The 111273-nt window shown below is 66.7% G+C and carries 106 protein-coding genes, 3 tRNA genes and 2 pseudogenes (1 of these 111 only partly in view); 37 read left to right on the forward strand and 74 right to left on the reverse strand.

Going from position 1 to position 111273, the window contains the following annotated elements; all coding sequences use genetic code 11:
• From AC1D3B_RS18295 to trpE, 12 genes are all read right to left on the reverse strand, one after another.
• Nucleotides 1-215 (reverse strand): GTP-binding protein (locus AC1D3B_RS18295; RefSeq protein WP_478192081.1); only part of this gene is annotated, 215 nt, incomplete at its 3' end.
• 74 nt (nt 216-289) lie between these two features.
• Nucleotides 290-364, reverse strand: a tRNA-Thr gene (locus AC1D3B_RS18300).
• A 41-nt stretch (nt 365-405) separates the two neighbouring features.
• Nucleotides 406-479: transfer RNA gene (locus AC1D3B_RS18305), tRNA-Gly, on the reverse strand.
• A 120-nt stretch (nt 480-599) separates the two neighbouring features.
• Nucleotides 600-685: transfer RNA gene (locus AC1D3B_RS18310), tRNA-Tyr, on the reverse strand.
• A 176-nt stretch (nt 686-861) separates the two neighbouring features.
• A complete protein-coding gene (locus AC1D3B_RS18315; RefSeq protein ID WP_478192082.1) occupies nt 862-1563 on the reverse strand; it encodes a uracil-DNA glycosylase in 702 nt (233 codons plus the stop codon).
• Complete coding sequence (gene trpC / locus AC1D3B_RS18320) at nt 1560-2360, reverse strand: indole-3-glycerol phosphate synthase TrpC (protein ID WP_478192083.1); 801 nt, start codon at nt 2358-2360, stop codon at nt 1560-1562. The genes AC1D3B_RS18315 and trpC overlap by 4 nt, the downstream gene beginning before the upstream one ends.
• A gap of 15 nt (nt 2361-2375) precedes the next feature.
• Nucleotides 2376-3398, reverse strand: a complete 1023-nt coding sequence (gene trpD / locus AC1D3B_RS18325) for an anthranilate phosphoribosyltransferase (protein WP_478192084.1) — start codon at nt 3396-3398, stop codon at nt 2376-2378.
• Nucleotides 3399-3417: 19 nt separating this feature from the next.
• Complete coding sequence (locus AC1D3B_RS18330; RefSeq protein WP_478192085.1) at nt 3418-4086, reverse strand: LysE family translocator; 669 nt, start codon at nt 4084-4086, stop codon at nt 3418-3420.
• Nucleotides 4079-5137, reverse strand: a complete 1059-nt coding sequence (gene ltaE / locus AC1D3B_RS18335) for a low-specificity L-threonine aldolase (protein ID WP_478192086.1) — start codon at nt 5135-5137, stop codon at nt 4079-4081. The genes AC1D3B_RS18330 and ltaE overlap by 8 nt, the downstream gene beginning before the upstream one ends.
• Before the next feature lie 5 nt (nt 5138-5142).
• Nucleotides 5143-5727 (reverse strand): anthranilate synthase component II, encoded by a 585-nt coding sequence (locus AC1D3B_RS18340; protein ID WP_478192087.1) that lies wholly within the window; start codon nt 5725-5727, stop codon nt 5143-5145.
• Nucleotides 5724-6116 carry a GxxExxY protein gene (locus AC1D3B_RS18345; RefSeq protein WP_478192088.1) on the reverse strand — a complete coding sequence of 131 codons (393 nt, stop codon included), beginning with the start codon at nt 6114-6116 and terminating at the stop codon, nt 5724-5726. The genes AC1D3B_RS18340 and AC1D3B_RS18345 overlap by 4 nt, the downstream gene beginning before the upstream one ends.
• Nucleotides 6113-7615, reverse strand: a complete 1503-nt coding sequence (trpE, locus tag AC1D3B_RS18350; protein WP_478192089.1) for an anthranilate synthase component I — start codon at nt 7613-7615, stop codon at nt 6113-6115. The genes AC1D3B_RS18345 and trpE overlap by 4 nt, the downstream gene beginning before the upstream one ends.
• A gap of 273 nt (nt 7616-7888) precedes the next feature.
• On the opposite strand from trpE, the gene AC1D3B_RS18355 reads away from it, so the two are divergent.
• Complete coding sequence (locus tag AC1D3B_RS18355) at nt 7889-8476, forward strand: chalcone isomerase family protein (protein WP_478192090.1); 588 nt, start codon at nt 7889-7891, stop codon at nt 8474-8476.
• 129 nt (nt 8477-8605) lie between these two features.
• Here the strand turns inward: AC1D3B_RS18355 and AC1D3B_RS18360 are convergent, their stop codons facing one another.
• Nucleotides 8606-9292, reverse strand: a complete 687-nt coding sequence (locus tag AC1D3B_RS18360) for a phosphoglycolate phosphatase (RefSeq protein ID WP_478192091.1) — start codon at nt 9290-9292, stop codon at nt 8606-8608.
• Between the two features lie 51 nt (nt 9293-9343).
• On the reverse strand, nt 9344-10030 hold the full coding sequence (locus AC1D3B_RS18365) for a LuxR C-terminal-related transcriptional regulator (protein ID WP_478192092.1): 687 nt from the start codon (nt 10028-10030) through the stop codon (nt 9344-9346).
• A gap of 236 nt (nt 10031-10266) precedes the next feature.
• On the opposite strand from AC1D3B_RS18365, the gene AC1D3B_RS18370 reads away from it, so the two are divergent.
• On the forward strand, nt 10267-11592 hold the full coding sequence (locus tag AC1D3B_RS18370) for a DotU family type IV/VI secretion system protein (protein WP_478192093.1): 1326 nt from the start codon (nt 10267-10269) through the stop codon (nt 11590-11592).
• Nucleotides 11593-11607: 15 nt separating this feature from the next.
• Nucleotides 11608-12735, forward strand: a complete 1128-nt coding sequence (locus AC1D3B_RS18375) for a type VI secretion system protein (RefSeq protein ID WP_478192094.1) — start codon at nt 11608-11610, stop codon at nt 12733-12735.
• Nucleotides 12736-12766: 31 nt separating this feature from the next.
• Here AC1D3B_RS18375 and fusA read toward each other — a convergent pair whose 3' ends face one another.
• The 6 genes from fusA to phnD all read right to left on the reverse strand — a co-directional run bounded on the left by fusA (nt 12767) and on the right by phnD (nt 19710).
• The gene (gene fusA, locus AC1D3B_RS18380) at nt 12767-14827 is read right to left on the reverse strand and encodes an elongation factor G (protein WP_478192095.1); all 2061 of its coding nucleotides are present in this window, start codon (nt 14825-14827) and stop codon (nt 12767-12769) included.
• A 147-nt stretch (nt 14828-14974) separates the two neighbouring features.
• Nucleotides 14975-15709 (reverse strand): PP2C family protein-serine/threonine phosphatase, encoded by a 735-nt coding sequence (locus AC1D3B_RS18385; RefSeq protein WP_478192096.1) that lies wholly within the window; start codon nt 15707-15709, stop codon nt 14975-14977.
• A gap of 21 nt (nt 15710-15730) precedes the next feature.
• On the reverse strand, nt 15731-16849 hold the full coding sequence (locus AC1D3B_RS18390) for a serine/threonine-protein kinase (RefSeq protein ID WP_478192097.1): 1119 nt from the start codon (nt 16847-16849) through the stop codon (nt 15731-15733).
• A complete protein-coding gene (gene tagF, locus AC1D3B_RS18395) occupies nt 16846-17529 on the reverse strand; it encodes a type VI secretion system-associated protein TagF (RefSeq protein WP_478192098.1) in 684 nt (227 codons plus the stop codon). The genes AC1D3B_RS18390 and tagF overlap by 4 nt, the downstream gene beginning before the upstream one ends.
• A gap of 119 nt (nt 17530-17648) precedes the next feature.
• The gene (locus tag AC1D3B_RS18400; RefSeq protein WP_478192099.1) at nt 17649-18719 is read right to left on the reverse strand and encodes a phosphate/phosphite/phosphonate ABC transporter substrate-binding protein; all 1071 of its coding nucleotides are present in this window, start codon (nt 18717-18719) and stop codon (nt 17649-17651) included.
• The gene (gene phnD / locus AC1D3B_RS18405) at nt 18679-19710 is read right to left on the reverse strand and encodes a phosphate/phosphite/phosphonate ABC transporter substrate-binding protein (protein WP_478192243.1); all 1032 of its coding nucleotides are present in this window, start codon (nt 19708-19710) and stop codon (nt 18679-18681) included. Before phnD ends, AC1D3B_RS18400 begins: the two co-directional genes overlap by 41 nt.
• Nucleotides 19711-19954: 244 nt before the next feature.
• On the opposite strand from phnD, the gene AC1D3B_RS18410 reads away from it, so the two are divergent.
• The 4 genes from AC1D3B_RS18410 to AC1D3B_RS18425 all read left to right on the forward strand — a co-directional run bounded on the left by AC1D3B_RS18410 (nt 19955) and on the right by AC1D3B_RS18425 (nt 25472).
• The gene (locus AC1D3B_RS18410; protein WP_478192100.1) at nt 19955-21847 is read left to right on the forward strand and encodes an ATP-binding response regulator; all 1893 of its coding nucleotides are present in this window, start codon (nt 19955-19957) and stop codon (nt 21845-21847) included.
• Nucleotides 21848-22001: 154 nt separating this feature from the next.
• Nucleotides 22002-23006: an ABC transporter substrate-binding protein gene (locus AC1D3B_RS18415; protein ID WP_478192101.1), complete on the forward strand. Its 1005-nt coding sequence runs from the start codon at nt 22002-22004 to the stop codon at nt 23004-23006.
• A gap of 17 nt (nt 23007-23023) precedes the next feature.
• On the forward strand, nt 23024-25015 hold the full coding sequence (locus AC1D3B_RS18420) for an ATP-binding response regulator (protein ID WP_478192102.1): 1992 nt from the start codon (nt 23024-23026) through the stop codon (nt 25013-25015).
• A 202-nt stretch (nt 25016-25217) separates the two neighbouring features.
• Nucleotides 25218-25472 carry a hypothetical protein gene (locus AC1D3B_RS18425; protein ID WP_478192103.1) on the forward strand — a complete coding sequence of 85 codons (255 nt, stop codon included), beginning with the start codon at nt 25218-25220 and terminating at the stop codon, nt 25470-25472.
• Nucleotides 25473-25515: 43 nt separating this feature from the next.
• Here the strand turns inward: AC1D3B_RS18425 and AC1D3B_RS18430 are convergent, their stop codons facing one another.
• The 5 genes and pseudogenes from AC1D3B_RS18430 to AC1D3B_RS18450 all read right to left on the reverse strand — a co-directional run bounded on the left by AC1D3B_RS18430 (nt 25516) and on the right by AC1D3B_RS18450 (nt 30964).
• Complete coding sequence (locus AC1D3B_RS18430) at nt 25516-28659, reverse strand: autotransporter family protein (RefSeq protein ID WP_478192244.1); 3144 nt, start codon at nt 28657-28659, stop codon at nt 25516-25518.
• Nucleotides 28660-28788, reverse strand: a pseudogene (locus AC1D3B_RS18435) (ESPR-type extended signal peptide-containing protein); the annotation flags it as partial.
• A gap of 236 nt (nt 28789-29024) precedes the next feature.
• On the reverse strand, nt 29025-29717 hold the full coding sequence (locus AC1D3B_RS18440; protein ID WP_478192104.1) for a hypothetical protein: 693 nt from the start codon (nt 29715-29717) through the stop codon (nt 29025-29027).
• Nucleotides 29714-30070: a response regulator gene (locus AC1D3B_RS18445; RefSeq protein ID WP_478192105.1), complete on the reverse strand. Its 357-nt coding sequence runs from the start codon at nt 30068-30070 to the stop codon at nt 29714-29716. The genes AC1D3B_RS18440 and AC1D3B_RS18445 overlap by 4 nt, the downstream gene beginning before the upstream one ends.
• Nucleotides 30071-30292: 222 nt before the next feature.
• Nucleotides 30293-30964 carry a response regulator transcription factor gene (locus AC1D3B_RS18450; protein WP_478192106.1) on the reverse strand — a complete coding sequence of 224 codons (672 nt, stop codon included), beginning with the start codon at nt 30962-30964 and terminating at the stop codon, nt 30293-30295.
• A gap of 263 nt (nt 30965-31227) precedes the next feature.
• Between AC1D3B_RS18450 and AC1D3B_RS18455 the strand changes: the two genes are divergently transcribed.
• On the forward strand, nt 31228-31944 hold the full coding sequence (locus AC1D3B_RS18455) for an outer membrane lipoprotein (RefSeq protein WP_478192107.1): 717 nt from the start codon (nt 31228-31230) through the stop codon (nt 31942-31944).
• Here AC1D3B_RS18455 and AC1D3B_RS18460 read toward each other — a convergent pair.
• Together AC1D3B_RS18460 and AC1D3B_RS18465 are read right to left on the reverse strand one after the other, a co-directional pair.
• Entirely contained in the window at nt 31904-32707 is an 804-nt protein-coding gene (locus AC1D3B_RS18460; protein WP_478192108.1) for an alpha/beta fold hydrolase, read from the reverse strand. The two genes, AC1D3B_RS18455 and AC1D3B_RS18460, sit on opposite strands and share 41 nt — an antisense overlap.
• Nucleotides 32704-33732, reverse strand: coding sequence for a M14 family zinc carboxypeptidase (locus AC1D3B_RS18465; protein ID WP_478192109.1), 1029 nt, complete (start codon nt 33730-33732; stop codon nt 32704-32706). Before AC1D3B_RS18465 ends, AC1D3B_RS18460 begins: the two co-directional genes overlap by 4 nt.
• Before the next feature lie 90 nt (nt 33733-33822).
• Between AC1D3B_RS18465 and AC1D3B_RS18470 the strand changes: the two genes are divergently transcribed.
• Nucleotides 33823-33954, forward strand: a complete 132-nt coding sequence (locus tag AC1D3B_RS18470; RefSeq protein WP_478192110.1) for a hypothetical protein — start codon at nt 33823-33825, stop codon at nt 33952-33954.
• A 14-nt stretch (nt 33955-33968) separates the two neighbouring features.
• On the opposite strand, the gene katE is transcribed toward AC1D3B_RS18470, so the two are convergent.
• Together katE and AC1D3B_RS18480 are read right to left on the reverse strand one after the other, a co-directional pair.
• Nucleotides 33969-36152, reverse strand: coding sequence for a catalase HPII (katE, locus tag AC1D3B_RS18475; RefSeq protein ID WP_478192111.1), 2184 nt, complete (start codon nt 36150-36152; stop codon nt 33969-33971).
• Nucleotides 36153-36205: 53 nt separating this feature from the next.
• Entirely contained in the window at nt 36206-36352 is a 147-nt protein-coding gene (locus AC1D3B_RS18480; protein ID WP_478192112.1) for a hypothetical protein, read from the reverse strand.
• A 296-nt stretch (nt 36353-36648) separates the two neighbouring features.
• Between AC1D3B_RS18480 and AC1D3B_RS18485 the strand changes: the two genes are divergently transcribed.
• Nucleotides 36649-37476, forward strand: a complete 828-nt coding sequence (locus tag AC1D3B_RS18485) for a transglutaminase-like domain-containing protein (protein ID WP_478192113.1) — start codon at nt 36649-36651, stop codon at nt 37474-37476.
• A gap of 12 nt (nt 37477-37488) precedes the next feature.
• Here the strand turns inward: AC1D3B_RS18485 and ligD are convergent, their stop codons facing one another.
• The 16 genes from ligD to paaG all read right to left on the reverse strand — a co-directional run bounded on the left by ligD (nt 37489) and on the right by paaG (nt 55403).
• A complete protein-coding gene (gene ligD, locus AC1D3B_RS18490) occupies nt 37489-40053 on the reverse strand; it encodes a DNA ligase D (RefSeq protein ID WP_478192114.1) in 2565 nt (854 codons plus the stop codon).
• An 8-nt stretch (nt 40054-40061) separates the two neighbouring features.
• Complete coding sequence (gene ku / locus AC1D3B_RS18495) at nt 40062-41024, reverse strand: non-homologous end joining protein Ku (protein ID WP_478192115.1); 963 nt, start codon at nt 41022-41024, stop codon at nt 40062-40064.
• 93 nt (nt 41025-41117) lie between these two features.
• Nucleotides 41118-43163, reverse strand: a complete 2046-nt coding sequence (paaZ, locus tag AC1D3B_RS18500) for a phenylacetic acid degradation bifunctional protein PaaZ (protein ID WP_478192116.1) — start codon at nt 43161-43163, stop codon at nt 41118-41120.
• Nucleotides 43164-43182: 19 nt separating this feature from the next.
• Complete coding sequence (locus AC1D3B_RS18505; RefSeq protein ID WP_478192117.1) at nt 43183-43923, reverse strand: ABC transporter ATP-binding protein; 741 nt, start codon at nt 43921-43923, stop codon at nt 43183-43185.
• Nucleotides 43924-44057: 134 nt separating this feature from the next.
• Complete coding sequence (locus tag AC1D3B_RS18510) at nt 44058-45884, reverse strand: branched-chain amino acid ABC transporter ATP-binding protein/permease (RefSeq protein WP_478192118.1); 1827 nt, start codon at nt 45882-45884, stop codon at nt 44058-44060.
• A complete protein-coding gene (locus AC1D3B_RS18515) occupies nt 45881-46909 on the reverse strand; it encodes a branched-chain amino acid ABC transporter permease (protein ID WP_478192119.1) in 1029 nt (342 codons plus the stop codon). The genes AC1D3B_RS18510 and AC1D3B_RS18515 overlap by 4 nt, the downstream gene beginning before the upstream one ends.
• Nucleotides 46910-47059: 150 nt before the next feature.
• A complete protein-coding gene (locus AC1D3B_RS18520) occupies nt 47060-48217 on the reverse strand; it encodes an ABC transporter substrate-binding protein (protein ID WP_478192120.1) in 1158 nt (385 codons plus the stop codon).
• A 56-nt stretch (nt 48218-48273) separates the two neighbouring features.
• Entirely contained in the window at nt 48274-48897 is a 624-nt protein-coding gene (locus AC1D3B_RS18525; RefSeq protein ID WP_478192121.1) for a TetR/AcrR family transcriptional regulator, read from the reverse strand.
• 153 nt (nt 48898-49050) lie between these two features.
• Nucleotides 49051-50136 (reverse strand): 1,2-phenylacetyl-CoA epoxidase subunit PaaE, encoded by a 1086-nt coding sequence (gene paaE / locus AC1D3B_RS18530; RefSeq protein WP_478192122.1) that lies wholly within the window; start codon nt 50134-50136, stop codon nt 49051-49053.
• A gap of 18 nt (nt 50137-50154) precedes the next feature.
• On the reverse strand, nt 50155-50676 hold the full coding sequence (paaD, locus tag AC1D3B_RS18535) for a 1,2-phenylacetyl-CoA epoxidase subunit PaaD (protein WP_478192123.1): 522 nt from the start codon (nt 50674-50676) through the stop codon (nt 50155-50157).
• A complete protein-coding gene (gene paaC / locus AC1D3B_RS18540; RefSeq protein WP_478192124.1) occupies nt 50673-51446 on the reverse strand; it encodes a 1,2-phenylacetyl-CoA epoxidase subunit PaaC in 774 nt (257 codons plus the stop codon). Before paaC ends, paaD begins: the two co-directional genes overlap by 4 nt.
• Nucleotides 51447-51453: 7 nt before the next feature.
• Nucleotides 51454-51759, reverse strand: coding sequence for a 1,2-phenylacetyl-CoA epoxidase subunit PaaB (paaB, locus tag AC1D3B_RS18545; protein WP_478192125.1), 306 nt, complete (start codon nt 51757-51759; stop codon nt 51454-51456).
• Between the two features lie 11 nt (nt 51760-51770).
• Nucleotides 51771-52781: a 1,2-phenylacetyl-CoA epoxidase subunit PaaA gene (gene paaA / locus AC1D3B_RS18550; protein ID WP_478192126.1), complete on the reverse strand. Its 1011-nt coding sequence runs from the start codon at nt 52779-52781 to the stop codon at nt 51771-51773.
• A 24-nt stretch (nt 52782-52805) separates the two neighbouring features.
• Nucleotides 52806-54125: a phenylacetate--CoA ligase PaaK gene (gene paaK / locus AC1D3B_RS18555; protein ID WP_478192127.1), complete on the reverse strand. Its 1320-nt coding sequence runs from the start codon at nt 54123-54125 to the stop codon at nt 52806-52808.
• 20 nt (nt 54126-54145) lie between these two features.
• Entirely contained in the window at nt 54146-54595 is a 450-nt protein-coding gene (gene paaI / locus AC1D3B_RS18560; protein ID WP_478192128.1) for a hydroxyphenylacetyl-CoA thioesterase PaaI, read from the reverse strand.
• Nucleotides 54596-54602: 7 nt separating this feature from the next.
• Nucleotides 54603-55403, reverse strand: coding sequence for a 2-(1,2-epoxy-1,2-dihydrophenyl)acetyl-CoA isomerase PaaG (gene paaG, locus AC1D3B_RS18565; RefSeq protein ID WP_478192129.1), 801 nt, complete (start codon nt 55401-55403; stop codon nt 54603-54605).
• 164 nt (nt 55404-55567) lie between these two features.
• Here paaG and AC1D3B_RS18570 point away from each other — a divergent pair, with 164 nt between their 5' ends.
• On the forward strand, nt 55568-56170 hold the full coding sequence (locus tag AC1D3B_RS18570) for a phenylacetic acid degradation protein PaaY (protein ID WP_478192130.1): 603 nt from the start codon (nt 55568-55570) through the stop codon (nt 56168-56170).
• Nucleotides 56171-56188: 18 nt separating this feature from the next.
• Here AC1D3B_RS18570 and AC1D3B_RS18575 read toward each other — a convergent pair whose 3' ends face one another.
• Nucleotides 56189-57103: a bestrophin family protein gene (locus AC1D3B_RS18575; RefSeq protein ID WP_478192131.1), complete on the reverse strand. Its 915-nt coding sequence runs from the start codon at nt 57101-57103 to the stop codon at nt 56189-56191.
• Nucleotides 57104-57280: 177 nt separating this feature from the next.
• Between AC1D3B_RS18575 and AC1D3B_RS18580 the strand changes: the two genes are divergently transcribed.
• Nucleotides 57281-59044, forward strand: coding sequence for a carboxylesterase/lipase family protein (locus AC1D3B_RS18580; protein ID WP_478192132.1), 1764 nt, complete (start codon nt 57281-57283; stop codon nt 59042-59044).
• On the opposite strand, the gene AC1D3B_RS18585 is transcribed toward AC1D3B_RS18580, so the two are convergent.
• From AC1D3B_RS18585 to AC1D3B_RS18595, 3 genes are all read right to left on the reverse strand, one after another.
• Nucleotides 59038-59340 (reverse strand): hypothetical protein, encoded by a 303-nt coding sequence (locus AC1D3B_RS18585; RefSeq protein WP_478192133.1) that lies wholly within the window; start codon nt 59338-59340, stop codon nt 59038-59040. The two genes, AC1D3B_RS18580 and AC1D3B_RS18585, sit on opposite strands and share 7 nt — an antisense overlap.
• Before the next feature lie 137 nt (nt 59341-59477).
• Nucleotides 59478-60812, reverse strand: a complete 1335-nt coding sequence (locus AC1D3B_RS18590) for a DUF1254 domain-containing protein (RefSeq protein ID WP_478192134.1) — start codon at nt 60810-60812, stop codon at nt 59478-59480.
• A 129-nt stretch (nt 60813-60941) separates the two neighbouring features.
• A complete protein-coding gene (locus AC1D3B_RS18595) occupies nt 60942-61433 on the reverse strand; it encodes an Lrp/AsnC family transcriptional regulator (protein ID WP_478192135.1) in 492 nt (163 codons plus the stop codon).
• Between the two features lie 137 nt (nt 61434-61570).
• Between AC1D3B_RS18595 and AC1D3B_RS18600 the strand changes: the two genes are divergently transcribed.
• Entirely contained in the window at nt 61571-62587 is a 1017-nt protein-coding gene (locus tag AC1D3B_RS18600; protein WP_478192136.1) for a 1-aminocyclopropane-1-carboxylate deaminase, read from the forward strand.
• A gap of 20 nt (nt 62588-62607) precedes the next feature.
• On the opposite strand, the gene AC1D3B_RS18605 is transcribed toward AC1D3B_RS18600, so the two are convergent.
• Nucleotides 62608-63558, reverse strand: a complete 951-nt coding sequence (locus AC1D3B_RS18605; RefSeq protein ID WP_478192137.1) for a hypothetical protein — start codon at nt 63556-63558, stop codon at nt 62608-62610.
• An 84-nt stretch (nt 63559-63642) separates the two neighbouring features.
• Complete coding sequence (locus tag AC1D3B_RS18610) at nt 63643-63918, reverse strand: hypothetical protein (RefSeq protein WP_478192138.1); 276 nt, start codon at nt 63916-63918, stop codon at nt 63643-63645.
• Nucleotides 63919-64114: 196 nt separating this feature from the next.
• Here AC1D3B_RS18610 and AC1D3B_RS18615 point away from each other — a divergent pair, with 196 nt between their 5' ends.
• A complete protein-coding gene (locus AC1D3B_RS18615; protein ID WP_478192139.1) occupies nt 64115-64678 on the forward strand; it encodes an NUDIX domain-containing protein in 564 nt (187 codons plus the stop codon).
• On the forward strand, nt 64675-66063 hold the full coding sequence (locus AC1D3B_RS18620) for a hypothetical protein (RefSeq protein ID WP_478192140.1): 1389 nt from the start codon (nt 64675-64677) through the stop codon (nt 66061-66063). The genes AC1D3B_RS18615 and AC1D3B_RS18620 overlap by 4 nt, the downstream gene beginning before the upstream one ends.
• Nucleotides 66064-66093: 30 nt before the next feature.
• Here the strand turns inward: AC1D3B_RS18620 and AC1D3B_RS18625 are convergent, their stop codons facing one another.
• A complete protein-coding gene (locus AC1D3B_RS18625; protein WP_478192141.1) occupies nt 66094-67092 on the reverse strand; it encodes a M14 family metallopeptidase in 999 nt (332 codons plus the stop codon).
• 93 nt (nt 67093-67185) lie between these two features.
• Here AC1D3B_RS18625 and AC1D3B_RS18630 point away from each other — a divergent pair, with 93 nt between their 5' ends.
• Complete coding sequence (locus AC1D3B_RS18630) at nt 67186-67449, forward strand: hypothetical protein (protein WP_478192142.1); 264 nt, start codon at nt 67186-67188, stop codon at nt 67447-67449.
• Here AC1D3B_RS18630 and rpe read toward each other — a convergent pair.
• A complete protein-coding gene (gene rpe / locus AC1D3B_RS18635; protein WP_478192143.1) occupies nt 67439-68134 on the reverse strand; it encodes a ribulose-phosphate 3-epimerase in 696 nt (231 codons plus the stop codon). The genes AC1D3B_RS18630 and rpe overlap by 11 nt on opposite strands.
• A gap of 42 nt (nt 68135-68176) precedes the next feature.
• Here rpe and apaG point away from each other — a divergent pair, with 42 nt between their 5' ends.
• From apaG to thiL, 4 genes are all read left to right on the forward strand, one after another.
• Entirely contained in the window at nt 68177-68572 is a 396-nt protein-coding gene (gene apaG, locus AC1D3B_RS18640) for a Co2+/Mg2+ efflux protein ApaG (protein ID WP_478192144.1), read from the forward strand.
• An 85-nt stretch (nt 68573-68657) separates the two neighbouring features.
• Nucleotides 68658-69926, forward strand: a complete 1269-nt coding sequence (locus AC1D3B_RS18645; protein ID WP_478192145.1) for a cation:proton antiporter — start codon at nt 68658-68660, stop codon at nt 69924-69926.
• Nucleotides 69927-70071: 145 nt separating this feature from the next.
• The gene (locus AC1D3B_RS18650; protein ID WP_435519452.1) at nt 70072-71196 is read left to right on the forward strand and encodes a YbdK family carboxylate-amine ligase; all 1125 of its coding nucleotides are present in this window, start codon (nt 70072-70074) and stop codon (nt 71194-71196) included.
• A 7-nt stretch (nt 71197-71203) separates the two neighbouring features.
• The gene (gene thiL, locus AC1D3B_RS18655; RefSeq protein ID WP_478192146.1) at nt 71204-72187 is read left to right on the forward strand and encodes a thiamine-phosphate kinase; all 984 of its coding nucleotides are present in this window, start codon (nt 71204-71206) and stop codon (nt 72185-72187) included.
• A 68-nt stretch (nt 72188-72255) separates the two neighbouring features.
• Here thiL and AC1D3B_RS18660 read toward each other — a convergent pair whose 3' ends face one another.
• The 3 genes from AC1D3B_RS18660 to AC1D3B_RS18670 all read right to left on the reverse strand — a co-directional run bounded on the left by AC1D3B_RS18660 (nt 72256) and on the right by AC1D3B_RS18670 (nt 78913).
• Nucleotides 72256-76173 (reverse strand): Ig-like domain-containing protein, encoded by a 3918-nt coding sequence (locus AC1D3B_RS18660; RefSeq protein WP_478192147.1) that lies wholly within the window; start codon nt 76171-76173, stop codon nt 72256-72258.
• A 311-nt stretch (nt 76174-76484) separates the two neighbouring features.
• Nucleotides 76485-78293 carry an ATP-binding response regulator gene (locus tag AC1D3B_RS18665; protein WP_478192148.1) on the reverse strand — a complete coding sequence of 603 codons (1809 nt, stop codon included), beginning with the start codon at nt 78291-78293 and terminating at the stop codon, nt 76485-76487.
• On the reverse strand, nt 78293-78913 hold the full coding sequence (locus tag AC1D3B_RS18670) for a response regulator (RefSeq protein ID WP_478192149.1): 621 nt from the start codon (nt 78911-78913) through the stop codon (nt 78293-78295). The genes AC1D3B_RS18665 and AC1D3B_RS18670 overlap by 1 nt, the downstream gene beginning before the upstream one ends.
• A gap of 120 nt (nt 78914-79033) precedes the next feature.
• Between AC1D3B_RS18670 and AC1D3B_RS18675 the strand changes: the two genes are divergently transcribed.
• The 9 genes from AC1D3B_RS18675 to AC1D3B_RS18715 all read left to right on the forward strand — a co-directional run bounded on the left by AC1D3B_RS18675 (nt 79034) and on the right by AC1D3B_RS18715 (nt 84236).
• A complete protein-coding gene (locus AC1D3B_RS18675; RefSeq protein WP_478192150.1) occupies nt 79034-79303 on the forward strand; it encodes a hypothetical protein in 270 nt (89 codons plus the stop codon).
• A gap of 54 nt (nt 79304-79357) precedes the next feature.
• Nucleotides 79358-79918 carry a phosphatidylglycerophosphatase A family protein gene (locus AC1D3B_RS18680; protein WP_478192151.1) on the forward strand — a complete coding sequence of 187 codons (561 nt, stop codon included), beginning with the start codon at nt 79358-79360 and terminating at the stop codon, nt 79916-79918.
• Nucleotides 79919-79923: 5 nt separating this feature from the next.
• The gene (locus tag AC1D3B_RS18685) at nt 79924-80436 is read left to right on the forward strand and encodes a CinA family protein (protein ID WP_478192152.1); all 513 of its coding nucleotides are present in this window, start codon (nt 79924-79926) and stop codon (nt 80434-80436) included.
• Between the two features lie 48 nt (nt 80437-80484).
• Complete coding sequence (locus AC1D3B_RS18690; RefSeq protein ID WP_478192153.1) at nt 80485-80970, forward strand: nuclear transport factor 2 family protein; 486 nt, start codon at nt 80485-80487, stop codon at nt 80968-80970.
• 19 nt (nt 80971-80989) lie between these two features.
• Entirely contained in the window at nt 80990-81298 is a 309-nt protein-coding gene (locus AC1D3B_RS18695; RefSeq protein ID WP_478192154.1) for a GNAT family N-acetyltransferase, read from the forward strand.
• Nucleotides 81299-81329: 31 nt separating this feature from the next.
• The gene (blaOXA, locus tag AC1D3B_RS18700; protein WP_478192155.1) at nt 81330-82130 is read left to right on the forward strand and encodes a class D beta-lactamase; all 801 of its coding nucleotides are present in this window, start codon (nt 81330-81332) and stop codon (nt 82128-82130) included.
• A 99-nt stretch (nt 82131-82229) separates the two neighbouring features.
• Entirely contained in the window at nt 82230-82997 is a 768-nt protein-coding gene (locus AC1D3B_RS18705) for a class II aldolase/adducin family protein (RefSeq protein WP_478192156.1), read from the forward strand.
• Nucleotides 82998-83010: 13 nt separating this feature from the next.
• A complete protein-coding gene (gene nthA / locus AC1D3B_RS18710; RefSeq protein ID WP_478192157.1) occupies nt 83011-83607 on the forward strand; it encodes a nitrile hydratase subunit alpha in 597 nt (198 codons plus the stop codon).
• A gap of 11 nt (nt 83608-83618) precedes the next feature.
• Nucleotides 83619-84236 carry an SH3-like domain-containing protein gene (locus AC1D3B_RS18715; RefSeq protein ID WP_478192158.1) on the forward strand — a complete coding sequence of 206 codons (618 nt, stop codon included), beginning with the start codon at nt 83619-83621 and terminating at the stop codon, nt 84234-84236.
• Here the strand turns inward: AC1D3B_RS18715 and AC1D3B_RS18720 are convergent.
• Genes AC1D3B_RS18720 through AC1D3B_RS18730 form a run of 3 tightly spaced genes read right to left on the reverse strand, consistent with a single transcriptional unit; the run spans nt 84215 to nt 86351 of the window.
• A complete protein-coding gene (locus AC1D3B_RS18720) occupies nt 84215-85093 on the reverse strand; it encodes a zeta toxin family protein (protein WP_478192159.1) in 879 nt (292 codons plus the stop codon). The two genes, AC1D3B_RS18715 and AC1D3B_RS18720, sit on opposite strands and share 22 nt — an antisense overlap.
• Nucleotides 85090-85458, reverse strand: coding sequence for a hypothetical protein (locus tag AC1D3B_RS18725; RefSeq protein ID WP_478192160.1), 369 nt, complete (start codon nt 85456-85458; stop codon nt 85090-85092). Before AC1D3B_RS18725 ends, AC1D3B_RS18720 begins: the two co-directional genes overlap by 4 nt.
• A complete protein-coding gene (locus AC1D3B_RS18730; protein WP_478192161.1) occupies nt 85455-86351 on the reverse strand; it encodes a LysR family transcriptional regulator in 897 nt (298 codons plus the stop codon). Before AC1D3B_RS18730 ends, AC1D3B_RS18725 begins: the two co-directional genes overlap by 4 nt.
• Nucleotides 86352-86473: 122 nt before the next feature.
• On the opposite strand from AC1D3B_RS18730, the gene AC1D3B_RS18735 reads away from it, so the two are divergent.
• The gene (locus tag AC1D3B_RS18735) at nt 86474-87310 is read left to right on the forward strand and encodes an oxidoreductase (protein WP_478192162.1); all 837 of its coding nucleotides are present in this window, start codon (nt 86474-86476) and stop codon (nt 87308-87310) included.
• On the opposite strand, the gene AC1D3B_RS18740 is transcribed toward AC1D3B_RS18735, so the two are convergent.
• Complete coding sequence (locus AC1D3B_RS18740; RefSeq protein WP_478192163.1) at nt 87307-87531, reverse strand: hypothetical protein; 225 nt, start codon at nt 87529-87531, stop codon at nt 87307-87309. The two genes, AC1D3B_RS18735 and AC1D3B_RS18740, sit on opposite strands and share 4 nt — an antisense overlap.
• 141 nt (nt 87532-87672) lie before the next feature.
• Between AC1D3B_RS18740 and AC1D3B_RS18745 the strand changes: the two genes are divergently transcribed.
• Complete coding sequence (locus AC1D3B_RS18745) at nt 87673-88182, forward strand: hypothetical protein (RefSeq protein WP_478192164.1); 510 nt, start codon at nt 87673-87675, stop codon at nt 88180-88182.
• A gap of 18 nt (nt 88183-88200) precedes the next feature.
• On the opposite strand, the gene AC1D3B_RS18750 is transcribed toward AC1D3B_RS18745, so the two are convergent.
• Nucleotides 88201-88986, reverse strand: coding sequence for a UPF0149 family protein (locus tag AC1D3B_RS18750; protein WP_478192165.1), 786 nt, complete (start codon nt 88984-88986; stop codon nt 88201-88203).
• A 64-nt stretch (nt 88987-89050) separates the two neighbouring features.
• Here AC1D3B_RS18750 and AC1D3B_RS18755 point away from each other — a divergent pair, with 64 nt between their 5' ends.
• On the forward strand, nt 89051-90706 hold the full coding sequence (locus AC1D3B_RS18755) for an FMN-binding glutamate synthase family protein (protein WP_478192166.1): 1656 nt from the start codon (nt 89051-89053) through the stop codon (nt 90704-90706).
• A complete protein-coding gene (locus AC1D3B_RS18760) occupies nt 90703-91611 on the forward strand; it encodes a BUD32 family EKC/KEOPS complex subunit (protein WP_478192167.1) in 909 nt (302 codons plus the stop codon). The genes AC1D3B_RS18755 and AC1D3B_RS18760 overlap by 4 nt, the downstream gene beginning before the upstream one ends.
• On the opposite strand, the gene AC1D3B_RS18765 is transcribed toward AC1D3B_RS18760, so the two are convergent.
• From AC1D3B_RS18765 to AC1D3B_RS18800, 8 genes and pseudogenes are all read right to left on the reverse strand, one after another.
• Nucleotides 91608-92126, reverse strand: a complete 519-nt coding sequence (locus AC1D3B_RS18765) for a Dps family protein (RefSeq protein WP_478192168.1) — start codon at nt 92124-92126, stop codon at nt 91608-91610. The two genes, AC1D3B_RS18760 and AC1D3B_RS18765, sit on opposite strands and share 4 nt — an antisense overlap.
• Before the next feature lies 1 nt (nt 92127).
• Nucleotides 92128-93750, reverse strand: coding sequence for an MFS transporter (locus tag AC1D3B_RS18770; RefSeq protein ID WP_478192169.1), 1623 nt, complete (start codon nt 93748-93750; stop codon nt 92128-92130).
• A pseudogene (locus tag AC1D3B_RS18775) lies at nt 93743-93937 on the reverse strand (DoxX family protein); the annotation flags it as partial. The pseudogene AC1D3B_RS18775 and the gene AC1D3B_RS18770, both read right to left, overlap by 8 nt.
• A 32-nt stretch (nt 93938-93969) precedes the next feature.
• Nucleotides 93970-95853 (reverse strand): amidohydrolase, encoded by a 1884-nt coding sequence (locus AC1D3B_RS18780; RefSeq protein ID WP_478192170.1) that lies wholly within the window; start codon nt 95851-95853, stop codon nt 93970-93972.
• Nucleotides 95853-96146: a XapX domain-containing protein gene (locus AC1D3B_RS18785; RefSeq protein ID WP_478192171.1), complete on the reverse strand. Its 294-nt coding sequence runs from the start codon at nt 96144-96146 to the stop codon at nt 95853-95855. Before AC1D3B_RS18785 ends, AC1D3B_RS18780 begins: the two co-directional genes overlap by 1 nt.
• 17 nt (nt 96147-96163) lie before the next feature.
• Nucleotides 96164-96817 (reverse strand): hydrolase, encoded by a 654-nt coding sequence (locus AC1D3B_RS18790; protein WP_478192172.1) that lies wholly within the window; start codon nt 96815-96817, stop codon nt 96164-96166.
• A gap of 171 nt (nt 96818-96988) precedes the next feature.
• Nucleotides 96989-97582 carry a VOC family protein gene (locus AC1D3B_RS18795; RefSeq protein ID WP_478192173.1) on the reverse strand — a complete coding sequence of 198 codons (594 nt, stop codon included), beginning with the start codon at nt 97580-97582 and terminating at the stop codon, nt 96989-96991.
• 47 nt (nt 97583-97629) lie between these two features.
• On the reverse strand, nt 97630-98511 hold the full coding sequence (locus AC1D3B_RS18800) for a fumarylacetoacetate hydrolase family protein (protein WP_478192174.1): 882 nt from the start codon (nt 98509-98511) through the stop codon (nt 97630-97632).
• A gap of 144 nt (nt 98512-98655) precedes the next feature.
• Between AC1D3B_RS18800 and AC1D3B_RS18805 the strand changes: the two genes are divergently transcribed.
• Nucleotides 98656-99570, forward strand: a complete 915-nt coding sequence (locus AC1D3B_RS18805) for a LysR substrate-binding domain-containing protein (protein WP_478192175.1) — start codon at nt 98656-98658, stop codon at nt 99568-99570.
• A 21-nt stretch (nt 99571-99591) separates the two neighbouring features.
• Here the strand turns inward: AC1D3B_RS18805 and AC1D3B_RS18810 are convergent, their stop codons facing one another.
• Complete coding sequence (locus tag AC1D3B_RS18810; protein WP_478192176.1) at nt 99592-99993, reverse strand: putative toxin-antitoxin system toxin component, PIN family; 402 nt, start codon at nt 99991-99993, stop codon at nt 99592-99594.
• Between the two features lie 23 nt (nt 99994-100016).
• Nucleotides 100017-100721, reverse strand: coding sequence for a glutathione S-transferase N-terminal domain-containing protein (locus tag AC1D3B_RS18815; RefSeq protein ID WP_478192177.1), 705 nt, complete (start codon nt 100719-100721; stop codon nt 100017-100019).
• 110 nt (nt 100722-100831) lie between these two features.
• Between AC1D3B_RS18815 and AC1D3B_RS18820 the strand changes: the two genes are divergently transcribed.
• A complete protein-coding gene (locus AC1D3B_RS18820) occupies nt 100832-101869 on the forward strand; it encodes a methionine synthase (protein WP_478192178.1) in 1038 nt (345 codons plus the stop codon).
• Between the two features lie 9 nt (nt 101870-101878).
• Here AC1D3B_RS18820 and AC1D3B_RS18825 read toward each other — a convergent pair whose 3' ends face one another.
• Entirely contained in the window at nt 101879-103132 is a 1254-nt protein-coding gene (locus tag AC1D3B_RS18825; protein ID WP_478192179.1) for a THUMP domain-containing class I SAM-dependent RNA methyltransferase, read from the reverse strand.
• Between the two features lie 58 nt (nt 103133-103190).
• Between AC1D3B_RS18825 and AC1D3B_RS18830 the strand changes: the two genes are divergently transcribed.
• Nucleotides 103191-104963: a sensor histidine kinase gene (locus AC1D3B_RS18830; protein WP_478192180.1), complete on the forward strand. Its 1773-nt coding sequence runs from the start codon at nt 103191-103193 to the stop codon at nt 104961-104963.
• A gap of 29 nt (nt 104964-104992) precedes the next feature.
• On the opposite strand, the gene AC1D3B_RS18835 is transcribed toward AC1D3B_RS18830, so the two are convergent.
• Nucleotides 104993-108844, reverse strand: coding sequence for a WD40 repeat domain-containing protein (locus AC1D3B_RS18835; protein WP_478192181.1), 3852 nt, complete (start codon nt 108842-108844; stop codon nt 104993-104995).
• 1 nt (nt 108845) lies between these two features.
• A complete protein-coding gene (locus tag AC1D3B_RS18840) occupies nt 108846-110246 on the reverse strand; it encodes a toll/interleukin-1 receptor domain-containing protein (protein WP_478192182.1) in 1401 nt (466 codons plus the stop codon).
• Between the two features lie 143 nt (nt 110247-110389).
• On the opposite strand from AC1D3B_RS18840, the gene AC1D3B_RS18845 reads away from it, so the two are divergent.
• Nucleotides 110390-111273, forward strand: partial view of a metallophosphoesterase gene (locus AC1D3B_RS18845; protein ID WP_478192183.1) — the 5' portion only. 598 nt of this gene lie beyond the right edge of the window; 884 of the gene's 1482 nt are visible here — the first part of the coding sequence; it begins with the start codon at nt 110390-110392; its stop codon lies off the right edge, out of view.

Below are 111273 nucleotides of genomic sequence, written 5' to 3' on the forward strand. Positions count from 1 at the left end.
GTCTCGTATTCGACGTGCGCGGTGTTGATCGTGATGCCGCGCGCCTTCTCTTCCGGCGCCGCGTCGATCTGGTCGTAGGCCTTGGCTTCGCCACCGAACTTGCTCGACAGCACCGTCGCAATCGCCGCCGTCAGCGTCGTCTTGCCATGGTCAACGTGACCAATCGTGCCCACGTTCACGTGCGGCTTCGTACGGGTGAATTTTCCTTTTGCCATTTTCTCGACTCCGAAAAATAACTAGATCAACACACTGATATGGGGTTGCAACCCACCGGCTGCAACCCCAAAACTGGTGCCCATTGCGGGAATCGGACCCGCGACCTCTCCCTTACCAAGGGAGTGCTCTACCACTGAGCCAAATGGGCGATATCTATAACCAACCGTGCCTTGCGCTGACGTGGACCTGTGGAGCGGGAGACGGGAATCGAACCCGCGTCATTAGCTTGGAAGGCTAGGGTTCTACCATTGAACTACTCCCGCAATACGACACAAACCGATCTGAATGAGCCTCCAGGTTGGGTTGCGCCGCAGCACGGTCAGAGCCTTCACTTTCGCCTGGGCTCATCACATTCAAGCGCTCTTCAAAAATCCATTCATCGCTGGTGGAGAGGGCTGGATTCGAACCAGCGTACTCGTAAGAGGGCAGATTTACAGTCTGCTGCCATTAACCACTCGGCCACCTCTCCGGCGAACCTCGGAATATAGCACGATTGCCTAGGTGCGTCGACCTCACCGACAGCCTGCGTGCCGCATTGCAGCAACTTCACCGCCAGCAAGTTCGGCCGGCCGCTCAGGCGATGCGATTTACTCCGAGCCCAAGATTCTCGCATGAAATCAAGCACTTACTCCCGCGCCTCACGACTCAGCACCGTCCCGCTTCGCGCCACGCCCGGGCTTGCCCGAAGTGCCCGCAACCGATGAATGGCACCGGCGGTCGCAACGCCGAGAGGGGCGAAGGATGATTCGACATCAGCACCTTGTGACGATTTGTGTCGATCAGCGCGCGCTTGCTCTGCGCATGCGAGCCCCAAAGCATGAAGACCACCGGGCGCTCGCCATCTGCAACATGCCGGATCACGGCGTCCGTCAACACTTCCCAGCCTCGCCCGGCGTGACTGGCCGCCTGCCCCTCCTCCACAGTCAGGCAGGTGTTGAGCAGCAGCACGCCGTGCGTCGCCCACTTGGCCAGGCTCCCCCCGGGATTCGGAAACTTCGGCGGCGGCGTGCCGAGGTCGCGTTCCAGCTCCTTGAAGATGTTGCGCAGCGACGGGGGCAACGCCACGCCGGGCGCCACCGAAAAGGCAAGCCCTTCGGCCTGGCCGCGCCCGTGATACGGGTCTTGCCCAAGAATCACAACCCGAACCTCCTCCGGCGGCGTCAATTCAAGCGCTCGAAGCGGTTGGGGCGGGAAGATCACCGCGCCGGCGTCCAGCCGCTCGCGCAAGAAGACAAGCAGTTTCTGGCCAACCGGCCCCTCGAAGAAATGGTCCGTCAAAGGCCGCCAGCCGTTCGCGACCGGCCAGTCGGCCGGATCGCTGCTTGCGAGCTGATCTCTCGTGCTCATTGGAACAAGGTGGCGAGGGCTTCACCCGGTTCGTCCGCACGCATGAAGGCCTCGCCGACCAGGAACGCGTGGACGCCCGCCGCGCGCAGCCTGGCGACGTCGTCGCGTGTCGCGATGCCCGACTCGGTCACGAGCAACCGGTCGCGCGGCACCTGAGCTCGCAGATCGATCGTGGTCTGGATCGACACCTCGAAGGTCCGCAGATTGCGGTTGTTGACGCCGATGAGTGGCGTCTTGAGCTTCAGCGCCCGCTCGAGTTCGGCGCCATCGTGCACTTCGACCAGCACCGACATGCCCAGACCGATGGCGATCGCCTCGAACTCGCGCATCTGGGCATCGTCCAGGCAGGCTGCGATCAACAGGATTGCGTCCGCGCCCATCGCGCGCGACTCGTACACCTGGTACGCGTCGACGATGAAATCCTTGCGAAGCACCGGCAGGTCGCACGACGCGCGCGCCTGCTTCAGGTAGTCGACGCCGCCCTGGAAGAATTGCCGATCGGTCAACACCGAAAGGCAGGCCGCGCTCACCATACCGTCGCCCTCGGCGTAGCTCTGGGCGATGTCCGCCGGTATGAAGTCGGCGCGCAACACGCCTTTGCTCGGGCTGGCCTTCTTGATCTCGGCGATGACCGCCGCGGCGCCGGCCGCGATCTTTGCGTGCAGGGCGCCCGTGAAGTCGCGCGTGAGCACGCGACTTTCCGCATCGAAGCGGACGGCTTCGAGGGGAGCCTTCTTCCTCGCCGCCGCGATTTCCTCGCGTTTGACGGCAACGATTTTTTCGAGAATGTCCGACATGGTTTCGCCGCCCTCCTAGACCGCCGTGGCGGCGATGAGTTCAGCCAGCTTCGCCTTGGCCGCCCCGGATTCGAGCGCCGCGCGCGCCCGGTCCACGCCTGCCGCGATCGAGTCGGACACATTGGCCGCATACAGCCCAGCACCGGCGTTGAGCAGCACGATGTCACGCGCCGGCCCCGGCTGGTTGTCGAGCACATCGAGCAGCATGGCCTTCGACTGTTCCGGCGTCTCGACACGCAGCGTGCGATTGCTCGACATCGCAAATCCGAAATCCTCCGGATGGAGCTCGTACTCCCGAACTTCGCCATCCTTGAGTTCGCCCACCATGGTGGCCGCGCCAAGCGAGATCTCGTCCATGCCGTCTCGGCCGTAGACGACCAACGCATGCTCTGCGCCCAGACGCTGCAATGCCCGCACCTGGATCCCGACGAGGTCGGCATGGAACACACCCATCAGGATGTTCGGTGCCCCGGCCGGGTTGGTCAGCGGGCCCAGGATGTTGAAGATCGTCTTGATGCCGAGTTCCTTGCGGATCGGTGCGACGTTCTTCATCGCCGGATGATGGTTCGGCGCGAACATGAAGCCGATGCCCACGTCGGCGATGCATTTCGCGATCTGCTCCGGCTTCAGGTTGATGTTGATGCCGAGCGACTCGAGCACGTCGGCGCTGCCGGATTTGCTGCTCACACTGCGCCCGCCGTGCTTGCTGACCTTGGCACCCGCCGCCGCGACGACGAACATCGAGCAGGTCGAGATGTTGAAGGTGTGCGAGCCGTCGCCGCCGGTGCCCACGATGTCGACAAGGTTCGTCGTGTCGGCCACCGGCACCTTGGTCGAAACCTCCCGCATCACTTGCGCAGCCGCGGTGATTTCGCCGATGGTTTCCTTCTTGACGCGCAAGCCGGTGATCAGCGCGGCCATCATCACCGGCGAACACTCGCCGCTCATGATCATGCGCACGATGTGCAGCATCTCGTCGTGGAAGACTTCGCGGTGCTCGATGGTGCGCTGGAGCGCTTCCTGGGGGGTGATGGGCATGGTGTTTGTCTCCCTTGAATCAATGAGTGGAAGTCGGGGCGAGGGGATTGTCGGAAAGCGCGAGCCTGAAGCCGAAGCCGACGAACAGCACGCCCGCGCCGCGCTGCAGCCAGTGCATGCCGCGTTGGACAACGCCGACGCGGCGCGCAGTCCAGCCGGCGAGCAGCGCCCACGCCACATTGACGAAGATCGCGTTGAAGTTGAACAGCACGCCCAGCAGGAAGAAGGCGAGCGGCTTGTTGTCCGTACCGGGCGCGATGAACTGCGGGACGAAGGCCAGGAAGAACAGCGCCACCTTGGGGTTCAGTGCATTCGTCCAGAAGCCGCCGAGAAAGACGCTCTTCATGTCGGCCGGACCCACCGGGTCGCTACCCGATGCCGCCGCCTGTCCGGTCGCCGAAGGTCGCGACAACAGCATCCGCGCGCCGACCCACAGCAAGTACGCAGCGCCCACCCATTTCAGGGCGGTGAATGCGGTCGTCGATGCCGCCATCAGCGCACTCACGCCCAGGGCTGCGGCAGTGATGTGGACGAAGCAGCCAGCCGTGATGCCGAAACCGGCAACGATTCCGGCCCGAGTGCCTGATCGCAACGAACGGGTCACGATGTAAAGCACATCCGGGCCCGGCGTGAGATTCAGCAGAAGCCCGGCCGCGATGAAGAGCAGCAGGGAATGAGGCTCAGGCATGGAAGAAGCTCCGGATGGCCCTTGTCGCGCGGTCGACGCCGTCGGCATCGACATCGAGGTGGGTCGCGAAGCGCAACCGGTAGAGCCCCGTCGCAAGAACGCCGTGCTGCTTCAGGTGCGCCAGAAGTTCAACGGAACGCGTGCGCGCCGCGCCCATCAGGTCGACGAATAGCAGATTCGTCTGAGGCGCCTCGACCTGAAGCTCGTCGATGCCTGCCAGTCCCTCCGCCAGTTGGCGGGCGAGGGCATGATCCTGCGCAAGTCGCTCGACATGGTGCTCCAGCGCATGGGATGCCGCCGCCGCCAACATGCCCGCCTGCCGCATACCGCCGCCGGCCATCTTGCGAATGCGGTGCGCGCGGGCGATGAACTCGCGCGTCCCGCACAGCGCGGACCCTACAGGTGCGCCCAGGCCCTTGCTGAAGCACACCGACACGCTGTCGAAGCAGCCTGCAATGCGGCGAGCCTCGGTGCGCGCATCGGAACCACGTTGCGCAGCCTGCGCCACGGCGGCGTTGAAAAGCCGCGCGCCGTCGAGGTGACGATTCAGCCCCTTGCGCTGCGCCAGTTGCGTGGCCTGCTCGACGTAGGCGAAGGGCAGCACCTTGCCGCCCAGCGTGTTCTCGAGCGCGAGCAGCCGTGTGCGCGCGAAATGCGCATCGTCGGGCTTGATGGCGGCTTCGATCTCGTCCAGAGCCAGCGTCCCGTCCGGCTGATGGTTCAGGGGCTGCGGCTGCACGCTGCCGAACACAGCCGCGCCGCCGCCTTCCCAGCGATAGCAGTGCGCCATCTGGCCGACGATGTATTCGTCGCCCCGCTGGCAATGCGAAAGGATCGCGCAGAGGTTGCTTTGGGTGCCCGTGGGCACGAACAGCGCCGCCTCGAAGCCCAGCATTCCGGCGATCTGCGCCTGGAGCGCATTGACGCTCGGGTCGTCGCTGAACACGTCGTCGCCCAGCGGGGCGGCCAGCATGGCGGCGCGCATCGCGTCCGTGGGCTGCGTGACCGTGTCGCTGCGCAGGTCGACCAGGGTCGATGAAGAGTTCGTCATTCGGTTCACTCCAGGAAGTTGCGAAGCATGGCGTGGCCGTGCTCGGTGAGGATGGATTCGGGATGGAACTGCACGCCCTCGATGCGCACCGAGTGCTCGAAACCAGTGTGACGCACGCCCATGATCTCGCCGTCGTAGGTCCACGCGGTGATGCGCAGATCGCTTGGGCAGGAGTCGCGCTCGATCGCCAGCGAGTGATAGCGGTTGACGCTGAATTTCTCCGGCAGTCCCGCGAACACACCTTCGCGCGTGGTCATGATCTCGCTGGTCTTGCCGTGCATCAACTGCTGCGCGCGAATGATCTTTCCACCGAAGGCCGCGCCGATCGCCTGGTGCCCGAGGCACACGCCGAGGATGGGCAGGCGCCCAGCAAATTCCTGGATCGCCGCGACCGAGATACCCGCCTCCGCCGGCGAGCACGGTCCCGGCGAAATCACGAGCCGGCCAAATCCGTCGGCGATGCGCTCCCGGAGCCCTTCAAGCGTGATCTCGTCATTGCGATGCACCTCGACCTCCGCCCCGAGCTCGCCGAAATACTGCACCAGGTTGTAGGTGAAGCTGTCGTAGTTGTCGATCATCAAGAGCTTCATGGCTTGACTCCGATCCGGTGCACGCCCTTGACCACGGGGAATACGTTGAAATTGATGAGCAGGCCCAGCTTGAGCCCCGACAGCCGCACAGCCGCCTGCGTTCGGGCGCGATGCAGGTCGGTGAGGGCGTCGACCGCCCTGACGTCGACCACGACCAATTGCTCCACCACGAAGTCCGCACGGCAGACCTCGCCGAGCGACCGGCCCCTGTAGCTGGCCGACATCGGCACGTCGCGCACGAAACCGATCTCGCGCTCGGCCAGTTCGATCTCCAGCGCGGCGGCATAGACCTCCTGGGCCAGACCGGTGCCGAGCACGCGCTGCACCTCGACGGCCGCGCCGATGATCTCGTGGGAGAAGTCGTTGTTCTGGGTGTCGTCGGCCATCATTCCAGTCCCTCCTCGACCAGTTCCGCGGCGCGCAGCAACGCGCGCGCCTTGGCCTCGGTCTCTTTCCATTCGAGTTCGGGCACCGAGTCGGCAACCACGCCAGCCGCGGCCTGCACGTGCAGCATCTGGTCCTTCACGATGCCGGTCCGGATCGCGATGGCCACGTCCATGTCGCCGGCGTAGCTGATGTAGCCGCAGGCGCCGCCATAGATGCCGCGCTTGGTCGGCTCGAGCTGGTCGATCAGCTCCATCGCATGCACCTTGGGTGCGCCCGTCAGCGTGCCCGCCGGAAAGGTGGCCTTGAGCACGTCGATCGCGGTCATGCCGTCCTTCAGCGTCCCCTCGACGTTGCTCACGATGTGCATGACGTGGCTGTAGCGCTCGACCGCGAAGGCTTCCGTCACCTTGACGCTGCCGGTCTTCGCGATGCGGCCGATGTCGTTGCGCGCCAGGTCGATCAGCATCACGTGCTCGGCGCGCTCCTTGGGGTCGTTGATCAGCTCGACTTCCGCCGCCTTGTCGAGTTCGGGCGAGGCGCCGCGCGGACGGGTGCCGGCCAGCGGCCGGATGGTGATCTTCTGCTCACCCTCGCCGGTGTGCTCCTGCCGCACGAGGATTTCGGGCGAAGCACCGACCACGTGAAAATCGCCCAGGTGGTAGTAGTACATGTACGGCGACGGATTGAGCGAACGCAGCGCGCGATACAGCGACAGCGGCGACTCCGTATAACGCTTGCTGATGCGCTGGCCGACCTGCACCTGCATGAAGTCACCGGCCGCGATCAGTTCCTTGGCGCGCTCGACCGCCGCGAGGTAGTCGGCCTTGGCAAAGCTGCGCTGCGCCGGATGCGCCTGCGTCGGCATCACGCGCGGCGCACTCACCGAATACTTGAGCTGGTCGCGCAGCTCGCGCAGGCGGCGCTTGGCGTTGGCGTAGGCCTCGGACTGGCCCGGATCGGCATAGACGATCAGGTAGAGCTTGCCCGAGAGGTTGTCGATGACCGCCAGTTCCTCGCACTGCAGCAAAAGGATGTCGGGGCAGCCCAGGGCGTCGGGCGGGCAAGTCTTCTCGAGCTTCTTCTCGATGTGACGCACCGTGTCGTAGCCGAAGTAGCCCGCCAGACCGCCACAGAAGCGGGGCAGGCCCGGCCGCAGGGCGACCTTGAAGCGCTGTTGGTAAGCCGCGACGAAATCGAGGGGGTTGCCCTGGACTTTTTCCACGACTTTGCCGTCTGTTACGACCTCTGTGACGGCCTCGGATCCGAAGCCGCTGGCGCGCAAAAGCGTGCGCGCGGGAAGTCCGATGAAGCTGTATCGGCCGAAGCGTTCGCCGCCCACCACCGATTCGAGCAGGAAGCTGTGCTTGCCGCTGTCCTTGGTGTAGGCGAGTTTGAGATACAGGGAAAGAGGTGTTTCGAGGTCGGCAAAGGCCTCGACCATCAGCGGGATGCGGTTGTAGCCCTGCGCGCTGAGGCTTTTGAATTCGAGTTCAGTGATCACGGGTGGGGTCTCCGTCGGCCAGCAGACGCGTGTGGGTCGCTGGCGGGGTCATTCAGGTCTGGCCGTCAGGATGCTGAGGGCCGCGGGCGCACGGCGTGCGCCGTGCAATCAAGCAGGCAACGTCGATGGCGTGCGCCAAGGCCAGGCTCCCCGGCTGCCTTGACCTGTCTGAATGACGTGATGAATGAACATGGGATGGGGAGTTTAGCCGAGGGACAAAGCTTGTACCAAAAGATACATTCGGACCTTTTGGAGCCCACGGAGACTATTTTGATGCCCCAGTTTGCCTTGCGGCGCGTGATCGCGCTGTCCACCCTCGCCCTCGCGTCGCTCGCTGCGTCTGCCGCCCAGATCGACGTCGCCGGTGTCAAGCTGGACGAGGCCATCGACCTCAAGGGGAGCAAGCTGCAGCTCAACGGCGCGGGTGTGCGCTACAAGGCCGTCTTCAAGGTCTACACGGCTGGCCTGTACCTGGGCACCAAGGCGGGCACGCCCGAAGAGGTGCTGGCGGCGTCGGGTCCCAAGCGGATAGCCATCACGATGCTGCGTGACATCGACGCCAACGAACTGGGCAAGCTCTTCACGCGCGGCGTGGAAGACAACTCCCCCAAGGGCGAAATGTCACAGCTGATCCCGGGGCTGCTGCGCATGAGCCAGGTCTTCTCCGATCAGAAGCAGTTGAAGGCCGGCGACTCGTTCACGGTCGATTGGTTGCCCGGCACCGGCACGGCGATCGCGGTAAGGGGTGTTCCGCAGGGCGACCCGATCAAGGAACAAGCGTTCTTCAATGCCCTGATGCGTATCTGGCTCGGGCCAAATCCGGCCGACTGGAAACTCAAGGATGCTCTCTTGGGGAGATGACACTCGCCCCCAGGCTGCGCGCACTTCGTGTCGCTTCGCCTACCCCCGGCCGGGGGCAACACCGGCGGCCCGGCGGAGCCGGTTCCGCGGTGTTTCGCGAAGGGGCCTGGCTGCGCCGGCCTTGATCGTTTACGCCGCTTGCTTCGGGGCTGTCAGGTCGGCCAGGGAGTCGACGAAGCCGTCGGCGTCCACCTCACGGACAGGTTTGCCGTGGTTGTAGCCGTAGCTGACGAGGATGACGGGGCAGCCTGCGGCGCGCGCGGCTTTCGCGTCGTTGCTTGAATCGCCGATCATCAGGGTTCGTGCGGGCTTGGTGCCGAGTGCTTCGCAGGCCTTGATCAGGGGCAGCGGATCGGGCTTCTTCCTGTCGAAGGCATCGCCACCGAACATCACGTCGAAAAAGCCGGCGAGGCCCTTCGACGCGAGCAGCGGCTTCGCGAAAGCAGTGGGCTTGTTGGTCAGGCAGGCCAGACGCAAGCCCCGGGTCCGCAACGCGGACAGGCCTTCCTCGACGCCGGCATAGACCTTCGCATGCTGTCCGTTGACGGCCAGGTAATGGTGCTGGTAGCGCGGCCACGCGCGTTCGAACCAGGCAGCGTCGTCCACCGAAGTGCCCCGCACGTGCCGAAGCACCGAGTGAATGAGATGCTCCGAGCCCTTGCCCACCATGACCTCGACCGTCGGCCCATCGATGTGCGGCAAGGCGAGTTCATCGAGCATGCGGTTGAGGGCGACGACGAAATCTCCGATGGTGTCGATCATCGTTCCGTCGAGATCGACGATCGCCGCGTCGAAGTTTGAGAGATCCAGGGACATGCCCCCGAGGATAAGCGGCGAAGCCCGAGAGGCGCCCGGGCTCCCGGGGCGTCAGGCTTCGGTGAGCGACTGCGCCGCAACCACCGCCTCGGTGCGGTTGCGCACGTTGAGCGCCCGGAAGATCGCGGCCAGGTGAATCTTGACCGTGCCCTCGCTGATGCCGAGCGCGCGCCCGATCAGCTTGTTGGGCTTGCCTTGCGACAGCAGTTGCAGCACCTCGACCTGTCGCTCGGTCAGCACGTTGCGCAAGTGCTCCAGCGTCTGCGCCGAGGCCGCGGCAGAGCCGCGCTGCGCCGCATCGATCGCCGCGCTTGCATTGGGAATGCCGGCGATGACGCCTGGAGGCAAAGCCGCCAGCATCATCGGCGGCACGTAGACGCCGCCCGCCAGCACCAGCCGTACCGCGGACAGCATCACCTCGGGCGAGTACGCCTTGGGGATGAAGCCAAGTACGCCGCGCTCCAGCGCGCTGCGCATCACGGCAGGGTCTTCGTAGCCCGAGAGCACGATGACCGGCACCGCGGGATGGCGGCGACGGATTTCGTCGATGTGGGCCTGTCCCTCGGCGCCCGGCATGTTCAGGTCGATCACGGCCAGGTCGATGTCGTCGGATGCACCGGCGAGCAGTTCGTCGACGCTCATTGCCAGGACGAACTCGATGTCGGCCTCGAGCTCCGACAATTTGGCCTTGACCGCCTCGATGACGAGCCGGTGGTCGTCGGCGATCAGGATTTTCATGGCTTACCCCAGCGTCAGATGTGAACTCAGCAGGCTGAAGATACCGGTGAACGCACCGCACATCAAGGCGGATTTGCTCCCCGAACGACATAGCTCCCAAGCGGTATGGCGCGCGCGCACGCGCGTGGAAAGAATCGATTCCATACCAGAAACGACAGGGGACATCGGCATGTGCCATCGAAGCAGGCGCAAACGCGAGGCTCCCGTCGCAACTGAAGCATAGCCGCGAGCGATGCATGGCTCGCCTGCTCGACTCATTCTCAGCGCTGCTTTCGTTCGGCCTCTCGCTGGACGCATCGATCGCTGTCGGCCGGGTGAGCGACACCTGCGACGCGGCGCAGCGCAAGGCCCGGGCCCTCATCGACGAAGCGCGTGTCGCTGCCCGCAAGCTGGGCAGTCCCGCCGAGAAGGTCGAGTCGGCGCTCTTCGCGATGGTCGCTTGGCTGGACGAGATCCTGGCGCGCCACCCCGACTGCACGGAGTCGGTGGCGCCCTTGCAGGTCGCGCTCTTCAACTCGCAGAACGCGCACACCGAGTTCTTTCATCACCTGTCTGCCCTGCAGTCCGGCGACGACGAAGTCCGCGAGGTGTACTGGCATGCGCTGGTGCTCGGATTCAAGGGCCAGTACTACTTCGAGAGCGGCGAAGGGGGCGAACTCGGCAAGCTCAAGGACCTGCACGGACAGCAGCTCCCGATCCGTCCGGCCGCGATCGAGACTCTGGCGCAGGACCGCATCACGCCCCAGCCCTACGCCGTGCCCGACCCGCCGGGACCGCGCGATCCGCAATGGCGGCAGCGCGCCTTGCTGCGCACCGGCGGTGCGCTGGCACTCCTGGTCCCGCTCGCCTATCTGCTGTGGTTCCTGCTGACGGGACCCCACGAATCGTCGCCCACGCTGGTGCAGCGGGTTGAGCAGCAATTCCAGACCTACGCCTGCGCGGATCTCGCCGTGAGCCAGGCGAAGGACGGTGGAATGCGCGTGACCGGCTTCGTCTCGCGCCCCGAGGAAGTGGCCCGCCTGGAACGCGACGTGCGCGCCGTGCCGGGCGTCGGCACCGTGCGCTTCGACCTCCAGTTGCGCGTGTGGCCGCACTGCGAGGTCGTGGCCATCCTCAAGCCCTATCAGGCCCGCAATCTGGACCTCAAGCTCGGGCTGAAGGTCGCCGCCTCCACCGCACGGCATGGGCAGTTGCGCGAGGGCGACATGGTGCTGTTCCAGGTCCGGAACGCCGACTACGAAGGCTACCTGTGGGTCGACTACTACACCGCCGACGGCGCCGTGATGCACCTGAACGCGGGGCGAGGGCAACCGCGCGTGCGCGCCGGCGAAACCATCGAGCTGGGCCGCGACATCCCGTCTAGCTGGCTGGTGGCGCCGCCCTTCGGCACGGTGCTGCTCACCGCGCTGTCGTCGCCGACGCCCTTCAGCGACACCGCGGACAGGCCGCCGTTCGAGCTCGCGTCCGCCTATCTCCAGCGACTGCGGGCTTCGCTGGCAGCGGGCGAATTCGGCGCAAAGGTCATCGCCGACTTCGTGTTCCTCGAAACCGTTCCGCGGTGACGACGAGCAAGTTCCATGTCCCAGCTCCCCACCCTCTTCTGGCCCCTGCTGGGGCTGTGCCTGCTCGCCTTCCTGAGCTTGTGGTGGATCGTCCTCGGGTCGGGTCGCTCGGCAAGACGGCGAATGCTGCGCCTTCGCATCGCGGCGCTGGGTCAGGAGAAAGAGGCGCCGTCGAAGCCCGGCGAACTCGAGCAATCCCTGGCGAATGCGCGGCGGGCGCTCCAACAGTCGCCGGCCCCGCCGGCGCTGCGCAATCCCCTGTACGCGATTCCCTGGTTCGTCTTCATCGGCGACGCATCGGCCAACGTGGCCGGCCTGCTGGATGCCGCCTCCGATGCGCAGACTTCGCCCCCGGCACCGCATGCCGGGGACGGCGACGCCTTCTGGCACTGGCGCAGCCTGCCGTCGATGATCGCGATCGAGACCACGCCCGCGGCGCTGGGCGATCCCGCGGACCCGCACGAACGCAGCCTCTGGTATCGCGCCCTGCTGGAGCTCGCGGAACGCCGGGAGCGCCTCCCGCTCAACGGCGTCGTGGTGTGCGTAGGCGTGTCCTGCCTGCTCGGCGAGGCTTCCGCACGGGAGGCTGCGGCGGCGAGGGTACGAACCCTGATCCACGAGGCGACGGAGCACCTGCGCCTGGTCCTGCCGGTCTACCTGTTCGTGACCGGGCTGGAACAGCTGCGCGGCTACGACATCGTGCGCGCAGCCCTGCCGGACGAGGTGACCGCCCAGGCCCTCGGCCACCGGCTGGCCAACGAAACGGCCCCGCGCATCGAGGCCGGCGTCGAGCTCGACCTCCTGTTCGACGAGATCACGCAGCGCCTGCATGCGCTGCGCATGGCGTTGCTTCGCGGCGCGCAGGACCCTGTTCAGCGCCAGGCCATCCACGGGTTCGTCGAGGAGGTCCGCTCGTTGCAGCCGGGCTTGCGCACCATGGCGGACCGCATCTTCGGCAACGGCCATGGCCCGCATTCGCCGCGCTGGCGCGGGCTCTATCTCACCGCCGTGCCGCACGACGGTCGCGGCGGCGCTTTCGTCCAGGACCTGTTCGCACGCTTCCTGCCGGCGGATCAGCCGCTCGCGCGATCCCGAAATCCGGACGGCGCCAGCGACAGCTACTTCGGCTCCACGCAGATGTGAGGCGTGAAGCGACGCCCGATGCGGGCCGCCGTCATTCGTCGTCGCGTACGCGGTGCTGCCCCATCAATGTCTGCTGCACGGTCGGCGGCACCGCTTCGTAGTGAGAGAGCGAAATCGTGTAGCGCCCCTGCCCGCTTGTCATCGCGTTGAGACGCGACTGGTAGCTCGACAGCTCCGACATCGGTACCTGGCCCTTGATGACGACAGTGCCCGCCGCCATGTTCGACGTCCCGGTGACGAGTCCCCGCCGGGACGAGAGATCGCCGGTGACATCGCCGATCGACCCGTCCGGCGCGGCGATCTCGATCTGCACGATCGGCTCCAGAACGATCGCGCGCGCCTCGCGGATGGCCGCCATGAAGGCCTTGCGGCCGGCCGTGGCGAAAGCGATGTCCTTGCTGTCCACGCTGTGGTGCTTGCCGTCGTGCACGACCACGCGCACATCGACCACCGGGTAGCCGGCGATCGCACCCGTCACCAGCACCTCGCGCACGCCTTTCTCGACCGCCGGGATGAACTGGCCGGGAATCGTGCCGCCCTTGACCTGGTCGACGAACTCGAAGCCCGCGCCACGCGCCAGCGGCTCGATGCGCAGGAACACTTCGCCGAACTGGCCGGCCCCGCCCGTCTGTTTCTTGTGCCGGTGGTGACCCTCCGCCGGCATGGTCACCGTCTCGCGGTAGGCGATGCGCGGCGGGCGTGTGTTGACCTCGAAGCGGTAGACCTCGCGCAACCTCTCGAGCAGCACGCGCAAATGCAGTTCGCCCAGCCCGTAGACCACCGACTCGTTGGTCGCGGCCACGTGCTCGACACGCAGGCAGGGGTCCTCGCCCACCAGCTTGCCGAGGATCTCCCACATGCGCTGCTCGTCGCCGTGCCGCTTCGGCTCGATGGCCAGCCCGTGCACCGGGATCGGAAAGTCGAGCGGCGCGAGATGCACGTGGTCGTCCTCGGCCGCATCGTGCAGCACGGAATCGAAGCGGATGTCCTCCACCTTGGCCACCGCCACGATGTCGCCCGGCAGGGCACGCGAGACCTCCACATGGTCCTTGCCCTGCAGCATGAACAGGTGGCCCACCTTGAAGGGCTTGCGACCGTCGCCGACGTAGAGCTGGCTGTTCGTCGTGACCGTGCCCTGGTGCACCCGAAAGATCCCCAGCTTGCCGACATACGGGTCCACCGTCACCTTGAAGACGTGCGCCAGCACATGCAGCGACGGATCGGGCGTGGCCTGCATCGGCTTTGCAGCCGCGCCTTCGCCGACCAGGAAGTCCGGCGGATTGGCTTCGGTGGGGTCCGGCAGCAGCTTGACGAACACGTCGAGCAACTCGGACACGCCGGCCCCACTGCGCGCCGAAACGAAGCAGACGGGGATCAGGTGCCCTTCCCGCAGCGCCTGTTCGAGCGGCGCATGCAGTTCGCTCGCGTCGATATCGCCGTCGTTGAGGTAGCGGTCGACGAAGGCGGCATCGACCTCGACCACCTGCTCGACGAGCGCTCGGTGCGCCGCGTCGACGCTGCCCGCGTCGCAATCGCCCTCGCGGTTGAAGAAGCAATCGACCACGCGCGAACCTGCGCTTCCGGGCAGGTTCAGCGGCAGGCATTCGCGGCCGAAGGTCGCCTGGAGCTGCTCAAGCAGCCTCGCGACGTCGACGCCCTGCGCGTCGATCTTGTTGACGATGATCATGCGGGTGAGATGCCGCGAAGCCGCGTATTCCATCATGCGCACGGCCATCGGCTCGATGCCGGTGCTGGCATTGATGACGATGGCCGCTGTCTCCACCGCTTCCAGCGCGGGCAGGCTCTGGCCGAGGAAATCGGGGCCGCCCGGGGTGTCGATGAAGTGAATCCGCGTGCCCGCATGCGTGAAGTGCATCACCGATGCATTGAGCGAATGCTGCATGCGTCGCTCGAGCGGGTCATGGTCGCTCACGGTGCTGCCGCGTTCGATGCTGCCCGGCGCACCGATGGCGCCCGATTTGTGCAGCAGCGCTTCGGCAAGGGTGGTCTTGCCGGAGGCGGACGCTCCGACGAGCGCCAGCGTTCGCACCGCTTCCATTTCGGCCGCGAGGCCGTTCGATCGGCTTGGCATGAGTGGGTCTCCTCGGCGCCCTGTCCGCGAAGTCGTGTTGCCCGAACGGGACGCGCTCCGCCTTGACGGCGATTCAGGGTACGGGATTGACCGTTCCGGCGCAAGCGGCTGCGCGGGCCCGATCGCGGTGGCGGCGCCTGCGGAGACCTACGTGAGCCACAGCCCGACGGCCGTGTAGTTGTCGTGGCCCGGCTTGGCCCTCGCCTTGATCTCGGCGTCGATCTGTTCGATCCATTGTCCCGGGCTCCGTGAAGCCAACAGGGCCGCGCCCAGGAATGCGTCGCCCAGCACCTCCCAGATGCCGTCGCTACACAGCAGCAATGCGTCGCCGACGGCGAGGGGCATGCGCTCGGAGACGGCGATGTCCAGCGCCCCGTCCGCCGCACCCAGCGCCGACAGCAGCAGATTGCGCTGCGGATGCATGCGTGCGCCTTCCTCGTCGATCATGCCGCCCGCCACCATCTGCTGCACCAGGCTGTGGTCGACGGTGCGCGCCAGCAGCACGCCGGCGCGGAACAGGTAGGCGCGACTGTCGCCGCTGTGGGCCCAGGCGAGTTCGCGCTCGTGCAGGTCGATGGCCGCCATCACGGCCGTCGAACGCATGTCGGCCAGCAGGCCACCTTCGGCCTGGCGGGCCACCACGTCGCGATTGGCCTGCTCCAGCAGCCGTCGCAGGCTGGCGCTGTCGAGCGCGGGCGCCGCTGCGAAGCCGTCCAGCATGCTGGTGCGCGCGGTCGCCGCGGCCACATCGCCGCCGCCGTGGCCGCCGGCACCATCGGCCACCAGGCAGGCGACGAAGCGACCGTCGCTCCATTCCCCGAAAACGTCTTCGTTGTAGGCCCGGCCGCCCTTCTTCGACAAGGTGACGATCTTCATCTTCATGTGCACAGCAACCCCCTCACGTCAAACGATCCCGCTCTGCAGCAGCCACCACCCGGCCGCGATCGCGATCAGGGCCGCGACGGCCGCGGCCGCGACGAGGCGGCCCTTGCCTCCGGATGGTGGAGGCGGTGCCACCGTCGGCGCCGCAACCCGCACCGCCGCGACCGCCTTCGCCGGTCGGTACGCTGCCGGGTTCCCAACCAGGCCCAGGGCCTCGCGCAGTGCCGTCATCGACTGCGGCCGGGATTCGGGCCGCACGGCGAGTCCCGCGTCGATGGCCGAAAGCAGTCGCGCGCTGTAGCGCTGCTGCAAGGCCTCGTTGTTCGCGAGCGGCACGTAGGCGTCGGACAGCAGGCGCGCCACGGACGGCGGCGGCGCATGGCCACACACCGCGACGTGCATCAGCGCCGCCAGCGCATACACGTCGGTCCACGCGCCCTGCGTCATGCCCGGCATGTCGGCGTACTGCTCGATGGGCGCGTAGCCCGGCTTCAGGATGACCGTGATGGTCTGCGTCTTGTCGCTGATCACGCGCCGCGCGGCGCCGAAGTCCAGCACGACCGGACGCTCCGAGCCTTCGAGCAGGATGATGTTGTCCGGCGCGATGTCGCGGTGATAGCACTGGGCAGCATGCATCACCGCGAGCGCCTGCGTCACGCCGTCCATGACGCGCAGGAGCCAGCCCTCGTCGACACCGCCCGGCCTGGCGGCCAGCGCCTGCCGCAGCGTGTCGCCTCGATAGAAGGGCATCACCATGTAGGAAGTGCCGCGCTCCTGCCACGACCGGTAGACCTTCAGCAGCGACGGATGGTCGAAGCGGGCCAGGAGCCTTGCCTCGTTGATGAAACTGCGCATGCCGAGGTCGAAGGTCTCGCGGTGCCGCTCGGACAGCGGCATGACCGCGCCGTCCACCTGGCGCGTCGACAGCAGCGAGGGCAGGTATTCCTTGATCGCGACCACACGTTCCAGCCTGGGGTCCCAGGCCTCGTAGACCACCCCGAAGCCGCCTTGTCCGACGATGCGGGTCACCTCGAACTCGGCCAGCCGGCTGCCCACCGGAAGCCGGCCGGCTTCCGCGTTGTCGACCGCCGTCCGGACACTGGGTGCGACGGTGGGCGCGTCGCTGGCACCGGAGGTCACGGCGGCTCCGGGCCCTGCGTCGACGCGCCGGCCGCGTAGCCGAAGAGCGCTTCGAACTGGTCGTCCTCCGGCAGGCCCTGGCTGGCCATGCCGACGCCGTCTTCGGCCGTCGGGTCGGTGAACCAGAGGGACTGGCCGACGACCGGCAATGCCAGCGCGGATTCGCCCCCCTCGCTCCCGACCGGTGCATCGTCCGCGAAAAGACGATGCAGCAGCACCTCGAATCCGACGGCGTCGAGATCCCGGTCGAGTCCTTCATGTGCGCCCTGGCGCGCCAGAGCCCACCAGCGCCGCACCTCGGCCAGGGCCTCGCCGGTGAGTTCGCTGCGCGGGGACACGAGTTCCTGCGTCACGGTGAAGGGAAAGTACCGTCCCGACTCATCGACCGAAGGCATCATCACGCCGATCCAGCTTTGCCCGCCGACGACGCCGTTGCCCAGAACAAAGCACCAGAGCGGCGCCTCGAGATAGCGCTCGGTCCAGTTCTGGTGAAGTACGCGCAGGCGCGCCAGGCCGGCATTCAGCCAGCGCGCCCAGGCATCGCGAAATTCCTCGGGCAGGCGGCGATGCGCGAAGTCGCCCATACCGGGCAGCTTGCCGAACCAGCCCGGCGCCGCGCCTGAAACGACAGGAGAGGACTCGCTGCCCACAAGACCTCCGAACAAGCCTGAATGAAACATCCAGTTTCCGCGCGTACGGCTGCGAGCGCAAATCTGGCGAACGGCCTAGTGCGGGACGTAGCGCGAATCAAAGGTGTAGGGCGTTTGCCTTCGAACCCGCCGGCAGGTTTGCGAGTGGATCATCGCGCCTCATTGCGCAGCGCAGCAACCTGTTTTGCATAAAGACTCTCGATCCGCTGCAGTCGCGCCTCCCGCGCGGCTTCATTCACCCACCGTGCGTTCAGGGCGCTCTGACGGGCCAACTGGTATTCGAGATGGGCGGCCGGCAGCAACGCCTCGTTGGTGGCGGCAACATAACCCAGGCCCGCACGCAAGGTCTTCAATGTGTCGCGCTCGCTATCGGCGCGCGAACCCGCACCCTGGCCGTAGCGCACCAGGAAGACCTGGACCTTCTTCTGGACGGCGGGCGAAAGCCCGTGCCGCACCACCATTTGAGCCGGTGGCGTGGGCGCGGACTGCCATATGACCTGCAGGCGTTCCGCTTCGGCCGGAAACTGCTGCCTGAACCGGTCGAAGTCGGTGGTGTTGTTGGTGGCCACATCCGCATCGCCATTCGCCACCGCCAGCGCCGTGGTCTGATGGGTGCCGATGATTTCGCTGTGGAACCGCGTTTCCATCTCGATGCGGTTGGGAAGGAAGAGCTGCACTTGCGGCAGGATGTAGCCCGACACCGAGCGGCTGTCGCCGCGAGCCAGGCGCCATCGCTCCGGCCTGGAAAGCAAGGCATCGAGGCTGTCGATCGGGCCGGTCTTGCGCACGAGAAGAATGGCCCGATGGTCAGGCTCGCCGGAATGGCGCTTGACCTGTGCCAGCACGCGCATCCGCTGCCTGGACACGGCGTCGAGCGCCATCTTGGCGGACAGCAGGGCCAGGTCGACCTCATTGCGCTGGATGGCCTGCTCGAGGGATTCGTAGTTGGTCACGGAAAGCGCCGTCACAGGATGACGCAACTCGCGACCCAGGTCGGCCAACAGTGGCGCCCACTTGTCGCGCGACTCGACTGCGCCGCCGATTGGCAACACGCCGAAGCGCAGCGGGGTCGGCGCGGTGGCGCGTCCGGCCTGTGCATGTGCGGCGACGTGCCAGCCCAGCGCCCCCGTCACCGCGCAATGGCCCGCGAGCGCGAGCAACCGCCGCCTCACCATGACTTCAAGGCCTGACTTCGCGCAGCACCGACTGCTGCTCGGCATAGGTCGTCTCGATGCGCTGCAGGCGGGCCTGACGTGCGGCTTCGTTCACCCATTGCGAGGTCATCGCGCTCTGCCGCGCCAGCTGGTAGGCCAGCTTGGCCGCCGGCATCAGCGAACTGTTGTCGGCGGCGACGAAGCCGGCCAGGTCATGCAGTGATTTCAGCACGGCACGCTCGGAATCGCCGCGCGGTCCCCGGCCTCGCGCGTACTCGACGAGAAAGCCCTGGACCTGCTTCTGGAACGCCGGGCCGTAGTCCTGTCGCATGACGATCTGCGCATGCGGGATCAGTTCGGACTCCCAGATGACCTGCAGGCGATCCGCCTCGGCCGGGAACTGGAGCTTGAAGCGTTCGAAGTCGGCGGTGTTGTTGGTCGCCACATCCGCCTCGCCGTTGGCGACGGCCAACGCAGTCGCCTGGTGCGTGCCGATGATCTCGCTGCGGAACCGCGTCTCCATCGCAATGTGGTTGGGCAGGAAAAGCTGCAACTGCGGCACGATGAAGCCCGACACCGAACGGCTCTCGCCGCGCGCGAGGCGCCAGTTTTCCGGCTCGGCGAGCAGGCCCTTCAGGGAGGTGTACGGCCCCGTCTTGCGCGCCAACAGCAGGGCGCGGTAGCCCGGCAGCCCGTCGTGGCGCGTGACCTGCGCCACCACGATCATGCGGCGCAGGGTCACGGCATCGAGGGCCATCTTGCCGGACAGGAAGGCCATGTCGACCTGGTCGCGCTGGATCGCCTGCTCGAGCGCGTCATAGGACGTGACCGACAGCATGGTGACCGGGCGCCCGAGGGCGCGGCTCATGTCCGCGAGCAGCGGCTCCCAGTCGTTGCGCGATTCGAAAGCGCCACCCAGCGGAAGAATGCCGAAGCGCAGCGTACCGGCGCCGACCGTGCTCCCGGGACCGGCGGTCTGCGCCGTGGCGGCGAGCTGGCAACCGAGGACCATCGCCAGCGCGCCGCGCAGCAGCAGCGCACCGGCGCGCCGCGCCATCACCCGCCAACGCCAGGGCTGGATCATGAGGGGAACTTGGGAAGCGCCTGAAGCGCGATGGACAGAAGCCTGCATCCTTTGGAAACGCATCGGCCAGAGGGTCCGATTTCCCGGGCTGGTCAAACGTGTACTGTCGAGAACACAATTAGAAACCAACTTCAACCTTCGTCGTGTCGTTTTTCTCTACCCATGTACTTTGGTCGGTAACGGAGCGGCGGATCCGCCGACGCGTCGTTTCCCGCTCATGAGCTGGTCCTTTCGCTCTCTCCGCCTGCTGGTGCATCCCACGCTGGCGCAACAGCTCGTCCTGCTGGCCCTGTTGCCGGCGACCGTCGCCACCCTGGGCGCGATCGCCGTGCTCACGCAACAGCATCTGGCCAACGTCACAGAGCTCATGCGCGCCAACGCGCAGACCGTGGCGCTCCAGGTGGCGACGGTGGCGCAGTCCCAGATCCAGCACATGGACCGCCGGGCGCTGCAGCGCACCGCCCAATCCGGCAGTTACCAGCCGCACGTGCAGCAGGTGCAGATCTGGTCGGAGGACGGCGAGATCGTCGCCAACTCCGAAACCAACGACCGGCAGCGCGGCGAAGGGCTGCAAGTGGTGGCGCCGATCATCGGCGACGACGGCAAGCACGCGGGCAAGGTGATGGTGGAGATGAGTCTCGACGCCGTGGGCAACGCCAAGAAGGCGGTCTGGCTCAACGTGGTGCTGGTCCTGGTCGCCAGTCTCGTGGGTGTCGGGCTGGCCGGGTGGTGGGCGGCGCGGCGCATCAGCGCGCCCATCCGCGCGCTCGGCGAGGCCGTCGATCGCCTGGGCGCCGGCGAGGATGCCCAGGTCGAGATCCAGGGCACGGCCGAGGTGCGTCGCCTGCAGGACGGGTTCAACCAGGCCGCACGGGCGCTGACGGAAAGCCGCAACCAGCTGGAAAGCCGCATCGTCCACGCGACGGCGGAACTGGCCAGCAAGAACCAGCAGCTCGAGGTCGCGAGCCAGGCCAAGACCCGGCTCCTGGCCGCTGCCAGCCATGACCTGCGACAGCCCCTGCATGCGCTCACGCTGTTCTCCGACGGCCTGGCCAACGGCGAGACCGATCCGGCGCGCCTCCAGCGCATCGGCCACATCCGGGAGTGCGTCGAATCGCTGGACCGGTTGTTCACCGAGCTGCTCAACCTCTCGCAACTCGACGCGGGCGTGCTGCAGCCGCATTGGGCAGATTTCGCGCTCGACACCCTTTTCGACGAGATCAGCCGCAACTTCCGCGCCGTGGCAGAGCAGCAGAACCTGCGCCTGGTGGTGCGCAAGACCGACGCGTGGGTGCGCTGCGACTACGTGATGCTGTCGCGCATCCTGAACAACCTGGTGTCGAACTCGCTGCGCCACACCGTCGAAGGCGGCGTGCTGGTCGGCGCCCGGCGACGCGGCAAGGGCATCCGCATCGACGTCTGGGACACCGGCGTCGGCATCGCGGCCCATCACCAGGCACGGGTCTTCGAGGAGTTCTACCAGGTCGAGCCGCACGGCCACGCGGGTGGCCGCACCGTCCGCGGCATGGGCCTCGGGCTGGCGACGGTGCAACGGCTGGCGGCGCTGCTGAACACGCGGGTCGACCTCATTTCGCGGCTCCACGAGGGGACCTGCGTGCGCGTGATGGTGCGCGGCACGGAGCCCGTGATCGGGCTGACGCCGCCACCCCTGCCCACGCCGGGCACAGCGGCCGACGACGACGCCGGACTGCGCAACGTCCGGGTACTGGTGATCGACGACGAGCGCACCATCCTCGAAGGGCTGCAGGTCGTGCTCTCGAACTGGGGCGCCGAGGTGATGGCGGCGCAGACGCGCAGCGAGGCCCTGGCCCTCGCCGACGCCTGGAGTCGCCCGCCGGACGTGGTCGTCAGCGACCTGCTGCTGCAGGGCGGCGACAACGGCCTCGACGTGCTCGCCGCGCTCGAGCGGCATCCGAACGGCATCGGGCCCGGCACCGCGCGCCTGCTCGTGACCGGGGAGACCAAGCCCGACCGCCTCCGCGAAGTGGCGAGCGCCGGGGTGTCGGTGCTTTACAAGCCGGTCTCGCCGAGAGTGCTTCGGCAGGCGATCCAGGCGCAGTTGGCGGCCGCCCGCGAGCCGGCGATGTAGGGATACGACGTCTGACATAGGCCGACAGGCTGCGGCGCCGGGCCTTCCCCCGCCAGAAGCCGACCGCCTGTGTACCGACATAAGCCCTCTGCCTTATCGCGCCGAAAGAGCCCCGTCCGTACATTGGCTCCATCACCTACTGCGGATGCAGTCCATGTTTGCGAATCGATTTCACCAGCCGCTCGGAATGCGATGCGCCATTGCGGCCATCGCCTGCGCATGCGCGGTGGTGCCCGTGACCAGCGGGGCGGCGGCGGTGATCACGGTACTCATGGCGGACGACACCGCCCCCCACGCGGAATTCGTACGCCAGTTGCGGGAGACGCAGGAGGTGGGCAGCCGTCTCGAACTGATCAACGTTGCCGCCGGCCGGCCGGCCGGCGAAAACCTCGAAGAAGACCATCCGGCCATCGGCGCTCGCTCGCGCGGTGCCCGCCCGCCCGCGCCGGCGGACGTCCCGATCACCATGGCGGTCGGCGTCAATGCCGCACGGACCGCCATCGAGCGCCCGGGGCAGGATCCGCTGATCCTCGCGATGCTGAGCCGGCTCGACTACGAGAGCCTCAAGGACAACCCCGCCCTGCGGCGGCCGGACCGCTGGATCGGCGTGCTCCTGCGCGAGCCGTCCATGGCCGACCAGCTGACGCTGATCGATGCCGTGATGCCGCAGAAACGCCGGCTGGGCGTGGTGGCGACCGCCGAATCGGAGCCCATGGTGCGCGAACTCCAGCGCGCCGCGAACGGCTGGAACCTGCAGATCGAGTACGCACCCGATGCGAAGGCGCTGGCCTCGGTGCTGCGGCAGCTCGTCCCGCGCAGCGACGCGCTGATGGTGCTCCCCGACCTGATCGGCGACAGCCAGCCCGCGACCCTGGCTGTGTTGCGCGCAGGCGCCAGCGCCGGCCTGCCGGTGTTCGGCACGAGCGAAGGGCTGGTGCGCTCCGGCGGGCTCGCGGCGGCAGTCTCCACCCCGGCACAGCTGGCCCAGCAGGCGCGCCTGATGGGGCTGAAGCTGGCATCCAGTACCGGGACGTGCGGCGTGCTGGTCGAAGCCGCCACGCCGGCCACCGTTCGCGTCAATCCCACGGTCGCGCGCGGCCTGGGCATGCGCCTGCCGGAAGAGCGCGAACTCACGGAACGGGTCACCGCCATCCGATGACCGCCGCGCAGAACCCCATGACCGCACCCGCTCACCGCCTGATCGCACCCGCTCCCGCGGCGCGGCCCACCGATCCGCCGGCCACCGACGATCGCGCCCTCGTGGTCGAGGGAAGCCTGCAGCGCGACCTGTTCCGCCTCGGCGTGGTGCCATGCGCGGCGGTGGCGATCGCGCTCACCGGATGGTTCACGAACAGCCGGCTCGACACGCTCGAAGCCGCCTTCGACGCCGAAGGCCGGGCCGTTGCCCGCCAGGTCGCGGCGATGTCCGACCTGAGCCTCTATGCCGGCGACGTGCCCGCGCTGCAGAACGTCGCCAATGCCGCGCTGAGGGGCGGGCAGGTCACGCGCGTCGAGATCAGCAACAGCGCCGGCGTCTACGTGACGGCCGGCCCGAAGACGGCGCCGCTCGCGCAGCTTCGCATGTTCACCGCCCCGGTCACGCTGCGCGAAGCCTCGCGCGCGACAGCCTTTGCGCCGCCCGGTTCGACCGCCGCGGGCGAGACGCCGATCGGCCTGGTGCAGACCTTCCGCGACACCACGGCCTACGACCGTGAGCGCACGCGCTCGCTGATGGCGGGCATCGGCATCGCCATGATCGCGCTGCTGATCGCGTGGGCCTGGGTCCGCCACACGGCGCGCGCCGTCGCCCAGCCGCTGCGCCGCATCTCGCGCGCCGTGGCGGCGCTGCAGGCGGGCCAGTTCGACGCGCGCTGCAACGTGGTCACGCCGGACCGGGACGACGGCGACGCCGAACTGGGCGCACGGCGCGCCCAGCACGAACTCGCCAACCTCGCGCATGACATCAATCGCCTGGCCGAACGCCTGCAGCGCAACCAGCAGATTAGCGAAGAGCGGGTGCGCGAAGCGACCGCCGTCGCCCTGCAGCGCATGGCCGAGGCCGAGCAGGCCGCCTTGTCCCGCGCGCGCTTTCTCGCGGCGGCGAGTCACGACCTGCGCCAGCCGCTGCATGCGATGGGCCTTTTCATTGACGGACTGCTGCCGACGGCCACCTCCGCGCAGCGCCCCGCCGTGCTGCGGCTGCAGGAAGCCACGGGCTTCATGACCCTGCTGCTCGACGACCTGCTGGAAATCTCGCGGCTCGATGCGCAGGTGCTGACGCCCACGATCGCCGGCGTGTCGCTGGCGACGATCTTCGACCAGCTCGACGCACAGCACGCCGCGCCGGCCACCGCCGCACGCGTGCGCCTGCTGTGGGAGGACCGGGGCCTGGCGATTCGCAGCGACGCGGCGCTGTTGCAGCGCATCATCGGCAACCTGGTCAGCAATGCGATCCGCCACACCCCGCTCGATGGCACGGTGCTGGTGGCCGCGCGCCGACGCGGCGGCGCCATCCGCATCGAAGTGCGCGACAACGGGGTCGGCATCGCGCCGATCCACCAGGCGCGCATCTTCGAAGAGTTCTACCAGGTCGCGAATACCGAGCGCGACCGCCGCCAGGGCTTCGGCCTCGGCCTCGCAATCTGCGCGCGGATCGCCGCCTTGCTCGGTACGCGGATCACGCTGCGCTCGGCGCTTCAGGCCGGCAGCACCTTCGCGCTCGAATTGCCGGCGGCCAACCCGCGCGAAGTGGACCCCCCCGCGCCGGAGCCGGTGGCGTCGGCGCCGCTGGCCGGCGTACGCTGCCTGGTGGTGGACGACGATCCGGCCATCCTGCATGGCAGCCGCAACCTGCTCGAGCAATGGGGCTGCCAGGTCGAATGCGCCTCCAGCCGCGCGGCGGCGCTCGTCCGGCTGGAGGAGCCCGGCGCGCATTTCGACGTGGTGCTGTGCGACCTGCAACTGGACGGCGACGACGACGGCATGGAAGTCATCGACGCCACTCGCCGTCTCCAGCCCGACGCGCTGGCCGTGCTGGTTTCGGGCGCCACCGGCCCCGAGGTCCTGCAGCGCTTGCGCCAGGGGGGCGTGATGCTGCTCACCAAGCCGGTCGCGCCGGCCAAGCTGCGGGCGCTGCTGTCGACCCGGCGCATCGCGGTGCTGGCCTGAGGAATAGACGGCCGCGGTGGTCGATGTGTCCCATCCGAGCGACATGCGCCCGGCTCAGGCGCGGAAAATGTCGCGAAAAAGATTCAGACATGTATCAACCTGTACCTTAGTCGTAGGTGCCAGAGCCGCGCGGAAGGTCGCCCGTTGCTAGGATGCCGCTTCTTTGAATGGCGAACGCACGGCGCGAGGAAGGACGGGGCAGATGGAACCGATGCACTGGCAGTACATGGGCGCGCTCGGAGGGGTGATTGGCATCGGCTGGCTGGTCGTGGTGCCGATGTACAGAGGCTGGAATCACCTGAACGAGAAGATGACAGGGCGCGTGGCGCAGAGCATCCGCATGATGGCCGAATGCGAGGACCGGCCCGTTGCAGCCACCACGGCGGCGATGTCGATGCCCCGGCATCGGCCATTGGCGGAGTGGCGCCGGCGCCGCTCAGGGCGCCCGTCGCCGTAGGGAACGCCGGAAAGCCCCGCCCACGCGCCAGGCGGGGCGGCACTCACCAGACGTACTTGGCGCCAACGAGCCCTTCCAGGTTCCGGTAGTTGCTACCGGTCTGCAGGCCGACCTGGCCCCAGCCGGTCCAGCCATTGCCGAAATCAAGCTGGGCGCCGAGCTTGAACTCGTAGCGGTCCTTCGGCAGGTCCTGCGCCATCCTGATGTCGTTGAACCACACCGCGTTGCCCTTGTCGGCGTGCCACCAGTTGACCGCCACGAAGGGCTGAATCACGAACTTCCGCGTGTCGAGGGAACGACCGTACAGGCGCGCGCCCACACGGCTCGTGAAGCCTCCGGCCTCATCGGCCTGGACCACCGTCCCGTTGGCCTCGACGTGGCTGTCGGCACGGTAACCGGTGTAGATCGCCTGCACCTGCGGCTCGAGATAGACGACGCGCCGCCCGTCGTTGCCGACTTCGAACGCATAGCCGGCTTCGATGGACGCAGACCGCGTGCTCGACGTGTATTTCTCGCGCACCAGCCCTTCTCCCTGGACCTCGTTGTGATATCGGCCGTACTGGGCCCAGCCGTCGACGTACAGGCCGGTGGGCCTGGACGCATCGGCGTACCAGGTGCCGTACACGCCGACGCTGTTGCCGTCCACGCGGCCGGTGGCGCTGTAGCCCGTGAGCTTCGAATCGACGTCCGTCGTGGCGCTGCCGGTGCCGAGCATCAGGCCCGCGTTGAGGCGGTTGTCGCCCGAGTTCCAGCGCCCCAGTTCGAACCCGCCTTGCAGCATCCAGCTCCGGGTGCTCAGGTCGAGTTGGTTGTCGCCGGCCTCGCTGTCGACCTTGCGGCCCTGGAGGCGCGCCCAGCCGGCCATGGGCTTGTCGTTGCCCGCGCGGCCGCTCTCGGCAAAGTCGAGCTCGCCCAGGCGATCGTGCAAGGTGTGCACGAACATGCCCGTCGCCGCGGACTGGTTGGCCAGGTAGGCCCCCACTTCAGGACGGTACAACGGGCTCGCGGCGCCGCCCGCAACGCTTGCGCTCGGACTCTCGCTCGTGCCGGTGCCTCCGTCGGAGACGACGGCTTCGCCCACTTTCAGCTCGGCTTCGTCTTCCGGCGATGGCTTGTCCACCGTGTTGCGCAGGTACCAGCTGCCATCCCCGTCGCTCTTGTAGAGGAAGTATTCGTGAGCGCCGGCAACCACCCGGCCGTCGAGGGCGAACGCCCCGTCGGCCGAGTAGGTGTGCTCCAGCACGCGCACGACCTCGATACCCCTGCCCTGCGTCACTGCCCCCTTGCCGCCCACGTTGTTCACCTGGATTCCCGTCGCTGCGGTCCCCACGCTCGTGCGGTCGACCACGAACATGTCGCTCTGGCTGTTGGCGCCGCCTTCGTTGAGGACGGTATCGACCTTCAGGGTGCCGCCCGACACGTAGGTGCCGCTGCCGGGCGTCCCCGCGACGCGTCCGCCGGAGATGAGCAACACGTCGCCCACGGCGCCATTGCGGCCCAGGTCGATGACGCCGCTGTTGGTGAAGCGGCTGACCCCCAGGAGGTGGCCTTGCACCGCGCCGTTGGAAGCCAGCGTGTTGGCCGCACGCCCCGTGTTGTACAGGTCCGCCGGATCGACGATGCCGGCCGTGCCGCCCAGGAGGGCGAGCGTGCCGCTGTTCTCGACGGTATTGCGATCGCCGCTGCCGAAGTCGGTCACCGCCACGCGCAGTGTGTCGCGTACGCCACTGCCGGTGCTGTCCGCCAGGCTGCGCAGGTTCCAGGTGCCGGCGTTGTCCAGGGTGTTGGCACCATTTCCAAGCGTCATGAAGCCGGTGATCTCGCCGCCTGCCTCATTGCGAATCGCCAGGGTGGACCCCTCGATGAAATCGGTGGCGATGACCCGGTCGCTCAGCGCACCGATGCGGCCGGCGTTGGACACCGTCGCGACAGGCGTCGCGGCGTCGGTGAGGCTTTGCAAGGAGATCGCCGATCCTCCGGCCCGACCGCCGTCCAGTTCGCCGGCCGCCTCCACGGTCACGGCCTGCGTGCCGGCGGACTTGACTGCCACCGCATGGGCCGCGTCTCCACCCGCGCTGATCGCCCCTGCCGCGATCACAGCGACGCTTCGCTGTCCCTCTGCATGAATGCCCGTGCTGCCGTCGCCGTGCGTGGTGATCCGGCCGCTGTGGGCGACGGCGACGTCCCCGGCGGGGGCCTTTGCGCCGATGGCGTCACTCCCTGCACCGCGGGTGGCGATATCGCCGCTGTTGTCGATCGAGATGTCGCCTGCCGCCGCATAGGCAACGATGCCGCTGGCAGCCGCGCCCGTGGTCTCGAGGGTCATGCTGTTGCTGATGTCCACATTGCCGCTTCCCGCGTGGTCGCCCCCCACGGCGTAGGCGTTGTCGCCCTGGGTGCGGATGAAGCCGCTGCCGCGCGTGTCGATGCGGATCGAACCCGTGCCGTCGCTCTTGCCCATGACGGCGCGCGACCAGTCGCCGCTGGTCTCGATGCCGGGGCCGCCGTAGTCGATCGCCACGTCGCCCGCGCTGGTGCTGCCGTACATGGAGCCGCGCAGGGCACTGCTGTCGTAGCCCTTCGTCACGAGGGTCCCACTGGCCTTGATGCCGATGCTGCCACCAGCAGGACCGCCTTCGACTTTCGCGAAGATGCCGTGCGGCCCTTCGCCCGCATCGCTGCCATTCGCATTGATGGTGCCGGTGGACTCGATCGTGATCGCTCCGCCCTTCGTTGCGGCGAAGATGCCGCCGCTGCCCGATCCTTCGACGTGCACATTGCCCGTGTTGACGATGCCGATGGCACCGTCCGTCGAGTTCGCGATGATTCCGTACGCACCGGCGCCGGTCGTGGTGACATGGCCCTTGTTGATGACGGACACGCTGCCCGTCGTTGCTTCGGCGTTGATGGCATGGCTGCCGGTCCCGCCGGTCCTGAAATCGCCGGCGGCATCGATGCGGACGTTGCCTGTGCCCGTGGCCTGCCCGTAGACGGCATGCGCAGCATCGCCCGAGGTGGCGATTCTGGCGTCGTCGTTGACCTTGATGTCACTGTTGTCCGCTCCTGCCGTGAGCTCGTGCACGCCGTGCACCGCACCCCCCGTCGTGATGTCGCCGGAGCAGACGATGGGACTGACCCCGCTGCAACTCGCCTGCGCGACATCGATCGCACCGAAGAAGGCGGCCATGCCGATTCCGGCCGAAAGCACGTGCTTCGCACATGAGCCGCCACTCGACGCACGGCCGGTCCTCGTCAATTCGGACGTGACAATCCATTTGCCCGCGGCATTGCGGACGATCCGATAGATCCTGTTCAACTAAAGCTCCCTGGGTTTCTTGTAGGAAGATTCAGGGGGCCTCCTTTGTTCTTCCCCGCCCCCTGAATCAGGCGTCTCGACGCCTGCGGGGATTCTCAGGAATACCGTTCCCCGGATATACGAGGCCGATCCGGAACTGATTCCGGAAACAGCTCTCCATGGCGGAGAAAATTCCACCAGTCAAACAAAAGGAAACAGGGAGATGCGTGAGGTTCGCGAGATCCGCGAACGCGGCCTCAGGCGGGTGCCTGGGCGGTTCCGAGAGAGAGGCGCACGGCGTCGGGTGTGACCGACACCTCATACCCCAATCCGTCGGCCAGCGATTGCAGCGCGATGGCATCGATTGCCAGCGCACGCGGCGCCCGGTGCGCGCCGGCGACGGGGTCGGCCTCGGTCGAATCGCCGACCGTCGCCGAGAAGCGCAGGGCATCGGCGCCTTCCGACTCGACGTCGATCGCGCCGACATGCGGCACGCTGTCGTGCAGATAGCTCAGCGCGCCGAGCACCATGTAACGCAAGGCCGCCCCCGAGGAAAAGCGCGGCTCGCCATCCTCGGGCGAAAGGTCTTCGCCGACGCGGAGCGCGATGCTGTGCAGGTCGAAAGCCACGCGCATCAACGCCGTGCACTGGGCGACGAGTTCGCTGCGCGTGATGCCGTCGTCGTGCGTGGCGAGTTCCCAATCGCGCAGCGAGCGCACGCCATTGGCGAGCGCCGTGACCTGCTCCTCGATCAGGGCGACCCGTTCAGCCCACGCCGTCGCGTCAGGGGAAGCGGCGGCAGTCATCTGGCGCTTCAGCAGCAGGATGCCCATGCGGATGACCGACACGGGCGCCGTCATCTCGTGCCGCAACGCCGGAAGCGCGCGCGTCAGCAGTTCGTGCCGCACGCCGGCGGCCATCCAGCTGCGCGCGCCGGGTGAAGCCTTCATCCGGCGGCCGCCCGCGTCAGGATGCGGTCGAGCACATCGAAGTCGATCGGCTTCTGCAGATGATGGTCGAACAGTCCGGCCGCGCCATCCGCTTCCTCGGCCGAGTAGCCCGAGATCGCCACCAGCAGCGGCGCCTCGCCCCGTGCGCTCGCACGCAGTTGCCGCGCGACTTCGGTCCCCGGGAAGTCCGGCAGCGTGAGGTCCACGAGCGCGGCATCGAAGACTTCGCTGGCAGCAACATCCAGGGCCTGCTGACCGGTGTAGGTACAGCGCGCCGTGTGGTCCTGCAGCACGAGGAGTTCCTGCAGCAGATCCGCCGCAGCCTCGTTGTCGTCGACGATCAGAACGTGCACTTGCAAATCTCCCCGGTGCAAAGGTCCAGAGTATCGAACCGCTTGCCGCCTGCGCGATGTAGGACACATTCGCACTCTGCCCATCCGGGGCTTTGTCAGTGCGCTCGAACTGCTCGAAGACGCGCTCGTGGTCCTCCGCGGCAATGCCGATGCCGTGGGCGCGCACGGTCATCTGCACCGTGTCCCCGCACCGGTCCACCGTGACCGAGATCCATCTCTCTTTCAACCGCATGTCGCGCCATCGCGCGGGCCGACATCGAGCTCGCTGAAAGCGCGCACGAGATCGGGCAAGGATCGCGCGCCCATCTTGTCCATCGCGTTCGCCCGGTGCAGCTTCACCGTCCGCTCTGCAGTGCCGAGGGCCGCGCCGATCTCCCTGTTGTAGGCGCCCGCCACGACCATGGCCGCGACCTGCCGCTCGCGCGGGGTGAGGGTGGCGTAGCGCGCCTTCAGCGCCGCGATCTGCCGGAGCGTCCGCCGACGGGCAAGGTGGTGCGCCAAGGCGTTTCTTACCGCGCCGACGAGCGTCTCCCGGTCGACCGGCTTGAGGAAGAAGTCGGCCGCTCCGGCCTTCATGGCGCGCAAGGTGTCGTGCGCGCTGGCCTTGGCGGTGACGACGATGACAGGGAGCGGTTCGACGCTGCGCGTGACGACATCCTGCAGGTCGAGCCAGTCCGGCCCGGGCATGTGGAGATCGAGGATCAGGCAGCCGGGCTCGTCGCCGATGCCTTCGTGCAGCAGTTGGCTGATCGAGCCGTAGTCCCGGACCCGGTGACCGGCGGTCATGAGCTGGTCGCAAACCGCGCGTCGGAACGTGCCGTCGTCATCGACCACCCGGACAACAGGACGCTCTGCATCTTCGTGACCGGAAGCCCCATCGTCTGCAAGTGTCATGTTCGATTCGCTGGATCCCGCGGCCCCGTTGCCGCCGTCTGCATCATACGAACCCGACAGGCGACCCTCCTGGACCCTTGGCCGATTGCGTACCGCCCATGGGTCATGGTAGGTCGGAAGCTCTTGTGGGACTCGCCTCGACGCCTGGTCGCGTGGGACACCTGAGCCTTTGTAGGACCACGGCGCATTGACAGCGGCCGATCGATGGCGATGCTGGTCCCTGGCCCCGCTGTTTCCCGCAACGGGGATGAAAGGGGATCCTCATGAACTCGACTTCGCTCGACCGCTCTTCGGTCGAACCCGTGCCGAAGCACTCGTCGTCGCCCAAGGTGCTGTGGACGGCCATCGGCGCGCTCGCGGTGGCCGTGGCCGCGCTCGGCGGCGTGTTGCTCCACCAGCAGGGCCGCAGCAGCGCGCCCGAACCCGCAGCCATCGCGGCAGCACCCGCAGTGCAGGCACCAGCGCCGGATGACTTCAAGACGGTTGCGCCTCAAGCGGCCATGCCTGCTCCGCCCCCTGTGAGCAGCGCGGCGGAGCCCGCCACGCCGTTGCCACCACCGGTCAGGGCGCCTGAAACCCTGTCGCCGAAGGTCGCGCAGTCAGGCCGGGCACCAGCTCCTGCTCCGGCGCCCGCACGCGTGTGCTCCGTCTGCGGCCACGTCGAGTCAGTCCGCACCGTGCAGCACACGGTGCCGACGTCGGGTGTCGGCGCGGTCGCCGGAGGCGTCGTCGGTGGCGTGGTCGGCAACCAGATCGGGCATGGCAACGGGCGTACCGCGGCGACATTGCTCGGCGCGGTGGGCGGCGGCTTCGCAGGCAACGAGATCGAAAAGCGCACGCACACGGTGACGGCCTACGAGGTGAGCGTGCGCATGCAGGACGGCTCGTTGCGTACGGTGGAAACCAGCACCGCCCCGCCGATCGGCAAGCCGGTCACGCTCAAGGGAAAGGTGCTGCGTCCGGCGGATGGCCGGAAGTGATCGGTCTGCGCGACGCCGACCCGGCCCACCGCGCGACCTGCCGGACGACCCACGGACCATCGTCGAGCGGCAGGTCATGGCCGGCCGTCGGATGTTCCAGGATGGCCGTCTTCCATTGCCGGGCGAGTCGGCGTGAGCACTGCGCGTTCACGAGGCCATCGTGACGACTCGACAACACCAGAAGCGGCACGGGCGGCGCCATGGCCGGCGCACGATAGCGCGCGGCCGCCAGCAATTGCCGAAGTGCATTGGCACCTGACACCGGGCGCGCTTCGCGCAGGGCCGTCCACTCGTCGATCACCCGCGCTTCGTTCTGCGGGTGCCGAGTCGTCAGCCGCAAGATCGTCTGCTCGCGCTGGCGCTTCGTCCCGAAGCCGGCCACGACCCGGAGCAGCGACGCGTAGTTGGACGGGCGCAGGCGCCGGTACCACGGGCTGAAGGGACGCAGGCTCGTGTTGATCAGCACGCACCCTGCCAATTCCTCGGGGTAGCCGTGGGCCCACTCCACCGCCACCATCGCGCCCAGCGACATCGCGAGCAGGTGGAAGGGCGGCGAACGACGATCCGCCGCGAGCTGCAGCCTGCAGCTTTCCATCGTCGCCTCGATGCTCGCGGGGCTTTGTGCGTGGTTCAGCCGTCCGTTCCCGGGCAGGTCGAGCGTCAGGATGCGCGCGCCGGGCATGCACGCGCGCAGCATGTCCGGAAACTCACCCCAGTGACCACTCTCGCGCGTGAGTCCGCGCAACAGGACCCATGTACTCATCGGGCCGTTCCTCCGTACCAGCGAACCAGCGCCTGCTGTCGATGCCGATCCCTTTCGGTGCCTGTCGGGACCCAGCGCTCATGACTGCACGCCGCCCGCGTGATGACGTCCAGCCATGCGACATGGCGCCGCAGCACACGCTGCTGCCGATGCGCGATCATCGGATTGAAGATGCCGTGACGCGAAAAGATCTGTCGTGGATTCTTCTTGACCCACAGCCATGAACCCATCTCCAGCGTGAGCGGCAGGAACACCGAGCCGGGCTTGGTGTCGCAGGCACGCAGGTAGAGGTGGTCCCACAGGTCGCCGTGCGCCATGTACTGGCGGCTTTGCGGCTCGAGCACATAGCGATGGTGGAGCAGCGAGCCATCGACGATGTCGCAGAACGCATGCATCTCGGGCAGGTGGGTGATCGGACGCGAGGTGTGCGCAAAGGGAAACCAGATCCGGTCGGTAAGCCCGAAGCCGGAGTGGCAATCCACCGCGATGCTGAAGGGCCGCGCTGTCAGCTCCGCTTCGACCAGTTCGCACAGCGCTGCGCTCTCGCTCTCCATCGGCGCGCCCTGCGCTCCGCGATACCAAGGCAGCGCCGCGCTGATGCGCTGGCCGCCGATGAGATAGGGCACGCGCTCGACGGAATCCACCGGCGCATTGCGCATGAGGTCGACCCCGTTCGGATTGGCGCGCGTGCCGCGCCACAGCCCGCCCGGGTTGACGAGGGGCATGAAGACCAATCGCACCGTCTCCAGCAGGCGGTGCAGCGTGTCGTCCCACTGCAGGCGCATCACGAGACTGCGCAGGTAGGCGATCGTCACTTCGGCACCGATGCGCTCGAGGCCATGCACGCCGCCGAAGAACCCGACGGCCGGCGCGAGCGGGCTCGCACTGCCCAGGATGAAAGTCTCCACGGGAAAGCGCCGATCGCCCGCCATCACCTCGCACAGGACGCGCCGCGACATGTGGACGCCGGCGAGTTCGGAGAGCCTCTGCAGCTCGACCAGTTCGGGCAGATCGGAGGGAGTCACACGGGGTCTGGGAGGGACGGGGAGTGCCAGCAGGATAGCCGCATACCGTGCCATCAAGCCGTCATACATGCCCGCTAGGGTGGCGAGACCATGCCTCGCACCTCCCCTCACTCGCCCAACCACCCGTTCAGGGGTGTCGGAATCGCCTTGCTGTGGGGCGCGATCGAGCTGGTCGCGCTCGCGCGCTCACGCTGGTCCTCGCGCGCGCACCCCGGACGCTGACCGGGCGCCGGCGCCTACGCCGGAACGCCCTCCACGTTGGCGCGGTCCCAGTGCCGGTGCTTCGCGATCGCCGCAATGAAATCGTGCGCGATCTTCGTGGCTGCCGTGTCGTCGCCGAGGTTCGTCACCGGTGTCGCCGCTACCACCACGCCGGCGGGCGCGGCCTTCGCGTCGGGTCCGATGCCGAGCGACGAGAGCAGCTGCACGCCTTCGCCCACCGTGCAGATCGCCTTGCAGTGCTTGTAGGCTTCCAGCACGAAGTGCACCGCATCGCCGTTGCGTGCCATCGCGTCGACCCCTTGTGCGCCTGCCGGCACGAGCACCGCATCGAACATCACCGAAGGCATGTTGACGAAGGTGGCATCCACATCGAGTTGCCGCTTGGAGGCGCTCGCGATCGTGCCCAGCCGCGGGCCGACCACCTTGCATTGCGCGCCGGCCTGTTCGACGGCTTCGCGAATGGGCTTGAGCGAGGCCGAATCGATGCCGTCGGCCACCAGGATCGCCACCTTGCGCGTCTTGATCGAGCCGTCGCCGGTGCCCGCCATGCTGAGCGCGCGCGATTCGTCGATCGGCATCGTGAAGCGATGGTCGCGGAAGCCTGCGCGGCCGGCCGCGGCCTTGGCATCGGGCGCACTGATGCCCAGCGGTTCCGCCACGCGGCGCGCGAGCTTTTCGTCGACGTGGGCCAGGTTGTCCACCATGCGCTGGCGCACGGCCGGCACCTCGACCTTCGACAGCTCGAAACGGAAGGCCGCGATGATGTGCTCCTTCTCCGCGGCGCTCTGGCTGTTGAAGAACAGCCGCGCCTGCGTGAAGTGATCGTCGAAGGACGGGCTGCGCCGCCGCACCTTGGGCGGCTCCAGCGCCTCGGGGAATGACTGGAAGCCGCCGCTGCCGCCGTCGATCCTGAATTCCTTGCCGTCGATCAGCGAGTGCGGTTCATAGGCCACCTGCCCGCGCGCGATGGTCTGGCGGTGCATGCCGTCGCGCTGGAAGTTGTGAAAGGGGCACACGCCCTTGTTGATCGGCAACTCATGGAAGTTGGCGCCGCCGAGGCGGGAGATCTGCGTGTCGGTGTACGAGAACAGACGCCCCTGCAGCAGCGGGTCGTTCGTGAAGTCGATGCCCGGCACGACATGGCCCGGATGGAAGGCCACCTGCTCCGTCTCGGCGAAGAAGTTATTCGGATTGCGGTTGAGCACCATCCGCCCGATGCGCTGCACCGGCACCATCTCTTCCGGAATGAGCTTGGTGGGGTCGAGCAGGTCGAAGCCGAAGGCGTGCTCCTTGTCCTGCGGCACCATCTGCACGCCGAGTTCCCACTCGGGAAAGTTGCCGTTCTCGATGGCTTCCCACAGGTCGCGGCGGTGGAAATCGGCATCCTTGCCTGCGATCTTCTGTGCCTCGTCCCAGGCCAGACCGTGGATGCCGAGCTTGGGCTTCCAGTGGAACTTCACGAAATGGCTCTCGCCGCGCGCATTGACGAAGCGGAAGGTGTGGACGCCGAAGCCTTCCATCATGCGCAGGCTGCGCGGAATGGCGCGGTCCGACATGGCCCACATCAGCATGTGGGTGGTCTCCGGCATCAGCGAGGCGAAGTCCCAGAAGGTGTCGTGCGCGCTCGCGGCCTGCGGCATCTCGTTGTGCGGCTCTGGCTTGACCGCGTGGATGAGGTCCGGGAACTTGATCGCGTCCTGGATGAAGAACACGGGGATGTTGTTGCCCACCAGGTCGTAGTTGCCCTGCTGGGTATAGAACTTGACGGCAAAGCCCCGCACGTCGCGCACCGTGTCGGCCGATCCCCGCGAACCGGCCACGGTCGAGAAGCGCACGAAAACGGGCGTCTTCACCGCCGGATCCTGCAGGAACTCGGCACAGGTGAACTGCGACATCGACTTGTAGACCTCGAAGTACCCGTGCGCCGCCGATCCCCTGGCATGCACCGCCCGTTCGGGAATGCGCTCGTGGTCGAAGTGCGTGATCTTCTCGCGAAGGATGAAATCCTCGAGCAGCGTCGGCCCGCGCATGCCCGCGCGGAGCGAATTGTGGTTGTCCGGTACCTGAAGGCCCTGGTTGGTGGTGAGCTGCGGGGTGTTGTCGGCGGTGAAGGCGGCCAGTTGTTCCTGCTTGGCACTGCTGGCGTCGCCAGCCTTGGCCGGGCGACGACCTGCGGCCGCCTTGTTCTGTTGCGTCATCGGGATCCTTCGGTTTCTGTCGAGACGCGGCGCGTCGGGGCGCCGCAAGTGAGTCAGCCCGCTTCCGTTTCGAAAATCATGTTCAGCGCATTCACCACGGCCACCACGGCAACGACGGCGGCCGCCGACGCCACGGCCCAGATGAGGAATTCGTCGATCCAGGATTCACCGAACAGGCCAAACAACGAGGACAGCTCCATGGTTTCTCCAGGCTTGCGGGGTTGGTGGGAGATCGGTTTCGCATGCTGCGGGCCGACTGCCAAGCTTAGGAGCCGTCGGCACCTGGCTCCGTAGTGACGGCTCGCTGCCGTGTGTCGGCGCGGGCGGGCGCGCGCGGTAGGACCGCACCGACGCGCATTCCCGTTGAATATGGACTACGCCGCTTCGCGCGATCGTCGACGTCCCGCGCAGGCGTGTATGACTAGGATCAATCGCAGCCGCCGCGGGCACCAAACATGCTTGATCTTCCTTTCACCTCCCTCAACGTCAGCGAACCATGCTCATCAAAATCGGTTTCGAGATCGAACTCGGCGTCACGGCGCCCACGGCGCTGATCTACATGCTGCGTGTGCATCCGTCGCGCGCGGCGGATATCCAGGCGGGTGAAAAAATGACGATCAGTCCGCCGCTGCGAACCGATCACTACACCGATGCCTTCAGCAACCATTGCGCGCGAGTGGAAGTGCCTTTTGGCGTGAGCAAGGTGCACTTGAGCAACGAAGCCGTTGTGTTCGACACTGGATGGCCCGATCCGGTCACGCCGACGGCCATCGAGCACGCGCCTGCCAACCTGCCGGTCGAAACGCTCCAGTTCCTTCTGCCGAGCCGCTATTGCGAAGTCGATAGCGAGCTGTTGCAGCTCGCATGGGCGACGTTCGGCGGCGTTCCGCCCGGTTGGCAGCGTGTACAGGCGATCTGCGACTTCGTGCACGGGCACCTTCGCTTCGACTACCAGGCCGCGCGGGCCACGCGCACGGCGCTGGGCGGCTATCGGGAGCGGGTCGGCGTCTGCCGCGACTTCACGCACCTCGCGATCACGCTCTGCCGCTGCATGAACATCCCCGCCCGCTACGTGACGGGCTACCTCGGCGACATCGGCGTCGCGCCGGTGCCCTATCCGATGGATTTCAGTGCGTGGTTCGAGGTCTACCTCGGCGACCGCTGGCACACCTTCGATGCGCGCCACAACACTCCGCGCGTCGGCCGCGTCGTGATTGCGCGCGGGCGCGACGCGGCCGATGTGCCGATCACGATGGTGTTCGGCGTCAACACGCTGGAGCGCTTCGAGGTGACGACCAACGAAGTGCTGCCCGTTCCCGCCTGAGGCCCGGCGCCCTCAGGGCGCCGTGTAGCCCAGCATCTTCATCGCCGCGCCGATCGACTTGCGGCTCTTCTCCATATCGGACCAAGGCGTATTGCCGGTCGGTGCGCGACGCCCGATGTTCCTGACGGTCCATTGCGATGCGCTCGTCAGCGTCGGAAGTTCATCCCAGGCGAGCGGCACCGACACGCCCAGGCCCGGGCGCGAGCGTGCCGACCAGGCGCTGACCGTGGTCGCGCCGAAGCCGTTGCGCAGGTAGTCGACGAAGATCTTCCCGACACGGTTGCGCGGCCCGCTCTTGGCGACGAAGCGGTCGGGAATGGTGTCGGCCAAGTGCTGCACCACCGCCTGCGAGAAGCCCTTCACCGTGTCCCACTCGAAATGGCGCCGGATCGGCACCACCACGTGCAGGCCCTTGCCGCCGCTGGTCTTGAGGAAAGCCGGCAGGCCGAGTTCGGTGAGCAGCGTCTGCACCAGCATCGCGGCATCCTGCATGCGCGCCCAGGGCACGCCTTCGCCAGGGTCGAGGTCGAAGGTCATGCGGTCGGGCTTGCCGATGGCGTTCGAAGTCGCATTCCAGGTGTGGAGTTCGATCACGTTCATCTGCGCGGCCGACAGCAGCCCCTTGGCGGTGTCGATCTGCAGCAGCGGTTCATGGCCGGGGTCGAGCGCCGGATCGAGCAGCTTGACGCCCGGGAGTTCGTTCAGCTTCAAGTGCTTCTGGAAGAACAGTTCACCGCCGACACCGTCCGGCGCGCGCACCAGCGACACGGGCCGGCCCTTGAGGTGCGGCAGCATCAGCTCGGACACCTGCTCGTAGTAGGCGGCGAGCTCGCCCTTGGTGGTGCCGCTTTGCTCGTCGATCACGCGGTCGGCGTTGGTGATGCGTTGCGTCATGGGCTTGGTGGCTCCCTTGCCGGCAGCACTCGCCGGCGTGAGGTTGGGCGTCTTCGCCATCTCGCGGCGGATCTGGCGCGCCGGCTTGTCGGCGCGCAGCCCCTGGAAGACCGAATGACGGATGCGCCCCTCGCGCGTCCATTCGCCGAAAGACACTTCGCACACCAGCGCGGGCTTGACCCATTGCGCCTTGACACCAGCGGGCCGGGTGGCGAAGGGGCAGTCGTCGGCATGTTGCCTGTCGAGCCTGGTCTTGATGTCCGCCAACCGGCTGGCATCGAAACCCGTGCCGACGTTGCCGCAGTACTGCAGCGCCCCGTCCTCGTCGTAGACGCCCAGTAGCAGCGAGCCGAAGCCCGCGCGCGAGCCCTTGGGCGCGGTGTACCCGCCGATCACGAATTCCTGCCGCTGCTGGTTCTTGAGCTTGACCCAGTTGGGCGAGCGGCGCGACACGTAGCCCGAGCCCTTGAGCTTGCCGATGATGCCTTCGAAGCCGAGATGCCCCGAAGATGCGAGCAGGTCGCGGGGCGAGGCCTCGAAGGCTTCGCTGAGGCGCAGCGACGCGGGCGGCTTCCTGCCCAGCAGCTTGGCGAGTTGCTCTCGACGCGCCTCGACCGGCACGTCGCGCAGATCGCGGCCGTCGAGAAAGGGCACATCGAACAGCCAGTAGACGATAGAGGCGGTCGCGCCGCTGTCGAATGCGTTCTGCAGCGCCTGGAAGTCGGGCGCGCCCTTCTCGCCGTCGACGACGATCTCGCCGTCGAGCCATGCCGAGCGCGTGGGCAGCCTGGCGAGCGCCTGCGTGAGCTTTGGCAGCTTCGAGGTCCAGTCGTGCCCATTGCGGGTGATGCACTGCACCTTGTTGCCGTCGATGCGCGTCAGCAGTCGGTAGCCATCGAACTTGAGTTCGTAGAGCCAGGCGTCAGGATCGGCCGGCGGCGCGGATGCCAGCGTTGCGAGTTGCGGCGAAAGCGAAGCGGGCAACGCGGCCTTGCGTCCGAGCGTGTCGGGGCTTTTGACGGCGACTTTCCCGCTCGCCTTCTTGCTGGCAGTGGACGCCTTGGTTTTCTGGGGTGCAGGCTCCCGGCCGTAGGTGATGTGCGGAGGATCGTCGACATCCCGACCGCTCAGCACGCTGTCGGGCAGGGCCTCGACGATGTCGTAGTCCGCCAGCGGTCGCGCCTCGCCGTCCCGCTCCTTGATCAGCAGCCAGGGCTCCTGCTTCTCGCCGTTGCCGCGCATGCGCACCAGCGTCCAGTGGCCGCGCAGCTTGTCGCCGCGCAATTCGAACTTCAGCTTGCCTTCGGCCAGGGCCGCGCGCGCATCGCCTTCGGCGGCCCACTCGCCGCGATCCCACACGATGACCGTGCCCGCGCCGTATTGCCTGGGCGGGATCGTGCCCTCGAAGCTCGCATACGAGATCGGATGGTCTTCGACGTGCACGGCCATGCGCTTGACGGTCGGGTCGAGGCAGGGCCCCTTGGGCACCGCCCAACTCTTGAGCGTGCCATCCAGTTCGAGTCGGAAGTCATAGTGCAGCCGGCTCGCATGGTGCTTCTGCACGACGAAGGACAGCGCGCCCTGGGCGGACGACTTGCCGCTCGTGCGCGGTTCGGGCGTCTTCTTGAAGTCGCGCTTGCGGTGGTACGGGGCCAGCGCTTCGCTTGCAGTCGGCCTGCTCACGTCGCGCCTCAGGCTGCCTTGCGACGGGCTGCCGTCTTGGCGGGTGTGCGCTTGCGCGCCGCGCTCTTGGCCGCTGGCTTCCGGAGCTTGGCCTTCGCCTCGGTTTTCTCTTCAGGCTCCGTCTTGTCCTTCTCCGCATCTGCCTTGCCGCCCTTGCGCAAGCTGCGCTGCAGCAGGTCGGTGAGGTCGAGGATCTTCGCGCTGCGCTTGCCTGTTTCTTCTTCCTCGGCCTCGGGCTGGGTCACTTCCTCGGTCTGCCCGGCTTCCACCTTCTCGTCGACCAGTTTCATGATCTCGTCCTTGAAGGAATCCTTGTAGTCGTCCGGATCCCAGTCTGCGCTCATGTCGTCGACCAGTTCCTTCGCCATCTTGAGTTCGCGCTCGGTCAAGCCGACCTTCCTGATGCTTTCCGAGGGCAGCGGCAGATCCTTCCAGGGCCGGATGTCCGTCCCCCAGCGCAGCAGGTTCAGCACCAGCCCGGGGCCGGCGGGCACGAGCACCGCCAGGTGCTGCTTGGTCTGGATCACGACGCGCGCGACCCCGATGCGGCCGCTGCGCTGCAGTGTCTCGCGCAGGAGCGCGTAGACCTTGCCGCCCCGGTTGATCGGCGCCACGTAGTAGGGCCGCTCCAGATAGACGAAGGGGATGCTGTCCGCCGGAACGAAAGCCTCGATCTCGACGGTCTGCGTGGTCTTGGGGTAGGCCGCCGAGATCTCCTCGTCGCTGAGCACCACGTACTGGTCGTCCTCGTACTCGATGCCCTTCACGATCTGCTCGCGCGCGATCTCCTTGCCGGTCTTCTTGTTGATGCGCTTGTAGCCCACCGGGTCCATGGTGCGCTTGTCGAGCCAGTTGAAGTCGATGGCGTGATCGACCGTGGCCGAATACAGAGCGATCGGGATGTGGACGAGGCCGAAGCTGATCGCGCCCTTCCACAGGACGCGCGGCGCAGGGGTCTTGGATGCGGGCATGGCGTGGATCTCCAGGCTGGCACCGTAGTTTGCACCGCCGCGCGCCGCTGTAGGAAGTCGGCGGCGGTGCGCGTCAGGTCCGGACGCGCCCTGTCAGCCGCGCTTCGCGACCAGCGTCAGGATGTCGTAGCTTGCGACGAGTTCGCCGTCCTGGTTGGTCACTTCCACGTCCCACGCCACCACGCCCTGACCGACACCGTTGGCGTCCTTCTTCTGGCGGTCGATCTTGCGCTTGCAGGTGAGGCGCGCGCGGATCGTGTCGCCGATGCCGACCGGCTTGACGAAGCGCAGCGTGTCGAGCCCGTAGTTGGCCAGCACCGGGCCGGGCGCCGGCGAGACGAACAGGCCTGCCGCCGCGGACAGCACGAAGTAGCCGTGCGCGATGCGCTTGCCGAAGGGGCTCTCCTTCGCCGCCACCTCGTCGAAGTGCATGTAGAAGTAGTCGCCGGAGATGCCACCGAAGGCAACGATGTCGGCCTCGCCGACGGTGCGGCGATGCGTCAGCAGCGAATCGCCGATGGCCAGGTCTTCGAAGTGCTTGCGGAAGGGATGCACTTCCGACTCGTTGAGCTTCGCGCCGCGCATGTACTCGCCGGTGACCGCTGCGAGCATGGTTGGCGAGCCCTGCACCGCTGCGCGCTGCAGGTAGTGCTTGACCGCGCGCAGGCCGCCGAGCTCCTCGCCACCACCCGCGCGACCGGGGCCGCCGTGCTTGAGGAAGGGCAGCGGTGAGCCATGGCCCGTCGATTCGACCGCGGCCTCGCGGTCCAGCACGAGCAGGCGGCCATGGTACGCAGCGACCACCGGAACGGCCTTGGCGGCCGTTGCAGGGTCCTTGGTGACCAGCGTGCCGACAAGACTTCCACGACCGCGCGCGGCAAGCGCCAGCGCTTCGTCCAGGCCGTCATAGGCCATCAGCGTGCTCACGGGGCCGAAGGCTTCCACATCGTGCACGGCGTCATGACGCAGCGGATCGCGAGACAGCAGCAGCGTCGGCGAGAAGAACGCGCCTTCGGCCACGCCCTCGCCCTGCGGCGAGAAGCCGTCGCGCGCGCCATAGACCAGTTCCGCGCCCTCCATCAGCATGCGCACGCGCTCGGCCACGTCGGCCTGCTGCGCGTGCGATGCCAGCGCACCCATGCGCACGTCCTCGCGCGAAGGATCGCCCACGACCGTCTTCGCAAGACGCGCCCGCAGCTTCTCGGCGACCGCATCCACATGCTGGCGCGGCACGATGGCCCTGCGGATCGCGGTGCACTTCTGGCCCGACTTGACCGTCATCTCGCGCGCCACTTCCTTGACGAAGAGATCGAACTCCTCGTCGTCGGGCGACACATCGGGGGCGAGGATCGCGCAGTTCAGCGAATCGGCCTCGGCGTTGAACGGGATCGACTGGCGCACGATGTTCGGATGCACACGCAGCTTGGCCGCGGTGTCCGCCGAGCCGGTGAAGGTGACGACGTCGGCGCCGTCGAGACGGTCGAGCAGATCGCCGGTGCTGCCGATCACGAGCTGAAGGCTGCCTTCCGGCAGCAGGCCCGAACGGTGCATCAGCCGCACCAGCGCTTCGGTCAGGTAGCTGGTGGAAGTCGCCGGCTTGCCGATGCAGGGCATGCCCGCGAGGAAGCTGGGCGCCCACTTTTCCAGCAGGCCCCACACCGGGAAGTTGAAGGCGTTGATGTGCACCGCCACGCCACGACGCGGCACGAGGATGTGCGTGCCGGCGAAGCCGCCCTTCTTGCCGAGCGGCATGGCGGGGCCTTCGTGCACGAGGTTGCCCGAGGGCAGTTCGCCCGCACCGATGCCTGCGTAGGCCGCCAGGGTGCCTGCGCCGCCTTCGATGTCGATCCAGCTATCGGCGCGCGTGGCGCCTGTATGGGCCGAGATCGCGTAGAGCTCTTCCTTGTGCTCCGCGAGGTACTTCGAGATAGCGCGAAGGCGCTGCGCGCGCTGCTGGAAATCCATGGCCAGCAGATTGGGCAGGCCGACAGTGCGCGCATGGTGGAGCGCTTCGCCGAAGTCGATCGACTCGGAATGCGTACTGGCGACCGGACGGCCATTGACGGCACTGCGGAGCACTTGCGCTCCCTGCTCGCCGAACCAGCGGCCGCCGATGAAGCTTTGAAGGATCTGGGTCATGAGAATCTCCGGAGGTTGATCAGGCCGCAACAGCGTTCTTGTTGCCGAGGCCGAGGTAGGTATCGATGATCCGGCGGTCGTGCAGCAGCGCCTGCGCTTCACCGGTGAGTGCGACGGCACCAGTCTCCAGCACGTAGCCGCGATCGGCCACCTGCAGGGCGGCGCGCGCGTTCTGCTCCACCAGGAGCATCGAGACGCCGTGCGAGCGGAGCGACGACACCACGTGCAGCACTTCGCGCACGATCAGCGGCGCGAGGCCGAGCGAGGGTTCGTCCAACATCAGCAGGCGCGGCCGCGCCATCAGCGCGCGGCCGATCGCCAGCATCTGCCGCTCGCCGCCGGACAGCGTGCTGGCGAGTTGCGCGCGGCGTTCCTTCAGGCGCGGGAAGATCGCGAAGACCTCCTCCATGCGCTCGCGCTGGTCACGCTTGCCGGTGCGCCATCGGTAGAAGCCGCCGAGCAGCAGGTTGTCCTCGACCGACATCTCGCCGAAGAGTTCGCGGCGCTCGGGCACGAGTGCCACGCCGCGCGCGACCATCGCCTCGACGCTGGGCCTCGCGATACGCTCGCCAGCGAGCGTGAGGCTGCCGGTCGAAGGCAGCAGGCCCATCGCCGCGCACAGCAGGGTGGTCTTGCCGGCGCCGTTGGGACCGATGACGGTGACGATCTCGCCCTCGTCCACGCGCAACGCGATGCCGTGCACGGCCTCTACGGCACCGTACGAGACGCTGAAATCCTGGAGTTCGAGGAGTGTGTTCATGTCAATTCCACCGTGAGTCGCACCGTTCGCAGGCACGAGCACCCGCGGAACCGGCTTTGCCGGGCCGCCGGATGCGCCCCCGGAGAGGGGTGCAGAGCCACACGAAGTGGGCGAGGCTGGGGGTGAGTTCCATGCTATGCGGCCATCGCGATCGGTTCGTCGCTGCCGCCCAGATAGGCGTCGAGCACACGGGGGTTGCATTGCACCTGGGCAGGTGTTCCTTCGGCGATGACGGTGCCGAATTCCAGCACCGTGATGCGATCTGCCAGGTTCATGACGAACTCCATGTCGTGCTCGACGACGAGGATGCCGAGACCTTCGGCGCGCAGTTGCGACAGCAGGGTCGCGAGCGCCTGCTTCTCCAGATGGCGCAGGCCGGCGGCGGGTTCGTCGAGCAGCAGCGCGGCGGGTTGGCCCGCCAGCGCGCGTGCAATCTCCACCACGCGTTGCTGGCCGAGCGCCAGCGAGGCTGCAGGCGCGTCGGCATGCTCGGCCAGGCCGCAGCGCTCGATCTGCCGGCGCGCCTCGGCGAGCAGCGCGGCTTCCTCGGCACGGTCCAGCCGCAGCATCGCGGAAAGCCAGCCGCGGTGTCCACGCCGGTGCGCGCCGAGCGCCACGTTCTCCAGCACGCTGCGCGTGCCGAGCAGACGCACGTGCTGAAAGGTGCGTCCCAGGCCGCGCGCGGCATAGTCGCGCGACGGCTTGCCGTTCATCGACGCGCCCATCAGGCGCACTTCGCCTTCGGTCGGGTCGTCGACGCCGGAGATCATGTTGAAGAAGGTGCTCTTGCCGGCACCGTTCGGGCCGATGAGCGCGTGCACCTCGCCGGCCTTCAGCGTCATCGCGACCGCGTTGTTGGCGACCAGGCCGCCGAAGCGCTTTGTAACCTTGTCGGCTTCGAGCAGCATTTCGCCCGCGGTGGGCAGCATGCGGCTCGCGAGCGGCGCCATCGCCCTGGCCGGTGGGACGGGATGCGGCTTCAGGAATCGGCCGGACACGCGCGCCAGCGTCGGCCACAGGCCTTCGGCGAAGCGCTGCAGCACGAAGAGCATCAGCAAGCCGAACACGATCACCTCGAAATTGCCGCTCGCGCCCAGCAGCTTTGGCAGGATGTCCTGCAACTGCTCCTTGACCAGCGTGATGAGTGTCGCGCCGAGCACGGCACCCCACAGGTGGCCCGCACCGCCGACCACCGCCATGAAGAGGTACTCGATGCCGATGTTGAGGTTGAAGGGCGTCGGATTCACGAAGCGCTGCATGTGCGCGTAGAGCCATCCCGACAACGCCGCCAGCAGCGCCGCCAGCACGAACACCTTGACCCGGTAGCGCGCGGTGTCGACGCCCATCGACTCGGCCATCACCCGGCCGGACTTGAGCGCGCGAATGGCGCGGCCTTCGCGCGAATCCAGCAGGTTGTGCAGCGCCCACAGCGACAGCAGCAGCGCGGCCCAGATCAGCGGGCCCAGCGCGCGCGGGGACGCGAGCGAGAAGCCGGCGATGGTCAGCGCCGGCAGGCCGGTGATGCCGGTCTGGCCGCCGAGGAACTCCAGGTTGCCGAACAGGAAGTAGAGGCTCAGGCCCCAGGCGATCGTGCACAGCGGCAGGTAGTGACCGGAGAGCTTCAGGGTGATCGCGCCCAGACCCCATGCGACGAGGAAGGTGAGCACGAGGCCCAGCACGAGCCCGACCCACGGCAACAGGCCCGGCGAGACCACGCCGCCCAGCGCTGCCGCAGCGGCCGGCGAGGTGCAGACCCATGCCGTCGCATAGGCGCCAATGGCGACGAAGGCCGCCTGCCCGAAGGACGTCATGCCACCGACGCCGGTGAGCATGACCAGCCCCGCGGCGACCATCGAATAGAGGCCGATGTAGCTGAACATCGTCACGGTGAACTCGGGCAGCCAGGCCCAACTGAGTGCCAGCGCCGCGACGAAGAGCAGTGTGAGGTGGCGTCGCGTCATTCCTCATCCTCCACGTGACGGCTGCGGAGTGATCGCCACCAGAGCACCGGGATGATCAGCGTGAAGACCAGCACCTCCTTGAAGGCGCTGGCCCAGAAGGAAGAGAAGGCTTCGAGTTGACCGACAAGCAAGGCGCCCAGGAGCGCCATCGGATAGCTTGCAAGCCCCCCGACGATTGCCGCGACGAAGCCCTTGAGGCCGATGAGAAAACCGGTGTCGTAGTACACGGTGGTCAACGGCGCGATCAGGAGGCCGGAAACTGCACCGATCAAAGCCGCGAGCGCAAAGCTCAGGTCACCCGACAGATCCGTCGGGATGCCCATGAGCCGCGCACCGACGCGGTTCATCGCCGTGGCGCGCAGCGCCTTGCCGACGATCGAGCGTTCGAAGAACAGGAACATCAACACCACCAGTGCGAAAGCGACACCCACCACCACCATCGACTGGCCGGTGAGCGGAACGCCGCCGATATCGAGACGCGCCTCCGAGAAGGCCGGCGTGCGCGAGCCTTCGGCGCCGAAGAAGAGCAGCCCCAGCCCCACGAGCACGCCATGCAGCGCGACAGAGACGATCAGCAGGATCAGTACCGAGGCATCGGCAAGGGGCCGATAGGTCAGCCGGTACAGCAGCGGCCCCAGCGGCGTGATCAGCAGCAGCGTCGTGACGGCCTGGAGCGCCAGCGACGATGGCCGCAAGCCCAGCACCATCGCGCAGGCCAGCACGGGGAACGCGACCGTCCACACGAGCGTTGCCTTCCACTCCACCGTGGCGCCGCGCTTCCAGCGCCAACCTTCGACCGCAAGGGTCGCCACAGCGAGCGCGATCAGCAGCCACAGCGTGGCCGGCACACGCCCGGCGGTCAGCGCAGCCATCGACAACGCGCCGAAGGCCACCAGTTCGCCCTGCGGGATGAAGATCACCCGCGTGACGGAAAACACCAGCACCAGGGCCAAGGCCATCAGTCCGTAGACCGCGCCATTGACGATGCCGTCCTGCCCCAGCAACAAGGCAATCTGAAAATCCATGTCCGTTCCAATCAGTCCATCAAGCCAAGCGCCGTCAAGCGCGACGCCGGGGATACCGCGGAACCGGCTCCGCCGGGCCGCTGGTATCGCCCCCTGCAAGGGGGTAGGCGCAGCGACACGAAGTGCGCGAAGCCTGGGGGTGTGCCTATTTCAGGGGCTCGTCGAGGGCAGGTATTTCCAGGCGCCGTTCTCGATCTTGACCATCACGCGGGCGCGCTGGTCGAGGCCGAGGTGGTCGTTGGCGGTCATGTTGAACACGCCGTGTGCGCCGGGCAGTTCCTTGACTTGCTCAAGGGCATCACGCAGCGCAGCACGGAACTCGGGCGTGCCGGGTTGCGCCTTCTTGAGCGCGACAGGCACCGCGGCGGCCATCAGCAGGCCGGTGTCCCACGCATGCGCGCCGAAAGTCGAGACCGTGCCCTTGCCGTTCGCGGCCTCGTAGGCCGTCACATAGGCAAGCGCGGACTTCTTCACCGGATTGCTGGCGGGCAGCTGTTCCGCGACGAGCACCGGGCCGGCCGGCAGGAAGGTGCCTTCGACGTCCTTGCCACCCACGCGCAGGAAGTCGGCATTGGCCACGCCGTGCGTCTGGTAGACCTTTCCGGTGTAGCCGCGTTCCTTGAGGCTCTTCTGCGGCAGTGCGGCCGGCGTGCCGGAACCGGCAACCAGGATCGCGTCCGGCTTGGCCGACATCAGCTTGAGGGTCTGGCCGGTGACGGAGGTGTCGGTGCGCGCGTAGCGCTCGTTGGCGACGATCTGCAGCTTCTTGAGTTCGGCGGCCTTGGTGAATTCCTGGAACCACCCTTCGCCATAGGCGTCGGAGAACCCGACGAAGCCCACGGTCTTCACGCCGTTGGCGGCCATGTGCTCGGCAATGGCGAGCGACATCATGATGTCGTTCTGCGGCGTCTTGAAGACCCAGCGCTTCTTGGCATCGACCGGCTCGACGATGCGTGCCGAGGCGGCCATCGAGATCATCGGCGTCTGGCTTTCGGAGGCCACGTCGATCATCGCCAGCGAGTTCGGCGTCGTGGTCGATCCGAGGATCACGTCGACCTTGTTCTCGGAGATCAGCTTGCGCGTGTTGTTCACCGCGGCCGTGGTGTCGCTCGCATCGTCGAGCACGATGTAGTTGATCTTCTGCCCGCCGATGGTCTTGGGCATCAGCGCGATCGTGTTCTTCTCGGGAATGCCGAGCGAGGCAGCGGGGCCGGTCGCCGAGACCGTCACGCCGACATTGATGTCTGCCTGCGCAAGCGCCGAGGCGAGCAGCATCGCGGCCAGGGCCAGAGGTTTGAGGAATTTCATGCGGTTGTCTCCGTGGTGGTTGATTGAAAGTGGAAGGGGATGGGGCGAAATCGGAATCAGACGTCGATAGGCTCGATGCGCTGGGGCACCTTCACGGCCGGCAGCCCGCCGAGGAACAGGTCGGCGACCACGGGCGCCATCGCGTCGTAGTCGAGCTCGCCGTCGGGACGCATCCAGATGAACATCCAGTTGATCATCCCGAACAGCAGCATGGTCAGCGGCTTGGCGAGCGCGGCCTTCTCCAGGTCCGGCCGCAGTTCGATCACGGCACGCGCGAATCCGTTGACGACGGTGCGCTGCGTGCCGAGAACACGCTCGCGGTCCGCGTCTTCCATGAACTTGACGTCCTCGGTCAGCACGCGGTGCGCGTGCTTGGCACCGGCGTATTCCTCGACGAAGCGCCGGATCAGCTCGCGCAGCTTCGCCTCGGGCGCAAGCTTCTGGCTGTCGACGTCGGCCACGAGGGCTTCGAGGCGGGACACATGGTTCTCGGCGATGCTCACCAGCAGGCTGTATTTGTCGCGGTAGTAGTGGTAGAGCAGCGCCTTCGAGACGCCGCAGGCCTCCGCCACCTGGTTCATCGAGGTCGCCGAATACCCGCGGTTGGCGAAGAGCTGCGCGGCATGATCCAGGATCATCTCCCGCTGATCGTCGTATCCGGCTGAGCGTCCTCGGGCCATATCAACGCTCCAACACGCCACCGAGTGGCCCGCGACGGATAAACCGGGCGCAGCCAAATCCCAGGGATACCGCGGAACCGGCTTCGCCGGGCCGCTGGTATCGCCCCCTGGAGGGGGAGGCGCCGCAGGCGCTTCGGGGGTGCTTCATGGCCTTTATCTTTCGTCGAATGAAAGCACCACGCGCTCGGTGAGCGGATGGGCCTGGCAGGTCAGCACGAAGCCGGCTGCGACCTCGTTCTTGTCGAGCGCGAAGTTTCGCTCCATCCGGACCTGGCCTTCGACCAGCTTGGCGCGGCAGGTGCCGCACACGCCGGAGGTGCACGAGAACGGCACTTCCATGCCGGCCGCCGAGGCGCAGTCGAGGATGCTCGGCTGGTCCTTGCGGAACTCGATCTCGCGCTGCAGGCCGTCGCGGATGATGACGATCTTCGCCAGCTCGGCATCGCCGGGGCGCGCTTCGTGGATGACCGCACCGACAGGCGCGCCTTCCGGCGCGGCGACGCCGAAGCGCTCGATGTGGATGTGTTCCTCGGGCACGCCGGCTGCCAGCAGCGCGGCCTCGGCTTCGTCGTTCATCTGGAAGGGGCCGCAGATGTAGACGTGGTCGATGCTCTTGGCCGGCACGACCGTCGACAGGAACTCGCCGAGCTTCTCGCGGTTCATGCGGCCCATGTTCAGCGGCGCGTCCGTCGGCTCGCCGGAGAACACGTGATGCAGCACGAGCCGGGACATGTAGCGGTTCTTCAGGTCCTCGAGTTCTTCCTTGAACATCGTGGATTGCAGCTTGCGGTTGGCATAGATCAACGTGAAGCGCGAATGCGGCTCACGCGCCAGGACCGTCTTCATGATCGACAGGATCGGCGTGATGCCGCTGCCGCCCACGATGCCCACGTGCTGGCGGCGCGACGCGGGTTCGATCGGCACGAAGAAGCGGCCCTGCGGCGCCATCACGTTGATGGTGTCGCCCGGCTGGAGCTGCTCGTTGATCCAGTTGGAGAAGGTGCCGCCCTTGACCTTGCGCACGCCGACGCGCAGTTCGCCGTCGTCGACACCTGCGCAGATGGAATACGAGCGGCGCAGGTCCTGGCCGTCGATGTCCTTGCGCAAGGTGAGGTACTGGCCCTGGGTGAAGCCGAAGACGTCGCGCAGTTCGGTAGGGACGTCGAAGGAGACGACGACGGCCTCATCGGTGTCGGGTTCAACCGCGCGCACCTGCAGTGGATGAAAGATGACGCTCATGGGGAGTTCTCTTTTTCTTCAGATCGGCTTGAAGTGCTCGAAAGGTTCACGGCACGACACGCAGCGGTACATCGATTTGCAGGCGGTGGAACCGAAGGCGGAGAGGCGCTCGGTGTTGCTGCTGCCGCAGCGCGGGCAGGCAACCGCTTCGGCCCTTCGGCCGAAGATGCGGATGGGCACGGCTCCATCCGGTGCGGCCGGGCCAGGGGGCGCAATGCCGTACTCGAAGAGCTTGCGGCGGCCTTCGGCGCTGATCCAGTCCGTCGTCCACGCTGGTGCGCGCTGGAGAGTGACGCTGGCGGGCCCGAGGCCTGCCTTCGCGATGGCCTGCAGCACATCGTGCTCGATCACTTCCGTGGCGGGGCAGCCCGAGTAGGTCGGCGTCAGCACGATTTCGAGCGCTTCGCCGTGGTCGACGACGTCGCGCACGATGCCGAGGTCGCGCACCGACAGCGCCGGCACTTCCGGGTCGAGCACGGTGCCGAGCACGTCCCACGCCTGCTCGGAGCGCGTGGTGGCGACGGCTGCGAGTGCGCTCACCACACGCCTCCGGGGAACGAGCGCTGAAGATGCTGCATCTCGGCGAGGATGTAGCCCATGTGCTCGGTGTGCACGCCGCGCTTGCCGGTGCTGCGGAAGGCAGCCTCGTCGGGACGGCTCAGCGTCGCTTCGTCGAGGATGGTCTTCATCTCGGCCATCCACGGCTCGCGCAGATCGGACCAGCGTGGGCCGAGGCCCTGTGCATGCGCGGCCTCCTCCACCGCATCGGATTCGAAGAGCTCGGGGACGTAGAGCCAGAGTTCGCGCAGGGCCTTCTCGATGCGCTGGCGCGATTCGTCGGTGCCGTCGCCCAGCCGCACGACCCAGTCGGCCGCATGCTGCTGGTGATAGCGCGCCTCCTTGACCGCCTTGCCGGCAATGCCGGCGAGTTCGCTGTCGCTGGAATCGCGCAGGTGCTCCCAGAGCAGCTTCATCAAGGTGGCGGCCATCGCGTTGCGCAGGACGGTGAAGGCGAAATCGCCGCGCGGCAGCTCGACGAGCGTGAGATTGCGGTAGTCCTTCTCGTCGCGCAGGAAGGCGAGCTGGTCTTCGTCGTGGCCGAGCCCTTCGAGCTTGCCCGCATGCGTGAGCACGGCACGGGCCTGGCCGATGAGGTCGAGCGCCATGTTGGACATGGCGATGTCTTCCTCGAGGATGGGCGCTTGTCCGCTCCACTCGGCAATGCGCTGGCCGAGGATCAGGCAGGTGTCGCCGATGCGCAGCAGGTACTGCACACTCGGGCTCTGGTCGATGGCGATGGAACCTTGCATCACGGCCTCACATGTGATCCACCGAGCCGGGCAGCTGGTAGAAGGTGGGGTGCCGGTAGACCTTGTCTTCCATCGGGTCGAAGTACATGTCCTTGTCGCCCGGATCGCTCGCGACGATCTGGTCCGAGCGCACGACCCACACGCTGGTGCCTTCCTGGCGGCGCGTGTAGACGTCGCGCGCCATCTGGATGGCCATCTTCGGGTCGGCCGCGTGCAGGCTGCCGCAGTGCTTGTGGTCCAGGCCGGACTTGCTGCGCACGAAGACTTCCCAGAGGGGCCATTCGGCGGCGGTGGAGGTATCGGGGGTGCTCATTTGGATGGTTCCTAGGCGGCAAGAGGTTGAGGGGCGGCGCGCTTGGCGGCGTGGGCCAGTGCGGCATCGCGCACCCAGGCTCCGTCTTCCCACGCCTTCACGCGGGCACCGAGGCGTTCGCGATTGCAGGGGCCGTCGCCGCCGACGACGCGCCAGAACTCGCTCCAGTCGATCGGTCCGTGGTCGTGGTGCTCGCGCTCCTCGTTCCACTTCAGGTCGGGGTCGGGCAGCGTCACGCCGAGCACCTTCGCCTGGTCGACGGCGGCATCGATGAACTTGGCGCGCAGGTCGTCGTTGGAGAAGCGCTTGATGCCCCAGCGCATCGACTGCGCGGAGTTGGGCGACTGGTCGTCCGGTGGACCGAACATCATGATCGACGGCCACCACCAGCGGTTGACCGCGTCCTGCACCATCGCCTTCTGCGCATCGGTGCCGTGCTGCATCATGGTCAGCAGCGCCTCGAAGCCCTGGCGCTGGTGGAAGCTTTCCTCGCGGCAGATGCGGATCATGGCGCGCGCATACGGTGCGTACGAGCAGCGGCAGATCGGCACCTGGTTCATGATCGCGGCACCGTCGACCAGCCAGCCGATGGTGCCCATGTCGGCCCAGGTCAGCGTGGGGTAGTTGAAGATCGAGCTGTACTTGGCGCGGCCCGTGTGCAGCGCGTCGACCATCTGGTCGCGCGAGGTGCCCAGCGTCTCGGCTGCGGAGTACAGGTAGAGCCCGTGCCCTGCCTCGTCCTGCACCTTGGCCAGCAGGATCGCCTTGCGCTTCAAGGTGGGGGCGCGGGTGATCCAGTTGCCCTCGGGCAGCATGCCGACAATTTCGGAGTGCGCGTGCTGACTGATCTGGCGCACCAGCGTCTTGCGGTAGTGTTCGGGCATCCAGTCCTTCGCCTCGATGAAGTCGCCTTCGTCGATACGAGCATCGAAGCGCTGTTCGAGCTGCATTTCCTCGGCGGAACGCACGGCCTTCTTGCCGCCGTCTTCCTTGCCCATCGTGTCCATGGCTTGCGTGTACATCGTGATCCTTTCAGGCGTGGTGGCCTATTTCGGTCGCTTGTCGATCACGCGGCGGGCCTTCCCGGTCAGCGTGCGTTCTATGGAATCGGGTGCCAGCACCGTCACGCTGGTGGTGATGCCGACCAGCGTCTTGATCCGCGCCTGCAGCCACTGCGTGATCTCGCGCACTTCGGCAGCGTCGGTGGACGATGCCGCCAGCGGTTGCAGCTCGCACTGGACTTCGACGGTGTCGAGCAGCCCGTCGCGGCTCACGTTGATCTGGTACTGGCCCGAGAGCTTGGCGTGCTGCAGCACGATCTCCTCGATCTGCGTCGGGAACACGTTGACGCCGCGGATGATGAGCATGTCGTCCGAGCGGCCGACGATCTTGCCCATGCGGCGAAACGAACGCGAGGTTGGAGCCAGCAGCCGCGTGAGGTCGCGCGTGCGGTAGCGAATGATCGGCAGCGCTTCCTTGGATAGCGAGGTGAAGACAAGCTCGCCCTCGGAGCCGTCGGGCAGGACTTCGCCCGTCTCCGGGTCGATGATTTCGGGATAGAAATGGTCCTCCCACACGACCGGACCGTCCTTGGACTCGATGCACTCGCTTGCCACGCCGGGGCCCATCACTTCGGAGAGGCCGTAGATGTCGACCGCGTCGATGCCGGCCTTGCCTTCGATCTCGTGGCGCATCGCCTCGGTCCACGGCTCGGCGCCGAAGATGCCGACCTTCAGCGAACTTTCGCGCGGGTCGAGGCCCTGGCGCACGAACTCCTCGATGATGACCTGCATGTAGCTCGGCGTGACCATGATGAGGTCCGGCTGGAAGTCGCGGATGAGCTGCACCTGCTTTTCCGTCTGGCCGCCGGACATGGGGATGACGGTGCAACCCAGCTTTTCGGCACCGTAGTGCGCGCCCAGGCCGCCGGTGAACAGGCCGTAGCCGTACGCGATGTGGATGATGTCGCCCGCACGGCCACCGGCTGCGCGGATGGAGCGGGCCACCAGCGATGCCCAGGTGTCGATGTCGTTCTTCGTGTAGCCGACGACGGTGGGCTTGCCCGTCGTGCCCGAGGAGGCATGGACGCGCGACACCTGTTCGCGCGGCACGGCGAAGAGGCCGAAGGGATAGTTGTCGCGCAGGTCCTTCTTCGTCGTGAAGGGGAACTTCGCGAGGTCGCTCAACTGCTTGAGGTCGTCGGGATGGACGCCCTTGTCGTCGAAGGCCTTGCGATAGTGGGGCACGTTGTCGTATGCGTGCTTCAGGGACCAGCGCAGGCGTTGCAGCTGCAGGGCCTGTACTTCGTCTCGGCTGGCGGTCTCGATCGCATCGAGTTCGCCGGGGGCGGGTTGCTTCGTGGGCATGTGTATGTCTCCTGGATCGCTCACTCGGCCACGGCCGGCTTGCCTTTGATGGTGTAGGAACGGCCGCGGAACACGGCGACACGTTCGCCCCGCTGGTTGGTGATTTCGCTGTCGTAGACGCCGGTGCGGCCGGCCTTCGAGATTTCGATGCTGCGGGCGGTGAGCACGTCGCCGTGGCGCGCGGGGGCAACGAGGTCGATCGAGAACCCGGAAGCGACGGTGAGCTCGTTGTACGAGTTGCAGGCGTAGGCGAAGGCCGTGTCGGCGAGCGCCGCGAGGTAACCGCCATGGCAGGTCTCATGGCCGTTGAGCATGTGGTCGCGAACGGTCATCGTGACCGTGGCGTGGCCGGGCGAAACCTCGACGACGTCCATGCCGAGGCCCTGGACGGCGCGGTCGTTGGCGTACATGCGCTCGCGGACCATCTCGGCGGTCTGCTGGGGGGTGCGTTCGATTGGCAGTGCAGACATGGCGTGTTCAGCGGTCGGTGAATTGGGGTGCGCGCTTCGCGGAGAACGCGGCGACGCCTTCGAGGTAGTCGTGCGCGCGGCCGAGGTCGGCCTGCACGGTGGCCTCCATGTCCAGGGCCTGATCGAGCGTGAGGTGCTGTGCGCCGTCGATGGCGCTGCGCGTGGCGGCCAGCGCCTTCACGGGCATGGCGGCGAGGCGCTGGGCGAGTTTGTTGGCCTCTTCGGCCAAGGCTGCGTCTTCGACACACTTCCAGATCAGGCCGATGCGCTCGGCCTCGGCGGCGGGCAGCTTGTCGCCGAGCATCGCCAAGCCCATGGCCCGCGCGCGGCCCACGACGCGCGGCAGGAGCCACGTGCCGCCGGTATCGGGAACGAGGCCGATCTTGGCGAAGGCCTGGATGAAGCTGGCCGACTGGCTGGCCAGCACCAGATCGCAGTTCAAGGCGAGGTTCGCGCCCGCACCGGCCGCGACGCCGTTCACGGCCGCAATCACCGGGATGGGCATCGAACGCAGGCGCTGCACCAGGGGCTTGTAGAGCAGTTCGATCGTGCGTCCGAGGTCCTTCGGCGGCTCGCCGGGAGGCGAAGGCGCAACCATCGGATCGGCCAGGTCCTGGCCGGCACAGAAGCCGCGTCCGGCGCCGGTGAGAACGAGGCAGCGGACTCCCGCATCGGCCGCCGCCGCATCGAGCGCGGCGCGAAGCTGCTCGTGCATGGCACCGGTGAAGCTGTTCAGCGCGGCGGGCCTGTTCAGCGTGAGGGTCAGGACAGGGCCTTCCCGTGAGGCGAGGACAAGTGAATCGGACAAGCTGTGTCTCCAGTGTCAGGATGGGGGGCTGGCCGTGTCGATGCGGGTTGTTTGTATTGTTGACCGACCGGTCGGTTTATCTTAGGATCGACTTCAATGGGGTGCAAGTCCTCTTTCGCTGGGGTAAACCCTTGGCGTCCACTCACCTGACTACGGAGACAGCCGTGCCTTGTTATTCCATCGAAGGGGTGGTGCCGGTCATCGACCCGAGCGCCTATGTGCATCCCGAAGCAGTGCTGATCGGTGACGTCATCGTCGGGCCGGACTGCTATGTCGGTCCGTGCGCCGTGCTGCGCGGCGACTTCGGCCGCATCGTGCTCGAGCGCGGCTCCAATCTTCAGGACACTTGCGTGGTGCACGGCTTCCCCGCGCATGACACGGTCGTCGAGGAAAACGGCCACATCGGCCACGGCGCGGTGCTGCACAGCTGCATCATTCGGCGCAATGCACTGGTCGGCATGAATGCGGTCGTCATGGACGACGCCGAGGTCGGCGAAGCCGCCATCGTTGCCGCCTGTGCCTTCGTGCCCGCCGGCAAGAAGATCCCCGCGCGATCGCTGGCCGCCGGCATGCCGGCCAAGGTGATGCGCGAACTCAGCGATCAGGAAGTGGCATGGAAGCTGGAAGGCACGCGCACGTACCACGACCTGACGCGCCGCAGTCTCGCGAGCATGCGGAAGGTCGAGCCTTTGTCGGAGGTCGAGACGGATCGCCCGCGCGTGCAGGCGCCCGATGTGAAGCCGCTGATCGCGACGAAGCGCGGCTGAGGAATTCTTCGCGGGCCTTCAGGTCTGAATGAACCCGGTCCGCGCGACCTCGGGCGGCGGCAGGGTTTCGCCCATCATTTCGCGCAGCGTCGCCTCGATCATGGCCGACATCGCGTCGAGTGCGAGGTCATTGGGTTGGGTGCCGAAGGGCTCCTCGATCTCCGCGCCCAGCGCCTCCAGCGCGAAGAAGGTGTAGGCGATGAAGGCGACGATCACCGGCGTCATCGGCCCGATCGCATCGACCAGGCCGAAGGGCAGCAGCACGCAGTAGAGGTAGATCGTGCGATGGATGATCACCGCGTACGTGAACGGGATCGGCGTGCTCGCGATGCGCTCGCAACCGCCGAGGGTTTCAGTCAGGCGGCCAAGCGGCCCTTCCATGGCCTGGACCAGCGCCGGCGACAACTGTCCCGCCCGGCGCCGGTCTCGCAACCACTCGCCCGCCATGAGCAGCAGCATCGCGGGCTTGTAGCGCGCAAGCTGCAAGCGTGAACATTCCTCCGCCGACAGCAGGCGCTCGAAGTCGGCGGTCGGATCCGTCGTGCGCAACTGATGACGCAAGCCATGGACGAACGCGATCAGGCGCGCCGTCAATGTGGCGACGTCCGAGGCAGGACCGTCGGCCAGCGTGAGCGCTTGCCGAACCAGCGCGCGTGTCTCGTTGAGCAACGTGCCCCACAGCGTGCGCGCCTCCCAGAATCGCGCATAGCTCGTGCCATTGCGAAATCCCAGGAAGATGGCCAGCGTCAGTCCGATGAGCGAGAACGGCACGAAGTTGAGCGGGATCTTCCACGCGAACAGGCGGCCATGCAGCACCGTGACGACGACGGCGAAGGCAGTGGTCGCCAGCAACTGTGGCGCGATGACGGGCAGGACCGAACCGCGCCAGACAAACAGCATGTGCAGCCAGTTGGGGCGGGGGCGGATGATCATTGGATGGGCATCGGGTTCGGCAATGACAGCCTATTCTGGCCTCAAGCGTCTGTCGATCGTCATCCTCCCTGGGCCCGTCGGGACCCAGCCTTCGCTCCTGGCAGTCCGTCGGGTTTACCCCGTAGGCACCCCCACCAGCGCCCCTTACCGTTGCGGCCTTCTGGAGGAGACAAGACCATGATGCGTACAGCCTGGTTGGTGGCCGCGTGTGCAGCGCTTCTTTCTCAGACGCCGTGCTGCGCGCACGGACGCTCTGCGGACGTCGAGCGGGACACGCACTTCGGGAAGGTCGTCGGCATCGACGATTCGGACGCCACGGGGACCTACGCATGGAAGGGCATCCCGTTCGCAAAGCCCCCCGTGGATAGCCTCCGCTGGAAAGCCCCTGTCGACCCCGACCGTTGGAATCGACCGAGGGCCACGCAGGCATTCGCCAACGCGTGCGCACAGTACGGCCGCATCTATGGCCCCGGTGCCAACAACCGCTATGACGCGACCATCGGCACCACCTTGAACCAGGCTGTCGGCAGCGAAGATTGCCTGTACCTGAACATCTGGCGCCCGGCGAAGGACGATCGACGGGGCAACGACAGGGACGACGACAAGCTGCCCGTGATCGTCTTCGTCCACGGCGGCAGCGACGTGTCGGGCTATACGGCGGACCCGGTCTACGATGGCGCCGCGCTCGCCAGGACGGCGAATGCCGTCGTCGTGACGGTGAACTACCGCCTCGGCATCTTCGGCTTCCTGGATCTGCCGCAGCTCAAGTCCGGCTCGAATGGCGTGGGCGACTCCGGGAACTTCGCCCTGCTCGACATCGTCAAGGCGCTCGAGTTCGTTCGCAGCGACATCGACGCTTTCGGCGGCGATCCGCGCAACGTCACGTTGATGGGCCAATCGGCAGGCGCGATCAATGTCTACGCGCTCCAGACGTCGCCGGTGATCACAAACGCCCGCCGCCCCCTCTTCCATCGCGCGGTGCCGCTCAGCGGCGGCATATCGCTCGCAACGAACCTGGCGCCTGGCCGTATCCCGACGCTCAGTCCGCAATCGACGTACGTCGCTCAGGGCAACGCGCTTCTCACCAACCAACTGATCGCCGACGGCCTCGCGACCGATGCCGCATCCGCTGCGGCCTACGCGGCAAGCCAGACACCGCAGCAGATCGCGGCGTATCTGCGCTCGAAGAGTCCGGCGGCCCTCTTCACGACGCTGCTCACCAAGCTCTCGCTACTCGGATTGGCGGGCTCCGGGCCGATCCCCGACGGCATCGTGGTGCCGGTCGACCCGGTCGCCGCCATCCAGGCCGGCAACTACCTGCAGGTTCCCGTTCTCGCGGGGAACACCCGCGACGAGGCCAAGCTGTTCCCCACCTTCCTTGCGCTGTCACCTGCGCTTGGCGGCGTCAGCGGCCGGCTGGTGAGCGATGCGGTCCTGTTCTCGACACAGTTCAGCTATCAACCCGATGCACCGCCCACGATAAGTGTCGACCAGTGGATCCCGGCGCAGTACCTCCCGGTGGCGACGCCGGTCACCGGCTTCAATGCGCGCACGGACCTGCTCAATCAACTTTTCTTCATCGCGAGCCGCGACAACGTCCTCAACGCGCTCAAGGCGCAGCAGAACGAGGTCTGGTACTACCGCTTCGACTGGGATGAAGAGCCAGCACCGTGGAACGACATCTACGGCGCCGCTCACGCGTTCGACTTGCCGTTCATCTTCGGCACGTTCGGACCATCGCTCTTCGCGAACGTCGCCAACTCGACAGCGAACAAGCCCGGTCGGCTGGAACTGTCCCACGCGATGATGAAGAGCCTTGGCGCGTTCGCCAAGCGTGGCGATCCGAATGCGCCGTCAGCGCTCGGTGTGACTTGGCAGCCCTGGCCTTCGACGCTCATCTTCGACGCGTCGCCGACACACAAGACCATTTCGATTCAATAGTCGGCGTCGGCACCCGACCTGCTGCCCGGCCAGTCATTCCTGCTGCGGGGGCGCCGCGTCAGCAGCATGGTCAGCAACGAACTCGCTGCAGCGGCGATCACCATGGATTGCATGGGCTGTCTGCTCACGAAGTCCCGTGTCTCGTCGAGCGCATGATCGAAGCCACCCTTCAGGGCCTGTGCGGGCGAGCATGCCGCCTTCGCCGGGAGCGTTTTTGCAATGACTTGCGCGTCGTCCACGACCGCACTCACTTCATCGGCGACAGTCGGCGTCGCCCCAGAACCGTATACGTTCATCTGAACTCCTTCTGCATGGATTGACTGCGTTTCCATGAAGCATGGAGGCCAGGCACAACAAGAATGTCAGGCCGGAGGGACGCGCGATGTAGGAGCAATCTGCCTTCGCGGCGGAGCAACCCGCACCGGCCGCAGGCTCACACCATCTTCACGACCGGAGGGTTCCATTTCCCGGTGAGCGCATCAGGCTTGGGCGAGTACAGCCTCATCGTGAGGTTGAACGATCCCTTGGGTGCAGGCAACCAGTTGGCTTCCTTGTCCTTGCCGGGACTCTCGTTCTGAAAGTACAGGTCCATCGATCCATCCGCATTCGTCACGAAGGGCATCCAGCTGCTCAGCGCGAACCGGTCCAGCGTGTTCGCCACCTGGAAGCCTTCGTCATCGTAGAGCGTGATGGACCAGAAGGCATTCACAGGCGGTGTCGCACCCTTGTCGAAGTGGATGACGTACTTGCTGGCCCCGGCAAGCGGTTTGCCGGATTCGTCCGCGAGGTTCAGCGGATAGATCGCGTCCTCGGGCAGGTTGGCGCCGAGGCCCAACTGGGCGACGATCGCACGCTTGAGGTAGTAGGTGCCGTACACGCCCATGGTGTCGGTGTTCATGGACCATCCATTGGCGACCCGCGCCAGCGTCGCCACCTTCCAGGCCATCAACTTCTGCGCGCTCTCGGGCGCGCCGCCGAGCGCTTTCTGCACCGTCGGATCGAGCTTGTCGAAGTCGAAGCTCTTGCCCGGCTCGAGGCCGATGCGCTTCATCCGCGCGACGATCGGCTGGTCGGTGAGATGCGGCGGATGCAGCTTGAGCAATTCCGCCGCATAGCCGAAGTACTTTGCGGCCGGCATGGTGTCGGCCTGGGTCTTGGGCGGCGTCTTCATGTCGACGCCGGGGTCGATCTTCACCGCCGAAGCGACGGGTGGCTTGCCGAGGCCCGAGAGCGGCGTGACGCGGTAGCCCGCCTGGATAGCCCTGACCGCGTCGTAGTCCCCCGGACCGTCTGTCCTGGTGCGGCCGATGATCCAGACATAGGACGTTGGCGCTGCGATCTGCGTGACGCCCTCCGGCACCTTTCCGCTCCAGCCAGGTGGCGTGACGAGGAATTCACTGGCCTCGGTGCCCGTCGTCCGCCAGCCCGGCGATGCGAACACGTCGGACCACATGTCCAGCATCGGCAGCAGATAGAAACGACCGGCCGTGTCCGGCGCGGAGACGATCTGCGGCTCCTTGGTGAGATCGAGCCATGCAACGGAATAGAGGGTGTCGAAATTGACCCGCACCACCACCTTCATGTCCGCGGGCGGATAGGCCGGGATGTTCACGAACATGTTCATCGGGCCCTTGCCGAATTCCTTGCCGGGCTCGATGTTGGTCGACTGCAATCGCGTGAGGTCCATGGTCACGAGGGGGTAGCAGTAGATGTACGCATCGACTGCAATCTCGTGCGCATCCTGCTCGGAAATCGGCTTGGAAGTCATCAGTGTTCCTCCTTCAGGAATCTGGTCGGGGGATCCGAGACTGCGATCGCGCGTGAGGATTTCAGCGCCAGTTCGGCCAATGACCATAGCATTTCGGTGTCGCGCTGACCATTCTCCAAATGATGTGTTTCAAGCCTGCAGCGGCAACTGCGTCGTCGACAGCACCTGCTTGAGCACCATGAAGGTCCGTATCTGCCGCACGCCGGGCAGGTACAGCAACTGCTCGGCGTGCAGGCGGTTGTAGCTGTCGTTGTCGCGCGTGCGCACCAGCATGAAGTAGTCGAATTCGCCCGTGACCACGTGACACTCCAGGCAGCCCGACACCTTCTGCACGGCCTTTTCGAAGCTTGCGAAGGACTCGGGCGTGGAGCGGTCGAGCACGACGCCGATCATCACCAGCGTGCCGAAGTCCAGCGCCACCGGATCGAGCAGCGCCACCACCTTCCTGATGAGCCCCATCGACTTGAGTCGCTCGACCCGTCGCAGGCAGGCCGGCGCACTCAGGTTGACCTTGGCGGCGAGCGCCACGTTCGACTCCGACGCATCGCGCTGCAACGCGCGCAGGATGGCCCGATCGATTCGATCCAGCTCATCCTTAGCTTGCAATTTTGTTGTGCTCATGGCGGCTTTCTCAAAATTAATCCTGCCAATTTTTTAGATGCTCGATCCTTAGTGTCGCGAAATGCCTCGAATTCGCAACCCTCGAACACGCGATTCTTCCTACGATTCGCTTCATCGCCTGAACAAGGAATCGCTCCATGAACCTGCAAAAATTTCCGCGCCATTCACTCACCTTCGGGCCGACGCCCATCCAGCCGTTGCGGCGTCTCAGCGCACACCTGGGCGGCAAGGTCGAGCTCTATGCCAAGCGCGAGGACTGCAACAGCGGCCTCGCCTTCGGCGGCAACAAGACGCGCAAGCTCGAATACCTCATCCCCGAAGCCATCGAAGGCGGCTACGACACGCTCGTGTCCATCGGCGGCATCCAGTCGAACCAGACGCGGCAGGTCGCGGCGGTGGCCGCGCACCTCGGCATGAAGTGCGTGCTGGTGCAGGAAAACTGGGTCAACTATTCCGACGCGGTGTACGACCGCGTGGGCAACATCGAGATGTCGCGCATCATGGGCGCGGACGTGCGGCTCGACGCCGCCGGCTTCGACATCGGCATCCGCAAGAGCTGGGAAGACGCCATGGACAGCGTGCGCCGGGACGGCGGCAAGCCCTTCCCGATTCCCGCGGGCTGCTCCGAGCATCCGAAGGGCGGCCTCGGCTTCGTGGGCTTCGCGGAAGAAGTGCGACAGCAGGAAGCGGCGCTGGGCTTCAAGTTCGACTACATCGTCACCTGCTCCGTCACCGGCAGCACGCAGGCCGGCATGGTGGTCGGCTTCGCGGCCGACGGGCGCGCCGATCGCGTGATCGGCATCGACGCATCGGCCAAGCCACAGCAGACCTTCGATCAGATTCTGCGCATCTCGCGGCACACGGCCGAGATGGTCGAACTCGGCCGCGACATCACCGCCAAGGACGTGGTGCTCGACACCCGTTTCGGCGGGCCCGAGTATGGGCTGCCGAACGAAGGAACCCTCGAAGCGATTCGCCTGAGCGCGCGCATGGAGGCGATGCTCACCGATCCGGTGTACGAGGGCAAGTCGATGCACGGGATGATCGAAAAGGTGAGGCTCGGCGAATTTCCCGCGGGCTCGAAGGTGCTGTATGCGCATCTGGGCGGAGTGCCGGCGCTCAACGCATACAGCTTTCTCTTTCGCAACGGCTGATTTGCCGGATGCGCAGCAGTTCAGGCAGCCTGAACTGCAACAATCCAGAGCTGTGCGCCCTGCTGTGGCGTCGACACCCAGGTCACGTTGTAGGTGCCGGCCGCATCCACCTGCCTGACGGCAACGGCGCCCTGCACCAACGCACCCGAACTCAGCACCGAATCGATCACCGCGAAGCCGTTGTTGGGTACGGCCGTCTTGTCCTGATCGACGCCTGCATCACCCCACCACCATGCGATGAGCACCGCCGGGCCGGTGGTGGCGACATCGGCGCTGGTCAAGGCCTGACCGGACAACACCTCACGCCACTGGACGTCACGCAAGGACCCGCCGCTGGTGATCTCGACAACGCTCAGGGTCGTTTCGTCGGTGACCTTGGGCTTCGCCACGGTGACCATGTGGCCGACCATGCCCACCGCCTTCTCGCAGGCGTACAGGCTCGTTCCGGAGTTGGGCCACAACGTGTAGATGTGTGGCACACCGAGCTGGACGAAGGTATTGCCCGCGTTGTCCGTCGGCGCGACGGAAGCGAGCAAGCCTCGCCCGACGCAAGCCAGCAGGGTGCTTCCGCTCGTACGCGTCGCCGTGGCGGATGTGGACAGCGATGCAGACGTGACGCCGTCAGCGTTGAAGGCGAGCGCGTGGGCGCCGAGGGCCGGCGTTGCTGCTGCAGAGGGTGGCGCGGGCGTCGCATCAGATGACGCTGACGCCGGAGGCGGTGCCGGCGGAGGTGAAGACGAAGGTGCGGGAGGGGGACCTGCGGCTGGATCGCCCACGGGAGCCGCGCCGAGAGCCGCCAGCGTCGCCTGTCCGCCAGCGCCTCCCCCTCCGCCTCCGCCTCCACCGCCACAGGACGTGAGCGTCGCACTTCCGGATGCCATGCTGACCGCCGCAAACGCCCCCATGCCGCGCAGCAGTTCGCGGCGCTCGTTCAGCAGCGCAAGCGCGGCGCTGTCGGAGGGAGCTTTCATGTGGGCAATCCGTTGTCTTCGGCCTCTGATTGTGAACAGCGCGGCCTGCGAAGTCCAAGCCGTTTCCCGCGCCGCCATGTAGGCTTAAAACTCGAACTCGATCTGGGCGGGATTGCCGGGCAGGCTTCCCAACGCGTTGTTGGCGGCCACCTGGGCACTGGCCAGCACTTCGAGCACGTGCAGCTCGGCTGGCGTCAGCGCGTATTGGTCGTCGAACCCGCTGCCGTCCCATGCGTCCTCCTTGTCGATCGCTTCCAGCGCTCGAAGCGGGTCGACGCCCGCGCGCTGGAACACGTCCAGGGCGGCTGCAAGGCCGCGTGCCAGTTGCTCGGGACTGGCTTCAGGGTGATGCAGTGTCATGTGCATATGCGCTCCGGTTTTCAGGGACGCGCATATTTCCCCATCGCCGCAGGTCATGCAACGCGAACGAATTCGCCTGATCGCATGCGTCGATGTCAGACCTCGGGGGCAACTGGATCGATTCGAAGCCTCGCTGTTAGTATGTTTGAGCGCGGCGACTTGGCCGCGATAGGGGCGTGTCATGAGACGAGTGGCCGTGCAAAGCCGACGACGCCTGCTTGACGACTTCTTCAAGGTCGACGAGCTGATGCTCGGCGTGGAAGACGACAAGGGCATGCTGGCGCCCCCGTTGCGCCGGCTGGTTTTCGAGCGCGGTGATTCTGTGGCCGCCACTGTGTTGCACCGCGAGTCGGGCAAGTTGCTGTTCGCCGAGCAACTGCGTGCACCCGCGCTCGACAAGGCCGGGGGGTGGCTCGTCGAAGTGATGGCCGGCATGATCGACCACGGTGAATCGCCCGAACAGGCGCTGCACCGCGAGCTCGAAGAGGAGTTCGGTTTTCGGGCCGAGTCGGTCGAAAAGATCGCCACTTTCTTTCTGTCGCCGGGCGGTTCATCCGAACGCATCTGGCTGTACCACGTTGAAGTCAGCGACAGCGGCCGGGTCTCTGCCGGTGGCGGTCTGGCTTCCGAACACGAAGACATCCGCATCGTGCGCATGACGATCGACCAGGCCCGTGCCGCGCTTCGCGACGGTCGCTGGATCGACGCCAAGACCATCATCGGCTTGCAGTGGCTCCTGGCAAAAGAGGAACGCCGATGACTTTCGACAGTGACGTTCGCAGCTGCTTCGTGATCATGCCTTTTCACGAGAAGCACGACCCGAAGCGCCAGGACCGCGTCGACTTCGACTGGGTCTACAAGGAAATCATCCAGCGCGCCATCGACAGACTGGCCGAGCGCGATCTGTTCATCCGTTGCGAGCGCTCCGACAAAATCGAACGTGCCGGCCTGATTCACGAGCGCATGATCGCGTACATCGCCGACGCCGATATCGCGGTTGTCGACATCACGACAGCCAACCCCAACGTCTACTACGAGCTCGGCGTGCGCCACGCCCTGCGCGACCGCGTGACCGTCCTGATCCGCCGCAAGGGCACAAGCAATCCGTTCAACATCGGCGGCATGACGACGATCGAGTACGACCTCGACGAACCGAGCGCAGAGCAGGCCCGCGAAGGCATCGCGAACTTCGTTGCCAACGGGCTGTTGTCGGGCGCCAGGGACAGCCTCGTCTACGCCATGCTGCCGGGACTGAAGGCGGGCCGCGATGCCAAGGTCATCACCGAGAGCAGCGTGCAGGATTTCGAGGTGCCACGTGCCGAGGGCAAGCGGATCGGCATCGTCTGCGGCAACCTGCGTGATGTGAATCTCGGCGCCGCGCTGGTCGACCGGCCGATCGATATCTGGGTGAGCTCCGAGAACATCAACATGCAGATGGCGCGGCCGCACGACCCGTCGATATCGGGCCTGATCCGCTACCTCGGTGCACGCCGCGACGACACCGGCACGGTGGTCGAGGACACCATCGCCAACGAACTGAAAGAGAAGATGGGTCGCCGGCAACTCGTCAACCCCGGCGAGTTGGTGTCGACCGGCGCCGGGACGCTCACCCTGACGCACAAAGTGAAGCGCATCTTCCACGCCGCATCGGTCTACGGCGTGGTCGGCACCGGCTACCACAGCATCGCCTCGGTGGAGAAATGCATCACCAACGCGCTGGCGCGTGCCGACCTGGAGGCACGGGGCTGGGTCGAGGCGGTGGTTCCGGACGCCGTCGACCTCCAGGCGAAAGCCGCGCCGTCCCCGGACCTCGGCAGGGTCACACCGCCAAAGGTATCCATCCTCTTCCCGCTGCTGGGCGCGGGCACGGCCCGCGCCGACATGATGCACAGCGCGCGACAGCAAATCGGCGCGGCGGTTGCCTACTTGCGCTCGCGGGCGGCCATCACCTGTGTAGAGCGCGTCTACTTCCTGGCCGTGAACGAGGCGGTGCGCAGTGCACTGCGCGTGACACTGGCCGAACTTGGCATCCTGCACATCACGTCGGCGGCCGCGAGAAAGAAGGCGCCGGCGAGGCGACCGCCGGTTGCGCCCAAGGCGCCCCCGGTCGCAAAGCGGCCGACGCGGCGCGCGCGCAAGGCATGAGGCTGCGAATTTTGATCGCAGGCGTCCGTATCAACGCATCGACCGCGTCAAATCCCGATCACTGGCCACCGCGAAGTAAAACCACTCGGTCCCCGGAAGCGCTTCGGCATTCGGAAACACGATGAACCCATCGCGCTCCGCATGCAGCACGCTCCCGTCCTCGCGCACGCCGATGGGCTCGCCCTGCGCGATCGGATCGAAGGTCGCCCACTCTCGCACGAACTGGTCTTCCTCGTGCTGTCGGTCGGTCACGCTGACCAGGCGCAGCAGGGATGGCGTCGATGGCGGCGGCGCATGGGGATCAGGCGCGATCATGCCCAGCAGGCGCAGCGCAGAAAGAATGGCCGCATAGGCCACGCCGGGCGCGGCCGGATCCTCGTGCTGCCCACATTCGAGCGTGACCCCGTACCCGCCCCGACTGCGCATGTATTCGTTGGTGCCCCACCCAAAGGCCAGTTCCGCATCGTCGGCCGGCCGACCACCGGCGCGCTGCGCAAGCCCCGCCGCATAGATATCGAGCCAACCTTCAACCACGCGCGAAGTCCCGAGATGCAGTGCAAGCTGCCCTTCCTCGAACGCACGCGAAAACGGTTCAAGGGTCCCCGTGTTGTCCCGCGGCCCGATCATCGCGAAAGCATCACCCGCACTCTGAAACGAGTGCAGGTCGAGCAGCACCTCATGCCGATCGAGCAACGGGCACAGCAGATCGGTGATGCGCGCTTCGTAGTCCGCCGGCGCCTCCCCCGCCTGCGTCGGCCGAAAAAGCCTGTTGAGATTCCGCTCCCCCTCGCGCCGCAGCAAGCGCCGCGCGAGCGGATTCGCCACCGGCACCATCGTGAGTTGCCCGCGCAGCAATGACAGCGCCCCCGAATCCAGTTCGGCGACCACGCGTTCGATGCCCACAGTGCCGCAGGTCTCGTCCCCATGGACCCCGCCCAGCACGATCAATCGCGGTCCGGGCTGGAGAGCCGAGAAACCATGGATGCGAAGGGTGTCGTTGGGGGTGGGCTCGGTGCGGGGGGCTGTCATCTCGCCGGCCATCCTACAACGGGGCGTAGGCCGGTCCTACCGTGTTTGCCGCCATGCCGTGCGACAACATGGTGCATGAAACAGGAGCAAGCCATGGCCACCCGGAAGACCCCAGATCCTGCGAAGAATGACCCGCTGAAGGACGCCGGCGGCGGCAAGACGAAGGTTGAGCAGGGCGGCGAGGCCGCCCCCCGTCTTCCGCACGAGCACGACCAGTCTTCGGACAGCCAGGAGAGCCAGGGCGGCGGCGCCCCGCGCGTGGGCAAGCAGGCCTTCGACGACGTCGAGCGCGGCGTGGTCGACACCGACCGCGGCCCGGAGGCCGACCGGGTCTACAACGACAAGGTCAAGCCTTGAGCGAGGCGTCGAGTTGCTCGCGCATCGCGGTCACGACGCTTGCGTAATCCGGGGCATTGAAGATCGCGCTGCCGGCCACGAAGGTGTCGGCGCCCGCGCTGGCCACTCGCGCGATGTTGTCGACCTTGATGCCGCCATCGACTTCGAGCCGGATGTCGCGTCCGGTGTCGTCGATGCGCTTGCGCGCGAGTTCGATCTTGCGCAGCGCCGAATCGATGAAGCTCTGGCCGCCGAATCCCGGGTTCACGCTCATGATGAGGATGAGGTCGATCTCGTCGATCGCCCAGTCGAGCGCTTCGAGCCCCAGCCCGGGGTTGAAGACCAGCCCCGCCTTGCAGCCCGCGGCCTTGATGGCCTGGATGCTGCGGTGCATGTGCGGCGACGCGTCGGGGTGAAAGCTGATGAAGTCGGCGCCCGCCTGCGCAAAGGCGGCCGCCAGCGCGTCGACCGGCTGGATCATCAGGTGCACGTCGATGGGCACGGGCGTGCCATCGGGCTTCTGCGCGTGCGGCTTGAGCGCCTGGCAGACCATGGGACCGAATGTCAGGTTCGGCACGTAATGGTTGTCCATGACGTCGAAGTGGATCCAGTCGGCGCCGGCCGCGATCACGTCGCTCACTTCGGCGCCAAGGCGCGCGAAGTCGGCCGAAAGGATGGAGGGGGCAATGCGGAATGGGCTGCTCATGGGGCTGAATTGTCGCAGGAGGAATGGACTACCATCCCGCCGATGACCAGCATCCCGATGACCGTGCAGGTCGAGCCTCGATTCCTGCCTGACCAGTCTTTCCCCGAAGACCGCGTCTATACCTTTGCTTACGCAGTCACAGTCACCAACCACAGCAAGGTGGCGGCGCAACTGATCGCCCGGCACTGGTTCATCAACGATGGCGCCGGGCAGACGCAGGAAGTCAAGGGCCTCGGCGTGATCGGGCAACAGCCCCTGATCGCCCCCGGCGAATCCTTCCGCTACACCAGCGGCTGCCGCCTCAAGGCGCCGAGCGGTACCATGCACGGGAGCTTCTTCATCGTGACCGAACAGGGCGAGCGCTTCGACGTGCCGGTTCCCATGTTCGTCCTGGAAGCCGATGCGGGAGGCATGCCCTCCTCGCGCGTGCTGCACTGAGTCCGCCTTTTCTCCCGGAGCCATGAACGCCTTGCGCGCTCTGGAAGTTTCGGCAGGCCCTTATTTGTTCGAATTCTGCTGATTGATGACGTCTTTCTTTTCCAATGATCTGCTGGGCTTCTGGGCCGAGTGGGTACGACCCTCGGCCGGATTGCCGACCGTGCTGTGGTCGCTGTTGCTGGCCGCCGCCGCTGCCGCCGGCCACCTGGCGCGGCGCTACATGGGGCTGCCCAAGGTGATCGGCTATTCGCTGGTCGGCACCGTGGTGGGCTTCGCCGGCTTCGAGGGTGCGATCTGGCCCTTGCAGGGCATCAGCCTTTTCCTGCTCGAACTGGGCGTGGCGATCGTGCTCTTCGAGGCGGGCGGACGGCTGCCGCTGCGCTGGTTCCGCCACAACCCGATGGTGCTGGTGCAAAGCCTGCTCGAATCCACGTTGACCTATTTCGGCGTGTTCTGGGCGTTGCATTGGCTGGGGATTCCCGATCCGGTGGCCAATCCGATCGCGCTGATGGCGATCGTCGCGTCTCCCGCGGTGTTGAGCCGCGTCGTGATCGACACGCGCGCCTCGGGTCCGGTGACCGAACGTGCGATGACGCTCGCGACACTCAACACTTTCTATGCGCTGGCGCTAGGCTACGCGCAGGCCGGGCTGATCGAGCGCGCGCCGCAGGGCCTGTTCGAGAAGTTGTATCCGGTGGGCGTGGTGCTGGGCATGTCTTTCGTGGTCGGCGCGTTGATGGCGCTGTCGCTGCGTTCGGCATTGCGCGTGATGAGTCCCACCAGCGAGAACACCTCCATCCTGTTGCTGGCGATCATTGCGGCGGGCGCGGCGCTCGCGGCGCACTTCGGTGGGTCGGCACCGCTCGCAGCGCTGATCGGGGGCGTGCTGCTCAAGGCGCTCAACCCCAAGCCCTGGACCTGGCCGCGCCAGCTTGGCACTGCCGCCTCGCTGCTGACGATGCTGATGTTCGTGCTCGTTTCCATCGTGGCCGCGCAGGCCGACTGGAGCCTGCCGGTGGCCAGCGTGGTGCTGACAATGATCGGCGTGCGCGCCGTCACCAAGGTCGCAGGCGTCGCCATCGCCAATCCGGGGAGCGGCGCGAGCTGGAAGCAGGCTTTCTGGGTCGGCTGCGCGATGTCGCCGCTGTCGTCGATCGCGATGCTGATCACCTCCGCCTTCGTCAGCGCATCGCCGCTGTTGGGTGCGATGATCACGCAGATCGCGCTGCCGGCCATCCTGCTGATGGAAGTGCTCGGCGCGGTGATCGCCACCGTCGCCATCCATGCCGCCGGCGAGAGTTCCAAGCCGTGGCTGCCCGAGGCATTTGGTTCCGTGGAGGACACGCAAAGATGAGCACAGCGCCGGGCCGCCCCAAGCAAGCTCGCACCCCCTTGGGGGGCAGCGAGGACACGAAGTGCCGAGAGTGGGGGTCAACATGAGCACACGCCCGCCTGACCTGCAAGCCGACGGCTCGCCCTCGACGCCGGCGAGCCGCATCGTGCCGCTGGAGCGCTTCAACAAGTCCGTCGCGCTCTCGCTCGGCGTCGAGCTCGAACTGCAACTTGTCAACACCCACGACTACGACCTCGCGCCCTATGCCGAGGACATGCTGCGGCTGATGGCGCAGACGCCCCTGCCCGGCTCCGTGGTGCCCGAGATGACGTCGAGCATGATCGAGATCTCGACCGACGTGTGCCATTCGGCGCAGGACGTCATCGCGCAGCTCACGCCGATCCGCGACGCGCTGGTGAAGAACGCCGACAAGCTCAACATCGCGGTGGTCGGCGGCGGCACACATGCCTTCCAGCAGTGGCACGAGCGGCGCATCTACGACAAGCCGCGTTTCCGGGAGCTGTCGGAGCTCTATGGCTACCTGTCGAAGCAGTTCACCATCTTCGGGCAGCACGTGCACATCGGCTGCCCCGACGCGGACGCGGCGTTGCTGATGCTGCACCGCATGTCGCGCTACATCCCGCACTTCATTGCGCTCTCGGCCTCGTCACCCTTCGTCCAGGGTCAGGACACGCAGTTCGACTCGGCGCGGCTCAACTCGGTGTTTGCTTTCCCGCTGTCGGGACGCGCGCCTTTCACCTTGTCGTGGAAGGAGTTCGAGAACTACTTCATGCGCATGACCCGCACGGGCGTGGTCCGCAGCATGAAGGACTTCTACTGGGACATCCGGCCAAAGCCCGAGTTCGGAACTATCGAGATCCGCGTGTTCGACACGCCGCTCACCGTGGAGCGCGCAGCCGCGCTGGCCGGCTACGTGCAGTCGCTCGCGGCCTGGTTCCTGCAGGAGCAGCCCTTCACGCCGACGGAGGACGACTACCTGGTCTACACGTACAACCGCTTCCAGGCCTGTCGCTTCGGCCTCGACGCCGTGTATGTCGACCCTGCGAGTGGCGAGCACATGCCGCTGCGCGACCACATCCTGATGACGATGACGCAGCTCGAATGGCACAGCGAGGCACTCAATGCCACGGAGGCACTCGGCGAATTGCGCACCAGCGTCGAGGCCAATCGCAACGACGCGCGCTGGCTGCGCGAGAAGCAGGGCAAGGAGCGCCTGCTGGCCGAAGTCGTGAGGCAGGCCGCGCTGCGCTTCCGCAGTTCGGAGGTGTGAAGACACCATGAGCGTCGCCGGCGAATTCGACCTGATTGCGCGCTACTTCACGCGGCCCGCCAAACGCTCGCCGCTGGGCGTGGGCGATGACTGCGCTTTGCTTGCGCCTGCGCCGGGGATGCAGCTCGCGGTGTCGTCAGACATGCTGGTCGAGGGGCGGCACTTTCTGTCCACGGTCGATCCTGCAAAGCTCGGGCACAAGGCGCTGGCAGTCAACCTCAGCGACCTCGCGGCGTGTGGCGCCAAGCCTCTGGCGTTCACGCTGGCGCTCTCGCTGCCCACGATTGACGAAGGCTGGCTCGAGGGCTTCTCGCGCGGCCTGTTCGCACTGGCCGATGCGCATGGCTGCGAACTGGTTGGAGGCGACACCACGCGCGGGCCGCTCAATATCTGCATCACGGTCTTTGGCGAAGTGCCGGCCGGCGCGGCCTTGCTTCGCTCGGGCGCCAAGGCCGGCGACGACGTCTGGGTCAGCGGCACGCTCGGCGATGCACGTCTGGCGCTAGAAGTGTTTCGCGGCACGCTTGCGCTGCCCGCGGAGCTATTCGATCGGGCGCGCGCACGCATGGAGCAGCCCACGCCGCGCGTCGCGCTGGGGCTGGCGCTGCGCGGCATTGCGTCGGCAGCGGTCGATATCAGTGATGGGCTGGTGGGCGACCTGGGGCATGTGCTGCGCGCGAGCGGTGTCGGAGCACGGCTCGACGCCGACGCGGCTGCCGATCGGCTTGCGCTGGCAGCACACGCGCAAGGCGCAGCAGCGACGCTGGACCAGGATGCCCGACGCGCCTGCACGCTGGCAGGCGGCGACGACTACGAACTGGCCTTCACGGCTCCCGAGTCGGCGCGCGGTGCCGTGGAGCAGGCGGGCCGCACGACGAACACGCCGGTCACGCGGATTGGCCGCATCGAAGCCGAAGCCGGTCTGCGCATCGTCGACGCGCAAGGCACTACCGTGACGCAGCGCCTTGCATCGTTCGACCATTTCCGCTGAAGCGACGGATTGAACAGACCGCCCTGTCGGGCGTAGCAGCCGACCGGCCGCCACACCCAACAAGAGGCTTACAAGAACATGACGTGGACCTTGTCCTCGACCAGCAGTTCGCTGGTGCAGGCCAGGTTCGTGTAGACGTTGTAGGTCACACCGTCCACCTGGGTCGCACCGCCGCTGGCCCAGCCGTCCGGACCGCTGTTGCCGCCGAGCAGGTCGACCTCGCCATTGGCGCCATTGATCATCATCTGCGTCTTACCGTCCGCCAGCGCCAGATCGGTTTGGCCATTGGCCAGCACGTCCTTCGCGCCGAGCGCCAGCGTGTTGCCGCCGGTACCGAGATCGAACTTCTCGATGCCCTGCAGGCCCAGTGACGACAGATCGATGTGCATGTCCTTGGCGTCCATCACCAGCGTGTCGATGCCACCAACGTCCGCTGCGCTGGCCGCGTCCAGCGCCCTGGTATCGACCACGAAATCCCAGACGTCCGTCGCTTCGTTGGCTTGGGTCTCCGGGTCGATGACCATGACCGTAAAGTTGTGCCTGCCGTTCGCGAGCGCGTCGGTGGGCGTGAAGCTCCAATCGCCATCCGCATCCGCCTGCACGCTGCCGAGGAGATGGATGAAACCTGCCGTCTCATAGATCTTGACGATGCTGCCGCCCGCCGCTGTACCGATGAAGGTTGGCCTGGCGTCGTCTGTCACCTCGCCCTTCTCCATGAAGTGCGCCACGCCCACGTCGTCCAGAACGCTCTCGATCACTGGCGCGGCACCGACCGCGCCCGGGGCCTTGGTATCGACCACGAAGTCCCAACTGCCCGTCGCATCGCTGGTCTGGCCCAGGGAGTTGGTGGCCGTGACCGTGATGCTGTGCGCGCCGTCCTCGAGCGCGTCAGCGGGCGTGAAGGTCCACGAAGCATCCAGGCGCGTCTGCACGCTGCCCAGCAGGATGTCGCCGTCATAAATACTGACGATGGTGCCTACTGGCGCCCTGCCGCTGATGGTCGGCCTGGCGTCGTCCGTCGTTTCGCCCGTCTGCAGATCGCGAGGGATGCCCAGGTCGTCCCGAACTTTTTGGATCACTGGTAGAGGTGGCTGCACCTTGCTGCCAGGTTCGGCCTTGCCCGCAATGGCGCCGACGTAGTCCGTCAGCACAAGGTCGCTGACCACCGGATCGTTGATCCATCCCGATTCGATGAGATCGATCAGGAAGTTCCGGACGTCCCCCGTACCAATGGCCTCGCCCGCCGAGTTGGTGGGGATGGCCATGATGCGGTGTTCTCCGGGCTCGAGCGCCTCGGTCGGCGTGAAGCTCCACTTGCCGTCGCCGTCCGCCTGCACGCTGCCGAGAAGTTGGGGGGGGGACCCGGGGGATCCATTCCCCTCGTACACCTTGATGATGCTGCGGGCCGGTGCCGTGCCCTGGATTTCAGGATACACGTCGTCCGTCACGCCGCCATTGGCGACGTCGTACTTGAGGGCACCCTGGTCGTCCACCACGGCGCTGATCCTCAATGGCCCACTTGGAGTGGTCGTGTCAACCACGAATTCGAACGGCTGTGAAGGCGCCGAGAGGCCCGCATTGTCGACCACGGTGATGCTGTGGTCACCCGCGTCCAGGTCAGCAGCCGGCGTGAAGCTCCAGGTGCCATCGCCATTCACTTGCGTGGTGCCCAGCACGTCCGCGCCGTCGTACACCGTGACGATGCTGCCGGCCTTGCCCCTGCCATGGAGTTCAGGGCGCGCGTCGTCCGTCACGCCGTTCCGCTCGATGTGGCCCTGGGCACCTTGGTCGTCCCACAGGTAGTCGATCACCACGGGCACATCCCGGGTGTCGATCTTCACATTCACCACCTCGCTCGGCTCGCTGACGTTGCCCCAGTCGTCGGTCGCCGTCGTGAAGAAGGCGTGGTCGCCGTCCGCCAGCAGCGCGAGATCCGGCGTAAACGACCAATCGCCGTTTTCGTCGGTCATCACTTCGCCGATGATGATGCCGTTGTCGTACACCGACACCCTGCCGCCCGGCTCGGCCTTGCCCGCGAAGGTCGGCGTGTTGTCATCCGTGGTGTCGCCGCTGAACAGCAAGCCTGTCGTGGCACCGACATCGTCCGTCACCACCAAGTCGCTGACTGCGTCCGGTGCCTTGGTGTCGACCACGAAGTTCCAGCTGTCCGCCGCAGCGCTGGTCTGGCCCGCCGAGTTGGTGGCCGTCGCCGCGATTTCGTGCGCACCGTCCTCGAGCGCATCGCTGGGCGTGAAGCTCCACCGATTGCCCGCATCCGCCTGCACGCTGCCCAGCAGGGTCGCGCCGTCATAGATCTTCACGATGCTGCCCGCTGGCGCCGTGCCGCCGAAGGTCGGCTTATCGTCGGTGATCACCTCGCCCTTCTGCGTGTAATGCCATGAACCCGTGTCGTCCAACGCGCTTTCGATCACCGGCACTTCGCTGACCGGTTCCGGCTCGGGTTGAGGTACCGGTTCAGGTGTTGGTTCTGGTTGCGGCTCCGGTGCCGATGTCGCGGTATCGACCACGAAGTTCCAGATGCCCGTCGCAGCGCTGGTCTGGCCCGCCGAGTTGGTGGCTGTCGCCGTGATGTCGTGTGCGCCGTCCTTCAGCGCCTCGGTCGGCGTGAAGATCCACCGACCGCTCGCACTCGCCTGCACGCTGCCCAGCAGGCTCGCGCCGTCATAGATCTTCACGATGCTGCCCGCTGGCGCCGTGCCGATCAGGGTCGGCGTGGCATCGGCAGTCACATCGCCCTTCTGCATGTAGTTCCAATCGCCCAGAACGTTGTCGATCACGGGCACATCGCTGATCGGTTTCGGTTCCGGTACCGCGTCGACCACGAAGTTCCAGGTGCCCACGGTACTGATGGGCTCGCCCGCCGGGTTGGTGCCCATGGCCAAGATGCTGTGCGCGCGCGGCATGAGCGCCTCGGTCGGCGTGAAGCTCCACTTGCCGTCCATGTCCGCCTGCACGCTGCCGAGAAGTTGCGTGGGGAATCCATGGTTCCGGTCGTACAACGTGATGATGCTGCCAGCCTCGGCCGTACCCTGGATTTCAGGACGCACGTCGTCTGTCGTGCCACCATGTTCGATGTTGCCCGTGACGCCACGGTCGTCCACCACGGCGATGATCGCTAGTGGGATCTCGACCACGGGCACCGACGACTCCGTGACGTCTATCACCATAGCGTACGGGGCGCTCTCGGTCTTGACGCCCGCAGCGTCCATCGCGATTGCGGTGAATTCGTTGTTGCCCGACGCCAGCGGCGTCGTCACCGAGAGCGACCAGTTGCCGCTTTCGTCGACCGTAGTGCGGCCCACTTCGTGGTCACCCCGACTGTCACGCACCACCACGATGACCGTATCACCTGGCGTGCCGATGCCGTTGATCGTCGGGTGGTTATCGTCCGTCGATTCGCCCGTATCGCCTTCAACCGCGAGGATCGCGAATTCGCTCGCGTCCGGCTTGGTCGTGTCAACCTTGAATTCGAACGGATCCGAGGACTCGCTGGTTTTGTCGACCGGGTCGGCCTGGACGTCGGGCACACCCTTGCCGCCATCGCTGAGCAGGTCCTTTGCGGCCGGTGGCGCATCGCTGACAGGGACCGCCACCGAGCTCGACGAGCTGCCCCCACCGCCCATAGCTGCAGCTGCACCACCAACCAACGCCAAACCACCGCCCAACCACCACGGCGAGATCGCAGGACCACCCTCAGTCATCGAGCCCACCGAGCCCGCATCACCAGACCACGCAATTGCCGACGACTCGCCGTCCGCAAGCGACACGATATCGCCACCACCAATGCGATCACGACCAACGCGCGTCAGCGTGGCGTCTTCAGGGGCGCCTTCGCCCTCGCCCTTGAACACATACTTGACGTTCGGCAAAGCCTTCGTCTTGAACGGCTTCGCACCGTCCAGGGCGATCGCCTTCTCCGCATTGCCACCGTTGTTGATGAAAACTGTAGTCTTCTTATTAGCCACAAAGCACCTTGATGAACAGAAAAAATGGACGCCGCTCGAACTTCCTTCGCCGTTTCATTCAACGCGACTGCGTCTCGCGAGATAGAAAAAAGGCTTCCGAAGAAGCCTGCAAAGCCCTTCGGTAAAGGGCTGCCTTGCCAGTGAACAGGAGTCTGGGGACACCCTGCGCTGAAGGAGTTCGGCAAGCGATGACCTGAGGTCTGTTGCCTCAAGTCGGCACGGACTTTAGGGGGGCGGCTCAGGCGCGTCTGCGAGCTGCGTCTCTATTTTTGTCGAGACGACTCTTTTTGCAGTGCGGACTCGTCCGTACTTCAGCTCGTCGGGACTGGCGCCGCATCCAGCAGCGCGAACGCCGAATCGATCTCGACCTCGTTCAGCACGCACATCAGCCCGTGATAGAGCTGGTTCGGCGACACCGGCTTGTGCAGCAGCGGCACGCCAGTCGCGCGGGCTTCGCGCAGGCGCTGCGGCGCGGTGTCTCCCGTGATCAACAGCGCGGGCAGGTTCTCGCCGAACTCGGCACGCAGCGTGGCGATGGCTTCCGCACCGGTGCGCAGTTCGCGCAGCCGGTAGTCGCTGATGACCAGCCCCGGCGGGTTCGCACGCGCCAGGGCCTGCGCCTCCTCGATGGAATCCGCCACGTCGCACACGCACCCCCAGGCGCTGAGCAACTGGCGCATGCCGGCACGCACGGCTTCGTCATCGTCGATCACGAGCACACGCACGTCGAAGACGCGCGCATGGCCGGGCACGGGCTCGTGCCCGCCTGTCGCGACACCCACCTGCGCTATGGGCAGGCTCAGCCTGAAGACGCTGCCGCGTCGCGGTTGGGAGACCAGGGTCAGCTCATGGCCCAGCGCACGCGCCAGCCCTTGCGCGATTGCCAGCCCAAGCCCAAGGCCCTTGCGGCGATCACGCTCCGCATTGCCGAGTTGATGAAACTCGCGAAAGATGTCGTCGTGCTGGGCCGGCTCGATGCCGATGCCCGTATCCCACACTTCGAGCAGCACCTGGCCGCCTCGCGTGCGGCAGGCCACGAGCACGCCGCCGTTCTCGGTGTAGCGGATCGCATTCGAGACCAGGTTGCGCAGGATCAGCGCTACCAGCGCCGGGTCCGACCGCACCGCCACGTGCGTCTCGCGCGAGCGATAGACGATGCCCTTGGCGTCGGCCTGCGGCGCGAGTTCGTTCTCGATCTTGTTGAGCAGCGGCTGCAGGTGGAAGGCCTGCATCTGCGGCTCGACCACACCGGCCTCGATGCGCGAGAAGTCGAGCAGCGTGTCGAGCATCTCGGCGGAGGCCTGCCACGTGGCGCGCGCGTTGGCCAGTGCGTCGTACTGCGCGGCGGAGAGCTTGCTGCGCGCCAGCACTTCCAGGAACAGCCCCTGCGCATGAATGGGCTGGCGCAAGTCATGGCTGGCAGCGGCCAGGAACTTGGACTTGGCAAGGTTGGCCTCGTCGGCCTTCTGCTGTGCGGCCTGCGCGTGCTCGGTCTCCACGCGCAGGCGCTCGATCAGCTCGATGTTCTCGAAGCGCAGGTCAATGGCCGCGCGCGCCGCCCGCGCGCTGTTGCGCGCCTGCCCGAGCAGCGTGACGACGTACAGCGCGCCCGCCACGCCCAGCGCGTTGTAGGCCGGATCGCCGAGGGTCCACAGCTTGGTCGCCAGCACGACCAGCTCGACCGCGCCGAACGCGATGAACACCGGCAGCACCGGCGCGAGCGACGACATCGAGCTGCCGGCGACACCCGCGAGCACGGCCACCACCAGAATACTGCCTGCCACCGTGGTCGTGCCCAGCGTGGCCCACGCGAGTGCGCCCCAGGCTGCGGCGTCGATGATGTTCAACGCGATCTGCCGCCAGACGAGCGTGCGTGCGCGATCGAACGAAATCTCCGTCTTCAGAATGCGGCGCGCTTCCCGTGCGCAGTAGAGCTTGATCAGGATCACCGTCCCGGCCCAGGCGCGCAGGCCCAGCGCGTTGTGCTCGTTGGACAGCACCCACACCAGCAGCAGCGCAACCAGGATGGTCGGGACGACCGAACTGCCCGTGTTGCCGAGCAACAGGCGCAATTGTTCGACAAGGGTGCGCCCATCGGCGAGGCGCAAGGGGTTCTTCATCAGCCGACGAGACCCCTGCGGCGGGCCGCGAAGCCGGCCTCCGAACGGCTCGACACCTGCAGGGCCGCGAGCACGGCCTGCACGTGGCCGCGCACGGTGTTTTCCGACAGGTTGAGCCGCCGGCCGATCACCTTGTTGGGCAGGCCCTGGCACAGCAGGTCGAGCACTTCGAACTGACGTGGCGTCAGGAGTTGGCGGGAACCGTCGCCATCGCCGGCCGGCGCCGATGCATGGTCGGCGGACACGATCGGCAGACCCTGGCGCAAGTGCTCGATGACCGACAGGATGTTGTCCGCCGAATCCGCCTTGGAAACGAAGGCTGCCGCGCCGCGCTCCCGAGCCATCCGCACGTTGTGGGGACCGGCATCGGACGACAGGATGACCACCGCTGCATCAGGCCACTTGCGCTTGACCAGCGCGATGCCTTCGAGGCCATTGAGCCCGTGGAGCTGGATGTCCAGCAGCACGAGCGCCGGCTTGGCCATGGGGCTGCGCATGGCCTCCTCCAGCGACGCCGCCTCGGCCACTTCCAGTTCGGGAATGCCGGAAGTGAGCACCATGCGGAGTCCGCAACGGAACAGCGCGTGGTCGTCGACGAGAAGAATTCTGGCGGGGAGCATCAGGCAAATATTCTGCGCGAAGTCCGATCGGTCCAAATGGACTATTTACGCGCTCGCCGCTTGCACCGACCATTCAATCGCCAAAGCTTTCTCGACCCCAATCCCTTCCCCGCGCGCCGAATGAAGCCCCTGATCGAAATCCAACGCATCGGAACGGATGCCTACGTGTACCGCGTCAATGCCAAGGGCGCCGACACGCAGGATCCGGGCTGCACTTTCTCTTCGCTGGAGCAATGCCTGTTCGACGCGGGCGCATCGCTGGATCACTACTTTCCGCGCGTCGAAATCAACTTCGAAGGCATGTTCCTGGGCGCCTGTGCCACCGACACGCTGCGCAGCAACCCGAAGGCCGTGGCGCAGCGCATCGAGCAGCATTTCCAGCCGGCCTGAACGCCAGCCGGAACACTGGCCGGCATCGTGCCGGATGCGCGACACTGTCGCGTCATGCCAGTCGCTCCCTCTTCCGGCGCCACGCCGCCGCCTTTGCCGTTTCGCCCGACGGTGCGTTTCCTGTTCGCGCATCCGGCGCATCTGATTGCGCTGGGCTTCGGCTCGGGCCTTCCGCGCCGAGCGCCCGGCACCGTGGGCACGCTGTGGGCCTGGGTCGCCTTCCTCGTCATGCAGCTTTGGCTGTCGAGTTCGACGATCGGATGGGTGATCCTGGTGTCGCTTCCGGTCGGTTGGTGGGCGTGCACCGTCACGGCGCGTCACATGAAAATCGCGGACCCCGGCAGCATCGTCTGGGACGAAGTGGTCGCCTTCTGGATCGTGTTGTGGCTCGTGATGCCGGGCGGCCTGCTGGCGCAGCTCCTGGCCTTCGCACTCTTCCGCTTCTTCGATGCCGTCAAGCCGGGACCGGTGGGCTGGGCCGACCGCGCGTTCAAGCTGCCCGACACCGGCAGCGAGGCCGCGCGATGGCGGGTGGCGGGCTTCGGCATCCTTTTCGACGACCTGGTCGCGGCGTTCTGTACGCTGCTCGTGATCGCCGCCTGGCGCGCATGGTGAACACAATGAACGACGCTCTTTTCACTTCCACTTCCGGACACGACACACCGGCGCTCGTTCTGCAGCTCGCCGACGCGCTGCAGCAGAAGGGCCTGATGATGGCCACTGCCGAGAGCTGCACCGGCGGCCTGATCGCCGGGGCGTGCACCGATCTCTCGGGCTCCAGCAACTGGTTCGAGCGCGGCCTCGTCACCTACTCGAACGAGGCCAAGACGGAACTGCTCGGCGTCGATGCGGCGTTGATCGCGACGCATGGCGCGGTGAGTGAAGAAGTCGCGCGCGCCATGGCCGAAGGGGCCGTCGCGCGCTCCAGGGCGCAGGTCGCGGTCGCCGTCACCGGCGTTGCCGGGCCCACCGGCGGCTCACCCGAGAAGCCCGTCGGCACCGTGTGGTTCGGCTGGTCCGCGAATGGACAGGTGCGCACCGAACGCAGGCGCTTCGACGGCGACCGCGCGGCGGTGCGGGCCGCGACGGTGCACTACGCCCTCCAGACCTTGCTCGAACTGGTCAAGGCCTGAGGCGCGACGCCGCATGCTCGGCTACGATGCCGCATCGCGAAGGACCTCATGCGCAACGAACAGACCATCCGCCGCTTCTACGACGCCTTCGCCAGGCTCGACGCCGACACCATGGCCGCCTGCTATGCACCGGATGCGAGCTTCGATGACGAGGCCTTCTCGCTGCGCGGCGCGCGCGAGATCGGCGGCATGTGGAGGATGCTGTGCTCCGGCACCCAGGCGAAAGGCGCCGCCGTCTGGAAACTGACCTACCGCAACGTGCAGGCCGACGCCACGACCGGTCAGGCGCACTGGGATGCGCACTATCTGTTCAGCGCCACCGGCCGCATCGTCGACAACGCGATCGACTCGCGCTTCACTTTCAACCCCGACGGGCTTATCGCCACGCAGCGCGACCGCTTCGATTTCTGGCGCTGGTCGCGTCAGGCGTTGGGCACGCCGGGCCTGTTGCTAGGCTGGTCGCCGATGCTCAAGAAGAAGGTTCGCGCGACCGCCGCGGCGAACCTCGCGACCTTTCTGGCCCGAACCTCCTGACCGCACCCACGAAAACCCAATGAGCGACATCACAATCACCAACAAGCCCGAACTGCATCGCTACGAGGCCACCATCGACGGCCAGCTCGCGGGCTTCTGCGAATACAACCTGCTGAGCGAAGCCATCATGTTCACCCACACCGAAGTGCTGCCCGCGTACGAGGGCAAAGGGGTCGGATCGGCCATCGCGCGGCACGTACTCGACGAGGCACGCGCACAGGGCAAGCACGTGATTCCGGTGTGCCAGTTCATTGCCGGCTTTATTCGCAAGCACCGGGACTATGCGGACCTGGTGCGAGCCGATGTGCAGAGGGCGTTCAAGATCTGAAGAGGTTGCCGCGTCGTCTAGACTCCCTGCGATGATTCGCAGAAATCTCATGCTTTCCGCCCTTGCTGCAGGGCTCTCTCAATTCGCGCTGGCCGAATCGCAGCACCAGGAAATGGTCGATTGGTCCCGGTTTTTCACCGAGGCCGACGCGCAAGGCAGCATCGTGGTGCTGGACTCGCGAGGCAAGTCCGGAACGGCCCAGGTCTATAACACGGCACGCGCCGAACGGCGCTACTCGCCGGCTTCCACCTTCAAGATCCCCCACAGCCTGTTCGCGCTCGATGCCGGGCTGCTGCGCGACGAGTTCCAGGTCGTCCCTTGGGACGGCGTGAAGCGGTCGCAGCCCGCATGGAACGAGGACCAGAACCTGCGCTCCGCGATGCGGAACTCCACGGTGTGGGTGTATGAGCGCTTCGCCAAGGAACTAGGCAATGCGCGCGAGACCGCGTACATGCGAAAGATCGGCTACGGCAATGCGATCGCCACAGGTGACAAGCCCTTCTGGGTCGAGGGCGATCTCGCCATTTCATCCTTCGAGCAGATCGCTTTCCTGCAGCGGCTGTACCGCAACCAGCTGCCCTTCAAGGTCGAACACCAGCGGCTCGTGAAGGACGTGATGGTCAACGAAGCGGGCGCCGACTGGATCCTGCGGGCCAAGACGGGATGGACCGGAAAGATCGGCTGGTGGGTGGGCTGGGTCGAGTGGCCCACCGGCCCCGTTTTCTTCGCCCTGAACATGGACACGCCGAACAGGCTCGCGGACCTTCCGAAGCGGCTGAGCATCACGCGCAACGTCCTGCGCGCCATCAACGCACTCCCTGCGACGCCGTAGCTCCAATGTCCTGACCCGCGACCCTTGCGCCGTGTTGCGCACAGGTGCTAACGTTGCCAGCCGCGCTCCGGCGGTCCGCCGGACTCCAGGAGACCCATCGTGCAGATTGGCGTACAGAGCTTTGCCTCCCGGGTTCCACCGACATTCGACAGCAAGGCAGCGGAGCGGACCTACCAGCTGCAGCGACTCGCCGGCGCGTGTCGCATCTTCGGCCGGCGCGGGTTTTCCGAAGGGCTCCTCGGCCACATCACGCTGCGCGACCCCGAGTTGCCGGACCATTTCTGGGTCAACCCGGTCGGTGTCGCCATGAACCAGGTCAAGGTCTCGGACCTGGTGCAGGTCCATGAGGGAAAGGTGGTGCGCGGCAACGCGATGGTCAATCCCGTCGGGCTGTTGCTGCACACCGCGCTCCATCGGGCTCGCCCGGAAGTGACGGCCGTCTGCCACGCGCATGCCTTGCATGCATCGACCTGGTCGTCGTTCGAGCGACTGCTGGACCCGATCACCCAGGATTCCTGCATCTTCTTCGAGAACCAGGCGCTCATTCTGGAGCCGCGCGTGGTGCGAGACGCTGCAGCGGCGGCCCGTTTCGCCGAGGCATTCGGCGACAAGCGCGTCGCAATCCATGGCGGGCACGGCATCTTCACGACCGGGCAGAGCATCGACGAGGCTGCCTGGTGGTTCGTGTTGATGAATCGATGCTGCGAAGCACAGCTCATGGCGGAGGCGGCAGGCAAGCCGACCGTCTGGCAGACGGAGGATGCCCGCTGGCTCGCATCCGTGCTGGGCTCGCCGACCTTCGGCTGGCTGTCGTTCCAGACGCTCTGGGACGAGATCGTCGTGAGCGATCCCGACCTCGTGGACTGAGAGGAGCTTCATCATGGCCCATGACGATCCGGTGATTCGGCGCACGGCGCCCATGGCGCAAAGAGTCGATGCGATGCAGGCGCTGCTCGACGAGCGCGGCATGAAAGCCAGCGAGGCTGTGGATGAGCTGAGCCATCTCGCGCTGGAAGAATGGGTGCCGCAGAACGGCGCACGCGTCGTGGCCAGGGCCTGGGTCGATCCGGCCTTCCGCGAACGCCTGCTCGCGAATGGCCGTGCCGCGGTCGCCGAGCTCCGCATTCCGATGCCGAAGCATCACCGGCACCTGGTGGTGCTTGAGAACACGCCGACGGTCCAGAACGTCATCTGCTGCACGCTGTGCTCCTGCACGGCCTTCACGGTCATCGGCCTGCCGCCGGACTGGTACAAGGACCTGGAATACCGTGCGCGCGTCGTGCGCGAGTCGCGCACGGTGCTCAAGGAGATGGGGCTCGATCTTCCGCCTGACACCGAGATCCGCGTCTGGGACACGACGGCCGACACGCGCTACATGGTGCTGCCCACGCGCCCGCCGGGAACCGACGGCTGGTCCGAGGCACAACTGGCCGGCATCGTGACACGCGACGCCCTGATCGGCGTCGCAAGGCTCTAGGAAGGCGGCACATGGACGGCATGCACGATCTGGGGGGCAAGCAGGGATTCGGGCGCGTGCACTACACGCTCGATGCGAAGGCGTTCCACGCGGATTGGGAGGTGCGCGCGAATTCGCTGTATGCGCATGCCGTGCGGCTCGGCATCTTCAACATGGACGAGTACCGCCATGCGATCGAACGCATGGAGCCGCGCCACTATCTGACGGCCAGCTACTACGAGCGATCGTTCACCAGCCTGGCGACGCTTTGTGTCGAGAAGGGCATCGTGTCGCGTGAAGAACTGGAGCGGAGGGCGGAGGGGAGCGTACCGTTGGCGACGGCGAGTGCGCCGGGGCGCACCAACGTCCCAGGCCGCGAGCGCTTCAAGATCGGGGATCGCGTGCGCGTGAGAGACGACCACGTGCCGGGCCATGTCCGGATGCCGGGCTATATCCGTGGCAAGACGGGCGTCGTCGTGGGCGAGTCCCCGGCCTATCCGTTTCCCGACGCCCATGCGCACAGCGTAGAGGCGCAGGACGAGCCCACCTACGACGTGCGCTTCCGCAGCGAAGACCTCTGGCCGAACTCCGCGGACGCGGCGCTGGTGCACGTCGCGGTGTTCGAGAGTTACCTGGAGCGTGCTCTGTAGAAGGCAGGCTTCTTTCGCGGCTTGGGTGTCGGAATCGATGCCGGCTCCTGGATTTGCGCTTTCGCTTTCGCTGCGAGCGGTGCGGCGCCTACCCGGACCATCCGCTTCGACTTGAACGGTCCGACCACTTTCTCCAGCCACGGATCGCTCACCGCTCGCAATTCCGGGTCGACATTGAATTGTGGGTCCCGTGCATCGAAGAGGACCGATCTTCGCTTCTGGGCACGCACCAGCGTGAAGGCGTTCTCTTCTTCCCGGCTGTTGTCGAACATGAGCGTCATGTCCGCCAGCGGCGCCGCATGGCCGACGGCGGCCTGCGTTCGCGGGAATCGCGAGACGAGCTTGGCGCGCTCGACGTCATGCCCGCCCTGCTGCTTGCGGGTGCTCACGCGCAGCACCGAGAAATCGGCGGAGGTCAGTCCCACCAACAACAGCACGACGTAGTAGCCGGCCTTCTGCATGTCGCGGATGTCGTCGGCCTTGGACTCATGGCCCCCACCCGGCAGGGGTTTCCAGTGCGAGAAGACGGTCTCGAACGCGAACGGCATGCGCTGATCCATGACCAGCCGCTTGAAGACGCGCACGCCTTCCTGCGAGAGGATCTGCCAGCGTTCGTCTTCGTCGCGCAGTTGCTGCGCCCAGCCCGGAATGCGCCCGGTCTCGGGGTCCGGGTCCGGAAGGATCGACATCATCATGCGATCGGCATTGATGAGCGGGATCCGCAGCGACCCCGCCAGTCGCGTGTACCACATGGTCGATTTCCCTGACCCGTTGTGCCCGGCGAGCACGAAGGCGACGGGCCGCGGCCCTTGGGTCTGCCGGAGGAGCGCTTCGAGCCTCGGAGGCCGGCGGCTCACGCTTTTTCGGCGCGGAACTTGCCGTCGACCAGCCGGCCGATCACGCGCGTGCCGTCGGCGGCCTCGCGCACGACCTTGGTCGGGTCTTTCGAGTAGGCGGCGTAGGAGTAGATCTTCGCGGCGTTCGGGCCCCTGAACACGACCGAGCGGTCGATGCCGGGCTTGTTGAGTGCGCGCGCCGCCTTCTGTACCAGCACGGTGGTCTCGTCCTCGGGGCGCACCGGGACCTTGGTGGACTTGCCCACCTTCACCAGCGCCATGCCGCGCCCCAGGGTCGCGACCGATCGGCCCCTGACGAAATCACCGTCGGTGCCGTCGCGTTCTGCTGGACTTCTTGCTCTTGCCATCCGCAGATGATCGCTCAATTCGATTCCGAACGCGCTGCGTCGATGAAAGCGCGCAGCTTCGGCGCCTGCGACGCCCGCTGCGGAAAATAGAGAAAGAGGCCGGGCTCCTCGATCGCCGTCTCGGGCAACACCCAATGCAGGCGCTTCTCGCGGATGTCGCTGCGCACCAGCGGCTCGAAGATGTAGGCAATGCCCACGCCGGCAAGCGCCAGGTCACGCGCGAAAGTCGCGTCGGTGATGACCGCCGTGCCGGATGTCCTGAAGGACACCGGCTTGCCGCCTTCCGAGAGATCCCATTCATAGAAGCTGCCCGACGCCAGCAGCCTGAAGCCGATGCAGTTGTGGGCCGCCAGGTCGGCGATGGACCCGGGCGTGCCCCGCGCCTGCAGGTAGTCCGGCGCAGCGACCATGATGGCCTTGAACGGCGGCGTCAGCCGCACGGTGACCATGTCCTGCTGGACGGCCTCGCCCAGCCGGATGCCGGCGTCGAAGCCTTGCGCGACGATGTCCACGAAGGCGTCGTTGGTGTGGACTTCGACGGTGAGTCGCGGATGCGCACGGGCGAGCCTGGCGAGCACCGGGGTCAGCGCCATCTTGACCGCCACGCGCGGCGCGTTGATGCGCAACAGGCCCGTGACCTCGCCCCGATCCGCCGTGAGCCCTTCGACGGCCTTGCCGATGTCATCGAGCGCCGGCGACACGCTCGCGATGAACCGCTCGCCCGCTTCCGTGAGCGACACGCTGCGCGTCGTGCGTGCGAACAACGGCTCTCCGAGTCGATCTTCGACGGCGCGCACCGCATGGCTCACCGCGGACGGACTCATGTTCAGTGCCGCCGCAGCGGCCGCGAAGCCGCGATGCTCGGCCACGCTGACAACAATGGGCAAATGGGCCAGCAGTTCGCGGTTCATTCATGCATCCGATCGCATAACGCTTGCGATTCAGGCCACTTTATCTCATTCGATGGTTTTCAGAAACTGGCTTCGACGGCGGCGAGAACCGTCGCCGGATCCACAATCTTCAGGAGAAAACCATGAGCAGCACCCGCCCCACCTGGTTCATCACCGGCGCTTCTTCCGGCTTCGGGATGGCATTTGCGCGCTACGCGCTCGCGCAGGGCTACAACGTCGTCGCCACCGCGCGCTCGCCCGGCAAGCTCGCCGAACTCGCGGCCAGCGCGCCCGATCATGTCCTGGTCCAGCCGCTCGACGTCACGGTGGCCGGCGATGCCGCGAAGGCCGTGGCCGCCGCCGTTGCCCGCTTCGGCCGCATCGACGTGCTGCTCAACAATGCCGGCTACGGCATCGTGGGCGCGCTCGAAGAGACGCTGGACACCGAGCTGCGCGCGCAGATGGAGACCAATTTCTTCGGCGCCGTCGGCGTCATCCAGGCGGCACTGCCTCAGTTGCGCGCGCAGCGGGAGGGCGCCATCGTCAACATCTCCAGCCTCGGCGGGCAGTTGTCCTTCGGCGGCTACAGCGCCTACTCCGCATCCAAGTTCGCGCTCGAAGGCCTGTCCGAAGCGCTCGCACAGGAAGTCGCGCCCTTCGGCATCAAGGTGCTGATCGTCGAGCCGGGCGCCTTCCGCACCGGGTTCGCGGCGGATGCGCTCAAGCACATGCCGGTGATGGAGCCCTACCGCGATGTCGTCGGCGGCACGCGAGCATTCACGCAAGGGATGAACGGCACCCAGGAGGGCGACCCGGCCAAGGCGGCCGCCGCGATCGACAAGGCCCTGCAGTCCGGCGACACGCCCCTGCGTCTTCAGCTCGGGGCCGACTCGGTGACCGCGGTCCGCGCACACGCAGAGCAATTGCTGAAGGATCTCGCGACGTGGGAAAGCGTGGGGCTGGACACCCGCGTCGCCTAGTCGCACCGGTAGGTGACTTCTCCTGTCGGATTGCCGGGGCCGGCGTGGTTCAGGTAGCGCAGCGGCGCGCCAAAATTCCGGCAGTACGCCTCCGCGTCCTGCGCGGTCGGCGACTTGAAGACGCCGTCGCCGAGCCAGGTGACGCGCGGGGCGGATCGCGACGCGCAGCCTGCGGCAAGCGCCGCGAGGATCAAAATGGACAGGGCAGTGAATCGACGCATCGGGAAGGGAGTTGGAGCGAGCCACAAAGGAGGGGTCCGCGACTTTACCTGGGTCGCATCCGTCAACGAGTGGCTTCTGACGCCAGGGGAGCCACTCGTCCGACAGCCGCGACACGATCCGACCCGCACAGTGAGACCAACATGGAACACCCCCTCGGCATTCCGATGAAGGCTGCAACGGCCATCGCATTGTCATGCGCACTGCTGACGGGCTGCGCGAGCGATCCATCCAACTTGCAACTGGGCGCGAGGCGCGACCAGGTCCTGCAGCAACTGGGTGGGCCGACGGCCATCTACCGCACGCCCACCGGCGAGCGCTTCCAGTACTCGCGCGGCCCCATGGGATTCCAGGTGAGCAATGTGGACCTGGACAGCTCGGGCCATGTCTACTCGGTGCGGCAGGAACTCGACGAAGGCCTGTTCGCCCGCACGATCAAGCCGGGCGAATGGCGTGTGGAGGACGTGCTTTTCACCTACGGCCAACCATACCAGCAGACGCAGGTGACCTCGTTCAACGGCGCGGTGTGGTCGTGGCGCTACCTGCAGATCAACAACCGGCGCTTTCTCTACATCTACATCGACCCGACGGGCCGGGTCGACCACTACAACGTGGGTGACGACCTGGAGTACGACCGGTTCCGGCGCTGGTAACCGACGGTCGAGCCGGGCTCAGCCGGCTCCATGGCACTTCTTGTACTTCTTCCCCGAGCCGCAGGGACAGGGATCGTTGCGCCCGGGCGTCGCTTCCTTGCGGATCGTCTCCACGCGCGGCCCCATGCTGCGCCAGAGCTGACGCAGGTCGTACACCGCCCAGATCGCGGCGCCGAAATCATCGATCCGCTCCTGGCTCACGCTGGGCGGACCGTCCTCGGCGTACATCGACAGCACGGGCTTGTCCTTGTCGTCCTCGGTGAGGGTCACGATGGCGTCGAGGGCCTCGTCGAGCATCTGCGAGGCTTCCTTGTCGCGCGGGGCGGCCCAGTCCTCGGGCCAGTTCTCGACCGCGAACATGAAGCCCAGCGCCCAGATCTGCGCGAAGGACGGGATCGCCTCGCCCTCCATCTCGCCGCGCTCTTCCTCGGGCAGGGCCGCGATCGCGCCGCGGGTGTCGAGCACCTCGGGCTGCCAGGTCCGTTCGTCGTCCAGGGACTGCACGTCGGCATCCAGACCGGTCTCGATCTCGCGCCAGCGCCGCTTCCAGCGCCAGACGAATTCCATGTGCTGCGCAGGCTTGAAGCCGTCGCCCAGCAGCACGGGCCAGTACTCGGAAGCTTCGATCGGCCGGCGCGTGCAGACCAGCGCGGCCATGAAGCCTTCGCAGAATTCCCACTGCGGAATCTCGTCGTCATGCTCGCGCATGGCGTCGAGCGCGTGGTCGAGGGCGTCGAAATCGTCAGGGCCGAGCGGTGCGTTGTCGGGCTGGGCGGGGGTCGGGGTGTCGGCTTGGGTTGTCATGGCATTGCAGGGGCAGCCCTCTATGATGCAGCAAGGTTCCCGGAGACCCCCTATTTCTACCCTGATGAATCCGCCGTTTCCGGCGCGTTACACCGCCTTTGCGCTGTGCGTTGCCGGCCTGGCTGCCAGTCTGGCCACCATTCTGTTCATGCCGCATGTCTGGACCGGGTGGATCGCCCTCGTCGTGTTCGCGGTGCTCAGCGGCACTGGCGTGCACGACCTGCGGCAGGGCCGCCACGCGATCCTGCGCAACTACCCGGTGATCGGCCACCTGCGCTTTCTGTTCGAGTTCATCCGCCCGGAGATGCGGCAGTACTTCATCGAGAGCGATTCCGAAGCCGCGCCTTTCTCCCGTGCACAGCGCTCGCTGGTCTACCAGCGCAGCAAGGGCGACCCGGACAACCGGCCCTTCGGCACGCAGCTCGACGTGACGGTTTCCGGCTACGAGTGGATCAACCACTCGATGCGGCCGACCAAGCTCGCCGACCACGACTTCCGCATCATCATCGGCGGCACGCCAAACCCTGCCTCGCCCGCCGGGGAGATCTGCACCCAGCCCTACAGCGCGAGCGTCTTCAACATTTCGGCGATGAGCTTCGGCGCCCTGTCGGCCAACGCGATCATGGCGCTCAACCGGGGGGCCAAGCTCGGCGGCTTCGCGCACGATACGGGCGAGGGCTCGATCTCCGTTCACCATCGCGTGCATGGTGGCGACCTGATCTGGGAAATCGGCTCAGGCTACTTCGGCTGCCGCAATGAAGACGGCAGCTTCAGCGAGGAGCGCTTTGTCGCCAACGCGCGCGACCCGCAAGTCAGGATGATCGAGGTCAAGCTGAGCCAGGGCGCGAAGCCCGGCCACGGCGGCGTGCTGCCTGCGCCGAAGGTCACGCTCGAGATCGCCGCCGCGCGCGGTGTGCCGATGGGCGTGGACTGCATCTCGCCCTCGTCGCACAGCGCCTTCTCGACGCCGATCGAGATGATGCATTTCATCGCCCGGCTGCGGGTGCTGTCGGGCGGCAAGCCCTGCGGCTTCAAGTTCTGCCTCGGCCATCCATGGGAATGGTTCGCGATCGTCAAGGCGATGCAGGAAACCGGCCTCACGCCCGACTTCATCGTGGTCGACGGCGCCGAGGGCGGCACCGGCGCGGCGCCGGTCGAGTTCAGCGACCACGTCGGCGCGCCGCTGCAGGAAGGCCTGCTGCTGGTGCACAACACGCTGGTCGGCGTCGGCCTGCGCGACCGCATCAAGATCGGCTGCGCGGGCAAGGTGATCACCGCCTTCGACCTGGCGCGGATGATGGCGCTGGGCGCCGACTGGTGCAACGCGGCGCGCGGCTTCATGATGTCGCTGGGCTGCATCCAGGCACAGAGCTGCCACACCGGCCATTGCCCGACCGGCGTCACGACGCAGGACCCGGTACGCCAGCAGGCCCTGGTGGTGCCGACCAAGGCGGATCGCGTCCGCAACTTCCACCGCAGCACGCTGCATGCCTTGCAGGAACTGGTGCAGGCCGCCGGGCTCGACCATCCGCAGCAGATCACCGCGCACCACATCGTTCGCCGCATCTCCGACACCGAGGTCCGACTGCTGAGCAACCTGGTGATGCAAGTGAAGCCCGGTGCGCTGCTCGGTCCGCTGGACGACCAGCACAACGTGTTCCGCACCTACTGGCCGCTTGCGAGCGCGCAGAGTTTCCAGCCCCTCAACCTGTCCGTATGAATCCAGCGAGACGGGGCGGGTCCTCCACCCGCGTGCAGATGCGCAAGGGCATGGCCTCCGCCCCCGCGCCGCTCGAACCCGGTGCGCCGCCGCCGCAGCCCGAGGACTATGCGGATTTCCTGCGCCTCACGCTGCCGCAGCAGACGAAGCTGGTGGCCAGCCATCGTTTCGGCAACGAGCGCGTATGGCTCAAGAAGGCCGGCCCGCGCCACGGCCAGATGCGCTACCACCTGCTGGCGGCGATCGCCGGCACCTTGCGGCTCGACGTGCTGTCGCCGGTGCCCAATCCGGGCGGCGAGGCCGCGATCGAGATCGAGGCGCGCCGGCTGAAGGCGCTGGGCGATGCGGGACTGCGCGTGCCCGCGGTGCTGGCGCAGCAGGCGGACGGCCTGCTGATTTCCGACCTCGGCGAAAGCGGCCGATCATCCGTGGTCCTGCAGGAGCGGCTCGACCAGGCCGCCGCCGTGGGACCGGCAGCGCTGCTCGGGGTATGGCATGTGGGCCTCGACGCCATCGCCAACGTGCATGCGCGCGACGCCTACCTGAGCCAGGCCTTCGACCGCAACATGGTGCAGTGCCCGGACGGGAGCATCGGCTACATCGATTTCGAGGACGACCCCGGCGAGACGCTGCCGCTGGCCGAATGCCAGGCGCGCGACTGGCTCAGCTACCTGCACTCCACGGCGATGCTGGTCGATGCCGCATCGCCGCACGCGGCCGCCACGCACTGGCACGGCGTGCTGGCCGACGCGAGCGACGAGGTGCGCGAGCGCCTCGCCGTGGCGGCCCGCCGCATGCGGTGGCTGCGGCACCTGCCCTCGGGCCGGCGCTGGGGTCGCGACACGCAGCGCGTACGTGCCGTGGCGAGCCTGCTGGCGCGCTGGTACGGCAGCGAGCCGCGCTAGGTCTGCCGGCCCGACTCGAACAGGAACCAGGTCCGCCGCTCGGCCTCGTCGATCCACACTTCGAGCAGGCTGGCGGTGGCGACGTCGCCGTTCTCGTCGCACAGCGAATGGGTCTCGCGCATGAAGGCGGCCAACCGCTGGTTGTCTTCGCGCAGCTCGGCGAGCATGTCGGCCGGCGTCACGAAGTCGGCATCGTTGTCCGACAGGCGTTGCAGGCGCGTGATGTGCCCGGTGGAGCGCAGCGTCGTGCCGCCGATCTTGCGCACTCTCTCGGCGATGGGGTCGGCGGTCGCGTAGATCTGGTCCGCCTGGTCGTCAAGCAGCAGGTGGTAGTCGCGGAAGTACGGGCCCGACATGTGCCAGTGGAAGTTCTTGGTCTTGAGGTACAGCGCGAAGGTGTCGGCGAGCAGCGCGTTCAGCTCGGCCGAGATGTCGCGGGTGGCCTCTTCGCCGAGGGGACTGGGCGTCTTCAGCGGCGCCATGCGGCGCTTCTTGGCGTTCTTCGTATCTGCCATTTCATGCACTCCTGGGTTGTTGGATTTCCTGACTGCTTGCCGCGCTCTCCACGTCGAGCGCGAGGAAGTGGTGTACCTCAGGTTGGCCCGGTCCGGTGTGGAACTTGAGAATCTCGGCCTGCACATCCGCATCCGCATGGGATACGCGGCGGTGCTGGCGCAGGTGTTCCGCCCACGATTCCACAAGGAACCACTCCATGATGCGCTCGGGATCGCCCGTGTGCTCGGTGACGCCCCAGGCATAGGCGCCGTCGCGGCGCCGCTCCAGTGACAGGCGCTGGATGGCCTGCACGAAGGCCACGCGGTCAGCCTTGCGAACGCGGTATTCGACCTGCACCAGGACCGGCCCGCGATCGTTCGCGACGGGCTCGGCCATCAGCGGCTCGGGCCAGTGGTTGGAGGGCTGCAGGTCCGCCTCACTGGTCGGCAGCTTGACCCGGTGAAAACCGATGGAAACGACCGCCAGCCCCACGGCGCCCACCAGCAGGGCCATCGGCACGCCGATCTGCTGCGCGATGAGGCCCCAGCCGAGGCTGCCGGCGGCCATCGCCCCGTTGAAGACCGTGAGGTAGACCGCGAGGCCGCGACCGCGCACCCAGTTTGGCAGGATCGACTGCGCGACGCCATTGAGCGTGGTGAGCGCCACGATCCAACCCACCCCGAGCAGGAGCAGCAGCACGACCGCGGCCCACTGCGGCGGCGCGAAGTACAGGCCCGCCATCACGCCGGCCGCGATCAGCGAAGCCAGCAGCACCAGCCCGTCGGCATCGAGCCGCGCGCGCATCTTCGGCATCAGCACCGCGCCCGCGATCGCGCCGACGCCCACCGCGCCGAGCAGGATGCCGTAGAAGCCGGCCGTCCCGTTCAGCATTTGCCGCGCTACGAGCGGCAGCAGCGCCCACACCGAACTCGCGAAAAGGAAGAACACCAGCGCACGCAACAACACCACGTGCAGTTCTCGGCTGGCGCGCGTGTAGCGCAGACCGGCGCGGAAGGCGCTCAGGAAATGCTCGGACAGCCCGCTCTCGGTCACCGGAGGCCGGCGCCACCACAAGAGCGCCGCCACGACGAAGACGTAGCTCAGCACGTCGACGCCGTACGTCAGCGCCGCGCCGAAGCTCGCGAGAAGCAGCCCCCCGGCCGCCGGCCCAATGGCGCGCGAGATGTTGATGCCGAGCGAGTTGAGCGCCACCGCGCTCTTCAGCTCTTCGCGTGGCACCAGTTCCGGCACGATCGACTGCCAGGTCGGGCCCATCAGCGCGGCGCCGATGCCGCCGATGAAGGTGAGCACGATCAGGTACTCGACCGTGAGCGTGTGCGTCTGCGCCAGCACCAGCAGCGTGCCGCTGACCGCGGCCAGCAGCACCTGCACGAAGATGAGGAAGCGCCTGCGGTCGAGGATGTCGGAGAGCACGCCCGCGGGAATCGCGAGCAGGAAGATCGGCAGCGTCGCCGCGGTCTGGATGAGCGCCACGGCGGTCGGGCTGGCAGACAGCTCCGTGACCATCCACGAGCTCGCCACGTCGCGCATGAAGCTACCGATGTTGCCGAGCACCGTGGCCGCCCACAGCACGGCGAACACCGGCTGGCGCAAGGGTGCGAAGCTGCCTTGGGGTTCAGCCATCGTCGCGCACCCGCCGGAGGTCGTGCCAGGCCACCAGCACGAAGCCACCGATCAGCCCCCAGTGCTCGAAGAAGGAATTCGCGACCATGAAGCGCTCGGGCGGGCCCATCTCCCAGAAGCGGTTGGCGACGAAGGTCGCGAACAGCGTGAAGCCCGCGAGGCCGAGCGCGCCGAGCCATCGCACCCACGGCGACGTCATGAGTCGGCGCACCGCTTCCATCAGACCGCCCAGCACGCGCAACCGAGCGCGCCCCAGAAGCTCTTCAGATCCGCGATGGGCAGCCGGCTGCTCCACGCCGTCGCGTGCCGGTGGCCGTGCACGTTGCAGTCGTTCGCGCAGGCGCAGGCCATCGCCGCTCGATGCAATGCGGCCTGCATCGGCGCACCGTCCTGGCGATCACCCCAGGCGCCGTAGCCGCCGAAGGTGCGCACCGGCGACCAGTCGGGCATGGCCGTCGGCGGGATGCTCTCGTCGCTCGCCTTGAAGGCGCCCGCGGCATAGACGATCTTGCCGCCGACCATCGTCAGCAGCGAGGTGGTGTCGGCGATCTCCGATTCGGGGCACGCGAAAAAGTCGCGGTCGGGCACGATCAGGTCCGCCAGTTGGCCCGCCTCGATGCGGCCCTTCTTGCCCACCTCGTTGGAGAACCAGGTCGCGTTGTCGGTCCACAGGCGCAAGGCTGTCTCGCGGTCCAGGCAATTGCGCTGCGGATAGAGCTGCATGCCGCCGACCGTCTTGCCCGTGACCAGCCACGACAGCGACACCCACGGGTTGTACGAGGCGACGCGGGTCGCATCCGTGCCCGCCGCGACCTGCACGCCCTTCTCCAGCATGCGTGCGACCGGCGGCGTGGCCTCGGCGGCGCCGGGTCCGTAGCGCTCGACGAAGTACTCGCCCTGGTAGGCCATGCGGTGCTGCACCGCGATGCCGCCGCCGAGTGCCGCGATGCGGTCGATGGACTTCTCGGAGATGGTCTCGCAGTGGTCGAAGAACCAGTTCAGGCCAGCCAGGGGGGTGTCGCGGTCGACCTTCTCGAAGACATCGAGCGCTCGCTCGATCGTCTCGTCGTAGGTGGCGTGCATGCGCCACGGCCACTTGTTCTGCGCGAGGATGCGCACCACATCTTCCAGGTCGCCTTCCATCTCCGGACCCAGGTCGGGACGCGGCTGGCGGAAGTCCTCGAAGTCGGCGGCGGAGAACACCAGCATCTCGCCCGCGCCGTTGTGGCAGAAGTAGTCGTCGCCCTGCTTGTAGGTCGAAGTGGCGGTCCAGTTCAGGAAGTCCTCCTTCTCCTGCTTCGGCTTCTGCGTGAAGAGGTTGTAGGCGAGCCGGATGGTGAGCTGGCCGGCATCGGCGAGCTGCTGGACCACCTGGTAGTCCTCGGGATAATTCTGGAAGCCGCCCCCGGCGTCGATGGCGCCGGTGACGCCCAGGCGGTTGAGTTCGCGCATGAAGTGGCGCGTCGAGTTGATCTGGTAGTCGAGCGGCAGCTTGGGCCCCTTGGCCAGTGTCGCATAGAGGATGGCGGCGTTGGGCTTGGCCAGCAGCAGGCCGGTCGGGTTGCCCGCGGCGTCGCGCGTGATCTCGCTGCCGGGCGGCGCGGGCGTGTCCCTGGTGTAACCCACCGCGCGCAATGCGGCGCCGTTGAGCAGGGCGCGATCGTAGAGATGCAGGATGAAGACCGGCGTGTCCGGCGCAACGGCGTTGAGTTCTTCGAGCGTCGGCAGGCGCTTCTCCGCGAACTGGTGCTCGGTGAAGCCTCCGACCACGCGCACCCACTGCGGCGCCGGCGTCACGGCGATCTGTCGCTTGAGCATCTCCATCGCATCGGCGAGGCTGCGCACGCCGTCCCAGCGCAGTTCGAGGTTGAAGTTGAGCCCGCCGCGGATGATGTGCAGGTGGCTGTCGATCAAGCCTGGCAGAACGCGCTTCCCCGCGAGGTCGATGACTTTCGTTTCCGCGCCTGCAAGCGGCAGGATGTCCTCGTCGCGGCCCGCGTGGGTGAACCGGCCATCGCTGATGGCGACCGCCGTCGCCGTCGGGTTGGAGCGGTCGAGCGTGGTGAACTGCCCGTGATGCAGGATCAGGTCCGGGGAAGGCATCACGTCTCCTTCGGCGGCGTGGGCGGCACGGACGACGCCGTGGACTTCGCCTGCTTGTCGCACTGTGGGAGCTCGCCGAACATGTGCGGCTTGACCTGGTGATGCAGCCACGAGGTGGCGGGCGGACTCTTGTCGAAGAACTGCTTGACCAGCGGCGGAAGCTGCTCGCCGACCAGGATGCCCAGCAGGCCGACCAGCGCGATCACCGGCGGCGCCGGCGAGCGCACCTGGAACAGCGCGTAGATCACCCCGACCAGCAGACCGATCGCCAGGGAAACGACATAGGGCTTCATCGCCGCTCCTTGCCTGCTCAGCCTTCGTGTGCGCCGAACATGCTCCTGGCGTAGATGATGCCGAGCCCGTAGGCGCCGCCGAACTTCTTCGCGATGCCGGTCGTCATGTCGTAGGTCTCGGTGCGCGCCCAGTCGCGTTGCAGCTCCAGCAGGTATTGCAGCGAGGTCATCGGCCGCGCGCCGGCCTGCACCATGCGGTCCATCGCGCGGTTGTGGGCTTCTGCGGAGACGTCGCCGCAGGCATCGGCGATCACGTAGACCTCGTAGCCCTGGTCGAGCGCCGACAGTGCGGGCCCGACGATGCAGACACCGGTCCACAGGCCGGCGAGGACGAGGCGGTCCTTGCCGATCTCGTTGACGCGCTTGATCACGTTGGCGTCTTCCCAGGTGTTCATCGACGTGCGGTCGATCATCTTCTGCTCCGGGAAGGCGGCCGTGATTTCATCGAACATCGGGCCGGAGAAGCTCTTCTCGGCCACGGTCGTGAGGATCGTCGATGCGCCGAACCCGGCCGCGGAGTGCGCCACCAGCGCGGCATTGGTGCGCAATGTGATGGCATCGATCGAATGCGTCGCAAAGGCCATCTGCGACTGGAAGTCGATCATGATCAGCGTGTGATCCTTGGGCGTGAGCAGCTTGGCGCCGGCGATGGGCTTGGCGGTGATGGACATGGATGTTCCTTTCGAGGCGACGGTCTGAAGGCACGAGTGTCCGAGGGCCGGCGCAGGAAGGAACCTGTCATGGGGGCAGGACCGATGCCCCTCCTTGGGGGTAACCCCTTGGACGTAGGGCTGGAGGGTCACGGTGTGGAAGGGGGTCGTGTGCCATCGGCCAGCTTTCACTCAAGGCACGAACATGTCCAACGGCGTCTTGCCTGCTCCCAGCTTGGGCCGCACCATGATCTCGGTCAGCGGCTCGCCTGCCTCGAAGCGCTGTATCAACTTCTCGGGATCGAAGGTAACGCCCATGAAGTTCTCTTCGTACGCGCCGCTGGCGAAGAACGCGGCAAGATCGTCGGCGCGCTCGAAGACGTCATGCTGCAATTCGAGCCGGTTGCCGTCCGGATCCTTGTAGTAGAGCGAAATCGTCGGACCGTGGTTGATCGTCCAGTACGGCCGGATGTCGATCTGCATCAGACGACGGTAGGTCGCCAGCAACTCGCCCAGCGACGCATACGTGAAGGCGATGTGCTCCAGGCCCGGGTGATCGTCACCCGTACCGTCGAGATCGGAGCGCCCGATCAGGCCGATCCGGTGATGCTCGTCGTCATAGGTCAGGAAGCAGACCATCTCGTTCTCGAACGTCGGGCGAGCCTCGAGCACCTTGAGGTACCACTCGCGCGAGCGCTTGAGGTCGGACGCGCGCAGCACGACATGCGCGAGCTTTGCCGGACGGATGGGGTTTGCACTGGCATCAGGCAGGTTGCGGGTCTTCATTTCGTGTCTCCAGGTTTGCCTGTTGTTGGCCCCCTCGGACCTACGCGTTAAGGGCGAGCGGCCCAGGGCCGAGGCTCCGGGATCACACGGTTTTCGATCGCGCCGATCGACTCGATCTCCACCCGCACGACGTCGCCCGGATTCAAGTAGCACGGAGGCTCCATCAGGCCACCCACGCCGGCGGGACTGCCGGTGGAAAGAACGTCGCCGGGCTCCAGCGTGAACGCCGTCGACAGCTCGGCCACCATGGCCTCGATGCGATGGATCATCTGTGCGGTATTCGAGTCCTGGCGCAGCTCGCCGTTGACCCAGGTGCGGATGCGCAATGCATGCGGATCGGGAATCTCGTCGCGCGTCACGAGCCACGGACCGAAAGGCCCGTGGGTATCGAAAGACTTGCCCAGCGTATGCGTCGGTGCGCGCATCTGCCAGTCGCGAACACTCATGTCGTTGACCACCACATAGCCGGCAATGACTTCGTCCGCGTCTTCGGCGCGCACGTGCCGGCATCGCTTTCCGATGATCACGCCGAGTTCACCCTCGTAGTCGAACTGGTCCGAGACCCACGGCTTGTGCACCGGGTCGTACGGTCCGGTGACACAGGAGACCTGCTTGTTGAACCACACCTGCCCCGGGGCGCGTATCAACCCGACCTTCTCAGCCTCCGCGAGATGCGAGGCGTAGTTGCCGCCCAAGGCCAGGAACTTCTGCGGCGCCGGCACCGGAGCGCAAAGCTGCACCTGCGACAGGGGGAGACGCATACGGCTTCTCGAGGCCCGCAGTGCCCAGTCCTGGCCTTCGCTTCCGCGCGCAATCAGGCTGCGCAAGTCGGCAGGCGCATCCGGGTCGCTCGATAGATCGACGATTTCACTGCCGTCGACCATGCCGATCCTCTCCGAACCCTGATGGCGAAACGTGGCGAGCTTCATGGTTTCGGGTACTCCAGATGTTGACCAACCGATGGGTTTGAATGATCTCCATAGGACAATGAGAAGACAATTGGCCTCCCCGGAACGTATCGTTCCATCAGAGGGACGATCCTCGGTGCAACATTGGTCAAGAGGAACCCCCGCTTGGAAGACTTCAACGACCTCGTTTTCTTTGCCAAGGTGGTGGAACACCACGGCTTCACCGCCGCCAGTCGAAAGCTGGGCGTTCCCAAGTCGAAGCTGAGCCGGCGCATCGCATCGCTGGAAGAACGGCTCGGGGTCCGCTTGCTGCAACGCACTTCCCGGAGGCTGACGCTGACTTCGGTCGGCCAGTTGTTCTACGAGCGCTGCCAGGCGGTCGTGACCCTGGGCGAGTCGGCGACCGAGGTCGTGCATCAGGCTGCTTCCGAGCCGCAGGGGCTGCTGCGCGTCAGTTGCGCGATGACCCTGGCCCAGTTCTGGCTCACGCCCTTGCTCGCGCAGTTCATGCGAGAGTTTCCGAAGGTGCGTGTACTGCTCACGGTGACCAACCGCTCCGTCGATCCCGTGGAGGAATACACCGACGTGGTACTGCGAGTGCGCAGGCCGCCCTTTGCCGACTCAAGCCTGGTGGTGCGGCGCCTGTCGGTGGTGCGCGATGTGTTGGTGGCGAGTGCCGGCCTCTCGATGGCCGTACCCTCTCTTTCCACTCCGCAGGACATTTCGAACTGGCCCACGCTGTCGATGCCCGGCCAGGGCGATCGCTACGCGTGGGTGCTCATGAACGGAGACGCATCGATCGAGGTCGCGCACACGCCGCGCCTCGTGACCGACGATATGTTCGCCCTCAAGCACGCCGCGCTGGAAGGCCTTGGACTGGCATTGCTGCCCGAGATGATCTGCCAGGATGAAATCCGACGGGGCCTGCTGAAGGTCTTGCTGCCGGAATGGGCGAGTGGGCAGGGTGAGGTTCAGGCCGCCTTCGCGTCGCGCAGGGGGATGCTGCCGGCGGTGCGGGCGTTTGTCGACTTTCTGGCGAATGCCCCGCCTGGGACATCGACGGTCGGCGGCATCGCGTGACCTTCTCGCGAGTTCGGTGCGCTAGTCCCGCGACACGGCGACGCCGAGCGCGGCAAGGCGCTTGCGCATCGACAGGACCGCGCGGTCCTTGCTCAGGAGCCGCGCACGGTGCGCGACCGCGAGGTCGATGAAGATCTGGTCATCCGGGTCGCGGCAGATGCACGATGCGCGTGCCGGCACAGGCTCGACCACCTGCGCCTGCGCATCGAAAGCGGCGAGCACTTCGTCAGCGCCTCGTCCCTTGGCCGCGAGGCGTTCGACGATCAGGGGATAGCCCAGCACGCGCGCGAGTTCGTCGCGCATCGCTGCCGTGGCGAGCCAGCTCAGTTCGCCCGTGGCCAGCGCGTCCGCCAGCGGCGCGCGCTCGGGATCGTCGAACACCAGCAGGTCCAGGACGATGTTGGTGTCGATGACGACGCTCATCAAGGATTGTCCGCAGGCCGCCCTCAGCCTCGACTCGGGATGCCCAGGCCCTTCACCACCGCGGGCCGCGCGACGAAGGCCGCGAGCACGCGATTGACGTTCGGAAAGTCGCTGATCCCCACGAGATCGCCCGCTTCGTAGAAGCCGACCAGGTTGCGCACCCACGGGAAAGTCGCGATGTCGGCGATGCTGAAGGCGTCGCCCATGATCCAGGCGCGGTCCTTCAGGCGCTGCTCCAGCACGTGGAGCAGGCGTCTGGATTCGGCGACATAGCGATCGCGCGGGCGCTTGTCCTCGTAGGCCTTGCCGGCGAACTTGTTGAAGAAGCCGAGCTGGCCGAACATCGGCCCGATGCCGCCCATCTGGAACATGACCCATTGGAGGGTCTCGTAGCGGCCCGCCGTGTCCTTGGGCATGAGCTTGCCCGTCTTGCCCGCCAGGTAGACCAGGATGGCGCCCGACTCGAACAGCGCCAGCGGCTTGCCGTCCGGACCGTCGGGGTCGAGGATGGCCGGGATCTTGTTGTTGGGGTTGATCGAGAGGAATTCCGGCGACATCTGGTCTTGCGTCTCGAAGCTGACCAGGTGCGGCTCGTAGGGCAGGCCCGTCTCCTCCAGCATGATAGACACCTTGACGCCGTTGGGCGTGGGCAGCGAATAGAGCTGAAGGCGGTCCGGGTGCCGGGCAGGCCATTTCTTCGTGATCAGGAAAGCGGACAGATCGGTCATGAGGTAGTGCTTGTTTGGGTGTTCGAATCCGGATGGGCGTGCATTCTGTCCCAGGTGCGCAGAGCTTGCTTGTTCGCGTACGCTACGCCCTGATTTTTCGGAGACGCCCCATGACCCGCCCCCTCTTCAGCTCGACCATCGCGGGCAGCCTGCCCAAGCCGGCGTGGCTGGCCGAGACGAACAAGCTCTGGCCGCAATGGAAATCGGAAGGCGCCGAGCTGGCGCAAGCCAAGGCCGACGCCACGCTGCTGTGGATCAAGGCGCAGGAGGACGCCGGCCTCGACGTGATCGGAGACGGCGAGCAGTCGCGCCAGCATTTCGTCCACGGCTTCCTGGAGCAGGTCGAAGGGATCGACTTCGATCACAAGGTCAAGATGGGCATCCGCAACAACCGCTACGACGCGATGGTGCCGCAGGTGGTGTCGGAACTGCGGCTGAAGGGCCGGGTGCATGCGACCGAGGCGCGCCTGCTGCGCGCCCACACCACGCACAGGATCAAGTTCACGCTGCCAGGCCCGATGACCATCGTCGACACCGTGGCCGACAGGTTCTACGGCGATCGCGTGAAAATGGCCATGGCCTTCGCGGACCTGCTGAACCAGGAGGCCCATGCGCTGCGTGCCGATGGCGTGGACATCATCCAGTTCGACGAGCCCGCCTTCAATGTCTACATGAAGGACGCCGCCGACTGGGGCGTGCAGGCGCTGGAACGTGCCGCGCGGGGATTGACCTGCACCACGGCGGTCCACATCTGCTATGGCTATGGCATCAAGGCCAACGTCGACTGGAAAGCGACGCTCGGCGAAGAGTGGCGCCAGTACGAGGAGGTGTTCCCGGCGCTCGCGAAGAGCAGCATCGACCAGGTCAGCCTGGAGTGCTTCCATTCGCATGTGCCGCCGCACCTGATGAGCCTGCTCGACGGCAAGGACGTGATGGTGGGCGTGATCGACGTGGCGAGCGACACCATCGAGACGCCAGAGCAGATCGCCGACACCATCGGGCAGGCGCTGCAATTCGTGCCGAAGCAAAGGCTCCTGCCATGCACCAATTGCGGGCTGGCGCCGATGGACCGCGAAGTGGCGCTGAAGAAGCTGCAGGCGCTGGCCGCAGGCGCCGCCCTGGCGCGCACGCGCTACGCTGAGGGGTGAAAGGCGGGATCAGGCCCGCGTACGCGCCGATCCAGCCACCATGTCGAAGCGGAACAGCCGGCACTCGATCGGCCCGTTCCACATCGGCACGCGGCGCGATTCCTTCAGGCGCATGCGCTTGGGGAGCTGCAGGTCCGGCGTGAGCACCCAGGCGGTCCAGCCGGCGTAGTTCTTCTTCCAATGGCTCGCGAGTTGCACGAAGAACTCGCCGCCGTCTTCTGTCTGCGCCTCTTCTCGCCCACGTGTTGCGGGCGCGTCGTCAGCGCGTCGGCCGCGCGCGACGCCGCCGACCTCGATGCGCTCGCCATAGGGTGGATTCAGCACGATCACGCCGGACTCGACCGGCGGCATGCGCTGCAGCGCGTCGCCACCGCGGAACTGCACGGCCTGTGCGACGCCCGCGCGCTCGGCATTGCGCTCGGCGAAGTCGACCATGCGGTGCGAGACGTCCGAACCGAAGATGGTGGGCTCCTTCGCGTCCGCGCCGGCCTCCGGCACGGCCTCGGCTTTAAGCGCAGCCCAGACGTGCGGCTGAAAGGGCAGCAGCTTTTCGAAGCCGAAGCGCCGCAGCGAGCCCGCCGCGATGCCGCCCGCGATCTGCGCGGCCTCGATCGCGATGGTGCCGCTGCCGCAGCAGGGGTCGTACAACGGCTGGGCGGCAACCTCCCCGGTTTCCGGCCTCCACCAGCCGCTCGCGGCCAGCATGGCGGCGGCGAGCGTTTCCTTCAGTGGTGCCTCACCCTTGTCCTGCCGCCAGCCGCGCTTGAAGAGCGGCTCGCCGGAGGTGTCGATGTAGAGCGTGCAGAGATCGGTCGTCAGGTGTGCGAACACGCGGGTGTCGGGCCACTGGGTCTCGATGCTGGGGCGAATGCCGCCCGCCTTTGCGCGGAAGCGGTCGGCAATCGCGTCCTTGATGCGCAGTGTGGCGAAGTTGAGGCTTTGCAGCGGGCTGTGCTGCGCGGTGGTCTCGATCTTGAAGGTCTGCTTCGGCGTGAACCAGATCTCCCAGGCCACGCCGCTCGCGATGGCGTAGAGATCGTTCTCGCTGCGGTAGGGCGCCTGCGCCAGTTCGATCAGCACGCGCTGGGCCAGCCGGCTGTGGAGGTTGAGCTTGAGCGCGTCGCGCCAGTCGGCGCGCACGCGAACGCCGCCGCGCAGCGTGAGCAGATCCTGCCCCACGCGTCCGGTCAGCGCGTGCACTTCCTGCGCCAGGAAATCCTCGACGCCGGCGGCGCAAGGGAGAAAAAGGGAAAGATCGTTCACCCGGCGATTGTCGCCGCGACCGACTTGCCTTGTAGCTGCTCTATAGTGCGTTTCGCCGATGAGCTCCTCGCCCGCACCCGAACATCCAGAGGCAACGCCAGCCGATCGGTTTGCCGTCCACTGCGAGGTGCTCCGGCTCAGTGCCCAGCCCAGCGGGCCGGTGCTGCTGGTGCAGTTCCTGCTCGATTGCGGCGTGGCGGCATTGTTCGCTTGGCAGTACTCTCGCCTCTATGCAGGCATCTGGATCGCGCTGATCGCCGCGACCACGGCCTACCGGGGCTTCTTTCCGCAGCGCCTGCCGGAGAACCTGACGCCCGAGAACCTGCCGCCAGCGCTGCGCCTGCACACGCTGCGCATCGCGGCGCACGAGGGCGCGCATGGCGCGGCGGGCATCCTCCTCTTCAACCCCGCCGACAGCACGGCGCAATTGATGCTCGGCCTGGTGATCATGGCGATGACCTTGTCGTCGGTGTTCTCGGTCTCGTACTACACGCCGGCGATGCAGCTCGCCATCACGCTGCTGCTGGGGCCGGTGATCCTGATGGGGATCACTTTCGGGTCGCCCGCCATGGTGGTCCTGTCGGTGCTCGGCATCGGCCTGCTCGCGATGGTCTGGCGGCTGGTGGCCGAGCGTTCGCGCCAGCTCGAGGAAAACATCGGCCTGCGCCACAACGAAAGCACCTTGCGCGAGCAGGCACTGGCCGGTCTGCGCGAATCGCAGCAGGCCCAGGCCGAGCGCCTGCGCTTCTTCTCGGCGGCCAACCACGACCTGCGCCAGCCGGTCATGGCCATGGGGCTGCAGGCAGAAGTGCTGCGCCACCAACTCGATGCCGGGGAGGACAGGCTCACGGTGCAGAACACCGTCGCCGCACTGTCGCGGGCGCAGCAGGCGCTCGAGGCCCTCACCAACCAACTCCTGGAGATCGGACGCATCGAGGCCGCCGCCGATCCCATCACGCCGTCCGCCATCGCACTCGCGCCGCTGCTGAACGAGTTCGCGCGCCAGGCCGGCAGTGGCCGCGTGCGGGTGCGCTGCCCGGCGGACGCAGCGGCGTGGACGGACCCGGTCACGCTGCGGCGCATCCTCGGCAACCTGGTGGACAACGCGTTGAAGTTCACGCCCCACGGTCGCGTGCTGCTGGCGTGCAGGCAGCGCAGCGAGGGCTGGCGCATCGAGGTGCGGGATTCCGGCATCGGTATCGCGCCCGAGGCGCAGGAACGGGTGTTCGGCGACTTCGAGCAGGTCGGCAACGTCGAGCGCAACCTGCAGCGCGGACATGGGCTGGGACTCGCCATCGTCCGACGGCTGGCGCAGCGGCTGGGCATACTGGTCACGCTGCGCTCGGCCCCCGGGCGAGGGTCGGTGTTCGGCTTCGTGCTGCCGGCCGCGCCGCACGGCGCGCCGCTGGCGGCTGCCGCGGCGCCGGTCGCCGAGCTGGCCCCGGGCAAGCAGGGTGGCGCGGCGCTGCGTCCCGGCCTCGCCGTGCTGGTGGTGGAAGACAACGCCGTGGTGGCCGACAGCATTGCCGCGCTGCTGCAACTCTGGGGCGCCAGCCCGAGCGTCTACGCCAGCGCGGCGGAAACATTGGCGCTCGCCGACCTATCGACGGTCGATGTTGCGCTCTGCGACATCCGGCTGCCCGGCGAGATGGATGGCATCGCCCTGGCCACCGAACTTCAGCGGCTCAGGCCGCACCTCGCCATCGCACTTGTATCCGCCGATATCGACGACGCGATGCAGCAACTTGCTCGCGAGCGCGGCTGGCAGGCCCTGCGCAAGCCGGTCCAGCCGGCCGCGCTGCGCGCGCTGCTGTTTCGGGCGCAGGGCTGAGCAGGGCAGCGCGCGCACTTGCCGTCGGCTTACCGGCACGCCGGAACGGGCGCCGGATAGGCCGGGCATGTCTTGCGGTAGGCTTGGTCGGGCATGAACTGCCTCCACTCGGAGCAACTGAGATTGCGGCCGGCCATTTCGCACGCGTCCGTCAGCATGGTGGCGGCGTCCCAGCTTCGCAGGGTGACCGTGTCGTCCGAATGCAGCAGCGCAACTCTGCGTCCTGTCGGACTGATGTCCACGCTGGTCACGTCGCCATCCGGATCGCGCAGACGGGCCAGTCGCCGGCCCTGGCGGACATCCCATACGTCGCGCCCGCCCTTTGACTTGCCGCTCACCAGGGCCTCGCCACCTTCGATGAACACCAGCCGGTCGACGTCCCACTCGTGATGGAAACTGGCGACCGTCTGACCGCTGGCCACATCGCGCAGGATCGCCTTGTTGTCTTCACCCCCCGTCGCGAGCCGCGTTCCGTCGGGGCTGAACGCCACTTCAAGCACCCGACCGTTGTGAGGATCCGGAAGCGGGGCGCCCTGAACGCGCGCGTCGAAACGGTGCAGGCGTACTACGCCGTCGGACCCACCCATGGCGAGTGCCCTGCCATCGGGACTGAACGCGATCGCTTCGACATTGCGCTCGCCCTGGATCACTTTCTCACGGCCTCCCGCACGAATCTCGTGAATGTGGATGGTGCCGTCGGTTTGCGTCACCGCGATGCGCTGGTTGTCCTTGCTGATCGCGAAGCGACCAGGATCGGCGGTTGCCGGCTTGGGCAATCGCAGCAGGACACGCCCGTCGCGAGTGTCCAGTACTTCGATGGCGCCGACGGCGCGCAGGACGGCCTGCCGCGACCCGTCCGGACTGAACGCCGCGGCCAGCCTATCGGCATCCGTGCGCAAGTGCCGCGCGTTGCCGACCGCCCAGAGATGCTCGGTCGGCCTGCTGGGCTCGACAGTGGCCAGGATGGTGCCAGCGCGATTGAACTCGATTTCTTCTGCCTTGTGCTCCCCATCAGGGGAACGCAGGACCGAGGGTGCGGCGAGCCGCCAGATCGGATGTGCCCGCTCCTGCCCATAGCTCACGCCCGCGACGGCATCGCCCGAAGGCGAGAACGCGAAGGCGTCGACCGCCTGCGGCAACCTGGTCCTGACGCGTATCGCACCGTCTGCTGTCGATTGGATCGTGACGTCGCCCTTTTCCAGGCTTCTAGCGAGCCACCGACCGTCCGCATCGATCTCCATGGCGTGCATCTGGCGTGGGTCATCCTCGTGCCGGACGCGACCCACTTCGCGCAGCGGCTCGGTACCCCACACGGTGGTCGTGTCGCCGTTTCGGACGGCAACGAATTTGCCGCGGCGCTCGAACTTGACCGGGGTGTCCGCATTGCCCGCGCCCAGCGAACCGGAGATCGTTCCATCGATGGCCTGGCGAAGCTGCACGATCGCCTTGCCCTGGGCATCCTTGCCGAGTTCCACATCGAAGCGGCAATCGGGCGAGCGCGCCAGAATCGCCTGGGACGTCCGTGGCATCGGCACGTCGTCGCCGTCCGGAAGGGTCATGGCCTTCACCCCGCCCGCACCGCCGTAGACCAGCGTGCCCTCGTCCGTGTTGAACGACATGCACACCACATCACGCTCGGCGACGGCGCCCTGAGCGCGGATCGAAGTGGCTTCGCCTTTGCCCGGCACCGGCCACAGCTCGACCTTCCCTCCTTGTCCGGCAATCGCAACGAAATGACCGCGCGGGCTCACTAGCATCTGCTGTGGTGCGCCGTCCTTTGCATCGCGGAGGAGTTGACCTATCTTCTTCCCGCTGGTCGCCTGCCAGGCGTACACGGTCGGGCTGCCGTCCGATGAAACGAGGCGCGATCCGTCCGCGTCGAAAGCCAGGTTGAGCACCCGCCCGCCATGCGCCTTCCAGCGCCGGAGAACGTTCCAGGTCGACAGGTCGACCACGACGATGTCTCCGCGTTCGGTGCCCACCGCGCCGCGGCGTCCATCGGGACTGATCGCGGCCTTGGTGACAGCGCCGTCGATCCGTATCAGCTTGCGCAAGCCGTCTGCGGAGATCAACCGGCTCAACTGCGCGAGCTGTGCATCGAGCCGATCGGGATAGCCGTGGCTGGCTTCGGCGCCGAGCAGCAGGGCCAGGTCTGGTTGCCCCGTCGAAGAGGCTTGCGCGGACCGCGCATTGACGATCAGGTTGGTCGCCAGTGCCTCGCGGTTAAGTTGCTCTGCACGAGCCTTGGCCTCATCCGCCATCTGTTGCTGCTTGGTGGCAGTCCTGCTGATCATTCGCACCTGCTCCAGCGCGTATTCCGCGTCCGCGGCCATGCGTCTGGACTCATCGATGGCGGCATTCGCTTTCGCGCGCTCCTGTTCCGCATCCAGCTTGGCCTGTTGCGCCTCGAGCTGGGCGCGATCGGCAGCCAGCCTGGCGTCATCGCTTTTCTTCTTGGCGAGTTCCAGCGTTTGTGTCGCGAGCATCGCCTTCCGGATCGACACACCCGCGCCCATGACGAGCCCGAGCGCCAGCACAGCGGCGGCGGCGATCCACGCCGCCTGGCGCCGATTGCGCTGTTGGGCGGCCAGGGCCACACGCTCGCGCTCGGCGGCAGCCGCTTCGGCTTCGCGACCCTGGCGCGCGTCGCGACTGTCCTGGACGACGCGTGTGAGCACATCGTGCGTCAGTTCGAGTCGGCGCACGCCGAACCGGTCGTCGACACGCAGCAACCGGCGCGCCACGAGACGGTCGACCGCCTCGCTCGTGATTCCCGGAAGCTTCAGCGCATCTTCCAATGCGTGGCTGTCGCGGAAGCCGCCCTCGGTGATGAGTTCATCCTCGACGAAGATGCGCACGCGCGGGTCGAGGTCCTGTAGCGAGCGCGTGTAGAAGTCGACGAGGATTTCGCGCTCCGCGCCGGCCAGCAGATCGGCCCCTATCCGGGAGCTGCCCTGCGTGATGCGGCGCAGATTGAGTTCGCTGCAGATCACGCTGAGCAGCGCCGGATCGACCTCCATGCGTTCGAAGTCCTCCGGCGTCGGCGCCTCGGCCCGATTGCGCCATGCCAGACCGATGATGCGATCTGCCACATCGCCCTCGACCAGCGAGCCGCCACTTGCGACGACCTCGCGTGCCTGCAGGCCATCCATCGGCAACAGGCGGTAACGGTTTCGCATGAGGGAGGGAATGCGCCCGCGCAGACCCTCCATCTCAGCCAGGAAGTCCTCGCGGAAGCTCAGCACCACCTTGCATCCGCGACGCCGAAAATCAATGCGCTCCGACAGAGTGGGGTCGGCTTCGAGCGCACGCCGGAATACCTCCGGCGGACGATCTTCGATCAGGTCCGCGAGTTCGGCCACGAATTCGGTCGTGGACTTCCGGGTCGGCTCATCGGCCGCGCCGTGCGTGAAGATCTCCTCGAACTGATCGAGCACGAGCACGGGCACGAGTGCACGATTGCGAGCATTCCAGTAGCCCGCATCCGTCCGGTGGAAGTGCTCCCACAAGGTCGAGTCGAACAACGGCACCGTTCCCTCGGCGCCAGCTTGCCGGCAAGCCATGTCGATCGCTTGCCAGACCTGTTCACGCAACGACATGTGGGCGCCGTGCGCCAACCGGATCTGCACGGGCAGGTACAGGTCTTCGCGCAATCTCGGAAAGAGTCCCGCACCCAGCAGCGAGGTCTTGCCCAACCCCGAGCGGCCGAACAGTACGGTCAGCGCTTCGCGCCGGACCAGGCGGGCGAGTTCATCGGACTCGCGCTCGCGTCCGCGGAAGAATTGGCGATCCGACTCGGCAAAGGGAGCGAGCCCGGGCCACGGGTGCGTCCGCGTCAGTCGCTCGCAGTTCGGGACAACGGGGGCGATGGCTTCACACATATCAGGACCGTTGCGCGCGACCCGAGATCTTTCGGTACAGGTCGCGCACGCGTTCGACAAAGACCGGTGTCGCCTGCCCATCGGGAAGCGCCGTCCATTGCGTCATTCGGAAGCGATCCGGCACGACGCTGCCATAGGGTGGCGTATCGTCAATCACGACCGGCACCAGAAACGGCTCGTCGGGCGCGAGACCCCTCGCCCGCTCGTCAGCGGCATTCCATTCGCGCCAGAAGAAATCGCGGCGATGCTCCCTGTCCTGCGTAGCGCCCGAGATAAGGGGAACGAACAGACTGCTGTCCTCCACACCCCGGCGGATGCGGCGGTCCCAGTCGTCGCCGGCTTGCAGTTCGTTGTGATCAAACCAGACGTCAATTCCGGCCGCATCCAGGGTCTGCGCCAGACGGGTTGCCGCCGCCGTGTCCTGGCTCGAATAGCTGATGAACACCGCCCCCTCCACGCTGGCCGTTTTCAGCCCGGTTGCGGGAACCGAGGGGAGCCCCTCGGGATGGCGCTGCACCCATCGCGCGCGCAACTCGGCGCAAAAGCTCGCCGGATCCAGCCGGATCAGGTGCGTGTCGGGGCTGAAGACGTCCAGGAAGTCCTTTAGCGCAGGATCGTTGGCCGCCCGAGGGTCGACCCAATATTCCACCGTCTGCCGTCTCGACGAAAGGCGCTCATTTTTCGCCGCGCGCAGGAAGAAGCGCGCCAGCCAGTCCGGCAAGCGGCAACCGATCAGGAGCAGGTGGTCTTCGCGCAACGCATCGAAAAGCAGTTTCGGCCGGCGCGCGTCTTCCTGCAGCGCGTGGAGGAATTCGAGGCGATCCTCGTCGCAGATCACCCACTCAGGCGCCGAGGACTGCCGACCCAGCAAGTGAAACACGGTGGGCGCCGGCAGCCGCTCGCGCGGCGTCGGAAGATCCGCCGGGCGATTCGGCGCGAAGGCGACGACCTGCGTGCGCGGCTGGCCTGCGTGGCGCACGAGATCGATGGCGCGCACGAGCATGCCGTCGAACGCGAGCGTCACGAAGAGATCGAGTCCACGCACTGCGGCGAGGTCCAGCAAGGCCTGAGGCGGCGAGACATCCAGGTCCTTGACCACCTGGGCGATACGAACGTAGAGATCCTCCTTGCGGGCCCGCGGAGAAGCAAGGTAGCAACTCACCACGTCGTCGAGGCGCGGATTGCCTTCGATGCCGCGCGTATCGATGCGAAGCCGTTCCGCCAGCCGGTCTGCCACCAGGGCATCGAAGCCGATGTCGCGGCCTTGGTGGTTGACCGTGAGCAGTTCGCTGTCGACCACCACCACGACGCGGCCTTCGGCGATGTAGTCGAGGAGATCGCCCCAGAAGAACTCGTCGAGTTCCTCGACGGGCGGGTCTCGGAGAGGATCGTCTCGCGGCATGATTCAAAGCGTTACACACACCGGGCGATTGCGCATCCCCACGACGACGGAGACAACTCCACATTTCTACGGAGGGCAGGCAGGCCGTCACAGCCTATGCTGCCAAGCCGGCGCCACAACCAGCGCCAGAAAGCGTCAAGACCATGAGCGACCTGCCCACCTTCGACGAGCTCCACGCCATTTCCGACCTGCACATGGGAGGACGCCCCGGCTTCCAGATCCTGCGTGAATCGGGGCGGCTGGCCAACTTCATCCTTCGACTCGCGCAGCAACGGCCTGAGGGGCGCGTGGCGCTGGTGCTGAACGGAGACGTGTTCGACACGCTCGCCGAGGACGTGGCCGGCTACGTGGCGATCGACGACGCGGAAGCGACGGTGCGCCGCATCATGGACGACGATTCGTTCGCGCCCGTCTGGGCGGCGCTGGCCGCCTTCGTGAAGCTGCCGGGCCGTACGCTGGTGTTCGTGATCGGCAACCACGACATCGAGATCGCGTTCCCGCCATCGCAGCGACTGGTGCTGTCGCGGCTGGCCGGCGATGACCTGTCGGCGCGCGCGCGCATCGAATTCTCGACGGCGGGCGCGGGGTACACCGCGATGGTCGGCCGCTCGCGCGTGTTCTGCATCCACGGCAACGAGGTCGACGACTGGAACTACAACCGCTACGAAGACCTGGCCAGGGTGTCGCGCCGCATGAATGCCGGGCTCTCGTTGCCGCAGGACGAATGGAAGCCGAACGCGGGCACGCGCATGGTCAAGGAGGTGATGAACACGGTGAAGCGACGCTATGCGTGGATCGACTTGCTCAAGCCGGAGAACTCGGCGGCGGTCGGCGCGCTGTTGGTGCTCGACCCGTCGCAGGCGAGCAAGATCAACCAGCTCTTCGGCATCGTCGGCGAATGGAAACGCGGTGGGGCGCAAGTCGACGCCCGGCTGTCGGGTGACGTCGTCGTACCGCCGCCAGAGTCAAGGGCCCCGCCCGCCATGACGCTGGAGCAGATGCTGGGGCCGAACCTCAAGCAGGGCCT

The organism is Variovorax sp. P5_A3 (assembly GCF_056400665.1).

Bases quoted from the DNA above. Each gene is read 5' to 3' on its own strand.
- AC1D3B_RS18760 (WP_478192167.1), top strand. From the start codon at position 90,703: ATGAATCCAGCGAGACGGGGCGGGTCCTCCACCCGCGTGCAGATGCGC.
- AC1D3B_RS18605 (WP_478192137.1), bottom strand. From the start codon at position 63,558: ATGAAAGCTCCCTCCGACAGCGCCGCGCTTGCGCTGCTGAACGAGCGC.
- AC1D3B_RS18505 (WP_478192117.1), bottom strand. From the start codon at position 43,923: ATGAACACACTCCTCGAACTCCAGGATTTCAGCGTCTCGTACGGTGCC.
- AC1D3B_RS18630 (WP_478192142.1), top strand. From the start codon at position 67,186: ATGGCCACCCGGAAGACCCCAGATCCTGCGAAGAATGACCCGCTGAAG.
- thiL (WP_478192146.1), top strand. From the start codon at position 71,204: ATGAGCGTCGCCGGCGAATTCGACCTGATTGCGCGCTACTTCACGCGG.
- paaE (WP_478192122.1), bottom strand. From the start codon at position 50,136: ATGAGCGTCATCTTTCATCCACTGCAGGTGCGCGCGGTTGAACCCGAC.
- paaA (WP_478192126.1), bottom strand. From the start codon at position 52,781: ATGTACACGCAAGCCATGGACACGATGGGCAAGGAAGACGGCGGCAAG.
- AC1D3B_RS18815 (WP_478192177.1), bottom strand. From the start codon at position 100,721: ATGACCGATCTGTCCGCTTTCCTGATCACGAAGAAATGGCCTGCCCGG.
- phnD (WP_478192243.1), bottom strand. From the start codon at position 19,710: ATGGCGCGGCGCGCCGGTGCGCTGCTGCTGCGCGGCGCGCTGGCGATG.
- AC1D3B_RS18330 (WP_478192085.1), bottom strand. From the start codon at position 4,086: ATGCCTGAGCCTCATTCCCTGCTGCTCTTCATCGCGGCCGGGCTTCTG.
- AC1D3B_RS18430 (WP_478192244.1), bottom strand. From the start codon at position 28,659: ATGGCCGCCTTCTTCGGTGCGATCGATGTCGCGCAGGCGAGTTGCAGC.
- AC1D3B_RS18585 (WP_478192133.1), bottom strand. From the start codon at position 59,340: ATGAACGTATACGGTTCTGGGGCGACGCCGACTGTCGCCGATGAAGTG.
- AC1D3B_RS18750 (WP_478192165.1), bottom strand. From the start codon at position 88,986: ATGACAACCCAAGCCGACACCCCGACCCCCGCCCAGCCCGACAACGCA.
- AC1D3B_RS18425 (WP_478192103.1), top strand. From the start codon at position 25,218: ATGGAACCGATGCACTGGCAGTACATGGGCGCGCTCGGAGGGGTGATT.
- AC1D3B_RS18730 (WP_478192161.1), bottom strand. From the start codon at position 86,351: ATGAACCGCGAACTGCTGGCCCATTTGCCCATTGTTGTCAGCGTGGCC.
- AC1D3B_RS18415 (WP_478192101.1), top strand. From the start codon at position 22,002: ATGTTTGCGAATCGATTTCACCAGCCGCTCGGAATGCGATGCGCCATT.
- AC1D3B_RS18665 (WP_478192148.1), bottom strand. From the start codon at position 78,293: ATGAAGAACCCCTTGCGCCTCGCCGATGGGCGCACCCTTGTCGAACAA.
- AC1D3B_RS18685 (WP_478192152.1), top strand. From the start codon at position 79,924: ATGAACGACGCTCTTTTCACTTCCACTTCCGGACACGACACACCGGCG.
- AC1D3B_RS18360 (WP_478192091.1), bottom strand. From the start codon at position 9,292: ATGTCCCTGGATCTCTCAAACTTCGACGCGGCGATCGTCGATCTCGAC.
- AC1D3B_RS18315 (WP_478192082.1), bottom strand. From the start codon at position 1,563: ATGAGCACGAGAGATCAGCTCGCAAGCAGCGATCCGGCCGACTGGCCG.
- AC1D3B_RS18840 (WP_478192182.1), bottom strand. From the start codon at position 110,246: ATGCCGCGAGACGATCCTCTCCGAGACCCGCCCGTCGAGGAACTCGAC.
- AC1D3B_RS18515 (WP_478192119.1), bottom strand. From the start codon at position 46,909: ATGGATTTTCAGATTGCCTTGTTGCTGGGGCAGGACGGCATCGTCAAT.
- AC1D3B_RS18830 (WP_478192180.1), top strand. From the start codon at position 103,191: ATGAGCTCCTCGCCCGCACCCGAACATCCAGAGGCAACGCCAGCCGAT.
- AC1D3B_RS18715 (WP_478192158.1), top strand. From the start codon at position 83,619: ATGGACGGCATGCACGATCTGGGGGGCAAGCAGGGATTCGGGCGCGTG.
- AC1D3B_RS18600 (WP_478192136.1), top strand. From the start codon at position 61,571: ATGAACCTGCAAAAATTTCCGCGCCATTCACTCACCTTCGGGCCGACG.
- AC1D3B_RS18590 (WP_478192134.1), bottom strand. From the start codon at position 60,812: ATGACTTCCAAGCCGATTTCCGAGCAGGATGCGCACGAGATTGCAGTC.
- katE (WP_478192111.1), bottom strand. From the start codon at position 36,152: ATGACGCAACAGAACAAGGCGGCCGCAGGTCGTCGCCCGGCCAAGGCT.
- AC1D3B_RS18370 (WP_478192093.1), top strand. From the start codon at position 10,267: ATGGCTCGCCTGCTCGACTCATTCTCAGCGCTGCTTTCGTTCGGCCTC.
- AC1D3B_RS18460 (WP_478192108.1), bottom strand. From the start codon at position 32,707: ATGAGTACATGGGTCCTGTTGCGCGGACTCACGCGCGAGAGTGGTCAC.
- AC1D3B_RS18420 (WP_478192102.1), top strand. From the start codon at position 23,024: ATGACCGCACCCGCTCACCGCCTGATCGCACCCGCTCCCGCGGCGCGG.
- AC1D3B_RS18770 (WP_478192169.1), bottom strand. From the start codon at position 93,750: ATGGCTGAACCCCAAGGCAGCTTCGCACCCTTGCGCCAGCCGGTGTTC.
- AC1D3B_RS18450 (WP_478192106.1), bottom strand. From the start codon at position 30,964: ATGACACTTGCAGACGATGGGGCTTCCGGTCACGAAGATGCAGAGCGT.
- AC1D3B_RS18525 (WP_478192121.1), bottom strand. From the start codon at position 48,897: ATGGCCCGAGGACGCTCAGCCGGATACGACGATCAGCGGGAGATGATC.
- AC1D3B_RS18695 (WP_478192154.1), top strand. From the start codon at position 80,990: ATGAGCGACATCACAATCACCAACAAGCCCGAACTGCATCGCTACGAG.
- AC1D3B_RS18790 (WP_478192172.1), bottom strand. From the start codon at position 96,817: ATGTCCATCACCGCCAAGCCCATCGCCGGCGCCAAGCTGCTCACGCCC.
- ltaE (WP_478192086.1), bottom strand. From the start codon at position 5,137: ATGACGAACTCTTCATCGACCCTGGTCGACCTGCGCAGCGACACGGTC.
- AC1D3B_RS18675 (WP_478192150.1), top strand. From the start codon at position 79,034: ATGAAGCCCCTGATCGAAATCCAACGCATCGGAACGGATGCCTACGTG.
- AC1D3B_RS18580 (WP_478192132.1), top strand. From the start codon at position 57,281: ATGATGCGTACAGCCTGGTTGGTGGCCGCGTGTGCAGCGCTTCTTTCT.
- AC1D3B_RS18355 (WP_478192090.1), top strand. From the start codon at position 7,889: ATGCCCCAGTTTGCCTTGCGGCGCGTGATCGCGCTGTCCACCCTCGCC.
- AC1D3B_RS18785 (WP_478192171.1), bottom strand. From the start codon at position 96,146: ATGAAGCCCTATGTCGTTTCCCTGGCGATCGGTCTGCTGGTCGGGGTG.
- AC1D3B_RS18340 (WP_478192087.1), bottom strand. From the start codon at position 5,727: ATGAAGCTCTTGATGATCGACAACTACGACAGCTTCACCTACAACCTG.
- AC1D3B_RS18385 (WP_478192096.1), bottom strand. From the start codon at position 15,709: ATGAAGATGAAGATCGTCACCTTGTCGAAGAAGGGCGGCCGGGCCTAC.
- AC1D3B_RS18480 (WP_478192112.1), bottom strand. From the start codon at position 36,352: ATGGAGCTGTCCTCGTTGTTTGGCCTGTTCGGTGAATCCTGGATCGAC.
- paaB (WP_478192125.1), bottom strand. From the start codon at position 51,759: ATGAGCACCCCCGATACCTCCACCGCCGCCGAATGGCCCCTCTGGGAA.
- AC1D3B_RS18375 (WP_478192094.1), top strand. From the start codon at position 11,608: ATGTCCCAGCTCCCCACCCTCTTCTGGCCCCTGCTGGGGCTGTGCCTG.
- apaG (WP_478192144.1), top strand. From the start codon at position 68,177: ATGACCAGCATCCCGATGACCGTGCAGGTCGAGCCTCGATTCCTGCCT.
- paaI (WP_478192128.1), bottom strand. From the start codon at position 54,595: ATGTCTGCACTGCCAATCGAACGCACCCCCCAGCAGACCGCCGAGATG.
- AC1D3B_RS18835 (WP_478192181.1), bottom strand. From the start codon at position 108,844: ATGTGTGAAGCCATCGCCCCCGTTGTCCCGAACTGCGAGCGACTGACG.
- fusA (WP_478192095.1), bottom strand. From the start codon at position 14,827: ATGCCAAGCCGATCGAACGGCCTCGCGGCCGAAATGGAAGCGGTGCGA.
- AC1D3B_RS18670 (WP_478192149.1), bottom strand. From the start codon at position 78,913: ATGCTCCCCGCCAGAATTCTTCTCGTCGACGACCACGCGCTGTTCCGT.
- AC1D3B_RS18410 (WP_478192100.1), top strand. From the start codon at position 19,955: ATGAGCTGGTCCTTTCGCTCTCTCCGCCTGCTGGTGCATCCCACGCTG.
- AC1D3B_RS18680 (WP_478192151.1), top strand. From the start codon at position 79,358: ATGCCAGTCGCTCCCTCTTCCGGCGCCACGCCGCCGCCTTTGCCGTTT.
- AC1D3B_RS18735 (WP_478192162.1), top strand. From the start codon at position 86,474: ATGAGCAGCACCCGCCCCACCTGGTTCATCACCGGCGCTTCTTCCGGC.
- AC1D3B_RS18755 (WP_478192166.1), top strand. From the start codon at position 89,051: ATGAATCCGCCGTTTCCGGCGCGTTACACCGCCTTTGCGCTGTGCGTT.
- AC1D3B_RS18575 (WP_478192131.1), bottom strand. From the start codon at position 57,103: ATGATCATCCGCCCCCGCCCCAACTGGCTGCACATGCTGTTTGTCTGG.
- AC1D3B_RS18610 (WP_478192138.1), bottom strand. From the start codon at position 63,918: ATGACACTGCATCACCCTGAAGCCAGTCCCGAGCAACTGGCACGCGGC.
- paaK (WP_478192127.1), bottom strand. From the start codon at position 54,125: ATGCCCACGAAGCAACCCGCCCCCGGCGAACTCGATGCGATCGAGACC.
- AC1D3B_RS18485 (WP_478192113.1), top strand. From the start codon at position 36,649: ATGCTCATCAAAATCGGTTTCGAGATCGAACTCGGCGTCACGGCGCCC.
- AC1D3B_RS18365 (WP_478192092.1), bottom strand. From the start codon at position 10,030: ATGAAAATCCTGATCGCCGACGACCACCGGCTCGTCATCGAGGCGGTC.
- AC1D3B_RS18470 (WP_478192110.1), top strand. From the start codon at position 33,823: ATGCCTCGCACCTCCCCTCACTCGCCCAACCACCCGTTCAGGGGTGTC.
- AC1D3B_RS18795 (WP_478192173.1), bottom strand. From the start codon at position 97,582: ATGAAGACCCGCAACCTGCCTGATGCCAGTGCAAACCCCATCCGTCCG.
- AC1D3B_RS18595 (WP_478192135.1), bottom strand. From the start codon at position 61,433: ATGAGCACAACAAAATTGCAAGCTAAGGATGAGCTGGATCGAATCGAT.
- trpD (WP_478192084.1), bottom strand. From the start codon at position 3,398: ATGCCCATCACCCCCCAGGAAGCGCTCCAGCGCACCATCGAGCACCGC.
- paaZ (WP_478192116.1), bottom strand. From the start codon at position 43,163: ATGACCCAGATCCTTCAAAGCTTCATCGGCGGCCGCTGGTTCGGCGAG.
- AC1D3B_RS18455 (WP_478192107.1), top strand. From the start codon at position 31,228: ATGAACTCGACTTCGCTCGACCGCTCTTCGGTCGAACCCGTGCCGAAG.
- AC1D3B_RS18645 (WP_478192145.1), top strand. From the start codon at position 68,658: ATGACGTCTTTCTTTTCCAATGATCTGCTGGGCTTCTGGGCCGAGTGG.
- tagF (WP_478192098.1), bottom strand. From the start codon at position 17,529: ATGTTTCATTCAGGCTTGTTCGGAGGTCTTGTGGGCAGCGAGTCCTCT.
- AC1D3B_RS18690 (WP_478192153.1), top strand. From the start codon at position 80,485: ATGCGCAACGAACAGACCATCCGCCGCTTCTACGACGCCTTCGCCAGG.
- AC1D3B_RS18440 (WP_478192104.1), bottom strand. From the start codon at position 29,717: ATGAAGGCTTCACCCGGCGCGCGCAGCTGGATGGCCGCCGGCGTGCGG.
- paaC (WP_478192124.1), bottom strand. From the start codon at position 51,446: ATGCAAGGTTCCATCGCCATCGACCAGAGCCCGAGTGTGCAGTACCTG.
- rpe (WP_478192143.1), bottom strand. From the start codon at position 68,134: ATGAGCAGCCCATTCCGCATTGCCCCCTCCATCCTTTCGGCCGACTTC.
- AC1D3B_RS18740 (WP_478192163.1), bottom strand. From the start codon at position 87,531: ATGCGTCGATTCACTGCCCTGTCCATTTTGATCCTCGCGGCGCTTGCC.
- AC1D3B_RS18765 (WP_478192168.1), bottom strand. From the start codon at position 92,126: ATGGCAGATACGAAGAACGCCAAGAAGCGCCGCATGGCGCCGCTGAAG.
- AC1D3B_RS18625 (WP_478192141.1), bottom strand. From the start codon at position 67,092: ATGACAGCCCCCCGCACCGAGCCCACCCCCAACGACACCCTTCGCATC.
- ku (WP_478192115.1), bottom strand. From the start codon at position 41,024: ATGCCCGCATCCAAGACCCCTGCGCCGCGCGTCCTGTGGAAGGGCGCG.
- nthA (WP_478192157.1), top strand. From the start codon at position 83,011: ATGGCCCATGACGATCCGGTGATTCGGCGCACGGCGCCCATGGCGCAA.
- trpC (WP_478192083.1), bottom strand. From the start codon at position 2,360: ATGTCGGACATTCTCGAAAAAATCGTTGCCGTCAAACGCGAGGAAATC.
- AC1D3B_RS18745 (WP_478192164.1), top strand. From the start codon at position 87,673: ATGGAACACCCCCTCGGCATTCCGATGAAGGCTGCAACGGCCATCGCA.
- AC1D3B_RS18620 (WP_478192140.1), top strand. From the start codon at position 64,675: ATGACTTTCGACAGTGACGTTCGCAGCTGCTTCGTGATCATGCCTTTT.
- AC1D3B_RS18820 (WP_478192178.1), top strand. From the start codon at position 100,832: ATGACCCGCCCCCTCTTCAGCTCGACCATCGCGGGCAGCCTGCCCAAG.
- AC1D3B_RS18345 (WP_478192088.1), bottom strand. From the start codon at position 6,116: ATGATGGCCGACGACACCCAGAACAACGACTTCTCCCACGAGATCATC.
- AC1D3B_RS18810 (WP_478192176.1), bottom strand. From the start codon at position 99,993: ATGAGCGTCGTCATCGACACCAACATCGTCCTGGACCTGCTGGTGTTC.
- blaOXA (WP_478192155.1), top strand. From the start codon at position 81,330: ATGATTCGCAGAAATCTCATGCTTTCCGCCCTTGCTGCAGGGCTCTCT.
- AC1D3B_RS18400 (WP_478192099.1), bottom strand. From the start codon at position 18,719: ATGCCGAGCAGCAGTCGGTGCTGCGCGAAGTCAGGCCTTGAAGTCATG.
- AC1D3B_RS18800 (WP_478192174.1), bottom strand. From the start codon at position 98,511: ATGAAGCTCGCCACGTTTCGCCATCAGGGTTCGGAGAGGATCGGCATG.
- AC1D3B_RS18510 (WP_478192118.1), bottom strand. From the start codon at position 45,884: ATGACGCGACGCCACCTCACACTGCTCTTCGTCGCGGCGCTGGCACTC.
- AC1D3B_RS18520 (WP_478192120.1), bottom strand. From the start codon at position 48,217: ATGAAATTCCTCAAACCTCTGGCCCTGGCCGCGATGCTGCTCGCCTCG.
- AC1D3B_RS18780 (WP_478192170.1), bottom strand. From the start codon at position 95,853: ATGCCTTCCCCGGACCTGATCCTGCATCACGGGCAGTTCACCACGCTC.